The organism is Hymenobacter sp. (assembly GCF_036387835.1).
Lineage (GTDB): Bacteria > Bacteroidota > Bacteroidia > Cytophagales > Hymenobacteraceae > Hymenobacter.
In genome coordinates this window covers 1-115,343 of sequence record NZ_DASVSY010000019.1, presented here as the reverse complement: position 1 = coordinate 115,343, position 115,343 = coordinate 1, and the positions used below count along the sequence as shown (strand labels likewise).

The 115,343-nt window shown below is 57.4% G+C and carries 90 protein-coding genes, 2 tRNA genes and 1 pseudogene (1 of these 93 running past the window's edge); 62 read left to right on the top strand and 31 right to left on the bottom strand.

From position 1 onward, the window contains the following. On the bottom strand, positions 1-1,475 hold the 5' portion of the coding sequence (locus tag VF639_RS04120) for a glycoside hydrolase family 9 protein (RefSeq protein WP_331144616.1). Its footprint begins 280 nt before the window's first position; the window shows 1,475 of its 1,755 coding nt (coding positions 1-1,475); it begins with the start codon at positions 1,473-1,475; the stop codon falls past the left edge of the window. Between the two features lie 455 nt (positions 1,476-1,930). On the opposite strand from VF639_RS04120, the gene VF639_RS04115 reads away from it, so the two are divergent. Further along, positions 1,931-2,962: a LacI family DNA-binding transcriptional regulator gene (locus VF639_RS04115; RefSeq protein ID WP_331144615.1), complete on the top strand. Its 1,032-nt coding sequence runs from the start codon at positions 1,931-1,933 to the stop codon at positions 2,960-2,962. Between the two features lie 167 nt (positions 2,963-3,129). Here VF639_RS04115 and VF639_RS04110 read toward each other — a convergent pair whose 3' ends face one another. Then, positions 3,130-3,387, bottom strand: coding sequence for a hypothetical protein (locus VF639_RS04110; RefSeq protein WP_331144614.1), 258 nt, complete (start codon positions 3,385-3,387; stop codon positions 3,130-3,132). Between the two features lie 207 nt (positions 3,388-3,594). Here VF639_RS04110 and VF639_RS04105 point away from each other — a divergent pair, with 207 nt between their 5' ends. After that, the gene (locus tag VF639_RS04105; RefSeq protein WP_331144613.1) at positions 3,595-5,067 is read left to right on the top strand and encodes a diadenylate cyclase; all 1,473 of its coding nucleotides are present in this window, start codon (positions 3,595-3,597) and stop codon (positions 5,065-5,067) included. Between the two features lie 113 nt (positions 5,068-5,180). Here VF639_RS04105 and VF639_RS04100 read toward each other — a convergent pair whose 3' ends face one another. Next, positions 5,181-6,170 carry an aldo/keto reductase gene (locus VF639_RS04100; RefSeq protein ID WP_331144612.1) on the bottom strand — a complete coding sequence of 330 codons (990 nt, stop codon included), beginning with the start codon at positions 6,168-6,170 and terminating at the stop codon, positions 5,181-5,183. Between the two features lie 170 nt (positions 6,171-6,340). Between VF639_RS04100 and VF639_RS04095 the strand changes: the two genes are divergently transcribed. After that, entirely contained in the window at positions 6,341-6,826 is a 486-nt protein-coding gene (locus VF639_RS04095; protein ID WP_331144611.1) for a DUF4112 domain-containing protein, read from the top strand. 90 nt (positions 6,827-6,916) lie between these two features. Here VF639_RS04095 and VF639_RS04090 read toward each other — a convergent pair whose 3' ends face one another. After that, positions 6,917-9,571 (bottom strand): BamA/TamA family outer membrane protein, encoded by a 2,655-nt coding sequence (locus VF639_RS04090; protein WP_331144610.1) that lies wholly within the window; start codon positions 9,569-9,571, stop codon positions 6,917-6,919. 80 nt (positions 9,572-9,651) lie between these two features. Further along, positions 9,652-10,188 (bottom strand): efflux RND transporter periplasmic adaptor subunit, encoded by a 537-nt coding sequence (locus tag VF639_RS04085; protein WP_331144609.1) that lies wholly within the window; start codon positions 10,186-10,188, stop codon positions 9,652-9,654. A gap of 776 nt (positions 10,189-10,964) precedes the next feature. Here VF639_RS04085 and VF639_RS04080 point away from each other — a divergent pair. The 4 genes from VF639_RS04080 (at position 10,965) to VF639_RS04065 (ending at position 13,644) form a co-directional block, all read left to right on the top strand. After that, entirely contained in the window at positions 10,965-11,390 is a 426-nt protein-coding gene (locus VF639_RS04080; RefSeq protein WP_331144608.1) for a hypothetical protein, read from the top strand. Between the two features lie 4 nt (positions 11,391-11,394). Next, positions 11,395-12,081 carry an SCO family protein gene (locus VF639_RS04075; RefSeq protein ID WP_331144607.1) on the top strand — a complete coding sequence of 229 codons (687 nt, stop codon included), beginning with the start codon at positions 11,395-11,397 and terminating at the stop codon, positions 12,079-12,081. After that, positions 12,078-12,518, top strand: coding sequence for a c-type cytochrome (locus tag VF639_RS04070; protein WP_331144606.1), 441 nt, complete (start codon positions 12,078-12,080; stop codon positions 12,516-12,518). Before VF639_RS04075 ends, VF639_RS04070 begins: the two co-directional genes overlap by 4 nt. A gap of 172 nt (positions 12,519-12,690) precedes the next feature. Then, positions 12,691-13,644: an enhanced serine sensitivity protein SseB C-terminal domain-containing protein gene (locus VF639_RS04065; protein ID WP_331144605.1), complete on the top strand. Its 954-nt coding sequence runs from the start codon at positions 12,691-12,693 to the stop codon at positions 13,642-13,644. Positions 13,645-13,879: 235 nt separating this feature from the next. On the opposite strand, the gene VF639_RS04060 is transcribed toward VF639_RS04065, so the two are convergent. After that, positions 13,880-14,416, bottom strand: a complete 537-nt coding sequence (locus VF639_RS04060) for a DUF2062 domain-containing protein (protein ID WP_331144604.1) — start codon at positions 14,414-14,416, stop codon at positions 13,880-13,882. Positions 14,417-14,515: 99 nt separating this feature from the next. Here VF639_RS04060 and VF639_RS04055 point away from each other — a divergent pair, with 99 nt between their 5' ends. Further along, entirely contained in the window at positions 14,516-15,451 is a 936-nt protein-coding gene (locus VF639_RS04055) for a YihY/virulence factor BrkB family protein (protein WP_331144603.1), read from the top strand. Positions 15,452-15,518: 67 nt separating this feature from the next. Here the strand turns inward: VF639_RS04055 and VF639_RS04050 are convergent, their stop codons facing one another. After that, a complete protein-coding gene (locus VF639_RS04050; protein ID WP_331144602.1) occupies positions 15,519-15,863 on the bottom strand; it encodes a four-helix bundle copper-binding protein in 345 nt (114 codons plus the stop codon). Between the two features lie 157 nt (positions 15,864-16,020). On the opposite strand from VF639_RS04050, the gene recQ reads away from it, so the two are divergent. The 4 genes from recQ (at position 16,021) to VF639_RS04030 (ending at position 21,062) form a co-directional block, all read left to right on the top strand. Further along, positions 16,021-18,267, top strand: a complete 2,247-nt coding sequence (gene recQ, locus VF639_RS04045) for a DNA helicase RecQ (protein WP_331144601.1) — start codon at positions 16,021-16,023, stop codon at positions 18,265-18,267. A 183-nt stretch (positions 18,268-18,450) separates the two neighbouring features. Further along, positions 18,451-19,254 (top strand): LexA family transcriptional regulator, encoded by an 804-nt coding sequence (locus VF639_RS04040; RefSeq protein ID WP_331144600.1) that lies wholly within the window; start codon positions 18,451-18,453, stop codon positions 19,252-19,254. A gap of 261 nt (positions 19,255-19,515) precedes the next feature. After that, entirely contained in the window at positions 19,516-20,235 is a 720-nt protein-coding gene (locus VF639_RS04035; RefSeq protein ID WP_331144599.1) for a pirin family protein, read from the top strand. A gap of 110 nt (positions 20,236-20,345) precedes the next feature. Then, a complete protein-coding gene (locus VF639_RS04030) occupies positions 20,346-21,062 on the top strand; it encodes a GAF domain-containing protein (RefSeq protein ID WP_331144598.1) in 717 nt (238 codons plus the stop codon). A gap of 115 nt (positions 21,063-21,177) precedes the next feature. Here the strand turns inward: VF639_RS04030 and VF639_RS04025 are convergent, their stop codons facing one another. The 6 genes from VF639_RS04025 to VF639_RS04000 form a co-directional block, all read right to left on the bottom strand. Further along, entirely contained in the window at positions 21,178-22,035 is an 858-nt protein-coding gene (locus VF639_RS04025; RefSeq protein WP_331144597.1) for an alpha/beta hydrolase, read from the bottom strand. Positions 22,036-22,225: 190 nt separating this feature from the next. Continuing rightward, on the bottom strand, positions 22,226-24,082 hold the full coding sequence (locus tag VF639_RS04020; protein WP_331144596.1) for a M2 family metallopeptidase: 1,857 nt from the start codon (positions 24,080-24,082) through the stop codon (positions 22,226-22,228). A 10-nt stretch (positions 24,083-24,092) separates the two neighbouring features. Further along, on the bottom strand, positions 24,093-24,485 hold the full coding sequence (locus VF639_RS04015) for a type II toxin-antitoxin system VapC family toxin (RefSeq protein WP_331144595.1): 393 nt from the start codon (positions 24,483-24,485) through the stop codon (positions 24,093-24,095). Continuing rightward, a complete protein-coding gene (locus VF639_RS04010) occupies positions 24,485-24,718 on the bottom strand; it encodes a DUF2281 domain-containing protein (RefSeq protein ID WP_331144594.1) in 234 nt (77 codons plus the stop codon). Before VF639_RS04010 ends, VF639_RS04015 begins: the two co-directional genes overlap by 1 nt. Before the next feature lie 39 nt (positions 24,719-24,757). After that, on the bottom strand, positions 24,758-25,699 hold the full coding sequence (locus VF639_RS04005) for a zinc-dependent peptidase (protein ID WP_331144593.1): 942 nt from the start codon (positions 25,697-25,699) through the stop codon (positions 24,758-24,760). Positions 25,700-25,887: 188 nt separating this feature from the next. Continuing rightward, entirely contained in the window at positions 25,888-26,238 is a 351-nt protein-coding gene (locus tag VF639_RS04000; protein ID WP_331144592.1) for a low molecular weight protein tyrosine phosphatase family protein, read from the bottom strand. Between the two features lie 183 nt (positions 26,239-26,421). On the opposite strand from VF639_RS04000, the gene VF639_RS03995 reads away from it, so the two are divergent. Beyond that, positions 26,422-27,933: a TolB family protein gene (locus VF639_RS03995; RefSeq protein WP_331144591.1), complete on the top strand. Its 1,512-nt coding sequence runs from the start codon at positions 26,422-26,424 to the stop codon at positions 27,931-27,933. A gap of 276 nt (positions 27,934-28,209) precedes the next feature. Here the strand turns inward: VF639_RS03995 and VF639_RS03990 are convergent, their stop codons facing one another. Then, complete coding sequence (locus VF639_RS03990) at positions 28,210-29,151, bottom strand: sugar phosphate isomerase/epimerase family protein (protein ID WP_331144590.1); 942 nt, start codon at positions 29,149-29,151, stop codon at positions 28,210-28,212. A gap of 313 nt (positions 29,152-29,464) precedes the next feature. Here VF639_RS03990 and VF639_RS03985 point away from each other — a divergent pair, with 313 nt between their 5' ends. The 11 genes from VF639_RS03985 (at position 29,465) to VF639_RS03935 (ending at position 42,670) form a co-directional block, all read left to right on the top strand. Next, positions 29,465-30,781: a gluconate:H+ symporter gene (locus VF639_RS03985; RefSeq protein WP_331144589.1), complete on the top strand. Its 1,317-nt coding sequence runs from the start codon at positions 29,465-29,467 to the stop codon at positions 30,779-30,781. A 506-nt stretch (positions 30,782-31,287) separates the two neighbouring features. Next, positions 31,288-31,806, top strand: coding sequence for a gluconokinase (locus VF639_RS03980; RefSeq protein ID WP_331144588.1), 519 nt, complete (start codon positions 31,288-31,290; stop codon positions 31,804-31,806). Positions 31,807-32,004: 198 nt separating this feature from the next. Beyond that, the gene (locus tag VF639_RS03975) at positions 32,005-33,045 is read left to right on the top strand and encodes an LLM class flavin-dependent oxidoreductase (RefSeq protein ID WP_331144587.1); all 1,041 of its coding nucleotides are present in this window, start codon (positions 32,005-32,007) and stop codon (positions 33,043-33,045) included. Positions 33,046-33,531: 486 nt separating this feature from the next. Continuing rightward, complete coding sequence (locus VF639_RS03970; protein ID WP_331144586.1) at positions 33,532-34,155, top strand: TetR/AcrR family transcriptional regulator; 624 nt, start codon at positions 33,532-33,534, stop codon at positions 34,153-34,155. A 139-nt stretch (positions 34,156-34,294) separates the two neighbouring features. Beyond that, complete coding sequence (locus tag VF639_RS03965; RefSeq protein ID WP_331144585.1) at positions 34,295-35,347, top strand: efflux RND transporter periplasmic adaptor subunit; 1,053 nt, start codon at positions 34,295-34,297, stop codon at positions 35,345-35,347. Between the two features lie 97 nt (positions 35,348-35,444). Further along, positions 35,445-38,612 carry an efflux RND transporter permease subunit gene (locus VF639_RS03960; protein WP_331144584.1) on the top strand — a complete coding sequence of 1,056 codons (3,168 nt, stop codon included), beginning with the start codon at positions 35,445-35,447 and terminating at the stop codon, positions 38,610-38,612. 239 nt (positions 38,613-38,851) lie between these two features. Then, entirely contained in the window at positions 38,852-40,186 is a 1,335-nt protein-coding gene (locus VF639_RS03955; RefSeq protein WP_331144583.1) for a TolC family protein, read from the top strand. A gap of 191 nt (positions 40,187-40,377) precedes the next feature. Then, entirely contained in the window at positions 40,378-41,064 is a 687-nt protein-coding gene (locus VF639_RS03950) for a TetR/AcrR family transcriptional regulator (RefSeq protein ID WP_331144582.1), read from the top strand. A gap of 268 nt (positions 41,065-41,332) precedes the next feature. Further along, positions 41,333-41,485, top strand: a complete 153-nt coding sequence (locus VF639_RS03945; RefSeq protein ID WP_331144581.1) for a hypothetical protein — start codon at positions 41,333-41,335, stop codon at positions 41,483-41,485. A gap of 36 nt (positions 41,486-41,521) precedes the next feature. Beyond that, positions 41,522-41,947 (top strand): biotin/lipoyl attachment domain-containing protein, encoded by a 426-nt coding sequence (locus tag VF639_RS03940; protein ID WP_331144580.1) that lies wholly within the window; start codon positions 41,522-41,524, stop codon positions 41,945-41,947. Positions 41,948-42,229: 282 nt separating this feature from the next. Continuing rightward, positions 42,230-42,670, top strand: coding sequence for a DUF7684 family protein (locus VF639_RS03935; RefSeq protein ID WP_331144579.1), 441 nt, complete (start codon positions 42,230-42,232; stop codon positions 42,668-42,670). 43 nt (positions 42,671-42,713) lie between these two features. Here VF639_RS03935 and VF639_RS03930 read toward each other — a convergent pair whose 3' ends face one another. Next, a complete protein-coding gene (locus VF639_RS03930; RefSeq protein ID WP_331144578.1) occupies positions 42,714-44,096 on the bottom strand; it encodes a DEAD/DEAH box helicase in 1,383 nt (460 codons plus the stop codon). 390 nt (positions 44,097-44,486) lie between these two features. On the opposite strand from VF639_RS03930, the gene VF639_RS03925 reads away from it, so the two are divergent. Beyond that, positions 44,487-45,005: a hypothetical protein gene (locus tag VF639_RS03925; RefSeq protein WP_331144577.1), complete on the top strand. Its 519-nt coding sequence runs from the start codon at positions 44,487-44,489 to the stop codon at positions 45,003-45,005. Here the strand turns inward: VF639_RS03925 and VF639_RS03920 are convergent, their stop codons facing one another. Continuing rightward, on the bottom strand, positions 45,006-46,187 hold the full coding sequence (locus VF639_RS03920; protein WP_331144576.1) for a THUMP domain-containing class I SAM-dependent RNA methyltransferase: 1,182 nt from the start codon (positions 46,185-46,187) through the stop codon (positions 45,006-45,008). It lies immediately after the preceding gene. A 333-nt stretch (positions 46,188-46,520) separates the two neighbouring features. Here VF639_RS03920 and VF639_RS03915 point away from each other — a divergent pair, with 333 nt between their 5' ends. Further along, positions 46,521-47,318: a hypothetical protein gene (locus VF639_RS03915; RefSeq protein ID WP_331144575.1), complete on the top strand. Its 798-nt coding sequence runs from the start codon at positions 46,521-46,523 to the stop codon at positions 47,316-47,318. A 196-nt stretch (positions 47,319-47,514) separates the two neighbouring features. Then, the gene (locus tag VF639_RS03910; RefSeq protein ID WP_331144574.1) at positions 47,515-48,936 is read left to right on the top strand and encodes a sugar MFS transporter; all 1,422 of its coding nucleotides are present in this window, start codon (positions 47,515-47,517) and stop codon (positions 48,934-48,936) included. 158 nt (positions 48,937-49,094) lie between these two features. Here the strand turns inward: VF639_RS03910 and VF639_RS03905 are convergent, their stop codons facing one another. Further along, positions 49,095-50,309, bottom strand: a complete 1,215-nt coding sequence (locus tag VF639_RS03905) for a cation:dicarboxylate symporter family transporter (RefSeq protein ID WP_331144573.1) — start codon at positions 50,307-50,309, stop codon at positions 49,095-49,097. A gap of 116 nt (positions 50,310-50,425) precedes the next feature. Between VF639_RS03905 and VF639_RS03900 the strand changes: the two genes are divergently transcribed. The 3 genes from VF639_RS03900 (at position 50,426) to VF639_RS03890 (ending at position 54,159) form a co-directional block, all read left to right on the top strand. After that, positions 50,426-50,548 (top strand): hypothetical protein, encoded by a 123-nt coding sequence (locus tag VF639_RS03900; RefSeq protein WP_331144572.1) that lies wholly within the window; start codon positions 50,426-50,428, stop codon positions 50,546-50,548. Between the two features lie 88 nt (positions 50,549-50,636). Then, on the top strand, positions 50,637-51,659 hold the full coding sequence (gene murB, locus VF639_RS03895; protein WP_331144571.1) for a UDP-N-acetylmuramate dehydrogenase: 1,023 nt from the start codon (positions 50,637-50,639) through the stop codon (positions 51,657-51,659). A 220-nt stretch (positions 51,660-51,879) separates the two neighbouring features. Next, on the top strand, positions 51,880-54,159 hold the full coding sequence (locus tag VF639_RS03890; protein WP_331144570.1) for a phospholipase D-like domain-containing protein: 2,280 nt from the start codon (positions 51,880-51,882) through the stop codon (positions 54,157-54,159). A 122-nt stretch (positions 54,160-54,281) separates the two neighbouring features. On the opposite strand, the gene rlmF is transcribed toward VF639_RS03890, so the two are convergent. From rlmF to VF639_RS03865, 5 genes are all read right to left on the bottom strand, one after another. Continuing rightward, entirely contained in the window at positions 54,282-55,205 is a 924-nt protein-coding gene (gene rlmF, locus VF639_RS03885) for a 23S rRNA (adenine(1618)-N(6))-methyltransferase RlmF (protein ID WP_331144569.1), read from the bottom strand. A gap of 63 nt (positions 55,206-55,268) precedes the next feature. Continuing rightward, entirely contained in the window at positions 55,269-55,664 is a 396-nt protein-coding gene (locus VF639_RS03880; protein WP_331144568.1) for a hypothetical protein, read from the bottom strand. A 98-nt stretch (positions 55,665-55,762) separates the two neighbouring features. Further along, a complete protein-coding gene (locus VF639_RS03875) occupies positions 55,763-58,180 on the bottom strand; it encodes an endonuclease MutS2 (protein WP_331144567.1) in 2,418 nt (805 codons plus the stop codon). A gap of 230 nt (positions 58,181-58,410) precedes the next feature. Next, a complete protein-coding gene (locus VF639_RS03870; protein ID WP_331144566.1) occupies positions 58,411-59,169 on the bottom strand; it encodes a TIGR02757 family protein in 759 nt (252 codons plus the stop codon). Positions 59,170-59,325: 156 nt separating this feature from the next. Next, on the bottom strand, positions 59,326-60,375 hold the full coding sequence (locus tag VF639_RS03865) for a LysM peptidoglycan-binding domain-containing protein (RefSeq protein ID WP_331144565.1): 1,050 nt from the start codon (positions 60,373-60,375) through the stop codon (positions 59,326-59,328). Positions 60,376-60,597: 222 nt separating this feature from the next. On the opposite strand from VF639_RS03865, the gene kdsB reads away from it, so the two are divergent. Beyond that, positions 60,598-61,347, top strand: coding sequence for a 3-deoxy-manno-octulosonate cytidylyltransferase (gene kdsB / locus VF639_RS03860; protein ID WP_331144564.1), 750 nt, complete (start codon positions 60,598-60,600; stop codon positions 61,345-61,347). Positions 61,348-61,554: 207 nt separating this feature from the next. Here the strand turns inward: kdsB and VF639_RS03855 are convergent, their stop codons facing one another. From VF639_RS03855 to gap, 3 genes are all read right to left on the bottom strand, one after another. After that, positions 61,555-61,899: a translation initiation factor gene (locus VF639_RS03855; protein WP_331144563.1), complete on the bottom strand. Its 345-nt coding sequence runs from the start codon at positions 61,897-61,899 to the stop codon at positions 61,555-61,557. 101 nt (positions 61,900-62,000) lie between these two features. Further along, positions 62,001-62,870 carry a diacylglycerol/lipid kinase family protein gene (locus VF639_RS03850; RefSeq protein WP_331144562.1) on the bottom strand — a complete coding sequence of 290 codons (870 nt, stop codon included), beginning with the start codon at positions 62,868-62,870 and terminating at the stop codon, positions 62,001-62,003. Positions 62,871-63,092: 222 nt separating this feature from the next. Beyond that, positions 63,093-64,100, bottom strand: coding sequence for a type I glyceraldehyde-3-phosphate dehydrogenase (gap, locus tag VF639_RS03845; RefSeq protein WP_331144561.1), 1,008 nt, complete (start codon positions 64,098-64,100; stop codon positions 63,093-63,095). A 235-nt stretch (positions 64,101-64,335) separates the two neighbouring features. On the opposite strand from gap, the gene VF639_RS03840 reads away from it, so the two are divergent. From VF639_RS03840 to VF639_RS03830, 4 genes and pseudogenes are all read left to right on the top strand, one after another. After that, positions 64,336-64,407, top strand: a tRNA-Glu gene (locus VF639_RS03840). Between the two features lie 46 nt (positions 64,408-64,453). Continuing rightward, positions 64,454-64,792, top strand: a pseudogene (locus VF639_RS25325) (Crp/Fnr family transcriptional regulator); the annotation flags it as partial. A 20-nt stretch (positions 64,793-64,812) separates the two neighbouring features. Then, complete coding sequence (locus VF639_RS03835; protein WP_331144560.1) at positions 64,813-65,052, top strand: cyclic nucleotide-binding domain-containing protein; 240 nt, start codon at positions 64,813-64,815, stop codon at positions 65,050-65,052. 243 nt (positions 65,053-65,295) lie between these two features. Next, positions 65,296-67,470, top strand: a complete 2,175-nt coding sequence (locus VF639_RS03830; RefSeq protein ID WP_331144559.1) for a bifunctional alpha,alpha-trehalose-phosphate synthase (UDP-forming)/trehalose-phosphatase — start codon at positions 65,296-65,298, stop codon at positions 67,468-67,470. Positions 67,471-67,541: 71 nt separating this feature from the next. On the opposite strand, the gene VF639_RS03825 is transcribed toward VF639_RS03830, so the two are convergent. Next, on the bottom strand, positions 67,542-69,326 hold the full coding sequence (locus VF639_RS03825) for a glycoside hydrolase family 15 protein (RefSeq protein WP_331144558.1): 1,785 nt from the start codon (positions 69,324-69,326) through the stop codon (positions 67,542-67,544). A 232-nt stretch (positions 69,327-69,558) separates the two neighbouring features. On the opposite strand from VF639_RS03825, the gene VF639_RS03820 reads away from it, so the two are divergent. The 6 genes from VF639_RS03820 (at position 69,559) to VF639_RS03795 (ending at position 81,015) form a co-directional block, all read left to right on the top strand. Continuing rightward, the gene (locus VF639_RS03820) at positions 69,559-70,260 is read left to right on the top strand and encodes a TVP38/TMEM64 family protein (RefSeq protein WP_331144557.1); all 702 of its coding nucleotides are present in this window, start codon (positions 69,559-69,561) and stop codon (positions 70,258-70,260) included. Positions 70,261-70,326: 66 nt separating this feature from the next. Next, positions 70,327-70,398: transfer RNA gene (locus tag VF639_RS03815), tRNA-Glu, on the top strand. A 764-nt stretch (positions 70,399-71,162) separates the two neighbouring features. Further along, positions 71,163-74,132: a SusC/RagA family TonB-linked outer membrane protein gene (locus VF639_RS03810; RefSeq protein ID WP_331144556.1), complete on the top strand. Its 2,970-nt coding sequence runs from the start codon at positions 71,163-71,165 to the stop codon at positions 74,130-74,132. A 21-nt stretch (positions 74,133-74,153) separates the two neighbouring features. Further along, on the top strand, positions 74,154-75,881 hold the full coding sequence (locus VF639_RS03805) for a RagB/SusD family nutrient uptake outer membrane protein (RefSeq protein ID WP_331144555.1): 1,728 nt from the start codon (positions 74,154-74,156) through the stop codon (positions 75,879-75,881). Positions 75,882-75,934: 53 nt separating this feature from the next. Beyond that, positions 75,935-79,141 (top strand): SusC/RagA family TonB-linked outer membrane protein, encoded by a 3,207-nt coding sequence (locus VF639_RS03800; RefSeq protein WP_331144554.1) that lies wholly within the window; start codon positions 75,935-75,937, stop codon positions 79,139-79,141. 116 nt (positions 79,142-79,257) lie between these two features. Next, the gene (locus VF639_RS03795) at positions 79,258-81,015 is read left to right on the top strand and encodes a RagB/SusD family nutrient uptake outer membrane protein (protein WP_331144553.1); all 1,758 of its coding nucleotides are present in this window, start codon (positions 79,258-79,260) and stop codon (positions 81,013-81,015) included. A gap of 238 nt (positions 81,016-81,253) precedes the next feature. On the opposite strand, the gene VF639_RS03790 is transcribed toward VF639_RS03795, so the two are convergent. Beyond that, entirely contained in the window at positions 81,254-81,763 is a 510-nt protein-coding gene (locus tag VF639_RS03790) for a DUF421 domain-containing protein (RefSeq protein ID WP_331144552.1), read from the bottom strand. Between the two features lie 483 nt (positions 81,764-82,246). On the opposite strand from VF639_RS03790, the gene VF639_RS03785 reads away from it, so the two are divergent. Next, on the top strand, positions 82,247-84,403 hold the full coding sequence (locus VF639_RS03785) for a hypothetical protein (protein ID WP_331144551.1): 2,157 nt from the start codon (positions 82,247-82,249) through the stop codon (positions 84,401-84,403). A gap of 118 nt (positions 84,404-84,521) precedes the next feature. On the opposite strand, the gene VF639_RS03780 is transcribed toward VF639_RS03785, so the two are convergent. After that, the gene (locus VF639_RS03780; RefSeq protein ID WP_331144550.1) at positions 84,522-86,507 is read right to left on the bottom strand and encodes a PAS domain S-box protein; all 1,986 of its coding nucleotides are present in this window, start codon (positions 86,505-86,507) and stop codon (positions 84,522-84,524) included. A gap of 359 nt (positions 86,508-86,866) precedes the next feature. Here VF639_RS03780 and VF639_RS03775 point away from each other — a divergent pair, with 359 nt between their 5' ends. Further along, positions 86,867-87,001: a hypothetical protein gene (locus VF639_RS03775; RefSeq protein WP_331144549.1), complete on the top strand. Its 135-nt coding sequence runs from the start codon at positions 86,867-86,869 to the stop codon at positions 86,999-87,001. 230 nt (positions 87,002-87,231) lie between these two features. On the opposite strand, the gene VF639_RS03770 is transcribed toward VF639_RS03775, so the two are convergent. Next, entirely contained in the window at positions 87,232-90,273 is a 3,042-nt protein-coding gene (locus VF639_RS03770; protein WP_331144548.1) for a CheR family methyltransferase, read from the bottom strand. 232 nt (positions 90,274-90,505) lie between these two features. Between VF639_RS03770 and VF639_RS03765 the strand changes: the two genes are divergently transcribed. From VF639_RS03765 to VF639_RS03715, 11 genes are all read left to right on the top strand, one after another. Beyond that, positions 90,506-91,513, top strand: a complete 1,008-nt coding sequence (locus VF639_RS03765) for a chemotaxis protein CheB (protein WP_331144547.1) — start codon at positions 90,506-90,508, stop codon at positions 91,511-91,513. Between the two features lie 256 nt (positions 91,514-91,769). Further along, on the top strand, positions 91,770-92,018 hold the full coding sequence (locus tag VF639_RS03760; protein ID WP_331144546.1) for a hypothetical protein: 249 nt from the start codon (positions 91,770-91,772) through the stop codon (positions 92,016-92,018). A gap of 965 nt (positions 92,019-92,983) precedes the next feature. Continuing rightward, positions 92,984-93,424 (top strand): hypothetical protein, encoded by a 441-nt coding sequence (locus VF639_RS03755; RefSeq protein ID WP_331144545.1) that lies wholly within the window; start codon positions 92,984-92,986, stop codon positions 93,422-93,424. Positions 93,425-93,576: 152 nt separating this feature from the next. Further along, positions 93,577-93,891, top strand: a complete 315-nt coding sequence (locus tag VF639_RS03750; protein WP_331144544.1) for a hypothetical protein — start codon at positions 93,577-93,579, stop codon at positions 93,889-93,891. Positions 93,892-93,953: 62 nt separating this feature from the next. Beyond that, positions 93,954-94,190 carry a KGG domain-containing protein gene (locus tag VF639_RS03745; protein WP_331144543.1) on the top strand — a complete coding sequence of 79 codons (237 nt, stop codon included), beginning with the start codon at positions 93,954-93,956 and terminating at the stop codon, positions 94,188-94,190. A gap of 295 nt (positions 94,191-94,485) precedes the next feature. Continuing rightward, complete coding sequence (locus tag VF639_RS03740; RefSeq protein WP_331144542.1) at positions 94,486-96,177, top strand: MFS transporter; 1,692 nt, start codon at positions 94,486-94,488, stop codon at positions 96,175-96,177. Between the two features lie 184 nt (positions 96,178-96,361). Further along, positions 96,362-98,149 (top strand): ABC transporter ATP-binding protein, encoded by a 1,788-nt coding sequence (locus VF639_RS03735; RefSeq protein ID WP_331144541.1) that lies wholly within the window; start codon positions 96,362-96,364, stop codon positions 98,147-98,149. Positions 98,150-98,534: 385 nt separating this feature from the next. Next, positions 98,535-99,452: a M48 family metalloprotease gene (locus tag VF639_RS03730; protein WP_331144540.1), complete on the top strand. Its 918-nt coding sequence runs from the start codon at positions 98,535-98,537 to the stop codon at positions 99,450-99,452. Between the two features lie 328 nt (positions 99,453-99,780). Next, complete coding sequence (locus VF639_RS03725) at positions 99,781-100,680, top strand: PhzF family phenazine biosynthesis protein (protein ID WP_331144539.1); 900 nt, start codon at positions 99,781-99,783, stop codon at positions 100,678-100,680. A gap of 89 nt (positions 100,681-100,769) precedes the next feature. Beyond that, complete coding sequence (gene mutM / locus VF639_RS03720) at positions 100,770-101,603, top strand: DNA-formamidopyrimidine glycosylase (RefSeq protein WP_331144538.1); 834 nt, start codon at positions 100,770-100,772, stop codon at positions 101,601-101,603. Between the two features lie 281 nt (positions 101,604-101,884). After that, complete coding sequence (locus VF639_RS03715) at positions 101,885-102,469, top strand: hypothetical protein (protein WP_331144537.1); 585 nt, start codon at positions 101,885-101,887, stop codon at positions 102,467-102,469. A 54-nt stretch (positions 102,470-102,523) separates the two neighbouring features. On the opposite strand, the gene VF639_RS03710 is transcribed toward VF639_RS03715, so the two are convergent. Next, complete coding sequence (locus VF639_RS03710) at positions 102,524-103,549, bottom strand: SDR family NAD(P)-dependent oxidoreductase (protein ID WP_331144536.1); 1,026 nt, start codon at positions 103,547-103,549, stop codon at positions 102,524-102,526. Positions 103,550-103,890: 341 nt separating this feature from the next. Here VF639_RS03710 and VF639_RS03705 point away from each other — a divergent pair, with 341 nt between their 5' ends. Continuing rightward, complete coding sequence (locus tag VF639_RS03705) at positions 103,891-104,376, top strand: hypothetical protein (RefSeq protein ID WP_331144535.1); 486 nt, start codon at positions 103,891-103,893, stop codon at positions 104,374-104,376. A gap of 214 nt (positions 104,377-104,590) precedes the next feature. On the opposite strand, the gene VF639_RS03700 is transcribed toward VF639_RS03705, so the two are convergent. After that, entirely contained in the window at positions 104,591-105,358 is a 768-nt protein-coding gene (locus VF639_RS03700; RefSeq protein ID WP_331144534.1) for a sulfite exporter TauE/SafE family protein, read from the bottom strand. Between the two features lie 162 nt (positions 105,359-105,520). On the opposite strand from VF639_RS03700, the gene VF639_RS03695 reads away from it, so the two are divergent. From VF639_RS03695 to VF639_RS03665, 7 genes are all read left to right on the top strand, one after another. After that, complete coding sequence (locus tag VF639_RS03695) at positions 105,521-107,086, top strand: MDR family MFS transporter (RefSeq protein ID WP_331144533.1); 1,566 nt, start codon at positions 105,521-105,523, stop codon at positions 107,084-107,086. A 132-nt stretch (positions 107,087-107,218) separates the two neighbouring features. Continuing rightward, the gene (locus VF639_RS03690) at positions 107,219-108,265 is read left to right on the top strand and encodes an LLM class flavin-dependent oxidoreductase (protein ID WP_331144532.1); all 1,047 of its coding nucleotides are present in this window, start codon (positions 107,219-107,221) and stop codon (positions 108,263-108,265) included. 264 nt (positions 108,266-108,529) lie between these two features. Next, positions 108,530-111,130 (top strand): TonB-dependent receptor, encoded by a 2,601-nt coding sequence (locus VF639_RS03685; protein WP_331144531.1) that lies wholly within the window; start codon positions 108,530-108,532, stop codon positions 111,128-111,130. A gap of 164 nt (positions 111,131-111,294) precedes the next feature. Then, positions 111,295-112,578 carry a PepSY-associated TM helix domain-containing protein gene (locus VF639_RS03680; protein WP_331144530.1) on the top strand — a complete coding sequence of 428 codons (1,284 nt, stop codon included), beginning with the start codon at positions 111,295-111,297 and terminating at the stop codon, positions 112,576-112,578. Positions 112,579-112,780: 202 nt separating this feature from the next. Continuing rightward, on the top strand, positions 112,781-113,809 hold the full coding sequence (locus VF639_RS03675) for a bile acid:sodium symporter family protein (RefSeq protein WP_331144529.1): 1,029 nt from the start codon (positions 112,781-112,783) through the stop codon (positions 113,807-113,809). A 102-nt stretch (positions 113,810-113,911) separates the two neighbouring features. Next, entirely contained in the window at positions 113,912-114,604 is a 693-nt protein-coding gene (locus VF639_RS03670) for an SIMPL domain-containing protein (RefSeq protein ID WP_331144528.1), read from the top strand. Positions 114,605-114,669: 65 nt separating this feature from the next. Beyond that, entirely contained in the window at positions 114,670-115,119 is a 450-nt protein-coding gene (locus VF639_RS03665; RefSeq protein ID WP_331144527.1) for an ankyrin repeat domain-containing protein, read from the top strand. The last annotated feature ends 224 nt before the right edge of the window (positions 115,120-115,343 follow it).

Sequence of the window (115,343 nt, the reverse complement as noted above, 5' to 3'; positions counted from 1 at the left end):
GCGTTGCGGCCGAGCAGGTAATCAAGGTTGGTGAGGGCGTAGTTCAGATACTTTTGGTTGCCGCTGATCTGGTAGGCTTGAATGAGTGTAATGCCTTGGTTGCCCGCGTTGGAGTTGCTGCCCCACCCAAAGTCGCGGGCTGATTTGCCCATTACGGTTTGGTAGGCGCGGGTGTCGGTGCCGGCGGCCAGGGCATCGGCCAGGAGCACGACTTCCTTTTTTGCTTTGGCAACGTCTTTTTCCGCTTGCGCGGGCAGCTTGGAACCGAAGCGAACTAAGGTATAGTAGCCGAGGGCTTGCACCTGGTTCCAGCCCGGTAGCCGTAGCTGCCCCTCGGGAAGCAGCTTAATAGCCTGATAGTATTTGTCTTGCTTGGTAGTAACGTACAGCTCGGTGGCGGCCCAGCTCCATTCGTCCTGCACGCTGTTGTCGCCGTAGGTACCGGTGGCAATGGCGGGCTGAAACTGCTTGTTTAGCGCGTCTTGCTGGTAGTAAACCGCCGGATTTGCAATGGCCCACTCCCAAGCGCGCGTGGAAGCCCGCAAACACGAGTCGGCCAGGCCCGGCAGCTGCCGGTCGAACTGCCGGAAGATGCGGCTTGATTGGGCCAGCACGGCGGCAAAGTCGAGGGCGGCGGCGGTGCTTTTTTGCACCACATAACGAGGCGTCCGGCACTCAGTGGGCATCACCATGCCGTCGAAGTTGGCGTTGGTAAGCTTGTGGTACACGCCACCATCGTTGGGGTCCTGCATGGAAAGCATCCACCGCAGATTCCACAACGACTCGTCGAGGAGGTCGGGAACGGCGTTGCTGCTCTCCGGAACCTGCTCTTTTAGTTGCGCGCCGTACGCCGGAAAGTCTTCGTAGAGCGATAATAGCGTGCTGAGCGTGATGCCGGAGTTAACGATGTACTTGTTGTAGTCGCCGGCGTCATACCAGCCCCGAGGCGAAGAAATGACCGTGCCGGCGGGCCGCTCCTTACTGGCGGCCGAAGGATGCACCAGCACCTGGTTGTCGGGGTGGCCCATGGGGCGGTTCCACACGCCGGCGTAAGTGGCCGGCAGCGCAGTGGAGACCCGCTGATAGTAGTAGCTTTTTAGAGCTGCCGCGGCGAGCGGCGCGTGTACCCGGGGCTGAATCTGAAAGGAATGGGAATAACCTAATGCCGGAATCGATACCACATAGGTGCCAGCTTTCTTGAACCCCGAGAAATCAGCCGTACGGACGTCTTGGTTCGAGAAGTCATTATGACGCTGCTCACTTAGCTCGCCGGTGAAAACAGTAGTGGCCCGGTCGGGGGTGGTGATGTAGAATTTACCGGCCGCCGCGCCTACCACCATGGCCACTTTGGGCGCAGTCGGGTAAAAGCCTATCTGATTGAGTCTGATGCTTTCCGTCAGCTGTTGAGCATGAAGTGAGGGAGCCAGGGCCCATAAAAAGCCTGAAAAGAGGATCGGTTTCCGCAAATGGGTCATGAATTGAAGTTGCTAATTGTGTTCAGAAATGCGTATTTGCTTGCATGAGAAAAAGTGCAGTAGACAGCGCATTCGCTTTCAACCTCTTTACTCTCTAGCGCTGCTGCAGGGGCTGCAGGTTATCTTTGGCAAGCTAAATAACGCGGATACAAGTAGAAAAGACGCTTGAACCAATGTTTTCAGTGAAATTCGGAAGTCTGTAACTAGTATGCACCTTGTCTCGTCAGTGATTTAAAACTTCCAATGACTGGTGTAGTTGCAACCGGGACATTCAAGCCAAACTTGGGGCTAAGCGCGGCCAAAAAACCAGTGGTAGGCTGCGCCGACCGCAATCCGCAATACCAGCAAGCTTCTCTCCGGGGCTGAAGTCGACAGCTTATCGAAGCTGCCAAGCCAGAAGCTGCATTACTTCTGGCACTTCGAGCACCTCACGTACTGATTAATCTTTCTGCCTCATGGCCAATCCAAAACGAACCTCAATTGCCGATCTAGCCCGGCAATTAGGCATCTCTCCTTCCACTGTGTCGCGGGCCCTCGCCAACCATGAAGGTATCAGCGAAGCCACCAAAGACCGGGTACGGCAGCTGGCCCAGGAGCTGCACTACCGGCCTAACCAGCTCGCAGCGGCTCTTCGCAAAGGCCACAGCAAGACATTGGGCGTGATTGTACCGCACATCCGCGGCTACTTTTTCCCGGCCGTAATGAACGGTATCGAGAAGATTGCCAGCCGGGCCGGCTTCAACGTGATGATGTGCCAGTCCAACGAGGAACTGCGACGCGAGCAGCAAAACATTGACACTCTGCTGGCGGCGCAGGTAGAGGGCATTCTGGTGTCGCTCTCAGCAACTACGCACAACGAAGTGCAGCACTTCGAGCAAGTTCGGCAGCAAGGCACGCCGCTGGTATTTTTCGACCGCATGGCCGACCTGCCCGGCAGCTCCGCCGTCATTCTCGACGACTTTCAGGGTGCCTACCGGGCCGTTACGCACCTCATCGAACAGGGCTGCACCCGCATTGCGCACCTGGCCGGGCCGCAGCACCTCAACACCAGCCGCAACCGCTATTTAGGCTACGCCGAAGCCTTACGCGCCCACGGGCTCCCACTCAAGGAAGAATGGGTGTACGACTTACCGGCTCTCACGCACGATGCGGGCCGCTTGGCCATCGAGCACTTATTGGCGCTGGATGCCTCGATTGATGCGTTTTTCGCCGCCTATGCCATCCCAACGGTGGGGGCCCTGGAAGTGCTTCAGGAGCGCAATGTGCGTGTACCGCAGGACCTGGCGGTGGCTTGCTTCAGCAACGAGCCTTTCACTAACATGACGCAGCCCCGGCTAACGGTAGTCGATCAGCGGGCCGAGCAGATGGGCGAAACGGCGGTTCAGCTGCTGCTGCAGCTCCTTAAGCGCGGCCCAAGCTACTCGCCGCCCCCGCTGGTACTCAAGCCCGAGCTGATTGTGCGAGCATCGTCGCTGCACAAGCTGTAGCTACCAGACTTGTTGGGTGAAAATCAGGCCATTTCTGTATCCAAAAAGACAAGACCGTAGGCCTATAATTCACAGCTCATGTTTGAGCGGGAAGCAGTTAAGTTTGCTCACGAAGTCAATGGGAAGCAGACTGCGGTTGCGCTGAAGGAGGAAGCTTCTTACTTCGGCTACCGGCCCACTTCTGCCGCTTCGGCGGCGGCCAAAATTTCTTTGGCTTCGGCTAGCAGCCGCTCACCCCGGTTGAGGTGTTGGCGCGCAATCAACGCGAAAAGTACCAGAAACGATAGAATAGGCAGTACCCAGCCTAGTATAAACCAGAACCAGTACGAACGTCCGTAGCTGGCGGCGCAATAGCCCGTAAGCAGCGGGAGCACCGAATAGGCGCACAGAAAACCAAATCCGGATACGAGCAGGTAGACAGGCATGGCAGCAGCAACTATACGTTCTAAGGTAAGCTTTCTGGCCGCGTATTGCAAGCCAGGCCAAGATTTTTCACTTAGTTATAACTGATAAAGAACGAGGAAAGTTGATGAAAATCACCGGAATCTTCCTGACTTAAAAACGTAATCTTCGTACGCAATTTTTCGTACTTGCCGGCATAGCCTCTCGCGTTTCCACTTTCTGCCCCGCCCTTGCCCATTTTCCAGCTCCCCGCTATGTGGGACCATCAAAGTTTATTCCGCGTATCGGCCCAGTTATTTGCCGATGGCATCTTCAACCTGCTCGATCGTAATCTAAAGCCCGAAGTCTTTCTGCTAGGGCTAGCTTCTGCCCGCGAAACCGACGAGCCGCAGGCGGTGGTGGTGGAACCCGCTACCCTGCGCTACCACGCCACCGAATTTGCCGGCGTTAAAGCCCTGGCGGCGGCCCTAGAACCCGATGGTCCCCGCGACGTGGTGTATCACCTCCACCCCGACGACCACGACCGGTACGAGAAGCTGCGCTGGTACGCCTTGTTGCAGCGGGCCACCGAGCAAACCCTGACCGGGTTGTGCACGGCCCGCACCGAAGACCGAATCAGCTTCTGCTCGGTACCCATCAGCTTGTATGGGTATTTGGTGGTGATTGTGCTGCAACTCTCCCGCGAAACCTACGAGGCCTACTACACCTTGCCCGAACTAAGCACCGGCAACCGTCCTACCTCATTGGTCAACGCTACGGTACAAGAGTTTCTGCAAGACTGCAGCCGCGCCCTGCGCGAGTCCGACACCGACGATGACCGACCCGTGCTGGACCGCGACTACAACGAGGTGCTGCGCGCCGCGGGCCGCAGCTTTATGCTGCGCGTAGCGGCCGGCACGCACGGTCTCTACGATGCCTGCAACGGCGTAGCGGCCCTGCGCCACGAGGGCGATGAAGGTGTAGGCACCATGCTCGTGGCCCGCCGACATCACCCGGCCATTGTGTCCGTGCTCACGCTGGAAAGTCCGATTCCGCTGCGCGACCACCGCCGCGTGCGCAAGCTCTTGGAACTGAGCGAAGACCGAACCGCCCTGGTTTCCGACGCCACTGATGTGTTCGGCCTGGGCTACCTCGTGGCTCCCGATGACCAAGCCTACGAGCCTATTTTCACAGTGCATTTCACCCGCCACTACAGCTGGGAACTTACCCACGACAACCAGCTGATGATGAAGGTGGTGTCGAATACGCCTCGTCTGCCCCAGGGCCGCGTCGATGCCAGCAACTTTGCGCGGGCTGTGCAGCGCGTGTTTCCTTACCTCGATCAGGTAGCTATTGATTACCTGTGGGAGTTGACCCAGCGGGCCACCTCGCAGCCCACCGGCACTATTCTGGTGGTATCGGAGGGGGCGGCGCAGGAAGCGGCCCGGCTCACCCGCCAGTGCTTCCGCGTAGTGCCCCGCCTTATGACGCCCTCCGTTCTTCGCTTGGTCACCAACATCGACGGCGCTGTATTCATCGAGCCGAACGGTAACTGCTACGCCATTGGTGCCATCCTCGACGGCCTCGCCACCGAAAAAGGCGACTCGTCTCGTGGCTCCCGCTACAACTCAGCTTTGCGCTACGTGGAAAGCAGCCGCTACCCCTGCCTGGCCGTGGTAGTCAGTGAGGATGGGCTAATTGATTTGCTCCCGCCGCGGCGGTGATTTAGTGAAGTGGTGACTGAGTGAAGTAGCCTACGGCCCCTTGTGGCGCTACCATCAGCTGACGTGGGCCGTAGGCTACTTCACTCATTCACTCAGTCACCACTTCACTCACCTCACCCATTCACGCTGCCCATCATTTGCTCGGGGTAGCGCTGGCCGGCGGCTACGTTTTGGGGAGCTATTGCGTCGAGCTGCTGAAGCTCTTCGGCACTAAGCTGCACGTTGAGCGCGGCTAGATTTTCTTCGAGGTACTGCACGCGCTTGGTGCCGGGAATGGGCACTATAGCATCGCCTTGCGCTAACACCCAAGCCAGCGCCAGTTGACCAGGCGTGCAGTTCTTCAACGCTGCTAGTTCTTTGATGCGGGCTACCAGATCAAGGTTCTTTTGAAAGTTTTCGCCTTGGAAACGGGGCGTGTGGCGACGGTAATCATCGGGCGCCAGGTCTTCGAACTGTTGGATCTGACCGGTAAGAAAGCCCCGGCCCAACGGTGAATACGGCACGAAGCCGATACCTAACTCCCGGCAGGTTTGCAGCACGCCGTCTTCCGGGTCGCGGCTCCAGAGCGAGTACTCGCTCTGCAAAGCGGCAATAGGGTGCACGGCGCTGGCGCGGCGCAAGGTACCCGCCGCCGCTTCAGAAAGTCCTAGATACCGCACCTTGCCCTCCTTTACCAGTTCGGCCATGGCGCCTACGGTTTCCTCGATGGGGGTATTGGGGTCGACGCGGTGCTGGTAATACAGGTCGATGTGGTCGGTGCCGAGGCGTTTGAGGCTGGCCTCGCAGGCCTGCCGCACGTAGGCTGGTGTCCCGTTGATACCGCGGACAGACGGGTTGCTTGGGTCGCGGAGGATGCCGAACTTGGTAGCAATAATTACTTGGTTTCGACGGTCTTGAAAGGCCTTGCCTACTAGCTCTTCGTTTTTGAAGGGGCCGTACATGTCGGCCGTATCGAAGAAAGTGACGCCTAGCTCGGTGGCCCGGTGCAGGGTCCGGATGCTTTCGGCGTCGTCGGGCTGGCCGTAGAAGTCGGACATACCCATGCAGCCAAGGCCGAGGGCAGAAACCGTGAGGCCAGAGCGGCCGAGCGTGCGGGTTTGCATGAGGTGATAGTTGATTGTTGGTGGCTGATTGTTTGAAATCAGTTACGAGTTAACAGGGAAAATGTCTGTTTTCGAACCGAAAAGCGTACAGCTACATCAAGTTTGGCTTTGCTGCTCCTGCGGCCCGGCCTATCAACAATCAGCTCCCGATAATTATCCATCATCCACCCATGCCCAAATCTACTTTCGATATCGATGACCGCCTGCGTTGGGTGGAGAGCATTTCTCGCCTCATGGACAGCCAGTTCCGCGTGCCCGGCACCACTTGGCGCTTCGGCCTCGACCCCATCATGAGTTTGATACCTGTGGTAGGCGGCATTCCTTCCCTGGCCGTTTCCGGCATCCTAATTCTGACCATGATGCGCCACGGCGCCAGTGGCAACCTGGTGGTGCGCATGGTTCTCAACGTGCTACTCGACACCATCATTGGTGCCATTCCCATTATCGGCAACATCTTCGACTTCGCCTATAAAGCCAACGACAAAAACGTGAGCTTACTGCGCCGCCACTACGCCGAAGGCAAATACCAAGGCAGCGGCAAAGGGCTATTCACGGTCGTGCTTATCGTGTTTGTGCTGCTGGCGGGCCTTACCGTGTGGGGTGGTGTCGAGTTAGCCTCGTGGCTGTTTCACTTGGCGCAGGGCTGGCTGCAATAAGGCAAGGCTAGGTTTTGATTCGCTGAATTACAGCACGGCCCGCCTTATCCCTAAGCACAGCATCATCCAGCAAACAGCAAGCGGCGTACCTTAAAACTGGAACCCCAAGCGCACTACAGGCATTCGCTCGTTGCGCGACAGGCCGTACGTGCCAACGAGCACCACCCGACGGAATGGCTCTGCCCAGAGGCCCGCGCCGTAGCCGGTATGCCAGGTATCGGATTTCTCGCCATCCACCCAAACTCGGCCCACATCGTGGAAGCCGAGCACCCCAATCTTGGCCGATACCAGCATCGTGTTCAGCGTCCCTAGGTAGGCCCTGAATTCCAGATTGTTGTAGATGCTATTTTCACCGGCAAAACGGGTACGGCGGTAGCCACGCAGGTTGGAAAGGCCGCCGAGGGTAGCGGCTTGGTAGAATTCGAAGTCGCTGAAGTTGAGGGTGCCGCCTACGCGGGCCGCCAAGGTGAGGCCGGGCCACGCGGCGGGCGTCCAGAACCCTGAGGCCTCTGAGGAAAGCTGCGACAGGTCCTGCGCGATGCTGTTCACGCCGCGCAGGCCGGTATATTCAGTGCTCCAGTACACGCCTTTGCTAGGATGCCAGTCGTTGTTGCGCGTGTCCAACACGTAGCCTGCCTTCAAGCCGGCGTAGTGTTTAGGCCTGAACATGGTGCCCGTTAAGCCGTTTTCGTCGGGCATCCGTTCAATAAACCGCCCCCGGGTCTGCTCTACCCGCACGCGCTGGTATACCGGGCCGGCGTAAAACTGGTGCGCCCCGATCCGGCGACGCAGCAGGGCCTGCAATGCTACATTGTTGTAGCGCACCCGATAGTAGCGGATGCCAAGAGCCTTATCGAAGCGGGTTTCGTTGCCGAAGCCGAAGAAGTTGCGCACGTAATTAGGAGCCTGCAGATCGGCCCGCACCACTAAATCGAGCTTGTTCGTGATTTGATTGAAGTCGCCGGCATAGCGGAAGCTGTAGGCGCCCGTACCAAGCGCCACGCTGGCTTGCAAGCAGTGCACGGTAGCCCAGGGTGCTTTGCGAAAGCGGGGCTGCCGAATCTCCACTCCGGCTCCTAGAAACACCCCATCGTCGGGGTTATAGGCCCAGGGCAAGAGGGGACCAACATACCCGTAGCGGAACGCTTGGCGATTGTAGCGGTTGACGAGCGAATCCGCAGAGGTCCGGTTCCGGCTTTCCGCCCCGAGCTGCAGGTCGTTGCCGGTGGGCGTATCATACACGAGCGTGCGCCGGCTCAGGCCGCCAACGCGGGAACGGTCGATGAGTACGTCTTCGCCTTCGCCCCCAATAAGCCGGATGATTGGGCTTTTATCTACCCGCCCGCTCACTTCCATTTTGTCGCGGCCGCCGTAGCCGTACAAGCGAATTTCCTGGGTTTCGTTTGTTAGAAAGGTGCGCTCGTACACCGGCTCTCCAGTTGGTTGGCCGCTGGCCGCCAGGCCGAAGATCTTAACCCGCGTTTGCGCATTATCGAGCCGCTCGATTTGAAAGTACTCGGGTTGGTTGCTGCCAGCTACGTCTACCTCGCGGGCCAGAAAGCGGTAATACTTTTCAGCATAAGCGGGTAAGGCATCCCGGTTCGACTTCAGATTAGCAACAATAGTCGGCCCCGACAACTGGTAGATGGAATTGGGCAACTGGCGAATTGCTTTTTCAATCACCTCATCGGTCAGGCGGGTTTGCAGCTCCTGTGCTACCCCCACCCATTCCTCCCGGGTAGGCTTGGTTAGAAAGGAACGGTCGAAGTATCGGGCGCTAAACATGAAGGTATTCACGTTGCGCATCGACCCGTCAAAGCCCTGCACGGCGGGCACGGCCCAATCCCGACTTGCCAGATTGGGCAGCAAGCCTTGGTTGACAAAGAATGCCTGATCCCGGTCGCGGGGTACGGCGCGCAGCAGCATCCCACCCGCAGGCTGGGCATACGCCATCCAGCGCCACTGGTCTTCGTGCCGGTCGAAGTCGGCTACCAACACATCGAACAGCCGGGCCCGCACCAGTTCGCGCTGATCGACTTGGTTTCTGAAATCGGTGCGCAGCAGTTCCAGTACCTTTTCAGTGCTGTAATTCTTCTCTAGGGTACGCCCCGTAAAAGAGGCCGGCACCTGCGGATCGCGCTCCTCCAGAATAGCCAGGGTGTTGGCAAATACCGGCCGAAACTCGCCCAGCCGCTCATCATCCGGCACGTACACCAGCTCCGGATTGGTATGCCCTACGCCGGCAGCTTCGGCCAGGATAGGCACCGTTAGGGCCGCATAGGGGTGCGCGGCCGACACCTGATCCTGCACCACCTTGGCGGCTAAGGTATTGCGTAGCTCTTCGCTTAACACTTGCTCGGTGTTTTTCTCGATGGAGCGCAACACGTATTCGCGGCCGTTGGGGGCTCGCAGCCGCAACGACTTGGTTTGCTTGCCGCCGCCTTGTTTGAGGGGCAGCAAACCGCCCTGCGAAGTGCCGAGGTTCAGCACCGGCACGCGCACTGGCTTCTGCCACTCCTGCCGATAGTTGCGGCCCAGCAGCATGGTTTTAAACTTGCCCGCCTGATACTGCTGGCTGGCTTTTACCAGCACCGTCTGCTGCTCCTTAAACGGGGGCTCGCTCTGCTTCCCGGCTGGTGCCGGCGAAGAGGAGATAACAACGGGAGAAGAAAGCGTGGGAGTTTGGGCGAAAACGACGGAGCTGGTTCCAACTCCCAGAACAGAGAAAAATAGAAGTATCCGCATACGATACAGAGGTTTAAGTAAGCTTGCTTCTTTCAGAGAAAAGGATCCGTCAGGCCAAGCGGCCGACTGTAAAGCCAGTTCTAACGCTTGGCCACCGACGAATTCGCCAACCGAACCTGCCAAGATACCAGAGCGTGCATCTGGGGCTTAATTAGCGGCGCCACCGCGTTCCGGACGCTCACGAGGACCACCGTTTTGGGTTGGGGCAGCAGTTGCCTATCAATGCGCTCCGCAATTCCGGCGAAAGTGCGCCCTGGCATTTCGGCAACGCGAACCACTACCGGGTCGCAGACCCGCACGGCCCGCCCAACCTGCGCCGACACCACCAAGGGCACCTTCACCTGCGACACGTCTTGCAGCGTAGCTACGCAAGTGCCCGCCCGCACCCGGTGGCCGACCGCCACGTTTCTTTTAGTTAAAAATCCGGAGTGGGGCGCCAGCAAATAGTCGCGGCTAAACTCACTGGAGGAGGGGCTGACTTCCAGAAATTTCAGCAGTATCTGCCGGCCCCGAACGTAATCGCCATCAGTGAAAAATACCTGCCTTACCCAACTATGCTTGGTCACTAGCAGAGGCGAGACCCGAATGGCTTCCACTAAGCCCGTAGTAGCTACCACGACGCTAGTTGCACGGGAACTGCTGACCTTAGTTTGTTTAGATACAATTGGCGGCTTGGTAGAGACAGGCCGATACGGGCCTTCCGCCAGATAGGTCAGGACAGCACCAAGCAGAACAGTAGTAATGTACGGAGAGAGGAAAGTTAGACCCATAGTATCCTCCATTGGGTTAAGTAAAAACTCTTCTTCACGACCAACAGCCACAGCTCTTTCGCGCACCTTCTTCACGCACTCCATCAGGAGCGTTGCTAGTGTTTGGCAGCAAGGGCACCGGCACGGCCACTACTGGTTAAGAGCAGTCATGCACAAGGGTATATTCTATAATGAAGATACCTATTATCTAATTTAATATCAAATATATACTACATAAAATAACAAGCCCATCCTGAAAATGGCGGGCTAAGCTGCAGGCGCAACCAACAAGGAGTAGGCGGTTAGCCTCGACTAGGGAACTAAAAGCCAGGGTTCTAATTCGAACAAGGCGCTTGACTAAGAACGGGCATGATACCAGAGCGCAACAATCAACCCCACTCCGGCAGCCACTGCCATGAGTATATAAATAACTCGGTTCTGGCGGGGCTCTATATCGCTCTGCTTCATAAGGGTAGTATTACGGTACCCTTAACGGAGGCAAAGCGTTTGAGTTAAAAGGAAGGGTACTGTTTCGCTTAAATTTTATCGGCGCCGTCCTATACCTGAGGTTGGCCTCACCTTTCCTTTCTCGTTATGGCACTAAGCAAGAAATTGAGAAGCGGCTAGCTACTACCTTTGCCGCCGTGAAAAAGCTTTGCCTGATACTCCTATTCCCCCTCATGACCAGCCTGCCCGCCTGCCTCTCCCTGCAGAGCGACGAGCAAAAGGGCGAGGCCGCCGAGAAGGCCATGCTGGCCAAACACGACGAGCTTATGGCTCAGATGGACCAGCTTACCGTCTTGCGCCAGCAGCTCCAGAAAGCGCCCACCCCCGACACGGTGGCCGCTGGCCGCCAGCGCCGCGCCCTGCTTGCCGCCGATGCCGCCATGATGAATTGGATGCACCGCTACCGCAAGCCCGCCGACACCGTGGCCGTGGCCCGGCGCCTCGATTACTACGCGGGGCAGCAGAAAAAAATCGATTCGGTGGCTGGCCTGTTTCGCACTAGTATCGACTCGGCGCGGTTATTACTACAGACCGCGGGAGCACCCACATCTTCCGCTCACTAACGCAATGCAGTTCTTTTTTTCTCGTGTGCAGGCCGCCCTTACAGGCCTGCTCGTAGCCACCAGTCTAGGCTTGTTTAGCTGTTCCAATGCGCCCACCCAAGCCCAGGAGGAGCGCCTGCCCGTGCTAGGCATCAAGCACACCGCGCCCACCAGCCCCTCCGACACGCTGCCCGATCTGGTTCCTGATTTCACCCTCACCAACCAAGACGGGCAAACCATTACCAACCAAACCTTCGCCGGCAAGGTCTACGTCACCGACTTCTTCTTTGCCACCTGCCCGAGCATCTGCCCCAAGATGCAAAGCGAGCTGCTGCGGGTGTACGAGGCCAACAAGAACAACTCCAACGTGCTGTTCCTGAGCCACACCATCGACCCCGCGCACGACTCCCTTCCGGTGCTGCGCGACTATGCCCAACGCCTGGGCATTCAGAACGCCTCGCGCTGGCACTTTGCCACCGCGCCTCACGACACCATTTTTGCCTTGGCCCGCGCGTATATGACGGGGGCAGAGGTTGATAAAGGAGTGCCGGGCGGCTTTGCCCACAGCGGCACGTTTGCCTTGGTCGATTCCAAGCGCCGGGTTCGGGGCGTGTATGATGGCATGGAGAAAACGCAGGTAGATCAGCTCATTCACGACCTACCGATTCTGCTGAAAGAAGAGGCCGAAAACCGGCAAACGGCGGTTAAATGAACCAGCCGTTGCGCCTACTGCTTCGCCTGAGCGCCGTCGGGGCGGCCGGGCTGCTGTGCCTAGTGGGTACTACCGGCTGCTTTTCCAACAAGCAGAACGAGGGGGCGCAGCTCTACCAAACGCACTGTGCCAGCTGCCACGGCGAGCAGGGCCAGGGCCTGCGCCGGCTCATCCCGCCCGTCGCCGCCTCCGACTACGTAGCCACCCACCGCTCCGACTTGCCTTGCCTGATCCGCAACGGCATGAAGGGCCCGGTGGTAGTCAACGGCATCGAGTACAACCAAGTGATGCCCGGTCACAAGCAAGACCTGACCGATGCCGAAATCACCAACTTACTCAACTTCGTGCAGCAGAATTGGGGCAACAAAAACGAGCTGTATACCATCCGGGAAGTAACGGAGCTGTTGGGGCCTTGCAACGGCAGCATTATCCGGTGAGGCGGTGAAGTTGTAAATTTGTGAAGTGTTATCACTGTTGCTGCTGGTGTTGGCACACCATGCTAAGCCTGTGCAAGGACGGCGCAGACCCAGCTACTTCACAATTTCACAACTTCACAATTTCACCTTCCCACAATCTTAAGTAGCTTGCACCTTCACATTTCGAATTTGTATGGGTCTGTTTGATTTCCTAAAAAAGAAGCCTGAAGCGCCAACAACCCCACCGGCCGCGGCTCCTGATGCTACTTCCGCTCCAACTCCTGCCCCTGCCGGGCCCCGTTATAAAGGAGCCAATTATACGCTACCAACCCAAGAGCAGGCTCCCCCAATACCGCCCATGCCGCTCATTCCGGAGCCGGCTTACGGGCAACCGCCGCAACCCAATTTTCCTTACCCGCCGACCAACGTGCTGGAGGAACTCTTGATGCGCGCCGCCAACGAGCCCAACATCCGCCCGGCCTTCTACCAGGCGCTGCTCCACGAAGACGTGCTGGCTGTGACGCTGCCCAAAGAAGGCGACGCCGGCGGCGAAGTACCCCTCACCCCGGGCATGGAAATTCAGCTCCAGGTTCTGAACGACGGCAAAATTCCGCTTTTCACGTCCGTTGAACGTGTTTTTGAAGGTGGGCTAGCCCCCGAAGGCATTTCTTACATCCGGGTGCGCGGCCAGGATTTACTTCAAATGGTGCAAGCCACCGACTGCGTGCTGAACCCTTTCTCGGCGGCCGGTAAGCTGCTGACCAGCCAAGAGATGCAAGATCTGCTGGCCAGCGACCTAATGGCCACGCCCGCGCAAGGCCCCGGCCAAGTGCCCGTGCAGATAGGCCCACCTGCTACGCCCCCAACCGTTCTGCTCGACGCCTTAAGCGAGTACTGCGCCACCCGTCCTGTCATCGAGAAAGCCTACTTGGCCGAGCTACGCATTGAGAACAGCCAGGAGCCGCCCCGCGTGTTACTCGCCTTCCTTACCGACGACCAGCAAGCCGACTTCCTGCAGGAGCTTGGCCCCGTCATCGAAGGCCGCATCGAAGGCTACCAATTTGTGGACATGATGGTGCTCAACCCCGCCTCCGACGAGCCGCTTAACCAGTACTTCGACCAGCAAGAGCCCTTCTATCAAAGATAAAGTGTGAACTTGTGAAGTTGTGAGTTTTCCTTGCGAGGCAATTCATCTGCTCCACAAGACCAGCCTATAAAAGCAACAAGCCCTTGATGCGTGCATCAAGGGCTTGTTGCTTTTATAGGCTGGTCTTGTGGTTTTCTCTTCTAACACAAGACCTGAGGCCGTTTTCGGTTGGCCCCTCCTCCTCTCCCCGATAAAAAGGGCCAGGAGTGAGGTCAACCACCAGAACGACAACCACTTAGAGTGCCGCTTTATTCTTCTTTTCCTGCCGTGCCAGCAGCCACCGGAACACGGGCCTTAAACCGAAATTCAGCAGGAGCCCTACCGGTACAGCGGCTACGGCCCAGATCAGGAGGGCTCCAAGGCTGGCCTGCCACAGCAAATGCACGGCGTCGCGCCAGTTGTGGGTGATTAAGTGCTTTAGCTGCTCTAAACCCAAATCAGGACCTATGTTGTCGCCTAGAAGCTGAGCGCCCAAGCGCATCAGCGGGATGATGAGCAGTAGCTGCACAGGGCTGAGCAAGTGGCTGACCAGCAGCAGGGCGGCTACGTTTAGGCGCAGGCGTACGGCGGCGGCAGTGCTCATCAGAGTAGTGATGCCCATCACGGGCACCAGCCCGAAAACTATGCCTAACGCGAAGGTAAGAGCCAGTTGCTTGGGCGTAAGACCTTGCTTGAGAATGTTGAGCACAGGCTCAACCACGCGCCGACGCCACCAGCTAGGCGGGGCGGGCGGTCGTGGAGGTGGCGAAACGGGCGGCGGAAAAGAAGACACAGGCGAGCAGAAAACCAAGATGCAGAGGATACAGGGCAAGGGCGTTATCTTCGCAGCTTGCGCCGCCGGCCATTGCGCCGCAACTAGTACGCAAGGCTAATGACAAAAGTACACGGGCCGCACCCAACCCGCCGCCAGAATATTACGACCACCCTCATTTTGCTCCGGCGCGCTGCCCGCGAGCTGGTTGCCAACGACCCGTTGCGTTTGGGCGCCTCCACGGCCTTTTTCACCACGTTTGCCCTCCCGCCCATTATCCTTATCCTGGTGCAGGTGCTGGGGTCGGTGTACTCCACGTCGGCGGTGCGGGCCATGCTGCTTTCCAAGCTCTCCAATTTGCTCGGCTCATCGGCCTCCGAATTCGTCGACCAGATTTTACAGAACGTAACCAATGTGGAGCGCAGCCGCCTCGTAACCTGGCTCGGCTTTATATTTTTGATTTTTATTGCTACCACGCTTTTCGTCGTAATCCAGCACTCGCTCAACCAGCTCTGGCAGATTCGGCCGCGGCGCGGGGGCGGCCGCTTCGATAAGGCCTTGCACGAGCGGGCCCGCTCCTTGGGAGCGCTTGTGGCTACCGGAATACTCTCGCTGCTCACTTTCCTGACCGACGCCGTCATTGCCTTCGTCACCGACTACATCCGTGACTTCGATACCAATGTGGGTTACTACCTGTTTATCGGCATCAGTCAGCTTACCTCCCTACTGATTCTGGCGGCTTGGTTTGGCGTTACGTTCCGCAACCTGAGCAGCGCCAAGGTGCCCTGGCGGGCCGTAATCCGCGGCGCAGCCCTCACCGCCATCCTCATCGACCTCGGCGAATTCGTATTGGGCAGGCTGTTGGTACAAAGCAATTTAGGCCCTATCTACGGCGCCGCTTCCAGCATCGTGCTGGTGCTGCTGTTCGTGTTCTACTCGGCCATGATCTTCTACTTCGGCGCCTGCTTCACCAAAGTATATGCCCATTACGCCGGCATTGATATCAAGCCCAAGAAGTCAGCCGTGCGCTACCGGCTGGTTGATATAGAAGAGTAAATGAGTGATTAAGTGAATGAGTGAAGTAGCCTACGGCGCGGCTCCTTGCTGACGTAGACTACTTCACTCATTCACTCCAGGCCTTACAGGCCTCCATGCAGGCTTTGCAGGCGGCGGCGCATTGTTGGCAGTGGGTATCGTTGTGCTTGGCGCACTCGTTGTGGCAGAGCTGGCACAGCTCTATGCACTCGCGCATGATGTGCTTGGCGTGCACCGAACCGCGGGCCACAAAGCGGGCCGTTAGGGCGCAGATATCGGCGCAGTCCCGGTCGAGCAGCACGCAGCCGACCATGTGTTTGACGTGCTCTTCGTGCAAACAGGCGGTAGCACAGAACTCGCAGGCGGCTACGCAGCGGTTCAAAGCGTCGAGAATAGTTTGATTGTCGATTAGCGAAGCAGTGGACTGTGCCATGGGACGGGGTGGTTTAGAGGAAACGAAGAAGCTAAACCGTTGTACGCAGGCGGCGCGGCGCTGGCCGTGTGGGATTTCATTGAAAAAGGCACGATTTCCGCGTGGTTGTGGTTACATTCAGCTTTCAACTCCTACTCTACCGTCGTATTTTTACCGGATGTTATTTGCTGCTGAACCCCTCGCTCCCACGCTCGATTCTGCTCGTCGCGTCCTCAAGAAATACTATGGCTATGACAGCTTCCGGCCCATGCAGGAAGACATCATCCAAAGCATTTTGAGTGGGCGCGACACTGTTGTGCTCATGCCCACGGGCGGCGGCAAATCGGTGTGCTTTCAAATACCAGCGGTAGTCAGCGAGGGAGTTTGCGTGGTGGTTTCGCCGCTGATTGCCTTGATGAAGGATCAGGTCGAAGCGTTGAAAGCCAACGGTATATCGGCTGCTTACATCAACAGCAGCATCGGGCAGAGCGAGCAAAACGCCATCTGTTCGGACTGCGCCAACGGCTACCTTAAGCTGCTCTATGTATCGCCCGAGAAGCTGTTGTCGCCGGGCTTTCTGCAGTTTCTGCAGCGGCTGCGCGTGAGCATGTTTGCCATTGATGAGGCGCACTGCATTTCGTCGTGGGGCCACGATTTCCGGCCCGAATACACGCAGCTGCGGGTACTGCGCGACCAGTTCCCGAACACGGCCATCATTGCCCTCACCGCCACTGCCGACCGCCTCACCCAACGCGACATTCAGAAGCAGCTGCGCCTGCACGAGCCGCAGGTGTTCCTCTCCAGTTTCGATAGGCCCAACCTCAACCTCATCGTACGCCCCGGTCAGGATCGTGTCGGCGGCATCCTCGATTTCATCGAACGCCACCCGGGCGAGTCGGGAATCGTATATTGCCTCTCGCGCAAGCAGTGCGAAACGCTGGCTCAGAAGCTACAAGCGAAAAAAATCAAAGCGGGCTTTTACCACGCCGGCATGACGCCCAACCAGCGGGGCTCCGTGCAGGAAGGCTTCCTGAAAGACGACTTGCAGGTGATTGTGGCCACCATCGCCTTCGGCATGGGCATCGACAAGAGCAACGTGCGGTGGGTGATGCACTACAACCTACCCAAAAATATTGAGGGCTATTACCAGGAAATTGGGCGCGGCGGCCGCGACGGCGCGCCGGCTACGGCGGTGCTATTCTACAGCTTCGCCGACGTGTTGCAGCTGCGTGAAATGCTCACCAAAGAGAATCCGCAGCTCACCCAGCTCAACCTTACCAAGCTCGAGCGCATGCAGCAGTTTGCGGAAGCCGCCAGCTGCCGCCGTAAGATTCTGCTGCACTATTTCGGCGAAACCCTGGCCAAGGACTGCGGCAACTGCGACATCTGCCGCAACCCGCCCACCACCTTCGACGGCTCCCTGATTGCCCAAAAAGCCCTTTCGGCGGTGGTGCGCATGCGCGAAAAAGCGGGCATTGGCCTGCTTATCGACGTGCTGCGCGGCATGCGCAACCAGGCGGTGCTGAGCGGCGGCTACGACCAAATTAAAACCTACGGCGCCGGCGCCGACCTCCCCTACCTCGACTGGTACAGCTACATTCATCAGATGCTGAACGACGGCCTGCTCTACATCGCCTACGAGGAAGGCTACGCGCTGAAGATCACCAATCTAGGCCGCGAAGTACTGCAAGGTCAGCGGCCCCTGGCCCTCAAGAAGTTTCAGCCCGCCGAGAAAGCCGAGAAGCCCAAACGCGGCCGCAAAGCGGCCACCGAAACCACTGCACCCGCCTCTCGCGAAGTACAGCTCTTCGAAGCTCTGCGCACCCTGCGCAAGCGCATCGCCGACGAGCAGAACGTACCGCCCTACGTCATCTTCACCGATGCCACGCTGCAGGAAATGGCGGCCGAGCGGCCGGTTTCGCGCGTGGCCATGCTTGGCGTTTCGGGCGTGGGTATGAAGAAATTCGAGAACTACGGCGAAGTCTTCATTAAAGAAATTCTGGCCCACGGCGGCAACCCTGCTGAACTAGATGAGGATGACGAGATACTTAGCAGCCTCGATCCTGATGACCCAGGCGCACCCCGCGCCCCGCGCAAACGCGAAGCCAACACGGCTACCGGCAGCACCATGGACACCACGTTCCAGCTCCACCGCATGGGCCTGAGCGTAGACGCCATTGCCGAGCGCCGGGGCCTAGCCGTTTCCACGGTGCAAACGCATCTCACCAACGCCTACGCCAACGGCGGCGACCTGCGCATCACCGACTTCCTGACATCCAACGAGTTAGCCGAAATCCAGACGGCGCAGGCGCAACTCGGCGGCAGCCCCATGCTCCGCGACCTATTCGACCACCTGCGCGAGAAGTACGACTATTTCAAGCTGCGCCTGGCGTTGATGTACTTCAAAAAGCTCCGCGGAGAGTAGCCCTGTACTGGCTGAGCCAAGCACAGTTACGGCCCAATCTACCCCGACAGATAGTTTATAGCCTTCCAAAAAAAATTAGCAAAAATTTTCAGCTAATTGAATTAGTATTCTCGTATCAGGGTTCGTACTTTCACGAGCCGGTAACTATCTACCGTTGAAGCCTTTTTCCGGCTCCCCTGCACCATGATTAACACTAATCTTAAATTCTGGCGGCGTGAACTGGCCCTTACACAGGCTCAGATGGCCGAAAAGCTTGGCATTAAACGCTCCTTGGTGGGCGCCTATGAAGAAGGCCGCGCTGAGCCTAAGTTGACTACTCTCGTTAACATGGCCCGCCTCTTCGGCATTACCCTCGATGCTCTGGTAACCACTGACTTTAGCAAAAAGAAGAACGCCAAAGCGGCGCTGCTTCAGCTTCAGCCCGTTACTACCGAGCCCACCCGGCCCGGCGGTGGTAGTGGTCTGCGCATTCTGGCATTGACGGTAGATAAAGAGCAAAACGAGAACATCGAGCTGGTGCCTCAGAAAGCAGCGGCTGGTTACCTCAATGGCTACGCCGACCCCGAGTATTTAGAGGAACTGCCCAAGTTCCGCCTCCCCATGCTCGGTTCCGGGGGCACCTACCGCGCCTTCGAAATCAGCGGCGACTCCATGCTGCCCATTGCCAGTGGCACCGTTATCGTGGGCCGCTACGTGGACGACTGGATGACGCTTAAAGATGGTACGCCCTGCATCGTGGTTAGCTCCAAGGAAGGCATCGTGTTCAAGCGCGTCTTCAACCGCCTCAAGGAAGGCGCTATGCTGGCCCTGCACTCCGACAACCCGCTGTACTCGCCCTACGAAATCGATGTGGAGGATGTAGTGGAAATTTGGGAAGCTAAAGCATACATCAGCAGCACCTTCCCCATTGCCGACCTCTCGCTGAACCGCCTGGCCAGCATCGTGCTGGACCTGCAGCAGCAGGTTTCTACCATGCGAAAGGCCTAAGTGTTGTAGCCTACATTTCGGCTTGTGCCGTCTCGTATAAGCCTTACGAAAGCCCACCGAGCCTAGTGTTCGGTGGGCTTTTCGTTGCTATTCGGAAAGAACAAGGCCGCTTTCAGGGAAGCTGTTCAGGCTTCCGTATTGCCAATGGCCGGAGTTAGCTAACCGTAAGTAAGCGGGTAGCCTAACTAAAGCTCATGCCCTCCGATCAACTTCTACCGGCCGGGCTGCGTAAGCCAAGCACACAACCTACCTCCTCCCGCTATGATCAAGCTCGTTCCTGCTACCGACCGTCACCATGCTGCTCCCGTAGCGTGGCTTAATAGTTTCTTCCTTTTCAGCTTCGCCGACTACCACGACCCACAAAACGTGCAGTTTGGCCCCTTGCGCGTCTTCAACGACGATACGGTGCAGGCTCAATCCGGCTTCCCACAGCACCCGCACTCGGAAATGGAAATCGTGACGCTGGTGCTGGAAGGGGAACTGTACCACGAGGATACACTAGGCAATAAAGCCACCATCAAGAAAGGTGATGTGCAACGTATGACGGCTGGTACCGGTCTGGCCCACTCCGAGGAGAACCGCACCGACAAGGTATTGCACCTCTATCAGCTCTGGTTTATATCCAACCAAAAAAGTCTTGCGCCTAGCTACGAACAGAAAGACGTAAACTTTCTCGATACCAAGAATGAATTGGTCCCGCTGGTATCAGGCCAGAAAGTGCTGGAGGACGTGGTGTACATGAACTCCAACACCTCTATCTACTGGTGCAATTTGCGCGAGGACAAGACGGTTATTTTCAAAACCTTCCCCATCCGCAACACCTTCATTTACGTGAAAGAAGGTTCGCTCTTCATCAATGGCATCGACATTGGGCCCAACGACCAAGTGCGCTCCACCGACGAACACGTGCTGGAAATTCGGGCTTCCAAGGATGCGCAGTTTATTTTAATTGACTTACCAGCTGACGAAGCCAACTACTAGGTTTACCTCCTTACTTCGACCAGCGAAATTCTTTTCTGCGGCAGACGCTCTTGGTCAGATAACCGCTGATTTCTTGCTTTCAGGCGCTCAATCCCTTCTTTTTCTTTGATATGAGCGTGATTTTCCCTTCCAGCCTAATTCCCGACAATGAGGCGGCGCGACTGCGTACGCTGCATCTGTATCAGATTGTCAATACCACACCCGAGTTGATTTTCGATGACTACGTGGCGTGGGCAGCGCAGCTCTTCAACACTCCCATTGCCTTGATTTCGTTGGTTGACGAAAACCATGTGTACTTCAAGGCCGTGACCGGGGTTGAGGGCGTGACTGAGCTGCCCCGCACTGAAAGCATGTGCTCGGCCGCCATCCTGCCCGACGTGCCGGTGGTTCAGTCGGACTACCGGGCCGAAAGCTGTGAGCTGATCAAGCCCAACGTGGCGCAGGCATTTGGGTTGAATTTCTACGCCGGTGCTGCCTTGAGTATGCCTGATGGCTCGCGCATTGGCATGATGGCCGTAATTGGGCGGGAAGCGCGGGGCCTCTCCACCAACGAATCGGCCGTGCTCAAGCGCCTGGCCGATTTAGTGAGCGAAACCATTGAGCTACGGTTCAACTACCTCCGCACCCTACAGCAGCAGGCCTGGCAAACCGCGCAAACCGAACTAGCCGAAACCCTCGACGATAATACTGCCCTGGCCCGCTACCTCACCAACCGTAACCACGGCCTTGACCTTGACGACGACGAAACGCAGGACCTCATCCTACGCCGCCTCAATGGGGTAGACAAGGTTTTGAAGCGCTGCATGAAAGAGGCGTTGGCGGCGTAGTTCCGGTAAATCATATGCGCTAAAACAAACAAGCCAGGCCCTGCGGTCTGGCTTATTTGCTTTAGGAAGTAACTGTGACTCCTCCCTCAACTTATCCATTCAGTGCGCCCCGCTTCTACTTGGCAGAACCTTGCACCGGCGGCTTAAACACGTAGCGGAATGCTTTCTGAGCGGCTGGGTGGTAAATTGTCGAGTGTGTTTCGTCAGGCATCGGCTCGAAATGCCAGCTGATAGCAGGCTTTGTAGTTGCTTGCAGTATCTCGGCGAATTGGCGGCCGTCGGTGGCAATTCTAGGCTCACTGCTTGTTGCTATGTACAGCGTTTTCGCTTTACCAGTATAGCTCTGTAAGAAGCTGCTGGCTTGTTTTACTAACTGCTTATTGTTCCACCACAGGCTCGGGTCGAAGGCCAAGTAGGTATCGAACAGGTCGGGCTCTTGCATTAATGTCTCGACTACAAACAAGCCTGCTAGCGACTCACCTACAATGGCGGTTTCGGTTGTAGTGCGGTAGCGCTGCCGAATCTGAGGCATCAGTTCCTGACGAATAAACCGGCGAAACGCGGCCGAGCCGCCTGCACGTAGCGCAATCTTTTTGTCTTCCTCATTGGTTGTGGGGCCTGTCAGGTCGCGTCGCCGTTCGGTGTTCTCAATGCCGACTAATATGAATGGGCGCATGGTGCCATTGCCTACCAGCACCTGCACGAGCCCTGCTACGTGCAAGAAGTCTTCCGCCACGCCGCCATCAGGCATATACAGCGCGGGGAGCTGCACTGTGGTAGACTCAATGTAAGCTGGCGGATAATACACGTTGATCCGCCTGGTTTCGCCCAATATCTTGGACTCAAGCGTGAAGGTGTTGCCGATGGCAATGGCGGCATCTTTACTCTGAGCCTGCACAAGCCCCACCGGGGCACCGACCACTAAAAACAGAAGAACGAGCACCTGCTTAAGCGAATTATACTTGATGCTCATTCTTCTGTTTTCAAGTTTGTGATGAAGCCGATTTCTCCGCTCAACGCTAAGCTCTAACCAATTCCTCCCTTGTCATTCCGACAAAGGACGAATCTGATTAAAGTTATTCAACGATTTCGTTCAGATTCTGCCCACCCCCTAATGCGCAGAATGTCGGATTGACAAGTGCTTGGTTTGGCTAGGCCTTTAACTACATGGTGTATTTGCGGCCTTTGTTCTGCTGCTTCAGGTAGGCCATCAGGGGCTGGAAATACTCCACCATGGCGCGGGCGGAGAGGTCTTCGCCGGTTTTCTCTTTGAGCACCGCTTGCCAGTCTTTGCTGGCGCCGGGGCGCATGATGTCGGCCAGGAAGGCGCCTACTTCCTTGCTGCCGTAGTAGTTGGTGGCGTGCGGGTCCTGCTTGAGGATCTTCTTGGCAATGTGGTCGTGAAGCTGGAACAGAATCACGTACGACAGGGCGTAGTCGTAGTACTGCGCGGGGTCGTCGTTGATGTGGGTTTTGGTGGCGGGGTCGAGGTACTGCTCGCCGCGCGTGGTAGGTGGCACGATGCCCTGGTACTTCTTGGCTAGCTCCCACCACTTGGCATTGAGCTGGTCGGCAGGCAGTTTTTCGGCGTAGAAGCTGTTTTCCCACTCACTCATCACGCCCGAGGCAAAGGGAATGAAGGCGGCGTAGTTGAGCGCTTCTTTGAGCAGGGTTTGGGTTTGGTCGGTTTGAGTTTTGGCATCGACCAAGTCGAGGCCAGCTAAAAATGGCTTTTGGGTAGCGGCCAAACCCATGAGGCTACCCATAGCTTCGTGGTAGGCGCGGTTGGCACCGCCGCGCAGCAGCACGGGCACGTCGGGGTTGGTGTAGGTGAGGTAGTAGTAGATGTGGCCTAGCTCGTGGTGGGTGGTTTCGTACCACTCGGTGTTGCCTTCCACGCTCATCAAACTACGCACGTCCTGGTCGAGGTTCATGTGCCAGGCCGAGGCGTGGTTGTTCTTTTTGTAAGTAGCGCCCTTGGGCAGCGGATAGAGGCTGCTTTTCTCGTAGAAGCTAGGCGGCAGCGCCGGGAAGCCGAGGCTCTGGTAAAACCGCTCGGCTTGCTGTACCTGCCACTCCGCGCCTTTATTGGCCAGTACGGGGTCGAGGTTGAGGCCTTTTACTTCCACCATGGCGCTCCAGTCTTGGCCCCAACGGTTGGGCAGCCAGTGCGCGGGCAGGTAGTCGGGCACCTGCTTCTGGCCATATTTCTTGGCTAGCTCGTAGCGGGCGTAGGTGTGTAGTTCGCGGTAGAGCGGGCGCAGCTCGTCGTTGATTTTGCGGACCAGCGCCATCATTTCCTCCCGGCTCAAGCCGTAGTCGGAGGCTTGATAGGTGAAGTAGTCGGGGTAGCCGAGGGCCTGCACGGTTTGGTTGCGCAGGTCGCGCAGGTTAAGCAAGCCTTCTTTGAGCGTGGGGCCAATGGCCTTGCTGGCTTCCCATACCTGCTGGCGCTTGGCGGCGTTTTTTTCCTTGCGTAGCAGCTCGTCGAGGTCGTTGGTGGTAACGGACTTGCCTTGGTATTTGTAGTCGAAGCCGTAGAGCTTTTCAGTTTGAGCGGCCTCGGCGGCAATGCGGCGCTTCACCACGGCGGCCACCGTTTGGGGGTTGTTGGCGGCGTTGTAAAGGGCGGTTTGCAGCTGCTTGATTTGCAGCTCCGTGAGGTCGGCTTTGTGTTCCAGCAGCCCTTTGATGGTCAGGATGTTCTCGGAGCTACCCGTAAAGGCGGCCATCCGGCCGTTGGCGCGGGCCGTGGCCCCGGAATTGCTGGTGTCGCCGGCCACAATGTGCGTGTTGGAGCGCCACTCTGCCTCACTCGACTGCGTGTAGAGTTGCTGGTATTCGTTGGAGTAATTGATCAGAAATTCCTCGGCCTGCGCCCGGTAGTCGGGTGGCGCGGGCGGCGTGGAAGCGGTGGTTTCGGGCTTGCCGGGCGTGGTAGTAGCCGGCGTTTTGGCCGTGGGCGCGCAGGCGGCTAGCGTAGCGGCCAGCCCCAAGGTAGCCAAGTAAGTGTGGCGCATATTGAGCTAGTTAAGTAAGGCGTTGAAGACCGACATACAAGTCGAATTTATCGTCGGCGGTCAATACCGGAATGTCTTCTACCAATGCCTGAGCAACAATAAGCCGGTCGAATGGGTCACGGTGATTCAAGTCCGGATAAGGCAGCGAGGCCACCTGAAGAAAATGCTGCGGGCGCAATGGCAGCGTTTCGATTCCCCGCCGGGTAGCAGCAGCCATACTAGTCGGCAAATCAATGGTCAGCTTACCTGAGCTGATTTTAATAGCCATTTCCCACCAACTTGCGGCGCTAATCAGCAACTCATAGTCTGCATTCAGCAGCAAGAGCCGGGCACTCTCCGAAAGCTGAGGATGGTTGGTTTGGTACCAGATCAGGATCTGCGTGTCCAGCAACAGACGTGGCATTAGTATTCTGCGAAATCAGCTAATGGCGCGTTGAAATCGTCCGCCATCCATACGTTGCCTTGTAGCTCTCCCAAGCCTGCTTGTCGATTCGCTTGGATTTCAGCCCTCGACAAGCTTGCTGCGCTTATCCGAACCTGCTGTTGCTGCTGTAAGCCAGCAACATATACAGCCACCATATCCTGCAATGGCGGCGGCAACTCATCAATTGCTTTGTGCAGAGCTGATGTATTCATGACGGCAAAGTAACGGTTTTCACCCTATTCCGGGTTCACCTACGCCGCCTGCTGCTGCAACAAGTGGCAATCCTTGTACTTCTTGCCGCTGCCACACGGGCAAGGGTCGTTGCGGCCGAATTTACGACGGCTCCGTAGGGTCTTCAGCCACTCACGGGGGTCGACAGCGAAGCGCTGGAAACGTTTCTTCGGGTTCTGACGGAAAGCGCGCAATAGCAATTCGTATAGTTCGGGGTGATGCTCCTGCAGCTTCTCGGGCTTCTCGAAGAAATACTCGGTCACGACGGCGAAGAACTCGGCTTCGTTGGTGGCGGCGTAGTCGTTGATTTCCGAGTTACCGGCCCGGATGGCTTGGATTTCGCGCGCCATTACCTCGGCCCACGGTGCGTGTAGGTCCGGCGGCAACGTGGCGGAAGGCACCCCGTCGATGGTGCCATCGGCGGCGTCAAGCAGGTGCGCAAACTCGTGAATGCCGACGTTCTGCTTGTCTAGCGCATCGCGGAAACCTTGTTCCAACGAGGCTTTGGAGAGGTGCATGTAGCGCGAAGTCTGGAAGTTGCGGACGCTGCCCAACAGCGTGCCGGCCAGCGGCGCCGTTTCTTTGTTGGGGTCCTGCTGCTCTTTCCAGGCATCGGGCACTACCAGCACCTCACTCAGATTGCCGTACTCCCAATCAGGAAAACCAAACACGGGAATAACGGCAGAAGCGGCCACCAGTACGCGCGTTACATCATCTATCTCGGTCTGCACGCCCGTGATAAGCGTCTGCGCCAGAAAAACCTGAATCTTCTTTTCGAAGCGCTCCTTATCGTTGACAGTCAACGACAAGTAAAACGCCACCCGTTCGTTCAGGATCTGGCGCCAGGCAGCGGGAAAGTCTTCAGCTAGCGCAGCCGCTTTTTTGCGCGATTCGCGGGTAACATAGCGGTAGAATAGAAAGACAACAACCGCGACGAAAGCGGCAAAAAACCAGTATTGCATGGCTCCTAAACGGCTAATTGCCCGTTTGGTTGAAGTAGCGCGGAAATCTGTTCCGCGACAAGCACAGCGAGTTCCTACGCGTAAGCACTTATGGCGCAGTACCGGATACTCGCGTTGCTCGTCGCGGAACAGATTTCCTGTGGCTTCCGCGTTACTTCAACAAATGCAAGCAAAGCAAGAGCTTCGCGTTACAGTTCTTGTAAGTGCTCGACCAGCCGCTCCCGCAGCAGGTCTTGGAGCACGGCATCGAGGAACTGGAATTTGTCGGGAATGCGCAGGTTGATGACGGGTTTGCCCGCCAGCTCTTCCTTGAATTTAACCTGCAGAATGTCGGCGTGCTTGCGCTCCATCACGAATATCACATCGGCCCACCCCACATGCCCGGCCGTTACGCGCACTCGGGCCCCCGGCTCGGTGCCGGCGGAGCGGGCAGCGTAGTACGGGTGGTCGTCGAAGAGTCGCTCGGCGGTGAGGCTGCGCCAGCGGTTTTGGCTGCAAACAAAGAGAAGTTGAGACGCGTCGGCGGGTACAGTTGGCAAGGATGTCGTGCTTATGTGCAGTCCAAAGCTACTAGCCAATCAGTCGTTTCTGTTCCTGCACAATGCCCATAATCTTTTGCAGTACTTCCAGGCTTATCAGTAGCAAAAGTTCTTTACTTGCTACTCATATCCCATCCGGTGCTGAACTGCTTTCAGCACCATGAAATCAACGCTCTTTTCAGCATGAAAACCCACCTTCAAACCACCCTGTTTTTACTGTTTGCCCTAGTATGCCGGCCGTGCTACAGCCAGCAGAAAATAGGCGTGTTCGAGGGCACTCAGGACGTGGGGACGGTCGTGAAAGTTGGTTCGGCCACTTACTTGCCTGCCACGCAGCAATATGTAATAGCGGGCGCGGGCGCCAATATCTGGTTGGACAAAGACGAGTTTCGGTATGTCTACAAGAAAATGAAAGGCGACTTTCTGCTTTACACCCGGGCCGAGTTCGTGGGGGCTAGCGGCGTAGATCCGCACCGCAAAATGGGCTGGATGGTGCGCCAGAGCCTGCAAGGCAATGCACCCCACGTCAGTGCCATCGAGCACGACGACGGGCTGACTTCTCTGCAATACCGCCGCACCGCCGGGGCCGCCACCGAAGAAACACGCGCTACCGGCACCCACGCCAACATCGTGCAGCTGGAACGGAAAGGCAAAACCTACACCATGCGCGTGGCGCAATTCGGGCAGCCTTTCGAAACGCAGCAAGTAACCGAAGTTGATTTAGGCGACGAAGTATATGTCGGCTTAGCAGTCTGCTCTCATAATGCCGACGTTCTGGAAACCAGCGTTTTCCGGGATGTGCGGGTGGTGGTGCCGGCGCACGAAGGGCTGGTGCAGTACCGCGAATACTTGGGCAGCAGCATCGAGCTGCTCGACATTGCCACCGGCACCCGCGAAGTTCGCTATACTTCCCCCAAATCGTTGCAGGCCCCCAACTGGATTCCGGACGGCAAAAGCCTGATTTACAACAGCGACGGGCTGATGTACAACTTCAACCTCGCCTCGAACCAGCCCACCGCTATTGCCACCGGCGACGTAAAAAATAACAACAACGACCACGTGCTGTCCTTCGACGGCACCAAGCTAGGCTTGAGTAGCGGGGTCGAAAAGCTCGGCGGCTCTATTGTGTACACGGTGCCCACCAGCGGCGGCAAGCCCAAGCAAATTACGCCCAAGGGTCCCTCCTACCTGCACGGCTGGTCGCCGGATGCCAAAAGCCTGTTGTTTACCGGGCAGCGCAACAATGAGTTTGACATCTACCGGGTCCCGGCCACCGGCGGCAAGGAAGTGCGTTTGACCAGCGCCACCGGCCTCGACGATGGCGCCGAATACTCGCCCGATGGCAAGTACATCTACTTCAACTCCAACCGCACGGGCACCATGCAAATCTGGCGGATGCGCGCCGATGGCAGTGAGCAACAAGCCGTTACCAATGGCGACTTCCAGGACTGGTTTCCGCACGTATCGCCCGACGGGAAGTGGATTGCGTTTGTCTCGTTTCTGAAAGACGAAGTACCGGCCAACGACCATCCGTTTTACAAGCACGTGTATCTGCGCCTGCTGCCCGTAGCCGGCGGCCAGCCCAAGGTTATTGCCTACGTGTACGGCGGCCAGGGCACCATGAACACGCCTTCCTGGTCGCCAGATAGCAAGCGTATCGCCTTTATCAGCAACAGCACCACCGTCGGCGAGTAAAGCCCGTTGCCATTCCGACATTCCGCGCCTTTTGAATAACACCTGAACCCTTTAAGGACGTCCTGCAGAGGCGTAGCCGAAGCATCTCGCTAGTGTAGTAAATTCCTTTTACAGCAACGATTCGAGCGAGATACTTCGGCTACGCCTCTGCAGGACGGTTAGTTTGGCAACCTCAGCACGCGCGATGCTTCAACTTCGGCTGCGCACCCTGGCTTGAGGCGCCACCTGCGGACGCCAGATCAAGCAGGACGTTCCTGTCGGTTTTGTATGCCGCGCTTACCCCAAGGTTTTGGCAACGCGCTCCAACAGGGCTTTGGTTTTCTTGATACCTTCTTCTTCGCCTAACGTCTCGCCTTCGTACTCGATGCCCACGTAGCCTTTGAAACCGGAGTTCTTGATAATCTGGAACATCTTGTTGTAGTCGGTTTCGACGCAATTGCCAGTAGCATCGAAATCGAAGGTTTTGGCGCTGACACCTTTCGACACTGGCATCCACTCTTGCACGGCTTTGTACTTATCGTACTCTTCGATGCACTTGCCCTGGTACAAGTCGCCGGTGTCGCGGCGGATGCAGAAGTTGCCGAAGTCCGGCAAGATGCCCACGTTGCTGCGATTCACTTTCTTGATGGTAGCCAGCAGCCACTCGCCGTTGGAGCTGTAGCTGCCGTGGTTTTCCACTATCACATTCAAGCCGGCTTTTTGCGCGTACTCGCCCAACTTATTGAGGCCAGCGGCGGCAGCTTGTTGCACGTCGGCGGCCGGGCCTTTGCCAAACGCATTTACGCGCACGGTTTGGCAGCCGAGGTAGTGGGCAGCGTCCACCCACTTGTAGTGGCTTTCAACGGCCTTCATTCTATCCTGTTCATTCAGGGAGCCTAGCTCGCCTTCGCCGTCAATCATAATCAAGTGATTCTTGACGCCGTTGTCGCGGCAGCGCAGCAGCAAGTCGCTCAGATACTTCTTGTCTTCGGCCTTGTCTTTGAAAAACTGGTTGACGTACTCCACCACGCTGATACCGTACTGCTTTTTGGCAATCACCGGAAAATCAAGATTGCTGATTTTGTTGGCAAACAACGACTTGTGGAGCGACCATTCGGCCAGCGAGATTTCAAAGAATGGTTTTGCCGCCGCGCTTTCGGCGAGTAAATACGGGGAGACACTGGCCGCAGCCGTGAAGGCCACCGCGTTTTTTAGGAAACTACGACGAGAAGTAAGCATGCGAGGAAAGTATAGGTGGGTGGGGATGAATCAACAACAGGATTTGCCTTCACGGACAAGCGCATGGAAACCAGAGTTGCAAGCACAAGCAAGCTAGATAAAAATTAGGTCGCTAGACAAGACCCTGTACCGACGCAGCTTAGGAAGCCGCTGGAATATCTTAGCCCGTACTATCGGCCCTGGTACCAGCTTGCAAAAGCATGGCAGGCTATTTTATGAAGTAATAGTGCAAATTTTATTGGACATTAACCGCCGCTATTGTCCAGCCTCTGGTTGCTGGCAGGCGTTCATCGGTTCCTTGCTCTTTCAATTTATGCCTTTACTCCTCGTCGTGGTGGCGGTTATTCTGCTGCTGATTCTCACCATCGGTTTCAAGCTCAACGCCTTCCTATCGTTGATTATCGTGGCTATCGGCCTAGGGCTGGCGGAAGGCATGCCGGCGAAACAGGTACTGACTTCCATTCAGAATGGCATGGGCGGCATTCTCGGGTCGGTGGTGATGATTATCGGCTTTGGAGCCATGCTCGGCAGTTTGCTTATTGAAAGCGGGGCACTTCAGCGCATCACCTACCAGCTCATCGAAACTTTTGGCATCAAGCACATTCAGTGGGCAGTTTTGCTGACGGGCTTCGTGGTTGGGTTGCCGATGTACTACATGGCGGGCTTTGTGTTGCTGGTGCCGCTGGTTTTCTCTATTGCGGCCTCCACCCGCCTGCCGCTGCTCTACGTGGGAATGCCCCTGGTGGCGGCACTTTCCGTGACGCACGGCTACCTGCCGCCTCACCCCGGCCCTACGGCTATTGCGGCGCTGTTTAAAGCCGATTTTTCCTTGACGCTGCTCTACGGCTTGGCCATTGCCGTGCCCGCCGTCATTATTGCCGGGCCCATCTTTTCCCGCTCGCTGAAGCGCTACAACCCTTCGGCGCCCACCACCATTGCCATGCCCAAGCATTTCACCGAAGAAGAAATGCCCGGCTTCGGCATCAGCTTGCTAACGGTCCTCACCCCTATCTTGCTCATGACGCTCGGGGCAATAGCGACGCTGGCCTTGCCGGCCACTTCCAAAACCCGGCAAGTAATAGAGTTCATTAGTGACCCTAGCCTGGCTTTGCTGATTTCGGTGCTAGTGGCTATGGTCACGCTTGGCCTCAATCGCGGTAAAAGCATAAAGCAGGTCATGGACTTGTTTTCGACTTCCATTGCCGGCATTGCCATGATACTGTTGATTATCGGCGGTGGCGGGGCGCTCAAGCAGATCATGGTAGACAGCGGCGTGAGCACCTACATCACCACGTTGTTTACCGATCTGCATTTGTCGCCGCTGTTTATGGGGTGGGCCATTGCTGCCATTCTGCGTATCTGCTTGGGCTCTTCCACGGTGGCTTCGCTCACGGCCGGCGGCATGGTACTGCCCCTGCTAGCTACCACCGCCGTGAAACCCGAACTGATGGTGCTAGCCGTCGGCGCCGGCAGCCTGGTATGCTCGCACGTCAATGACCCCGGTTTCTGGATCTTCAAAGAGTATTTCAACCTCACCATTCCCCAAACGCTGGCCACCTGGACGGTGATGGAAACCCTGGTCTCGCTTATCGGCCTGGTGGGAGTTTTCGCGCTGAACGCGGTTTTATAGCTCTTGGCAAGCAAGGCTGCTTAGAGGCTATCCGAATAGGCAAAGTGTTTGTCCTTCCGACGCAGGAGGAATCTGAGTCAAGCCGTTGTAAAGTCTTTAACTCAGATTCCTCCTGCGTCGGAATGACAGTACCTATTCGGATAGCCTCATAGTGCATTACCCCCAGGTTGGGGTAGCGCAACTGTAGCGCGAAGCCTGTGCTTCGCGTATCGTTGAACGTGAGCGTTGTTACCGTCATCCGTACCAGCTGTGCCACGAGCCGCAAAGCGCAGGGCGCTACAGCCTACGATGTCTTGGTTCATGATTAGATTACTACAGTTACCCGGTATTAGGCGCTGCTGTGTCGGCCCTCAATTAACTTCCGACGTGGCTAGTCTGAAAATCAACTCTTCGACAGGCGCCTTAGCAGCGTCAATCAACATTCCAAACAAAGGCTGCTAACTCACGCTTCGTTACTCCACAGTGGAGTTTGAGAAACGGCCAGCAACTCTTGAAGACGACAGGTTATGACCAATAATGTGTATATCGTGATGGGCGTATCGGCTAGTGGCAAGACCACGATAGGCCGGCAGCTAGCCGAGAAGTTGGGCCTGCCCTTCTATGATGCCGACGATTTTCACTCCGCGGCCAACATCGCCAAGATGGCCAGCGGCACCCCACTCACCGACGCCGACCGGCAAGGCTGGCTCGCCGACTTGGCGACGGGTATCGGCAAATGGGAAAAGGCCGGCGGGGCCGTACTGGCTTGTTCGGCCCTGAAAGAAGCGTACCGCCAGACCCTGCAAGGCGGTGCCCAACTTCCCCTGCGGTGGGTGTTTCTAGATGGTTCGCGGGAGCTGTTACGCAGCCGCCTTCTGAAGCGGAAAAACCACTACATGGGGGTCACCATGCTCGACTCTCAGCTGGAAACCTTGGAAAAGCCAACCTACGGCCTTCGAATTCCCTTGGAAGGGCAGCGGCCGGAACAGATAGTAGCGGAAATAGTGGCCGCCTACGCTCCCAGCAGCACCAGTTCCCAACCCTAAGCGGCTCTTCACGAATAGCCTAACCAAGGCAAAGTTGCTAGTCATTGAGCCACGAAAAGAGTTTAACAATGTATATACATTAAATGTATATACATTGTTATATTTGTCGATGAATGCGCCAGGCTGCGTGCCTGTCAGCAAGCTGCTGCCGGCGGTCTGGTGATATTCTTCTTCTAAAGCTTCTTCAACAACTTCACTATGGAACTCGGCATTGATAGTTTCGCCTCGCACCTTCTCACCAATGGCAGCCTGACCGGCGCCGAGGCCATGGGCCAGCTGCTCGACCGGATTGAACACGCCGACCAGGTGGGGCTCGACGTGTTCGGCATCGGGGAGCACCACCGCCCCGAATACCTCGACTCGGCCACGGCCGTCATTCTGGCCGCCGCGGCAGCTCGCACCAAACGCATCCGCCTGACCAGCGCCGTAACCGTGCTTAGCGCCGCCGACCCGGTCCGTATCTTCCAGCAGTTTGCCACCCTGGATTTGATTTCGCAGGGACGCGCCGAACTAGTAGTAGGACGGGGCTCATCTATTGAGGCCTTCCCGCTGTTTGGCTTTGACCTGGACGACTACGACGCCTTATTTGCCGAAAAGCTTGATTTGCTGCTTGCTATTCGGGGGCAGGAGCGCGTGCACTGGTCGGGCAAGTTCCGGCCAGCCCTGCACGGCGAAGGTATTTACCCCCGGCCTGCACAGCCCGTGCTGCCGGTTTGGTTGGGCGTGGGCGGCACGCCCCAATCCTTTGTGCGGGCCGGTACGCTCGGCTTGCCGCTGATGGTGGCCGTTATTGGCGGCGACACCCACCGCTTCCGGCCGCTGGTTGATTTATACCGTGAAGCGGGCCGCCGGGCCGGCCACGCCCCCGAGCAGTTGCAAGTGGGCTTGCACTCGTTGGGCTACGTAGCCGGAACCACGCAGGAGGCTGTTGAGGGCTTCTTTCCGGGGTACGCGCGCACCTTCTCGGCGCGGGCCCGGGAACGGGGCGGTATGCCCGTCACCCGGCCTCAGTTTGATGCCCAGGCCGGTCCGCTTGGGGCACTGCTGGTCGGTAGCCCGGAAGAAGTGGCCGCCAAGATTCTTCGGCACAGCGAGGCACTCGGTGGAATTTCACGGGTAACCTTCCAGATGGACGTTGCCACCTTGCCCCACACCAAGCTTCTGCACGCCATCGAACTGCTTGGCACCCGCGTAGCACCTTTGCTGCAAGGGTCCGGAGTACATACCCAAGCCGTCTAGCCGACTGGTTTGCTAGCTGTATCCCCCACAAAATTACTGGCCTTCAGCTATATGGAACAAGGCAGCTTGCACAGGCTGCCTTGCCGTCGGCAACAACGTGCACCCAACCAGTCACGTCATGAGTGCCAACAGAGAGCCAAGCTCGCGGTTCTCACAATTAAAGTCGGTAGTAGAAGCGGCGGGGTTTGGTCACTTTAGTTGAAAGTCCAGGCCTTTAGGTTGAATCGGGCCGCTACTACGAGGTATGGCCAACCTCGGCTACCGTCAAACTTGAGCAAACTAGTGTGCGGTTTATCAACCTCACACCTTATTGAAGGCAAGTGTTCTAAGCCATTTTTCAACTAGCTCATTGGTAGGATTTGATGGTGAAAACGCGGCTGAAGAAGGGTAGTGTTGGGAGTATAACTTGCTTCAAATACAAGGCAAATAATAAATTTCGACTGGAATTGCTTTTTAGTCGAAAAAGCTCCTATCTTTGATTCACTTATGAGCCGGACTACCTTATCTATTCCAACCAGCCCTCAAACCAAGGAGGATGCCATCCGTGAAAGCGTGATGCAGGCGGCGCAGCGCCTGTTTCAGCAGCACGGCCTGGCAAAGGTGACCCTGGAGGACGTGGCCAAGGCAATTGGGAAGGGCAAAAGCACGCTCTATTACTATTACAAAAGCAAAGAGGAAATCTTCACGGCCGTGATGGATCGTGAGATTGGCGAGGTCATGGACGAAATGACCAAAGAAGTGGAAAAAGCTACTACCGCGGAAGAGAAGCTAAGCACCTTCTCGCTGACCAAGCTGCGGGCCCTGCGCAAGAAACTAGCTCTTTACGGCATTGTTTGCAAGGAAATAATCAACCAGGCCGAGTTCAGCCATTCCATGCGGCAGCGCTACCTCCAGCGCGAAAACACCCTGCTCAAAGACATCCTCGACTATGGCATCGAGACAGGAGAATTGGGCAAGCTGAGCCCGAAAGATGTTGATTCGCTGGTATTCGTTATGCTCAGTGGCTTGCACGGCATGGAGCAGGAAATGATCCTCAACAACAACTTCGAGATGATGGAGCCGGCAGTCAATATCCTGACCCGCTCGTTGATTCACGGACTCAGGCACTAATTTTTTTGCTCTTTTTTCGACCAGTAAACAATTTTAGTCTATTAGTCTTAAACAATATCAATTCAGGTTTGTAGTCAACCACAGTTGCCTGATTTTCGACTGAAAAACCATTATGGTCTACTGGACCGACACCTTGCTCATGAAAAATCACCTTTCCCTCTCCCTGTGTCTGGTGCTGGCGCTGCCGGCCGCTACCCTGAGCAGCTGCCAGCAAAACGAGGCGGCGCAGAAAATAACCGTGGAGCCGGTGCGCGTGCAGGTCCGGCCCATCAACGGCTTGCCAAATGCCGAGCAGATTGAATACAGTGGCACGGTGGAAGCCAAAACCTCGACTATGCTTAGCTTCTCGGTATCGGGCACGGTGCGACGGGTGCTGGTGGAGCAGGGCCAACGAGTGCGCAAAGGCCAGCTGCTGGCCGTCGTCGACCTCGATGCCATCGACGACAACTACCAGTCGGCGAAGGCCCGGCAGCGGCAGGCGCAGGACATGTACAACCGCCTGAAGCCGGTGGTGGAAAACGGCAGCTTGCCGGAAGTGCGGCTGGTGGAAGCCCGCGAGAACCTGGCCCAAGCCAATTCGGCCGTGCACGCCGCCGGGGTTTCGGTGAACGACACCCGGCTGGTAGCCCCGCACGACGGCGTAATAGGCCAGCGCATGGTGGAGCCCGGCCAGGTAGCCGCGCCAGGCTCGCCGGTGCTGCAATTGCTGGATATGCGCGAAGTGTACGTGAAAGTAGCCGTACCCGAGGGGGAAATCAGCGGGGTGAAGCTCGGCCAGCCGGCACAGGTGACCGTACGGTCCCGCGACGCGGAAGCCCTGAAGGGCAAAGTCGATGAAATTGGGGTGATAGCCGACCCGATGGCGCGCACCTACACCGTGAAGGTGGCCCTGCCCCGCACCAGCCACGGCCTGCTGCCGGGCATGGTCACCACCGTGAACCTGCGCACGGCTGGCACCATCAGTCAAGCCAGCCTAGTAGTGCCCAACCAAGCGCTGCGCGTGGACGAGAGCGGCCGCAGCTTTGTGTACGTGACCACCGATGGCAACAAGGCCGCGCGGCGGCAGGTGAGCACCGGCGCCCTCAACCGCAACGGCATCACCATCACGGCGGGCCTCACGCCGCAAGACCAGCTCATCGTCTCCGGTTACCAACGCCTCTCCGACGGGGCGGCCATCACGGTGGTACGCTAATGTCCTGGTTGTTAGCTGATGGCTGTTAGCTGTCAGAGATACCTCAGCACGTCATGCTGAAACATTCAAACGACCATCAGCCAACAAACTCCTCGCCATGAAAGAGAAAGAAAAGAAGACGAACTTTATCCAGCTGGCGATGAAGCATCGGCAGATTGTAATTATTCTGGTCGTGCTGCTGAATGTGTTTGGCATCTACGCCCTGATGAACATGCCGCGCAAGGAGTTCCCAGAATTCACCGTGCGGCAGGGCCTGGTGATTGGCATTTTGCCCGGCGCCTCGTCGGAGGAAGTGGAAGAGCAGCTGGCCACCAAGATCGAGGATTACCTGTTCAGCTTCGCGGAAGTAAACAAGTCCAAGACCTACTCGCAGTCCAAGGAAGGCCAGACCATTGTGTACGTCGAGCTGAACGAGAACGTGACGGCCACGGACGTGTTCTGGTCGAAGGTGCGCCTTGGGCTGACCGAGCAGAAGCTGAATCTGCCGACGCAAACCACCCTGCTGACCAACACTGATTTCGGGTCGACGGCCGCCTTGCTGTTGAGCATCGAGTCGAAGGACAAAACCTACAAGGAGCTGGAAACGGTGTACCTCAAGCAGCTGGAATCGTCGTTGCGGCGGTTGCCGTGGCTTTCCAAAATCAGCCACACGGGCTTGCGGCAAGAGCAGATCTCGGTGGAAGTGGATGCCAAGAAGCTGGCCGCCTACGGCATCAAGCCCGGCCTGCTCGTGCAGGCCTTGCAGGCTGAAGGCGCCACCACCTACGCCGGCGAGCTGGAAGACAGCCACTTTCTGCTGCCCGTGCACCTCGGCACGCGCTACCACACCGAGAATGATTTGGCCGAGCAAATCGTGTACAACGACCAGCAAAACAACGTGGCACGCCTCCAGGACGTGGCCACGCTGCGCCGCGAGTACGCCGACCCGACCTCTTACATCCGCAACAACGGCACCCGCGCCCTGATTGTGACGCTGGAAATGACGCCCGGCTTCAACATCGTGGCTTTCGGCGACCAAGTGGACGAGGTGCTGGCGCAGGTTACCAAGACGTTTCCGGCCGACGTGACCGTCCGCAAAATCGTGGATCAGCCCAAGGTCGTGAATGCCTCCATCGTCAACTTCCTGCACGAATTTGGGCTGGCCATTGCGGCCGTAATTCTGGTGACCATGATTCTGCTGCCCTTCCGGGTGGCGGCCGTGGCGGGCTTTACTATTCCCGTCACGGTGCTCATCACCTTGGCTGTCATGTACTTCGTGGGCATCGAGCTGAATACGGTGACGCTGGCGGCCCTGATTATCGTGCTCGGCATGGTGGTCGACAATGCCATTGTGGTGATTGACAACCACGTGGAAAAGCTCGACCACGGCGACACGCCCTGGCACGCAGCCTGGAAAAGCGCCACGGAATTGTCGTTGCCGGTGGCTGTGGCTACGCTGGCCATTGTGATGGCTTTCTACCCGCTGCCGCACTTCCTGACGGGCACGGCCAAAGACTTCCTCGGCGACTTCCCGACTACCATTGCCATTGCCCTTGGCGCGTCGATGTTCGTGGCCTTGCTGCTGGTGCCCTACCTAAACTTCGTGTTCATCAAGAAAGGTCTGCACCAGCCCGCGGGTGAAGGCAAGCAGAAAAAATCGTTGCTGGACTACGTGCAAACCGGCTACGACTACGTGCTGGACGGCGCCTTCCGCCGGCCCGTGCTGACGGTGCTGGCGGGGGTGGCGGCCATTGTGGCGGGGGTGCTGTTTGCCGGGGCGCTGCCGCAGGAGCTGTTTTCCAAGCAGGAACGCAACCAGTTCGCGGTGGAAATTTACTTGCCGGCCGGCAATAACCTGAGCCAGACCGACAGCGTGGTGCGGCAAGTGACGGCCGTGCTGCGGAAAGACAAGCTCGTGGAGGGCATCACCGAATTTACGGGTGCTGGCTCGCCACGCTTCCACACCACCTACGCCCCCAAGCCGCCTTCCAAAAACTACGCGCAGCTCATCGTAAACACCGCCTCCAACGAGGCCACGGAGGTGTTGCTCGATAGGTTCGAGTTCAAGTACCGCAACCATTTTCCCAATGCCTACGTGCGCTTCAAGCAACTCGACATGCTCGACGCCTCGGCCCCGATTGAGGTGCGCGTTATTGGTGACAGCATCCCCGCCATGCACCGCGTGGCCGACCAGATAGCCCAAATCCTGCACCAAACTAAAGGCGTGAGTTGGGTGCGAACTGATTACGAGGAGCCCCGCCAGGGCGTGCGCGTGCGCCTCAAGCAAGACGAGGCCAACCGCTTAGGCTTCTCGCAAAGCGACGTGTCGCAGGCCATGGCCATGGCCGTAACGAGCGGCGTGCCCACCACTACGGTGTGGGAGGGCGACTACCCGGTGGCCGTGAAGCTGCAAAGCGAGAAAAGCCAGCGCAACAGCTACGACGACTTGGCCAACACTTACATCACCTCCCCTCAAACGCGGGCTACGGTGCCGCTGCGCCAGGTGGCGGATTTGCTGCCCGCTTGGGAAGAAAACCAGATTGTGCGCCGCAACGGCAAGCGTACGCTCACCGTGCGCGTCGATATCGAGCGCGGCCTGGTGCCGAGCGCCTTGCTTAAAGACCTGATGCCGAAGTTCGATAAGCTGGCTTTGCCCGAGGGTGTCACGCGCCTCGACTACGGCGGGGAACACCAGAACAGCCTGGAAAATCAGGTTCCGATGGCTGCCTCGCTCGGGATATCCATAGTCGGCATCTTCTTCATTCTGCTGCTCCAGTTCCGCCGCGCCAAAACGGCGGGCCTGATTATGCTGACCATGCCGCTAAGTTTGTTTGGAGCAGCCATGGGGCTGAAATTGATGCACTACTCGTTTGGCTTCACCGCCTTTATGGGGTTGTTGAGCTTGTGCGGCATCGTAGTTCGCAACGGCATCATTCTGATTGACTACGCGCAGGAGCTGCGCCGCGACCATGACATGAACGTGTGGGAAGCGGCCGTAGCGGCGGGCAAGCGCCGGATGCGCCCCATCTTCCTCACCTCAGCCGCGGCCGCCATTGGCGTAGTGCCCATGATTATCAGCCGCTCGCCGCTGTGGGGCCCCCTCGGCACGGTGATTTGTTTCGGCCTCATCTTCTCGATGATTCTCACGCTGTTCGTGCTGCCGGTGCTGTACTGGCTGTTTTTCCGCGGCGAAGACGACCCTAAGGTAAAAGCCGAGCAAGAATACGAGGAAGAAGAAGAGCACGACCACCCGCACCACGCCACGCCAGTAGCGGCCGGCCACTAGGCCTGCCAGGAGCAAGTCTCCGGGTGGTGTACCATCGCCCCACCCCAATCCCACCACCCGGACACCACCCGGAGAACCGCTCTAGAACCCAATGGCTGCTATGCTTCATTTGGCGTCCGCTTGCCAAAGCATCCTTCATAAGTAGTTGAAGCACAATAGTACTCGAGCCAACTGCCTCGGTAGGTTCCGTTTTATAACCAACCTAGTTGGACAGGCCAAGGCCCACTCTGTTTTTACTTATGAAAAAATCGTATGTAGTGTTTGCGGCGCTGCTCCCGCTTTGGAGCGGCGCGACCCTGGCCCAATCAACGGCCTACTCCCTGGTAGAAAGCAAGCAGCTGGCGCTTCAGAACAACGTGAAGGTGCGCACCAGCACCCTGGAAATTCAGGGCGCCGAAGCGCAGCAGAAGAAAATTCGGGTAGCCAACTACCCTAGCGTGAGTGCCATAGCCGCCGGCGTGTATTCGCCCAACGACTTGGTTTCCATCACCACACCACCCATGAACCTGGCGGTGGAAGGCGGGGCCGGCGGCGAGGCCGTGGTACCGAGCTTCACCTACTCGGGCATCAACACCTTCGCCACGGCCGCCGTGACGGCCACGCAGCCCCTGTACGCTGGCGGCCAGATCCGGACCGGCAACAAGCTGGCGGCCTTGCAAGTGGAAGTTACCAAAGACCAGCTCACGCAGGCGCAGGACGAGGTAACGCTGACTACCGAGCAGAAGTACTACCAGATTGTGGCCCTCAACGAGAAGCTGCGCACCCTGGCCGCCAATGAGAAGCTGCTCAAAGGCATTTTCAAGCAAGTAAACGACAACTACAAATCGGGCTTGGTGGTGCACAACGACGTAACCAAAGTGCAGCGCCAGCTCAACCAGCTCGCCTTAAGTGAGGTGGAGCTAAACAACGCCCGGCAGCTGGCCGTCCGCGACTTGTGCCAGTACATGGGCGTGCCCTACGACGCCAACTTCACGGTTACCGACACCAACCTGACCGCGCAAAGCCCCCAAAGCCTGTACAAAGAGCCCACCGAAGCCGTAAAAACCCGCCCCGAGTACCAGCTGCTCCAGCGCAACACCGAAGCCGAGAAGCTGCAAACGCGCCGGGCACAGGGCCAGTACCTGCCCCAAGTGGCCGTGGGCGCCAGCGCCTACAGCAGCAAGGTCGGCGACACCGATGCCAGCGGCAACGGCCTGTTTTTCGGCACCGTCTCGATTCCGATTTCCGGCCGCTTCGAGGCCAAACACAGCGCGGCCCAACGGCAGGTACGCGAAAAAATCACGCAAAGCAACGCGCGCAACAGCACCGAGCTGCTGGAGCTCCAGATTCAGCAGCGCTGGCTCAACCTGCAAGCCGCCTACAAGCGCGTGCAGGTAACCGACGAGGCCGTGGCCCAAACCAACGAGAACCTGATCGTCAATCAAGACACCTACAAAAACGGCCTCTCCACCCTCAACGACCTGCTCGAAGCTCAAGCCCAACGCCAAGAAGCTGCCGACGAGCGCGCCGAAGCCTACACCGCTTTCCAGGTCAGCCAGACCGCCTACAAGCTCGCCACCGGCCAGCGCGACTAGGTATTCAAAAGGCCCGTATGCCATACAATGTGTATACATTAATTGTACGTACATTTATATACTGATAATATAATTAGGACACATTGCCCATGTAGAACTCGCTTTTGCGGCTGCCCCGTCAAACCCGACGTTTTTGGAAAGCTTACTCATACCTCCACTTGCTCTACGATTCACTTGTAAATCAGAGTCTCATGAATCAGCTCCTGTCCGTTCCGGAAACTTCCTCCGTAGCTCTTCCGTCACCACTCCACCCGCGTCAGCGCATTCTGGCGGCAGCACTGGCCTTGTTTATGCACCGCGGCCTGCTAGCGGTAACTATGGCCGATCTGGCCACTTACTTGGGCATGTCGAAGAAGACCCTGTACAAATGGTTTGCCAGCAAAACCGCGCTGGTATGCGCCATGATGAACGCCTACACCGACTATTTCCGGGAGGAGCTTAACAAGCAAAGTACCTACAGCCATACGGCCGTGGAAGAGTTGCTCACGCTCTACGCCTGGCTGCAGGAAGAGCAAGGGCATATGCACCAGCAGGTTTTCCAGGAGTTGAAGCTGTATTTTCCGGAGGGTTGGGAGCTGTGGCAAGATCACTGCAGCACGTTCTTGTGCAACCACATCCGCAACAACCTGCGGTGGGGCATACTGCAGGGGCTTTACCACCCCAATTTGAATGTGGAGCTGCTGAGCCGGCTGTGGCTGCTGGAAATGAGCATCGGTCAAGGGGCTTACCCGCCGCAATCTACTTGGGAACTGGAGCCCCTGGAAGTGCAGCAAACCCTGCTAACGCACTTTATGATAGGTATCATGACGCCCGCCGGCGCCTCGCTTGTACGCCGGCTGCAAGAAATACCTTCTGAACCCACTTCAGCGCTCTATTAGCAAGCCGCCTCAATCTGCTGCTTATCCTGCCGAAGCAGGCTATTTGTTTGTCGCTTTTAAAGCAAACCACGAGCTACCGCGTCTACCCCTGCAGGAGGGGTTACGCCAGCTTTCCCATCTTCTATTTTTGCTATGCTCTCCCAACCTTACCTCCTTAACGCACCCGTTGGCATAACCCAAAAAGTGCGGCGCATCATCAGCAAGCGCAAGCACGTCAAGCTCCAGCGCCTGCATTTCACGGCTACTCTACGCGAGTTAGATTTTGACCTTGTCGACGTGGTCGACATTATTCTGGATTCTGGAGCTGGAGCGCCGCTTCCACCTCATCATTCCCGACGAAGTTCCCCTGCACACCATCGGTGACTTCGTGTACTGCGTGGCCGCCCGGCAGTCTGGGAGGAGCCACCACAAAGCCGCTTAAACAAGCGCACCCTCTTTTTGATTTTTCACTTGCCTCATGACTTTCAAGAGCGGAGTACTCAACTCCCTGACAATTGGTATTGCCATGCTTTCGTTGACCGACACCCGGTCAACTTCCGAGGATAGTCCCTCCCCCATTTCTTCAACGTCATCCACTATTTCACAACCTCTACTTCCACCAGTATCAGCGGCGTTAACGGATTCGCTGCGCCCTATTTTGGTGGGGGTTAAGGGGCACCTCATTCAGCTATTTGTGGTACCGGGGCAGCGCGTGCAGGCCGGCCAGCTGGTTGCCAAAGTGAGCGAGGAAGTTGCGGGTTCCTCTCAATATACCGTTGCCTTCGTGGTAGCTCCCACCGACGGCATCATTGCCGAAACCAACTTGAAAAGCGGAGACTTTCACCGCCCCCAAACCGTGCTGGCCCGTTTGCGCAGTGATAAGCCGGCGCCTAAGCCGAAATAACCTCCCAACCAAGCTGATTAGGATCATACAGTAGCAAAGTCGATGGTGTTGTCTCATGAAAGAGAGTTAACTGACTCAAATCGAGGCGTAGCTGAAAGGTTATAGAAATCGACTTTAAGCTTAACAGCGCGCCGCGTAACAGTGCAAGAGACGCTTACCATCCTTGCACTGCTACGCGGCGCGCACTCATAACTATCCCTTACTTCTACAAACCTTCTGTCACTATGCGGCTACACCCTAACTTGAACAAGATAAATTAGGGGCTACTACCTTTGGATACAGATGCTCCTCAACAATCGAAAAATCACTATTACAAAGTACTCAACTGAAAAGCCTTGGCTTAAGGAGATACCTGATCAAGACTGGTTATGCATTTTGGTTGTCGATAATATTCCAAGAAGGTATTTAGACGAAGTACTGCCTAAGCTTTTGCTTAAAAATATTTGTTGGCTTTGCACCGTGGGAAGCCAGTGTGAATTTGTTCATGATTTAATGGATGAGGAAATCATTTACCGACAAGTAGAAGAGACTCAACCCCATCTACCTAAGCACTTCGTTTTTACCAGCTGGCACGAAGACTTCAACGAGGGCTTCTCTTTTGCCATTTATGCAGCGCGCCACGACGCTGTTGACATAAAGAATGTTGTTGTGCTGGACATGACCAATGGAATAGACCAGGCCAGAATAGAATCAGCCTTAACTCAAGCGCAGGACGAAGCTTGAATTAAGGCTGATTATGTATAATAAGAGGCCTAGCGGCTTGCTTCTACTCCACCAACGACACGCGCACTTTCTTGCCTTTCACCTTGGCCCCGAGCAGTCGTTGCACCACCTCGGGCGCCATTTGGCGCGGCACGGCCACGTAGCTGTAGTAGTCGAACACCTCGATGTGGCCGACCTGCTCGCGCGTGACGCCGCCCACGTTAACGAAGGCCCCGACCAGGTCGTGGGCACTGACTTTGTCTTTCTTGCCGGCGGTTACGTGCAGCGTTACGTTCTCGGGCTTGGGGGCTTTGGGGGCGGCGGGCGGCAGCTTGGGCGCTTTCATGTCGCGCCACTGGATGCCGGCGGCTACGGGCCACTTCTGCACGTGGTCTTGCTCTTTGGGCGTGGCCAACAGATGCGCGGTACCCTCGGCGCCGGCGCGGGCGGTGCGGCCGGCCCGGTGCTGGAAGCTGTCGGCTTTGTCGGGGGCGTCGTACTGCACCACGGTGTCGAGCAGGGTTACGTCGAGGCCGCGGGCGGCTACGTCGGTAGCAACCAGCACTTGGCTGGAACCGTTGCGGAGCTTGAGCAGGGCTTTGTCGCGCTCGGGTTGGGGCATTTTGCCGTGCAGCACCTCGGCCGCTACTTCGCGGCCCTGCAGGAAACGGGCCAGCTCGACGCACTTTTCGCGGGTGTTGCAGAAGATCAGGGCGCGGCCGGTTTCGGGCTGGCGCAGCAGGTGCAGCAGCGCCGCCGGCTTCAGCTCAACCGGACCGACGTGGCCGATCAGCTTCAGGTTTTCAGGCAGCCGGTCTTCGTCCTGCCCAAGGTTGATAACGCGCGGGCGGGTCAGGTTCTTCCGAATCAGCTCCAGTACCTTATCCGACATGGTGGCCGAGAACAGCAAGGTTTGGCGGCGGCGCGGCAGGCGCTTCACTATCTCCACCAGCTCGTCCTGAAAGCCTAGTTCCAACAGCTTATCGGCCTCATCGAGCACCAGGGTTTTCAGTTGGTTCGGGATGATGGTGCGCCGCTCGAAGTGGTCGAGCAGACGGCCGGGCGTGGCTACCACCACGTGCGGAGCTTGTTTGAGCGAGGCGGTTTCTTCGCGGAAGGCGTGGCCGCCATAGAAGGCCGCCACCCGCAGGTTGGGCAGGTATTTGCCCATTTTCTTGAGGGCGTCGCGCACTTGCAGGGCTAGCTCGCGAGCGGGTACCAGCACAATCATCTGCACGGCGTCGTTCTTCACGTCCACTTGTTGCAGCAGGGCAAGACCATAGGCGGCGGTTTTACCGGAACCAGTAGGTGCTTGGCCGGCCACGTCCTGCCCATCGAGCGTGAGGGGCAACACTTGCTCCTGCACGGGCGTGGGCGTAGTAAACTGGAGTTCCTCCAGAGCTTGTAGAAGGGCGGGCGCAAGGCCAAGGTCAGCGAAAGACGGCATGAGGCAAAGGGATTAGCCTGCAAAGGTACGCCGAACCGCCTTAGTGACTAGCCTGGCGTGCAAAAGTCCGATGAGTTGTTGGGCACCGTGCCCGTCGCTTAGCAGAATCGGAAAGCAAGCCCCGGTCCATCGTCAAGTGCAGACTTGTGCACAATCAATATTACAGCAGTTTCGTGAACAGGGTAGCCGCTTGTAGAGACGCATCGTTGCGTCTCTACAAGCGGCTACCCAAAGCTTGTTCAACAACGAGACGCTCTATAGCAACAGATGAACCGTTCACGAAACCGCTATAATTGATAATAAATATATATTTATTTATATTCACCCCTGCTCCTCTACCATTGAGCTTGTAGCAACGATGCCTGTATCTTCTTTTATCACCTCAACAACATGAAAACACCTCCCTTCAAACTAAGTGTTCTGGTACTGCTTACCCTAAATCTGCTGCTGATGTATTGCAGTTCCAGCCCAACTACCACAACGACCGCGGTGGCACAGGGAGCTAGTAATGCTAGCACCGGACCCGACTACCCCGGCGGCACGGGCCACACAAATTCCAACACCAAGGATAGTATAAAGGGGCTTACCGACAACTATGCCCGTGTTCATTTTCCCAATTCACCAAAAGGGACCGAAGACTATCCCAAAGTTTACTTCATTGATAGAAAAATCATTTCTGATATCTTAAGCCAAGATAGTTGTATTGGCCTTCGTATTTACCCCGGCTATGTTAACAAAAGCTCTCCCTATAAGCCACGTCTTATTGTGATAGGTGTTAAAAGAAAACCTAATGGAAAATTATTAGATCAAAAGACCAAGCATGGCACAAACTCATTGATTCGCCAGGAATGTACTGTCGGCGAAACTGATGACAAATGCCCGGACAATTGCGAAGGCACGCTTTACTAGCTACGCCGACTTAGGTCGCCGGCTGCCCTGGTACAACTCATACTTCAGCAAGCGGCAATCGATAGGCCCGTTGAACAGCGGAATCCGGCGCGAAGCTTTCAGGCCCACGCGCTTGGCGGCTTCCAGGTTGCCAGTGAAGATGTAGGCGTCGTAGCCCGGAAAGCCGGATTTGAGCGTGTCGCCGATGGTTTTGTAGAGCGCGTCCATCTCCGTTTCTTCCCCAATCCGCTCACCGTAGGGCGGGTTCATCATGACCAGGCCGGGTTCGCCTTTCGGGGCGGTAGCATCTTTCACGTCGCGCACCGCGAGGCGCACAAAATCTTCCAAGCCGGCCGCCGACACGTTTTCGCGGGCCAGGTCAATGTACTCGGCGGAAATATCGGAGCCGACGATAAGGGCCTGGGGCTCGTCGAGGCGGGCCTGCTCGGCGTCGAGGCGCACGGAGTCCCACAGGGCCTGGTCGAAATCCGGCCAGTTTTCAAAGCTGAATTTGCCTTGGTGGTAGAGGCCGGGCGCGATGCGCTGGGCAATAAGGGCCGCTTCGGTAAGAATGGTGCCCGACCCGCACATGGGGTCAACAAGGGTTTTGCGGCCGTCCCAATCGGCGAGCAGCAGGATGCCGGCGGCCAGGATTTCGTTGAGCGGGGCCACGTTGGTTTGCTGACGGTAGCCGCGCCGGTGCAACGAGTCACCACTGGAATCGAGGCTCAGCACCACCTCGTTCTCGATCATGTGCAGGTGCAGCCGGATATCGGGGTTCTTCACGTCCACGCTGGGCCGCTCGCCGGTGCGGTTCCGGAACTGGTCGACAATGGCATCCTTGGTGAGCTGGGCCACGAAAAGCGAATGCTCCAGGTTGGAACGGTTCACAACGGCCGTAATGGCAAACGTCTGGTCGGGCCGGATGTAGTCCGCCCAATTAATGCGGCCGGTTTCGCGGTAGAGCGTTTTCTCGTCGGGGGCGTAGAAGCCGGCGAAGGGCCGCAGGATGCGGATGGCAGTGCGGCACCAGAGGTTGGCTTCGTAGCAGAGCTGCAGGTCGCCGCTGAATTCCACGGCCCGCTGCCCCACCTTGTCGATGGTGGCCCCGAGCTGATGCAACTCTTCGGCCAGCACTTCTTCGAGGCCAAATTGGGTGGTGGCCGTCATATAAAACGGGGCGGAGCGGCGAGATGAAGCCATGCGGTGCAGTAGTGAAGTGAAGCCGCAAAGGTCGGAAATGTTGGCGGGCTATGCACAAGCAGCTTCCAACCTCAACAGTCGCGCTGATCAAGGACCTCGTTTTCCACCTGTGACGGTAAACGTATATCTTACTGTGGCTAATAGTCGTATTGTAGCCGTTTCGTGCACGGTGTCCCGCCTGTAGAGACGCAACGAACGATGCGTCTCTACCGCAACAGATACACCGTTTACGAAACCGCTATAATCACTACTTGATGCATTATATATTATGCCTAAATCTGTATCTTACATACATAGTCCATAACGAAAACGCAAGAGTACATTCCACTTATTATGAAATACTTATTAATCCTAATTATCCTTGAAATTCTACTTACAGGATCTAATACGCGTAAATCTGATACTAATAAACATGTTAGGCACAATGATGACTGCTCAAACGGACAGATGACATCTGCGAATTATCAATATGGAATAAATAGTCGAATAGCAAGTAAATATAAATCAACAAATGACTTCTCTATAGTCGCGGATACAAATTCAAAAGCAGATAATTTTATTTCTAATGGAGAAGAGTATTTGCTCAAACGGCTATCATTAGTAGCGGGCAAAACAGACGCAACATCGTTGAACAATTGGACAAAGTTAACTACTGATCAAAAGATCAAAAATCTAAACTACTTAAGCACTTCTGAACGAGCATATTATACTGGCATTTTAGATAAGAAAGGAAAATACGAAGTCTGTATAATTAATAATTCAAAAAACATTGTAACCCTTCAGATACAAGACGGGAGCTATATTTGTGTTTTGCAAGCAGTGAACAAGAATGATCAGTGGCAACCCATACAGTATTGGCAGCTTAGTGGATGTGGAAATAGCTACTACCATAAGAATATTGAACCAGGCTCAACCAGTTCGTTCATAGCTAGAATTCCAAACAAAGGAAATTACACAACAAGATTACGATATAAAGTACTAGGCAAAGGTAAATTTTACTACTCTAACATATTCACAGGAAAAATAAATTATTGTGAGTTCAACGAACCATCTATTAGCTACAGAAGTAAAGCAAATCACCCAAGGCCTCTTTTTAAGCTTGACAGCTTAATTCAATTAGCTTGGAATTAAGATCATAGTGCTGACATAAAATACATAACTAAATTTCGCAAAGCATATACTTCACAAAGTATTCAAACCTACTGTGTGAAGTACGAACCTGGTTTATAGTAACCACGCGCAGCTTCCGCAGACAATTCGAGCTTTATTCCTTCCTCACTGCTGGTCGAAAGACCAGCTTTTTATTTTTCCTGCCTATTTTGCCGGTATGGCTACTCCTCTCACCTCCTCTCCTCCTCCCAGTACCGCCGCGCCGGCCCGCAGCTACGCGCTGCCCATGGTGGCCATGACGGCGCTGTTCTTCCTGTTTGGGGCCGTTACCAACTTCAACGACGTGCTCATTCCCTACCTCAAGGACGTATGCCAGCTCACCGATTTGCAGTCGTCGGCGGTGCAATCGGCGTTTTTTGGGGCGTATTTCTTGATGTCGCTGCCGGCGGGCTGGGTGCTGAAGCGGCTGGGATATCAGCGCGGCATTGTGGTGGGTTTGCTGGTGATGGCCGTGGGGGCGCTGCTGTTCGTGCCGGCAGCCAATACCCGTGAGTTTGGGTTGTTCCTGACGGCGCTGGCAGTGCTGGGGGGGGGTATCACGCTGCTGCAAGTGGCGGCCAACCCCTACGTGAGCGTGCTAGGGCCGGCCCGGTCGGCGGCGGCGCGGGTCAGCATTGTGGGGGTAGCCAACAACTTCGGGGGCGCGTTGTCGCCGCTGGTGGGGGCGCTGGTGCTGTTTGGGGGCTCGGTGGCGCTGAAGGCCCGGCTGGCGGCGCTGCCGCTGGCCAAGCGGCTAGGCGAAGAGTCGCAGTTGGTGAAAGGGCCTTATATCGGGTTGGCGACGTTTCTGGTGGTGCTGGCGGGCGTATTCTTTTTCGTGGTGAAGCTGCCGGAGATTGAGAGCCTGCCCGTGGAAGAAGAAACCCGCGGCGCCGAATGGGACGCGGAAGGCCATTTGCGCATCACGCGCCGCCAAAGCGCCCTGGAGTTTCCGCATTTACTGCTCGGCATCGGGGCTATTTTCGTGTATGTGGGCGTGGAAGTCGGGTTGGGCTCGTTTCTGATTCGCTACGGCGAGGCGCAGGGGATTCAGCAGCTTTCCGCCTTCACCCAAAGTTTGGTGCGCGGCCTGAACGTGGCCACCAACTATGCCGTAGCGCTGTTCGGGCAAAGCCCGGCGCCCATCGATACGTCGGCGGGCTTCACGAAGGCGGTGGGCGCGGTGCTGGTGTCGTCGTACTGGTTTGGCTCGTTGGTGGGGCGGGTGCTCGGGATTCCGCTGCTGCTTAAGTTCCATAACCGGGCCTTGCTGGTGGCGGTGTGCGCGGCCGGCGTAGCGCTGGTGGGCGCCTCTATTTTAAGCACCGGCGAAACGGCACTATGGCTGATTGTGCTATGCGGACTGATGAACTCGATTATGTGGCCGGTTATTTTCCCGTTGGCTATTACTGGGCTCGGGCGCTTCACCAAGCAAGGCTCGTCGTACCTGGTGATGGCCATTGTGGGCGGCGCCATCATCCCGCCCCTCATGGGCTGGCTGGCGACGCACGGCGGCGGCTTGCGGGTGACCATGACCGTGCCGCTGCTATGCTATGCCTACCTGCTGTTCTATTCGCTCAGTGGGTATCGGGTGCGGTGAAGGGAACGAGAAATGAGTGATGAAGAACGGTCATGCTGAGCGCAGCCGGAGTCGAAGCATCTCGCTCGAATCGTTGCAGTAGTAATTGAGTTTACCACCCTCGCGAGATGCTTCGACTGCGCCTGCGCTCAGCATGACCGTTCCTCCTTTCTCTTTCCTCATTCTTCATTCGCCCCATTCAACACCCGCGCAGCTTGTGCGTGGTCGAGGGCGCCTTCGTTGTGGGAGAGGAAGATGGTGGCTACGCCGTTGCCGATGAAGTTAGTAATGGACCGGGCTTCCGACATAAACCGGTCGACGCCGAGCAGCAAGGCCAGGCCCTCTACGGGAATTACTTTTACGGCCGTAAGCGTACTGGCCAGCACCACGAAGCCCGAACCGGTGACGCCAGCCGCGCCCTTGCTGGTCACCATCAGAATGCCTACTACCGTCAGCATCTGGCCTATAGTCAGCTCGACGCCAAACACTTGCGCCAGAAAGATGGTGGCCAGGGAAAGGTAAATGGTAGTACCATCGAGGTTAAACGAGTAGCCGGCCGGCACCACTAGCCCCACCACGGGCTTGGCGCAGCCCATGCGCTCCAGCTTTTCCATCAGCCCTGGCAGCCCCGCCTCCGACGACGACGTGCCTAACACGATCAGCAGCTCGGCCTTGATGTAGTTCAGGAAAGCGAGCATCCGGATGCCGCAGTAGCGCAAAATCGACCCCAACACAATAAACACAAATAAGGCCATGGTGATGTACACCGTGGCCATCAGCTTGGCTAGTGGAATGAGAGTGGCCACGCCGTATTTGCCGATGGTGAAAGCCATGCCGCCAAAGGCTCCGATGGGCGCGAATAGCATCACGAAGTGCAGACCTTTGAACACGTACTTCGAAGCCAGATTCAGCTTATCGATGATGGCTTGCCGGCCACTGTAGCGGCTCAGAACCATGCCGAGCACAATAGATACCAGCAGCACCTGCAAGGTCAGGTTGTCGGCCAGGAAGTGCAGCCACGAGAAGCTGCCGGCCTGTTTGGTATACTGACCCACGGCCTGCCCGTTGAGGTTGCCGGTCGTCACGCCGGCGCCCGGCTGAATGATGTGGGCCACCCCAACCCCAATAAGCAAGGCCAGCGTCGTGACGACTTCGAAGTAGAGCAGCGCCTTACCGCCCACGCGCCCTACCTTCTTTAGGTCGCCCATGCTGCTGATGCCGAGCGTGATGGTGAGGAAAATAATGGGGTTGATGAACAGCTTGACGACATCAATAAACGCTTTGCCAAGCGCATCCATCTTGACGGCCGTGGCCGGCGCAAAGTGCCCCAGCAGCGCGCCCGCCACTATGGCCGTCAGCACCCAAAAGGTAAGGTTGGTGACTAGTTTCTTCATGAAGTGTAGCAGTAGCTTTAGCTTGTGTTGGTTGGCACGTTGCGTTTTCCCGTGCCCAAGCTATCCGGTTTCCAGCACTTGCCGGAAAATAGTTCTGCCCAAGTAAAGCAAGCACTTTGGAAAGTCGTGCCGACCAGTACCACGAAGCAGCGCTTCGTTTGTTGAACGACATTGTTATTATGGTGCGGCTCGGGTTGTTCAACGACTTACCAAGCCGGCGCTCGGTGGTACGACTATAGTGCTGGTGCCGGTAGTCGGGCCACGAACGAAGCGCCGCTTCGTGGTACTGGTCGCCTATCTTTGCGGCCTCGGCTTTTTCTTTTCCGCATGACTCCTACCCTCGAACACGACATTTCACTTCGCCCTTACAATACGTTCAACCTCGACGTAAAGGCCCGGCTGTTTGCCCGTTTCTCGTCCGTGGCCGAGCTGCGGGCTTTGCTGGCGCTGCCCGAAGTGCAGCAAGCCGAGCAGCTGATACTAGGCGGCGGCTCCAATCTGCTGTTCACCAAGGATTTCGAGGGCGTGGTGCTGAAAAACGAAATCCGCGGCCTGGAAATCATCAGCCAGGACGAGGACACGGCGCTGGTGCGGGCCGGCGCGGGCGAGAGCTGGCACGGGCTGGTGGAATACGCGCTCAGCCAGAACCTGAGCGGCATCGAAAACCTGTCGTTGATTCCGGGGACGGTGGGCGCGGCGCCGTTGCAGAACATTGGGGCCTACGGGGCGGAGCTACGCGACACCTTCGAGGCCTTGGAAGCCTTGGAAACTGCCACCAGCCAGCTGCGCACGTTTTCGGTGGAAGAATGCGGCTTTGGCTACCGCGAAAGTGTGTTTAAAGGCCCGCTCAAAAACCAGTACATCGTCACGAGCGTGGTGCTGCGCCTGCACCGCCGGGCCCAACTCAACGTAAGCTACGGCGCCATCCAAACCACCCTGCAAGACCTCGGCATCGAAGGCGAGCCGACGCCCCGCCACATCAGCGAGGCGGTGGTGCACATCCGCCGCAGCAAGCTCCCCGACCCTGCCGAAATTGGCAATGCCGGCTCGTTTTTCAAAAACCCGGAACTCTCGCAGCACAAGTTCGACGAGCTGAAAGCTACCCACCCCGACCTGCCCGGCTACCCCGTGCCCGGCGGCGTGAAAGTGCCGGCCGCCTGGCTGATCGAGCAAAGCGGCTGGAAGGGCCACCGCCGCGGCCCCCACGGCGTGCACGACCGGCAGGCGCTGGTGCTCGTCAACCACGGTGGCGCCCAGGGTCAGGACATCCGCGACCTGGCCTACGAAATTATTGCCTCGGTGCGCGAGAAGTTCGGCGTGGAGCTGCACCCCGAAGTGAACATTATGTAGCAGAAGCCCGCTGCTCGCCAGTTGCTCTGCTACCACCCAAAAGAAACGTCCTGTCGGCGCGGCCAGATGCCTGGCCCGACAGGACGTTTCTTCTTTCAGATAGACTCTTCTCAGTGATTCATTAGCTCTGAACCCGCCTTAGTACCAGCTAAAAAGCTGATCTTTAAGCTTGGTTTTCCACTGCTCCTTTTCCTGCTGCTACTTTCACTCTTTTGCCTATATGAACAAATTTACTCTTGCGGCTTTGCTTCTTGGCGCAGCATCACTGCAACCAGCTTTGGCCCAAACGGTTACCACCGTTGCAGCGGCCCGCGCCGCCGGCGCCGGCGCCACCGTCTCGGTGCGGGGCGTAATTACGAACGGTGCTGAGCTTGGCGTAATTCGCTACCTACAGGACGGCACCGCCGGGTTAGCGGCTTACTCCACCTCCGCGGCCGGCTTCGACGCCCTGGTGCCCGGCGACAGTATCCAAATCAGTGGCACGCTAAAAAACTTCAGTGGCTTGTTGGAAATGGACCCCGTTGCGTCGGTAACGGTACTGGCCCGCAACCGCACCATCCGGCCGGCCGCTACGGTAGCGGCGGCTAGCTCGGGTACGGTTTTCGCCGAAGCCTACGAGGGGCAGCTGGTCCGCATCACCGGCAACACCAACCTGACGACGGCCACCGGCAGCCCGTTCTACACTTTTACCGGCAACATCAACTACCTGCTCAACGGCGCGGCCAATGCTATAGTGCGGCCGAGCGTCTCGTCTACCGGCCCGGCGGGGGTAGTGGGTAAAATTGCGCCTAACGGCAACTTCGACCTGTTTGGCATTATGAGCCAGTTCAGTTCGAGCGGCACGGGGGGCTACCAGCTGGTGCCTCGGCTTTACGCTGATTTTGTGCTTGGCAGTACCCCCAATGTGATTGGGTCGCCCGCGGCCAGCAGCATCAGCACCACCGGCTTCACGGTGAGCTTCCCAACGCAGAACGCTGGTGACGCCCGTGTGGAGTACGGCCTAACGCCGACCAGCCTCACGCAACAGGTGAACAACACCACGGTGAGCACGCAGCACACGCTAACCCTGACCGGCTTGCAGCCAGGCACCGTGTACTACGTGAAGGTGAGTTCCGGCAACGCCAATGGCCGTTCCGAGCTAGCCGCCGTGCCCATGATTACGGCTTCCCTCTCATCGGGCAGGATGCGCACCTACTTCAACAACCCAGTGAACAACGCCTTGGCCCTGCCCGGCAACAACGCCGTGTATCTGCCCAACGGCACCATTGCCGATACCCTGGCCCGCTACATCAACCGGGCCCAGCAAACCCTCGATATTGCCATTTATAACTGGAACAGCCCCGTTATTCTGACGGCCGTAAACGCGGCGAAAGCGCGCGGCGTTGCGGTGCGGGTAGTATCCGAAGGCGACAACACGAACGTGAGCATCATGGGGCTCGACCCGGCCATTCCGCGCGTGGCCCGTGCCACCCAGACGGCCATTATGCACAACAAGTTTGTGGTAATCGACGTGAACAGCACCGAACCCAACCGCCCGTGGGTGTGGACCGGCTCCACTAACTGGACGCAGGCGCAGCTTATTTCCGACCGCAACAGTGCCATTGCGGTGCAAGACCAAAGCCTGGCACGAGTATATACGCTGGAGTTCAACGAGATGTGGGGCGGCGGCACCAACGCTACGGCCCGGTTCGGTTCCGCCAAAACCGACAACACGCCCCACTACCTAAACATCGGCGGCAAGCAGGTGGAATCGTGGTTTTCGCCCACCGACAACGTGCAGGAGCGCCTGATCCAAACCATTCAAACGGCCAACAACGACTTGCACGTGGCCACCATGCTTATCACCCGCTCCGAAATTGCCGATGCCATCCGCACCCAGGTGCAGACAGCTAACATCGCGGCCTGCTCGGAAGCACTGCTCGATGACGAAGCCGACTCGCAGGCTGGTGTGGTAACTACCTTGCGTTCCACCCTCGGGGCCCGCGTCATGTTCGACATAGTACCTGGCACCATGCACCACAAGTACGTGCTGGTTGACGCCGGTGCCTCACAGTCGGACCCAACCGTATTTCTGGGCTCGCACAACTGGAGCGCCGCCGCCAACACCGAGAACGATGAAAACACGCTTATCATTCATGATCCGCGCGTGGTAAATCAGTACTATCAGGAATTCTACCAGCGCATCGCCGAGCAAAACGTAGCCGCCACACATCCTTGCAACCTAATTCTGGCCAACAAGCAAGCTACCGTACAGCAAAGTAGCGTGCAGGTATATCCCAACCCTACCCACGGCGCCTTCGCTGTCCATCTCGCAGCCAGCAAGGCCCGCACCGCCACCGTCACGCTGCGCGACGTAACCAGCCGCGTGGTGCTGGAGCAAACCCGCCAACTGAATGGCCAAGATGTGACAGTAGATGCCTCCACGCTGCGTGCCGGAATGTATATGGTGCAGGTGGTGACATCGGAAGCCACGCAGGTCAGCCGCGTGGTGGTGGAGTAAAGCGAGTTTTGTAACGCGAAGCTCCGGCTTCCGCGAACGAGCAAAGCGAGCAGCTGGTACCAGACCATACGGCGCAGTACCAGCTACTCGCTTTGCTCGTTCGCGGAAGCCGGAGCTTCGCGTTACTTCCACCGCCGCTTGCGCCACGCCTGCTGCTGCGCTTCATCCTGAAACGTCCAGGCGACTAGGCGGCTAACTTTCTGACCCTGGCTCATGTTGATGGTTTTGACGTCTAGCGCGTTGGCTTGTTTGAGGAAATGATAGATGCTCGGCAGGGTCTCCTTTTTCGAGATAAGCGTGCTGAACCAGAGTACCCGCGTGGCTAACGGTACGCTCTGCTCCACCATCCGGCGCACAAACAGCTCCTCGCCGCCCTCGTACCAGAGCTCGGTGTTTTTGCCGCCGAAGTTAGGAGTTGGCTCCAGGATTTGGCCTTGGCCTAGGTTGCGGGTTTTGCGCTGGTTGCTGGCCAAGGCCTCCTCGGCCGAGGCGTGGAACGGCGGGTTGCAAACTGTTAAATCGAATTCCTCCCGCGGCTTCACGATGCCTTCAAAGATATCTTCCGCGTGATTCTGCAACCGAAAATCGATGCGCCCAGCCAGCACGGAGTTGGCTGCCACCATGTGCTTAGCCGCCCGAATAGCCACCGGATCAATGTCGGCGCCCACGAAACGCCAGTTGTACTCCCGCGTCCCGATGATAGGGTATACGCAGTTCGCGCCCACGCCCACGTCGAGTACGTGCACTGATTTACCGCGCGGCACCTCTCCCCCATTGCTCGCCGCCAGCAGGTCGGCAGCATAGTGGATATAGTCGGCGCGGCCGGGAATGGGTGGGCACAGGTAGCCGGCCGGAATATCCCAATGCTGCACCCCGTAGAACTGCTTGAGCAGGGCCTTGTTGAGCGCCTTCACGGCAGCCGGATCAGTGAAATCCACGGTTTCTTCGCCGGTAGGCGTATGCGTCAGAAATGACGTAAGCTCGGGGTTGGCGGCTATGAGTTGGGCGAAGTCGTAGCGGGCGGCGTGGCGGTTGCGAGGGTGCACAGAGCTAAGAAAATAGTAAAAAGAAGTCCAAAGCTACATTAGCTAAACCTATAACCTATTGCGTCAACTCCAACTCATGTTTATCACCACTTGGCGTTCTTGAATGATTACAGTTCCGCCCATAGCTCCTGCTTGACCAGGGTACAGCCTATACGTTTTTTTACTGCCTTCTTTTTCATACTGCTTGTCTTTCAGACCCTTGCTACTTCTTATCCAATGCTCTATGCCAATAGAGTCACACTCGAAACGCAGAATAACCTGTCGACTAAACATGCTGCCTTTCGTGCGAATAACAACGTCAGAACTGCTGACGGGCAAGGCCGCCAGACCACCCCATTCTAGCACTGTTTCTATAGCTGGCTGCCGATTCCATGGCATAACTCCATCTGTAAAAAGCAGAAATGCAACACCTATCAAAAAGCATAATACAGCAATACCAAGCGTGTTTTTCAACTTCATAGCATGATCTCAATTGGAAAGCTGGCTACAAAATAGAGCCGTTCCAGAAATCCATAAGATGGGTTTCTGCAACGGCTCTATCATTTATCGTTCAGCAGTTACTTCAGTACTGCCACCGTCGCGCCGTCGCCGCCCCGGTCGGCGTGCTCGTCGGCCACGCTGGCCACCTGACGGGTGCGGTGCAGGTAGTCGCGCACCACCTGGCGGAGCACGCCGTTGCCGCGGCCGTGCAGAAACTTGATTTCCGGCACGCCTAGCATCACGGCGTCATCCACGTAGGCCATGATTTTGTTGAGGGCGTCTTCGGCCCGCTCGCCGCGCAAATCCAGCGTGGGGTTGAAGTTGGCCATCTTGCCCGTCGTGTCGAAGCCAGCGTAGTGGGCCGGGGCCTTGCGGGCAGCTTCCTTCTCCCGCTCCCGAATTTCGGTGCGCGTCAGCTTTTCCAGCTGGTTGACCTTGACGATGGTTTTCATGCCGCCAAAGCTTACTTCGGCCGTCTTGCCTTTCACGCTCATCAGCTCGCCGTAGCCATCCTGCCCAATCAAGGCCACCTTGTCGCCTAGTTTCAGGGTACCGGCTTCGGCCAACTCGCGGGTGCCTTTGGGCTTAGGCGGCTCGATTTGCAGCTTCTCGCGCACAAACGTATCGAGCTTGCCGCGGGCTTCTTTGGTGCGCTCCTTGTCGGCCTGACCCAATCGGATTTCCTGGATAGTGGCCTCGATCTGCTGGTTGGTGTCTTTGAGTAAGGCCTTAGCCTTCTGCTTGGCATCACGCAACACGTCGAGCGTGGTGTCGTCGAGGTACTTCTTGAGGTCCTGGTATTCCTGCGCGGCTTTCTTGAGGCGACGCTCCTGCTTGATAGCTTCGGCGGTACGGGCTTCGAGGTCGGTTTTTTCCTTTTCGAGGCCTTCCAGCAGCCGGTCGTAGCGAATTTTGTCTTTGCCAACGAGCTGCGTAGCACGTTCCACCAGCTGCTTGGGCAAACCGATTTTGCGGGCAATTTCGATGGCAAACGACGAACCCGGCTTGCCGATTTCCAGACGGTAAAGCGGCTGCAGCCGCTCGGGGTCGTAGCGCATGGCCCCGTTCACGATGCCCGGCGTGCGCTCAGCAAAGTTCTTGAGGTTGGTGTAGTGCGTGGTGATGACCCCGAAGCTGCGCGCCCGGTTCAGCTGCTCCAATATCGATTCGGCAATGGCGCCGCCGAGCGAAGGCTCGGTACCCGTGCCGAACTCGTCAATCAAAATCAGGCTGTGCTTGCCGGCCAGCGTCACAAACTGCTTCATGCTAAGCAGGTGCGACGAATACGTACTCAAGTCGTTTTCCAGGCTCTGCTCGTCGCCAATATCCAGGAAGATGTCGTCGAACATGCCGGCCTCAGAATTCTCGCCCGCCGGAATCAGCAGGCCGCACTGCAGCATGTACTGCACCAAGCCCACCGTTTTCATCGCTACCGACTTACCCCCGGCGTTCGGCCCCGAAATCAGCAGGATGCGCTGCTCGTAATTCAGCTCGATATCCAGCGGCACCACTTCGCGCGGGTCGTCTTTGGCGTGCTTCAAAAAAGTGAGATACAGCAGCGGGTGCCGCACCTGCTTCCAGCGCGCGAGGGGCCGGGCGCTCAGCGTCGGCAACGTGGCTTCCAACTGTATCGCCAGCCGCGCCTTGGCCCGAATAAAATCAATCAGGCCAAGGTACTGGTAGGCCTTGCGCAAGTCCGGAATGTGGGGCCGCAGCTGGTCGGTCAGGGCCGTCAGAATCCGAATCAGCTCACGCTGATAAGCGTTTTCAAGGTCCTTGATGTCGTTATTTAGCTCGAACACTGCTTCCGGCTCGATATACACCGTCTGCCCCGAAGCCGACTCATCGTGAATCAGGCCCTTCATTCGGCGCTTGTGCTCGGCAATGACCGGCAGCACCAAGCGGCCGCCCCGGATGGTCGGCTCGGCATCGCCCGGCACCCACCCCTCCGACTTAGCATGCCGCAGGATACCGGCAATCTGCTTACGCAGCTGCCCCTGGCGCGCAATCAGTTCCTGCCGAATCTGGCTCAGCAGCGGCGAGGCATTCTCGCGCACGGCGCCTTCGTCGTCCACCACTTTGTCGAGGCCGGCCAGCAGGTTACGATCCACTTGCACGCCAATGCCAAGGAGACGCAGGGTGGGATACAGCTCTTCAGCGGCCTGGCTGAAGAAGGTCAGCGCCTGCCGAATGGTACGCAAGCTCATTTTCACGGCGAAGAAAGCCGCTACATCCAAGTAAGCCCCAGGCAGGCTAGCCCGCACCAGGTGGGGATTCACGTCGTGGTAGTGCGAACTAGGAAAATCGGCGCCGCTGTGCAGCAGGCCACGAAATTCATCGGTTTGCAGCAGTAGCTTTTCCAGCTGCTCGTGCTTGGTCTGGAAGGTCATCTTGGCCACAAACTGGCGGCCCAACGCACTCAGACACATAGTATCCAGCATCTCGCGCAGCTGCGCGAAGCCTATTTTCAACTCGAAGTTAGTAGGAAGAATCAAATCAGGTAGTTAGGTAATGGTAGTCGGTAATCGAATTGGAATCCGAAGATAAACACTTCGGAAGGCAGGAAAGATTCATTAATAGAAATGTAACGTGATGCTTTCACTTGGTGCTTCGTTGCACCAGCCATAGACTGTAACGCAAAGTTTCGCTTCGCGAGGCGTCAGAATACTGTGGTTTGAGTGTCGGGCACGTAGCCTGGCGCGAGTCGCGAAGTGAAAAATCAGCCTTACATCTCCCCTTCCACGCCGAGCCCAAACAAGGCGAAGTCGTATTTCACGGGGTCGGTGGGGTCGAGGGTACGGAGGTGGGCCGTGAGGTCTTCGGCGGCTAACCAGTCCATCTGCTTGCGCTCTAGCAGGCCTAGGCGGCGGGCGACGCGCTCTACGTGCACGTCGCAGGGGCAAACCAGCTCGCTCATGGGCAAGCGGGTCCAGAGGCCAAAGTCTACGCCCCGGTCGTCTTGTCTCACCATCCAGCGCAGGTACATGTTCACGCGCTTACAGGCCGAACCGCGGGCAGGCGTGGCTACGTGCTTGCGGGTGCGTTGTGGCGCGTCCTCGAGGCTGAAGAACAGATTGTGGAAGTTCTCCAGGCGCTCCTTTTGGGTGTCACCGATAAGGAAGCCATCTTCCAGCGTATCGTGGCCGGAGTAGAACCAGCGCAGCCAGTGCACGAAGTACAGCAAATCGGTGTCGCAGAAGGTGCGGTGGCAGAAGCCAAGCAGGCGCTTGAGGTCCTCGTCGGAGTGCTGCGTAATGAACTGGTAGGGCGCGTCGTCCATGCGGCGCATCAGCTCATGGCACTTGCTGATGATGGTCGGCCGCCGCCCCCAGGCCAGTAACGCCGCAAACAACCCGCTGATTTCCACATCCTGGCGCTGCGTGAAGCGGTGCGGGATTTGAATGGGGTCGTTGAGAATGAAGGCCGGGCGGTTGTAGTGTTCGTACTGCTCTTCCAGCAGGGTTCGAACTTGAGCGTGATTCAATAGTAAAGGAGCTGGAAGCTAGGAGTTAGGAACCAAGAGCGATTAGTCAGGAGAAGCACGCCAGAGCAAAAAAGCAGGAGACAGGTTCATCTGTGAACTTGCTCCGGCCTTCTTCCTGCTATTCTAACTCCTAACTGCTCGCTACTAGCTCCTCCGCTACGGTACGTAGCTCGTTTCGACGCGGAAGCGGGCGTCGGGAGTAGCTAGGCGCTGTACGGCGCGGGGCGAGAGGCGCACCAAGATGTTGTTGTTTTCGCCGGTATTGGGCAGCACCCCAATCACGCGCACGTACACCGATTGCCCGTTCATGATGTTGCGCACTTGCATGATGGTGCCCACAGCCGCCGTTTTGTGTAGCGCCAGGTACTTGTCGGTGTTGCTGTTGGCAATGCTGGTGGCTAAGCCGCTTTCCGTTACCCGCCGCACAATTTCGCTGGCCCGCTCCGGGGCCCGCTCTTCCTCTTTGGGAGCTACGGCCGAAGTGGTGGCAGTATCGCGGGGTCGCTCATTTTGCGCGGGATGCTCGGTACGGATAGGCATGGGCCGAGCGGGAGCCGGCGCGGCAGTAGGCGCCGACGTTGGGGCGGGCCGGACCGGCGCGGGCGCCGCCGTTACTACCGGCTCTTGGGTGGCGGGGGCCGGAGTAGCCGGCCGGACCGGCGCCGGCACTACGGGCCGGGCCGGGGCCGGCGCAGCCCGCGAGATAAGAATGGTTTGGCCCAGGCGCACGTTATAGGTGGGGGCGAAGCCGTTGAGTTCCGCCAGCGCCTGCGGAGTGGTGTTGTAGAGCCGCGCAATGGAAAACAGGGTTTGGCCGGCAGCTACCTTGTGTACGCGGTTGGCGCGGGCAGCAGGGGGCAGCGTCCGTACGGCGGCCGTTGCGGCGGGCGCTTTGGCCGAAGGAGTTGGCTGAGGAGCCGCCGGAGTGGTCATTACGGCCCGCTGCCGCGGCACCAGCACCACTTGCCCCGTGCTTAGGGCACCTTGCAGGCCGGCATTGGCCTCCACAATTTGCTCAACGGGCACTTTGTAGCGGCGCGAAAGTCCGTAGAGGGTTTCGCCGGGCGCCACGCGGTGCTTGATCAGCATCTTGTTGTTGCGGTACTCCACCCCAATAGAATCAGGGGGAGCAATGAAACCCGAAGCTGCCAGAGCCGAGAAACTAGAAAAGATAAGCGCAACAGACAACGAGGAAAATCGAAACATAAACAGACCGACCGAAACCAGTGGCAAGCAGAAAACTCTAATAAAACCAAGTAAAGCCGGCAATAACCCGACGAGAGTGTCAACAACCTGAAGCCTGAGCGGCCTTTGTGTTGAAACTCTGCCGAAAGTTAGGAATTCAAGCGCAGTCCTGTGCCTGGATATGACGACGGAAATTTTTTATTGTTTGTTTTGCTGATCATCTCGCCTTCGTTACCCCTACTTATGCACGCCATTGGCATCATTCCCGCCCGTTACGCCTCCACCCGCTTACCCGGCAAACCCCTGGTCGACCTCGGCGGTAAGTCGATGATTCAGCGCGTGGTGGAGCAAGCCCGCCGCTCCGGCCTGAGCCGCGTGGTAGTGGCTACCGACGACGAGCGAATCCGACGCCATGTGGAAGGGTTTGGCGGCGAAGCCCTGCTCACCGACCCCAACCACCCCAGCGGCACCGACCGGGTGCGCGACGCCTATGAGCAGCTCGGGGTCAGTGCCGACTGTATAATCAATATTCAGGGCGACGAGCCCTTTATTCATCCAGCCCAGATTGATGCTCTGGTGCAGCTTTTCCAGCGCCCCGACCCGCCGCAGCTAGCCACACTGGTAAAGCCCGTGCTTTCGGCCGAAGAGTTGTTTAGTCCTCACCTGCCCAAAGTGGTGCTGGATGCGGCCGGATATGCTCTGTACTTCAGCCGCCACCCCCTGCCCTACCAGCGCCAGCAGCCTTCAGAGCAGTGGCTAACCCACCACCGCTACCTGCGTCACATCGGCCTCTACGCCTACCGCCCCGACGTTCTCACCGAAATCACCCAACTTCCTCCTTCCCCGCTGGAGCTGGCCGAAAGCTTGGAGCAGCTTCGGTGGCTGGAAAATGGCTACCGCATCCTCACCGCCGAAACCGAGCTGGAAACAATCGGCATCGATACCCCTGAGGACGTGCAAAAAGCCTTGCGGCATTTGGGAACAAGAGATTGAAGCTGTTTAGGTAGTTCGCTAATCTCTTCCAGCACGTCATGCTTGATCTGGCGTCTGCGCAGCCGGAGGCGAAGCATCTCGCTAGCGTGGCAAACTCAACGAAGCGGGCGAGATGCTTCGACAAGCGGACGCCAGATCAAGCAGGATGGGCGAGTAACTTCCTGAATGGCTTTGTTAGCTATTCACTTGCTCGTTCTTCAGTATATCTTACCCGCCCGCTTTCTTGGCTTTGTACTTCTGCTCGAGCAGCACCGCCAGCACTTTGTCGCGGAAGTCGCCTTGAATTAGGATTTCGCCATCCTTGGCATTGCCGCCTACGCCGCATTTGGTTTTGAGCAGCTTGCCCAGCGCTTGCAAGTCGGCATCCTGCCCTACAAAGCCGGTAATAAGGGTTACCTGCTTACCGCCCCTGGATTTTTTGTCGAGCTGCACGCGTAGGTTCTGCTGCTGCGGGGGCAGCGTAGCGGCCTGCTGGTCGTCGGAGTTCTGGTATTCGAACTCCGGGTTGGTGGAGTATACCACTCCTTCCCGGCGGTTTTTATCGGCTTTCATATAGTGATTTAGTGACGGAGTGAATTAGTGCGTTTGATGTTCTAGCAGCCAAAGCTAACAGAACATCAAACGCACTAATTCACTCCGTCACTAAATCACCGCTACACCGCTACTTCCAGGGCCAGCGGCGTGAGCTTGGCCTCAAAGGCGGTGGCGTCTTCGATATAGTCGCCGTCGATGTGGTAGCCGATGGGCGTGGCAGAACGAACCAGAATATGGCGAGAAGTGTGGTACACGGCCTGACCGGAGGTAGCCAACGTGCCCAGGGCCAGCCCTACGCCGACCCGCACGGCACGGGTTAGGGAAAGGCCATCAATGATGCACACGTCCAGCAAGCCGTCCTGGATATTGGCGCGGGGCGCGATGTAGGCATTGTTGCCGTATTGGGCGGCGTTGGCAAAAGCCAGGACGTAACAACTGGTATCAAATAGCTTCTGGCCGTGCAGCGTTACTTGCACCGGCGTTGGCTGGAAATGGCGGTATTCGCGCAGAGCCACTTTTACATACGTGCTGAGGCCGCGGGTACCCGCTTGGGCAAACATCTTGCTTACGTGCGCATCAAAGCCCAACCCGGCCGTGCAGAAAAAAGGCCGGCCGTTGAGGTAGCCCACATCAATCCGCTGAAAAGTAGGCTGACAGGCCCGATGCACGGCGCCAGCTATGTCCAGCGGAATCTTCAGATGCCGGGCCAGACCGTTGCCGGAACCGCGCGGCACCACGCCCAAAGCCGCCCGCGTGCCCAACAGGCCCCGCCCTACTTCATTCACCGTACCGTCGCCGCCCACGGCCACCACCACCCGAAATCCCTCGGCTGCCGCCTGCTGCGCCAGTTCCTCGGCATGCCCCGCAAACTCGGTTGGCCAGATAGCAAAGTCTGCCCCGGCCTCCGTAGCGTAGCGCGTTAGCAGGGCAGGCACGTCTTGGGTGCGGTTGGTACCAGAAGCCGGATTCAGAATAAAGCAGATGCGCACCTTGGGGATAGTGACTGAGTAGCGGAGTAACTGAGCAAAGGTACGGCGCGCTATACCATGAAGCGGTGCTTTAGTCCTCGAAAACCCTGTGGCGCGCCTGTACAGGAGCTCGTGCTCTAAGCCAAATACTCCGTTATACTGCTACTCAGTTACTCGTTTCTAAGGCACATAAAAAAGGCTTCCCATAATTGGGAAGCCTTTTTTATGTGTTCTGGCAACAACTTAGCCGTTCATTTTCTCACCTAGTTTCTGGATGAGGTCGGCGGTGCGGGTGCTGTAGCCAAACTCGTTGTCGTACCAGCCTACCACTTTCACCAACGTGCCGTTGGTTGAGGTCAGCTGCGAGTCGAATACGCACGAGTGGGAGTTGCCCACGATGTCGATGCTCACCAGCGGGTCGGTGCTGTACTCCAGAATGCCTTTGAGCGGACCTTCGGCGGCGGCTTTCATGGCCTCGTTGATTTGGTCTTTCGTTGCTTCCTGCTTCAGAATTACCGTTAGGTCGGTAGTCGAACCATCCGGAATAGGAACGCGCATGGCAATACCATCAAGCTTACCTTTCAGCTGCGGCAGTACCAAGCCAACGGCTTTGGCGGCACCCGTGCTGGTGGGGATAATGCTGTAAGCAGCGGCCCGGGCGCGGCGCAGGTCTTTGTGCGGCGCGTCCTGCAGGTTCTGGTCGGAAGTGTAGGCGTGCACCGTGGTGATATACCCTTTCTCAATACCGAAAGCATCGTCCAACACCTTGGCCATGGGGGCCAAGCAGTTGGTGGTGCAAGAGGCGTTGCTGAGAATGGTTTCGTTGCCAGTCAGGATGTCTTCGTTTACACCGAGTACTACCGTGGGGATGTTGCCGGTAGCAGGCGCCGAAATCACCACTTTCTTGGCACCTGCGGTGAGGTGCTGGCCGGCGCCGGCCTCGTCTACGAAGCGGCCCGTCGACTCGAGTACGACGTCAATACCCATCGCGCTCCAAGGCAACAGCTTGGGGTCGCGCTCGGCCAGGGCCTGAATGCGCTGGCCATTTATGGTCAGGCTTTCCTCGTCGTACGCTACGGTGCCGTTGAAGCGGCCGTGCACGGAGTCGTACTTCAGCAAGTGAGCCAGCGTTTTGTTGTCTGTGAGGTCGTTGATAGCTACGACTTCTACGTTGTCGCGCTCGAGCAGCGACCTAAACGTCAGACGGCCAATCCGGCCGAAACCGTTAATGGCGACTTTAATTTTAGCCATGTTGTTAGGGGAATGGTGTTGAACGGCCTGCAAAGGCCGGGTGAAAAACGCGGAGCGAAGGTACAGGGCTCGGGGTACTTCGCCAAATCACTACGCTTTCTACGATAGATTCAATTCAAATGGAAGTTTTTTCTTCTGAATATCAACTGGTTTAGTTTCCAGAACCATCTTTTTAGGAATCGGTAGTTGTTTGGAAGATGGTAAGCGCTATCTTTGCACCACCAAAACGAAAAACGGTCCGTTCGTCTAGGGGTTAGGACAGTAGATTTTCATTCTACCAACAGGGGTTCGATTCCCCTACGGACTACTAGCCTCGCGTTTAGGCTTTCTTTTAAAACCCGCTTATCAACTTGATGAGCGGGTTTTTGTTTGGTTTCGGCGGCCATATAAGCAGGCTTGTATCTTGCGCTATGCATTCTTTGCGGGCCTATATTCATCGTTTTGTAAATCTCACCGACGCCGAGTGGCCCCCTTTGGCCGCCAGCCTGCAAGTGCGCCAGCTGGCCCGGCGGGAGCTATTCGTAACGCAGCAGAAGCCCAGTAGCGACATTAGTTTACTGGTATCCGGAGCTTGCCGGCTGTTCTACACCCGCCCCGACGGGGAAGAGAAAATCACGCACTTCTTTTTCGGGAACCATTTGATGGCTTCTTATCAGAGCTACCTGACGGGCCAACCCAGCGCTTTTAGCATCGAGGCACTGGCCCCACCGAGTTGCTGGTGTTCCCGTACGCGCTGCTTTCGGCGCTTTACGAGGACTGGCCGGTGTACGAGCGATTTGGGCGCCTGCTGGCCGAATACCACCTGCTCGGCACCGACGCCCAGCTGGCCGAGTTGCTGCTGCTAAGCCCCGAACAACGCTACCAGGCTTTGCTAAGCAGTCATAAAACCAAGATTTTGGAGCGTACTCCGCAGCACTGCATTGCTTCTTACCTCGGCGTGACGCCCGGCTGAGGTTGTTTGAACTGGCCTGTTCTAGCGAGGCCGTAGAGACCCGAAGTGCCGCGTCTTTACGGCCTCGCTTGTCGGTTGGTTTAGAACCTGTCAGAATCAAACAAAACGCTCCTTGAAAGCGCAGGCGGAAGCCGCAAAACAAGCCCAACTGTGCGCCTTCTGTATCGGCTTCAAGTAAAAAAATAATGTCTGTGCCGGCTTTTCTCTCGTAAACCGAAAAGTTTATCATCTGAAAACCGGCTCATGTCCCGCACCATTATTGTTTCCAACCGACTACCTACTAAAGTATTACGCTCCGAACAAAGCCTTTCATTCCAACCTAGTGAAGGCGGCTTAGCAACGGGCTTAGGCTCTATTTATCGGCAAGATAGCAACGTGTGGGTAGGTTGGCCCGGCCTATTTGTAGAGGAAGAAGCGGAAGAGCAACACGTGCAGGAGGAGCTTCTAAAAGACAGCATGGTACCCGTGTTTCTGACGGAGTCGGAAATTCGGGACTTCTATGAGGGCTTCAGCAACTCTACGCTCTGGCCTACCTTTCACTACTTCACGCAGTACGCCACTTACGAGCAAGAGCATTGGGAGGCCTACGTAGCCGTCAACGAGAAATTTTGCCAGGCTGTGCTCGAACAAGCTGGTCCCGACGACACCATTTGGGTGCACGATTACCAGTTGCTGCTGCTGCCTGAGTTGCTGCGCCAAGCCCGCCCCGACTGCACCATCGGCTTCTTCCTGCACATACCGTTTCCCTCGCACGAGTTGATTCGGGTATTGCCTTGGCGTACTGAGCTGCTACAAGGTATGCTCGGTGCCGACCTGATCGGCTTCCACACCTACGGCTACATGCGCCACTTCCTGAGCGCCGTGTCGCAATTGCTCGGGCTGAACTCGCAGAACGGCCAAATACAAACTCCAACCCGCACGGTATTGGTTGATGCGTTTCCGATGGGCATCGACTACGACCGGTATGCGTCGGCGGCGGCCTCGGAGGCGGCGCTGGCCCACGAAGCCGAGTACCGGGAGGCCTTGCGCAACTCCCGCGTTATTCTCTCCATCGACCGGCTCGACTACACCAAAGGCATTGCCCAGCGGCTGCGGGCCTTTGAAGTACTGTTGCAGCGCTACCCCGAGTGGCGCGACCAAGTGAGCTTGATTATGGTGGTAGTGCCCTCCCGCGACCAAGTGGCCCAATATGCAGCGCTGAAAGAGGAAATCGACGAGTTGGTAGGCCGCATCAACGCCCAATTCAGCTCTATCTCCTGGACGCCCATTCACTACTTCTACCGCTCGTTCCCGCTGGAAGAGCTGGCCGCGCTCTACCGCCTGGCCGAAGTGGCCCTGGTAACGCCCATGCGCGACGGCATGAACCTGGTAGCCAAGGAATTTGTAGCCAGCAAAGCCGACCAACGCGGTGTTCTGATTCTGAGCGAGCGGGCCGGCGCCGCGCGCGAGCTTTCCGATGCCCTCATCATCAACCCCACCGATACCGGCCAGCTAGCCGAAGCCATGCACGACGCGCTGGTAATGCCCGAAGACGAGCAGATGCAGCGCATGACCGCTATGCAAGCCCTGGTGCAGCAATACAACGTGTTTTCGTGGACCAAGCTGTTCATGGACCGACTATCGTACGCCAAGATCAAGCAGCTCACGCTGGCCACCGAAGTACTGGACGCGGCCACCTCAACGCAGCTATCCAAGGAGTACGAAGCCGCCAACAAACGTCTGTTCCTGCTCGACTACGACGGCACACTGGCCGGTTTCAACCCCAACCCCCAACGCGCTGCCCCCGACGCCGAGATGCTGCACCTGCTGCAACGCCTGGCAGAAAACCCGCACAACCGGGTGGTCATCATCAGTGGCCGCGACCGGAATACGCTGCAAAAGTGGCTCGGGCATTTGCCACTCGAATTTATTGCCGAGCACGGCGTATGGCTGCGCCGCCAAGGCGAGGACTGGACGCTGTTTCAGCCCTTGCGCAACGATTGGAAAGTCGAGCTACGGCCTATCCTGGAGCTGTACGTAAGCCGCACGGCGGGCTCCTTCATCGAAGACAAAGAATACTCCTTGGTGTGGCACTTCCGGCGGGCTGATGCCGAACTAAGTGCCATGCGCGCTCGTGAACTGGTAAGTCACCTCACTTTCCTGGCTTCCAACACCGATTTGCAGGTAATGGAAGGCAACAAGGTGATTGAAATTAAAAACGCGGGCATCAACAAAGGAACCGCCGCCGCCCGCTGGCTCACCGAATACGCCCCTGACTTTATCTTGGCCATCGGCGACGACCGCACCGACGAGGACACGTTCGGGGCCATGCCGCCTGAGGCCTACACCATCAAAGTAGGCAGCGCCACCCGCTCGTTGGCCCGCTTCCACGTCCGCGGCACCAACGACGTTCGGCAGCTGCTTCGGAAGCTGTTGTAGGCGGGAGCTAGTAAATAAAAACGGTCATGCGGAGTTTAGGCTCCGCATGACCGTTTTTATTTACAAAATTCTTATACAAAGTTCGGCCGGTCGAGCTTTTTGGCGATGCGGTAGGCGGCGTTTACGAGACCTACGTGGCTGTAGGCTTGCGGGAAGTTGCCCCACTGCGAACCGGTTTTGGCGTCCACGTCTTCGCTGAGTAAACCTAAGTGGTTGGTATAGGTGAGCAGCTTCTCGAACTCCCGGATGGCATCGTCGAGGCGGCCGACGCAGGCTAGGGTTTCCACGTACCAGAAAGAGCAGATCAGGAAGGTGGTTTCGGGCGTGCCGAAATCGTCGGCGTGACGGTAGCGGTAGAACAGGCCCTCGGGGGTCATCAGGTCTTTTTCCAGCGCCCGCAGATGGGTGTGAGCCCGCTCGGTGGTGGGGTCGAGGTAGCCCATCATAATGAGCTGCAGGGTGCTGGCATCGAGGTGCGGCGAGCCGATGGCGTTGGCGTACGCCTGATGCTTCTCGTTGAAGCACTGCTCGATGCGGCGCTCCGCTTCTTCCATCAACTCGGTGGCCAGGGCTTCCATGTCGAAGTTGCCGAGCGAGTGGGCCACTTTGCGGGCGGCGTTGCTGCCGGCCCAATGGAACAGGTAGGTGTAGCAGTGGTATTGCGCAATATGGCGGAACTCCCACAGGCCGGCGTCGGGCTGGTCCATGGTGGCCTTAATCATGTGCAGCGCCTCGTAGATCAGCTTGCTCGGGTTGGTGCGCTCGGGGTCGAGGAAGCGGCAGTCGACATACAGCGGTAGCAGCGCCACCAGCACCTGCCCGTACACGTCGTTCTGGATGTGGGTGTAGGCGTCGTTGCCGATGCGCACGGGCTGGTTGCCGAGGTAGCCCGCCAGCGGCAGCTCGATTTCGGTTAGCTCCGAGGCCCCGCTGATGCTGTAGAGCGGCTGGTATTTGCCCACCACTTTGGTGGAAATATTGGCGATGTAGTGGAAGTACCGCTCCATCTCCTCGAAGTGACCGATGTTGTTGAACGCCGTGAGCGTGTAGTAGGTGTCGCGCATCCAGCAGAAGCGGTAGTCCCAGTTGCGGGTGCTGCCGGGTGCCTCGGGCAGACTGGTAGTGCTGGCTGCAATGATGGCGCCGGTGTCTTCGTATTGGTGCATCTTGAGGGCCAGTGCCGACCGGATAACGGCGCTCTGGTGGAAGTTGCTGATGCTGGTGCTCTTCACCCACTTGCGCCAGTAATCTACGGTGCTGCGCAAAAACCGCTCGGCAGTGCTTTCCAACGAAGCTTCCAGCGGCGCGCCGTACGTGAGCACCAGGTAGCGCGGCATGTTCAGTACAAAGTCCTCGTTGTCGAGAACGTAGGTCAGCGGAATGTCGGTGGTGAGACGAATCTCCTCTTCCAGGCCCAGGAAGGCAATGTGGTTGGAACTGCGGCGGCGGCTCAATTGCTTCTCGCCGTACTCGCCTACCGGGTTGCAAATCACCCGCACCCGCGGCGTGCCCACCAGCGGCTCCAGCTTCCGGATAATCATCAGGGGCTTGTAGTACCGCTCGTGCTGCTCGAAACGGGGCGCATAGTCGGTGACGCGGTAGCGACCTTCCTCGTTCTCGATTTCCGTGCACAGCACGTTGGTGTTGGTTTGGTAGTATTGGTGCGTCTCGTAGGGGCCAGTTGCCCCGGGCCGGACGCTGAACTCGCCTCCTTTGGCGGTATCGAGCAAGTCGCCGAATATAAAGCTGCTATCAAAACGCGGCCAGCAAAGCCAGGCCACGGAGGTATCCTTGCGAATGAGGGCTAAATAGGCGCAGTTGCCAATCAAACCCATGTCGTAGGTGTGCTTGATCATCAGGAAGTGGTGAAGTTGTGAAGTTGTGAAATGGTGAACTTGGAAAAGTGGTGCGTTTAACGTTCCAGCCGCGCAACGAATGCAAGCCGAACAACAAATTCACTTTTCACAACCTCACTATTTCACCACCTAGTACCCCATTGGGGCCGTTGGGGTTGCCGTAGCTTTCGGGCTGTAAGCTGCGTAGAGGAGCCAAGCAGCCTTTCTGTTGTTTTCTGCGCCTAACTAGCTCATGTCCACTTCCTCTCCCGCCCACCGTTCCAATCATACTCCGCTCTATATTACGCTGGCCTTACTGGCTGCGCTGGTAACTGCCTATTTCTTCTGGCCTGATTTTCAAACGGCCGCGAAGGAAGGATTTATGGTCCTGAAAAGTGGCGAGCAAAAGCGCATTGCCGCCTGGATGCAGCAGTTTGGGTATTGGGGCCCGGTGGTGCTGGTGCTGCTGATGGTGATACAGATGTTTTTATTTGTGGTGAACGTGGTGGCCCTTATCCTGGTAGCCATTTTGGCCTATGGGCCGTGGTGGGGCTCGTTGCTGGCGCTTGGAGGCTGCGTGGTGGCCTCTACTGTAGGCTACGCCCTAGGCCGCGCGTTGGGAGAGTCGTTTGTGAGCCGGCTGCTCGGCGAGAAAACCGAGAAGAAAGTTGTTGATGTGGTGCACCGCTACGGCGTGTGGGCCGTCATTATTGCTCGTCTTTCCCCCGCCCTCTCCGACGACGCCATCAGCTTTGTGGGAGGCGTGGCGCGCATGGGTTACTTGAAATTTATTGCGGCCACGGTCGTGGGCGTGGTGCCTCTGATTGCCCTGCTTGCCTACCTCGGCGAAGACAGCAAACGCCTGAAAACCGGCCTACTATGGGTATCGGGCGTGAGTCTGCTGCTGTTTGGTGCGTATGTATGGTGGGACCGACGCCGGCAAAAAACTACGTAAATCCTTGTCAGGAACTTGCAGGGTATCTTTTTCGTGCTTTATCTTTGCACCACCAAAACGAAAAACGGTCCGTTCGTCTAGGGGTTAGGACAGTAGATTTTCATTCTACCAACAGGGGTTCGATTCCCCTACGGACTACACAGCAGAAAGGCCTCTACGCTACCGTAGAGGCCTTTCTGTTTTATATCCTAGCAGTGAGTGTTGTGAATTTATCACAGTTGCTTAGGCTTCCACAGCCAGCCCAAGTTGCAGAATAGCCGCAGGTGTACGAATCTAGGCTATACCCTGCATTTCTGTGGGCATGTATAGATGGCAAGTTCTGATTCGAAGCACATTTGAATCCTTCGTTGCTCCCCCCTTCATCTGCTAAAGCTGCTCGGCTTTAACTGTTATCCGCGTTCTGTGGACTTCCCGAGTGGTGAATACTCGACTATTGCTTTCAAAGCAGCAGAAAATAAGTCAGTACAGTTCCTGATACATAGCAATTTCATACGCCTTGTATATAGCTCATGAAGCTATAATGAACTCATTTTTCGATTTTGCATTATAGAAACATTTATTCTACCTATTTTGGCAAACAATAATTTATGCAAACGATTTCCAATAAAATTTTAATTTCTATCGTGCTGATAAACAAGTTGATACAACGAAGTGAAAAATAATCTGGTTTTATACCAAGTATATCGCGCAATTGGTAGCGTGTAGAAAATAGAAAACTGACTATGAACTCCAAAACTGACCCTTAATGCAGTGACGAAAGAGCTTATTCCAACCCATCAAAAAACTCCACACCTTAGATAGCAATGGTAAAACCCATACAAAAAAACCTAAAGTCAACTTTTTTACTAATTGGCATCGGAATAACTACTACGGTGCCCACTTTTGCTGGCTCAGCAGCTACTATGCGGCTTAGGCAAGCACCCGATACCATAGTCACCACCCTCTTCATCCCTACCATAACCGACGAAAACTACGAGCCCCTAGCCGGCGTGGAGGTTTTTGGGCGGCGGGGCTCACTGTCAGGTGTGACTGACGCCTTAGGGCAGGTACGATTAGCCGCTATTCAGGGCGACACGCTGCAACTGCGCGCGCTCGGAGTGGTGGTAGAACAGTACGTGGTGCGCGACGATCTTGCTCCTTTTTTATTGCTGAGCACCAAGAACCCGGCAGTAGCCCGGCTTAAGCCTGTGCGCATGCTTTATAACGACGCACGGCCCGACTTAACAGCTGCCTCTACGCAAACGATTTATAATCGTGACTTAAATCGTTTGCCGGTTGCCTCTTTTCTGAATGCCCTTAGTGGACGGGTAGCGGGCATGACGACCAACCAGTCTTCGGGGCAGCCCGGACTTGATGAAGTGACGCCCAACCTGCTGGGTATGCGCCCGCTGGTGGTTATCGACGGTATTCCGCGGGACCTGACCATATTTGACTTAGAGGAGATTGAGTCGGTGACGGTACTCAAGGATGCGCTAAGCACGGTGATGCTCGGTGCCCGCAGCTCAAACGGGGTGTTAAATGTAACTACCCGCAAGGGCACGCCTAGCCTGCCTAGGGTATCCTTCACGGTGCAGTCGGCGGTGCAGCAGCCGCTCAAGCAGCCCAAGGCGCTGAATGCCTACAATTACTCCGTACTCAACAACGAGGCTCGCCGTAACGACGGTTTGGCCCCAGGATACTCCGACGCTGCCTTGCAGGCCTATCAGGACGGTTCGGACCCCTTTGGCTTCCCGGATGTAGACTGGCGCAAGCAGGTACTGAAAAAGTCATCGCGCCTCGACCGGTACACGCTCAGCGCCACGGGTGGTAACAGCTTCTCGAAGTACTTCGTGTCGTTGGAGCACCTGAGTCAGTCGGGCTTGCTTAAGGAGAGTGACATCAACCCTTACAGCACCACCAACACGTTCAAGAGCTACGTGGTTCGCTCGAACGTCGACTTGCAGCTCAACGCCAAGCTGTCGGCTGGTATTCATCTGCTCGGGCGCATCGTGGATACCAATGAGCCCGGCTTAAACGCTCTTCTAGATGCCGCCAACCTGGGGCCGGGCACCGCTACTAATAGTATCTTCAACGCGTTGGTGAATACGCCCAACAATGCCTACCCCATCTACAACGAGGACGGCTCGTTCGGTGGCAGTCAGGCGTTTCAAAACAACCTCTGGGGCCAAACCATCAACTCGGGCTACCAGACCAGCTACCGGCGCGACATGCTGGCCGACTTCTACCTGAAGCGGACGCTGGATGAGTTTGTGCCGGGCCTGTACCTGAAGGCGGTGGGCTCTTACTACACAAACGTTTCCGAGAACATCAACCGGAGCAAAGTTTACCCCGTTTTCCAGCGGCGCACTCCTGTTACCAACCCCGTCACCTATCAGCAGTTTGGCGTTGTAGGCCAGCAGATCAACGCGGTTGCGGGGGCTGTGCAGTTTCGCACCGACTATGTGGAGCTAAGCGCGGGCTACGACCATCAGTTTGGGGCTCACGGCGTGAATGCGGTGCTGCTGGCTAACCGCCAAAACTCGGTATCGGGACGGAATCTGCCTTATACATTTACGGGCGGCTCGGGACGGCTGGCGTATAACTTCGAGGAGAAGTACGTGGCCGAATTCGCGTTCGGGCTGAACGGCTCGAACCGCTATACCAGCGACGACAAACCCAAGTTGGGCTTCTTCCCGGCCGCGGGTTTGGCCTGGAACATCTCGCGTGAGGAGTTTATGCAGTCCGCCACCTGGCTCTCGCACCTGAAGCTGTTCGGCTCCTATGGCAAAACCGGCAACGACAACCCCGGTGACTTCGTCTACATCCAGCGCTACTTCGAGACGGGCCAGCCCACTTTCGGAACCTCGGGCGGCACTCAGGCGGCGCTCAGTGAGTCAGCACTGGCTAATACCAACATCACCTGGGAAAAAGCCAACAAGCTGAACGCTGGCATTCAAGGCGCTCTTCTCAACGGCCACCTGGGCTTCACCCTCGAGTACTACAACAACAAGTTCTACGACCTGCTGATCCAGCGCGGCCGCAACACCACGCTGCTGGGCAACTTCTACCCCAACGAGAACATCGGCCAGAACCGCTACAGCGGCTTCACGGGCCAGCTAACCTGGCAGCAGGGCTCGCAGGACTTTAACTATTACGTGACAGGTAACATCGGCATTCAGAAGTCGGAGGTGCTGTACGCCGACGAAGTGTTCCGGCCCTATGACTGGATGCGGCGCACCGGCCAGCAGGTAGGCCAGCCGTTCGGCTACCAGGCCGATGGTTTGTTTCAGAGTGCCGATGAAATTGCCGGCGCCGCTACCCTCGTAGGGTACCGGCCCCAACCTGGCGACGTCCGCTATAAGGATTTGAACAGCGACGGCGTAATCGATCAGTTCGATCAGGCCCCCATGGGAACAACCAAGCCCTTGGTGCCGTTCGGCGCTGATTTTGGAGTCCGCTTCCACTCGTTTGATTTGTCGGCGCTGGTGCAGGGCGTACTCAACCGCAACATCTACCTGAGTGGCGGCGCCGAATACGCCTTCCTGAATAATAACGGTGTAAGCCAAGTGTTCGAGCAGCACCTCGACCGCTGGACCCCGGACAACCCCGGTGCCAGCTACCCCCGGCTCAACATAGGCTCGAACCCCAACAATCAGGCGTTTTCCACTTACTGGCAGCACCGCAACAACTACGCCCGGCTCAAAAACGTCGAGCTAGGCTACTCCCTGCCTTTGTCTATTTCTCGCCGGGTGCGCGTGCAGGGTCTGCGGGTATTTACCAGCGCCACCAACCTAGTGACCGTGAGTGAATACAGCCGTATCGACCCGGAGGTATTCAACAACGGCTACCCCCAGCAGCGCCTGTTCAACCTCGGTCTTAACATCAAGCTTTAGGTTTCGGCCTACCCCCATTTTATGCTCAAAAAACGCTACCTACTCCTTACCGGCCTGGTTCTGTCCCTGGCCGGGTCGGGCTGTAAACGAATTGAAACCGAGCCCGTGGATATATACCGGGAAGACACCTTGTGGGACGTGCAGGACCGCAATGCCAACGTCGCCTCGCAATTCCTGAACGACCTCTACAATTACATTCCCAACGGCTTTGCGCGGGTGGGCGGCAACTTCTTTGATGCCGGCACCGACGACGGCGTGCCATCGCGCACAACTCAATCGGTGGAATTCTACACCAACGGCACCATCAGCAGCACCTCCAACCCCGATGCGTACTGGGGCAACAGCTACGCGGGCATTCGCAAGGTCAACATCTTTTTGGCCAACATCGATAAAGTGCCTGCCAATGCCGAAACCGTTAAATGGTGGAAGGCAGAGGCCCGCTTTATCCGGGCGCTGATGTATTTCGAGTTGGTGAAGCGCTACGGGGGCGTGCCGCTGATTGGCGACCAGATCTTCACCCTGCAAGACGACTTGTCGCTGTCGCGCAATACGTACAGCGAGTGCGTGGACTACATCGTGAAAGAGTGCGACGCTATTGTCCCGGACCTACGAAAAGAAACCATTGCCAGAGAGTACACCGACAACGACTGGGGCCGGATTCCGCGGGGCGCGGCCCTGGCTCTGAAAAGCCGAATGCTGCTTTACGCCGCTAGTCCGCTCTTTAATGGTGGCGGACAGGTCGTTCCCGGCAGCACGGACCTGAACGGGTACCCGAATGCCGACCCCATGCGCTGGCAGAAGGCACTCGACGCCGCTCAGGAGTTCCTGAATGCTGGCTACTACACGCTGCGGCCCAGCTTCAGCAGCGTGTTTCTCGAACGCAAGAACACGGAAATTATTCTGGCCAAGCAAGCAGTCACAAACACCACGCTGGAAACTACGAATGCGCCCGTCGGCTCTGCGGCGCCGGCTAACAGCCAAGGCCTGACCAGCCCCAGCCAGAACCTGGTGGATGCCTTCCCTGACGCTAATGGTCGGCCCATTACCGATCCAGCTACCAGCTACCAGGCCAACAACCCCTACGCCGGCCGCGACCCACGCCTGCTCGCCACTGTGTTCACCAACGGTACCGGCACCAGCACCAGCCCGGTGGGTAGCCGCTGGCTCGGCCGCAACGTGGAACTGTTTGAGGGCGGCCGCGACAAGCCCAACACCAACGGAGTGCAAACCCGCACGGGCTACTATTTACGCAAGTTTCTGGGGGACTTCACCAGCAGTAGCGCCTACACTAATCAGACTCACAACTTCCCAATTTTTCGCTTCGCAGAAATCAAGCTCAACTTTGCGGAGGCCCTCAACGAGCGGGACCGCACTCCGGAAGCCATAACACAAATAATTGACTTACGGAGAAGGGCGGGCATTCAGGCCGGTACTGACAACCGCTTTGGCATTCCGGCTGGTATCAGCAAGGACGCGACGCGGGATCTGATTCGCAATGAGCGGCGTATCGAGCTGGCCTTCGAGGAGCACCGCTTCTGGGATCTGCGCCGCTGGCGCATTGCCGAAACCACGCTGAATGGCCCGCTGAACGGCATTAAAATCGTGCGCACGGCTACCATGCCCCTCACCTTCACCTACGAGCGGACACTGGTAACCAACATGGTGTTTCAGCCCAAGCTCTATTACCTGCCGCTGCCCTACGACGAGACTACTAAGAATCTGAACCTGATGCAGAATCCCGGCTGGTAAACCTCACTAGCCGGGCAGCACACCTCCTCTTCTTTATCTGATTTTTGAATGGTATGAAAAAAATAGTTTTACTTCTGATTTTCACTTTACTCCTGGCTAGTAGCTCGCTGTATGCGCAGGGCCAGGTAGTACAGGGCGTGGTATCCGACGTCAAAGAAGCCGTACCCGGCGTGTCGGTGTACGAGAAGGATACCCCAACCAATGGTATCAGCACCGACTTGAACGGGCGTTACCAAATTACCTTGCGTGGCAAGAGCGGGATACTGGTTTTTCGCTCGGTAGGCTATAAGCTGGCCGAAGTACAGGTGGGAACCCGCACCTCGGTAAACGTGAAGCTGGAATCCAACGATCAGGTGCTCAACGATGTAGTGGTAGTGGGCTACGGCGAGCAGAAAAAAATTACCTCCACAGGTTCAGTGAGCGTAGTAAGCGGCAAAGAGATTCGGGAGAACCCGTCGGCCAGCCTGCAGAACTCGCTGACGGGGCGTTTGCCCGGCTTCTTCTCGCAGCAAGGTTCCGGCCGGCCCGGGGCCGACGGGGCCGAGTTCTACATCCGCGGCGTTAGCTCCTACAACAACAATAACCGCCCGCTCATCATCGTCGACGACATCGAATACTCGTACGACCAGTTTGCCCGCCTCGACCCCAATGAAATTGAAAGCCTTTCCATTCTGAAAGACGCTTCCACCACGGCCATCTACGGCGTGCGGGGTGCCAATGGCGTGGTGGTGGTAACCACGCGGCGCGGCAAGGAAGGGCCGCCCCAGATATCCCTACGGGTGGAATCGAGTTTGAGCCAACCCACCAAGCTGCCTACTTACCTGAATTCGTTTCAGAGCGCCTCGCTCTACAACCAGGCACAACTCAACGACAACCCCAATGCTACGCCTCGCTTCTCGGCCGATGATCTGCAGAAGTACCAAGACGGATCCAGCCCTTACACGCACCCCGACATCAACTGGAAGGAGGTGCTGTTCAAGAAATTCAGCCAGCAACAGCGCGTCAACCTGGATTTGACGGGTGGCACCGAGCGGGTGAAATACTTTGTGTCCCTGGCCTATTTGTTTCAGGACGGCATCACCAAAAACTTCAGCAAAGGCCAGGACATCGACGGCTCCTACCATCAGAAGCGCTATAACTATCGCTCGAACCTGGATATCAAGGTAACCAAGAGCCTGGATATGCGCGTGGACTTGTATGGCAACTTCGCCCAGGTGAACTTACCTTCGACACTGAGTCCTTACGGCCGCAACGACATTTTCTACGATTACAGCAGCTTCAACACCCTGGCCCCGTTTCAGTACCCCATCACCAATCCTGACGGATCTTACGGCTACAGCAGATGGGCCCAAGCTAACGGCCAGGACTTCGACGTCAACAACATCATCGGGCGCTTGGCCACTGCCGGCTACCGCCGCGAGTATGAGAGCAACATGAACGTGGTGCTGTCGGCCAAGCAGAAGCTGGATTTTATAACCAGGGGGCTTTCTTTTACGCCCCGCGTGGCGTATACCAGCAACTACGTCTATTATCGCTCCCAGAGCCGGGGCCAGATTCCTTCGTTCATCTACGACCCAAGCAGAACGGATGATCCGGCCACTTCAGTGAATGAGCAGTACATACCCCGGGACCCAAACATCTTCCGTGTGCCGCGCCTGGGCTACGACTATCAGCCCCGCAATACCAGCCGGGTACTCAACGTGCAGGCCGTTCTCAATTACGACCGTACGTTTGGCGACCACCACGTATCAGGCTTGGCGCTGCTCAACCGTAACTCAAGCCAGGCTAACGTTGGAAGTGAAATTTACAACTACATTCCTAACAACTTCCGGGGCTACTCGGCCCGCATCGGCTACGATTACAAGCAGAAGTACCTGTTTCAGCTTAACGCAGGCTACAACGGTTCGTCGCGCTTTGTCAGTGCCGAGCGCTACGGTCTGTTCCCGGCCGTTTCAGCGGGGTGGAACATTTCGGAAGAGCCCTTTTTCAAGTCTACACTTGGCTTCATCGACCTGCTTAAGCTACGGGGCTCTTACGGTATAGTCGGCAACGACGCTATTGGGGGCTTCTCGTACTACTACCAGCAAAGCTACAACCAAGCAATAGGTGCCACGAACACCAGTGCTAATGACAACAACGGCGGCCTCAACAACGGGGTTGCCGCCACCGACTTCGGCTTTGGCACTAACCAGATACCCGGTATTACCGAGGGTAATTTGGGCAACCCGAACGTGAGCTGGGAGAAAGAGAAAAAGCTGGATGTGGCGGTAGAGTTTGCTTTCCTAAATAATGCCCTTACCGGCACGGTTGACTATTTCAATAACAACCGCTACGACATTCTAACCAACCGGGGTACCGTGTCCCAGATCATTGGCATTGGCCTGCCGCCAGTCAACCTGGGCAAAGTGAACAACCGGGGCGTGGAAGTGCAGCTCAACTACCGCAAAGACCTGACCAAGGATATTACCGTTTCGGTGGGCGGCAATTACTCGCTGGCCAAAAACAAGGTAATCTTCCGCGATGAGCCAACTCCCCAATACCCCTACCAGCGCTTCACCGGCAAGAGCATCGGGCAGCAGCTAGTGTATCGGTGGATTGGCTTCTACCAGGACGAGGCGGACATTGCGAACAGTCCCAAACCGACAATACCCGTAAGACCCGGTGACCTCAAGTACGAAGACATCAACGGCGACAACCTGATTACGGGGGCCGACCGGATAGTGGAAGGTTACCCGTCCTTGCCCAATACCAACTATGGTATTACCGGCAGCTTCCGCTACAAGGCATTCAGTTTGAGCGTATTGTTTCAGGGAGCCAGCAACTTCAACGTGCGCGGTGCCGACGTAGTTATCCGAGCTTTCGTGTCGAACCTGACGGAGGTACACACCCAAGCCTGGACCCCGGAGCTAGGCGACAATGCCCGCTACCCCCGCTTAAGCTTGCAGGGTGGCATCAGCGACCCGGCCCAGTTTTCTTCCACGTTCTGGTTTATTCGCGGCGACTATATTCGTTTAAAAACCGCTCAACTCAACTACGAGCTGCCGGAGAGCTTCACCCGCAAGCTAGGCATCGGCCAGGCGCGTATCTATACCAACGGCAACAACCTGCTTACCTGGACCAAGCTGGACCGCCTCTACGACCTCGACCCCGAAATGTCACAAAACGGCAACAGTGTAACCGGCAGCTTCTCGAACGGCAGCACCCAGCTTTTCTACCCCCCGCAGCGGCTGTTCAATCTTGGCGTAAGCGTCACTTTTTAACTGATTGCCGACCTTGAGTTGCCAGTTATCAGTTGCCGGTTGCTAGTTTGTTCAATAATTAGCAACCGGCAAGCGGCAACTCACAACCGGCCGACTCCCACCTTCAACTTGTTTCAATGAAAAAGTTACTTTTTCTTTTTTTGTCGGCATCAGCAGCCATGTTTACGGCGTGCAAGCAAGACGACTTCCTGGAGCCGAAGACCAACGTTCTGGTTGAAAATGATGTGTTTACGGACAGCACCCGGACCATGGCCTTCCTGGGTCGGATCTACAGCGACATCAGCTACGTGTACTACAAGGGGCGCTGGAACGGCACCAGCTCCACCGATGTAGCCACCGACGACGCCGAGTTCCGCTACAACGGCTTGGGCCAGCCCGGCGTACAGCTCTACAACGGCTCGGTAACCCCGTTAAACGTTGCTTTTGGGGAAACATACGATAGGCCGTGGCGCAATATTCGCCGCGTAAACATATTTCTGGCAAAGCTGCCCACGGTGCCACTTTCGGCCAGGATGAAAACTCGCACGGAGGCGGAAGCCCGCTTCCTGCGCGCCTGGTATTACCAAACCCTACTCATCCACTATGGGGGCGTGTCCCTTATTGGTGACAAAGTGTACGGCATTGAGGAAACCATCAATCTGCCCCGCAATACCTACGCTGAGTGCGTAGACTATATTGTGAGTGAGCTGAACGCGGCGGCTAACATACTGCCCTCGGTCGACATGCCCGTCACTATGGGCGGCTACGCCGAGCAGGACTATGGCCGCATCACAAAAGGGGCTTGCCTGGCACTAAAATCGCGCTTATTGTTGCAGGCTGCCAGCCCGCTCTTCAATGGCCAGTCTGAAGCCACTGACCCCGCGCTGAAAGAAATTGTCAGCTATCCTACCTACAGCGTCAGTCACTGGCAGCGTGCCGCCGATGCGGCCAAGGAAGTGATAGACGGAAAAGGAGGCACGTACTCGCTGAACACGAACACTGCTAGTCCAGGCTTGGGCTTCTATGAACTGTTCTTGAAGCGGGTCAATAGCGAGTATATCATCTTCCAGAACCGCGGGGCGCAAAGAGAGTACGAAGAGTACTACCTCCCACCTTCCCGGGGAGGGCAGTACAACATACTGCCAACCCAGAACCTTGTGGAGTGCTTCCCGATGAAGAACGGCAAGGCCATCACCGATCCTACCTCCGGCTTCAACCCTGACAAGCCCTACGAGAACCGAGACCCGCGCTTCGGCTACACCGTCATCTACAATATGTCGATGTATCAGCTTGGCAACCAAGGACAGCAGCCGGTGTACACTTACGAAGGAGCCGGCCAGGACGGTTACGGGCCCACCTCTTATACCACGGGCTACTATTGCCGTAAAATGTGCGACGTGAACATCGCCCCAAACGGCAGCGGCAACACCCTGCGGGGCTGGCCCCTGCTGCGCTACGCCGAAATCCTACTCAACTACGCCGAGGCCATCAACGAAACAGGTCAGCCTCAACTGGCTTATGCGAGCCTGATAGAGCTGCGCAAACGGGCCGGTATAGAGCCGGGCACCGATAACAATTACGGCCTGCGGCCCGGCATGGGCCAAGCGGAAATGCGGGAGTTGGTCCGCAACGAGCGGCGCATCGAGCTGGCCTACGAAGACCACCGCTGGAACGACACCCGCCGCTGGAAAACAGCCATGGTCGTCAACAACGCCTTCAACAAGCGGATTCGCATCGTGCAAGCCAACAACGCTACCCCACCCACTTCGCGCACCGCGTACACGGTGACCGAGTCGATCCGGCGCCGCAACTTCCGGCCCGAGATGTACCTGCTGCCCATCCCCGACTCGGAAATCCGCAAGGCCTCAGCCGTAGTGCAGAACCCGCTCTATTAGTAGCACTTGTGCTTTGCTTCCATTGATGCACCCTGCTCTCAGGCAAAAAACGTATCGGGAGCTTGTAGCGCGATAATGCTAGCTTAGCAAACAAAAAACGGCGCCCTAGCAATAGGGGGCCGTTTTTTGTTTGAAGGGGTTCCGGTAAATAAAGTGTCTGTACTTGTATGTCTTGCTGCTCAGGCCTTGAAGAGGGTTGTTGAAAGGTAGCTGCTCTTAAGTACACCCAAGAGCAGCTTTAATCCTCCTGTTTCTTCACCACACTTAGCTTGCCGCTGCGTTCTAGGTGCATCGACTCGACCTGGTCGAGCGAGGTGATACTTGCTGTTTCGCGCAGGCCTTCCAGCAGCTCTTTCTCGGTTATTTCGCTTTGGCGCATCTGCTTGCGCAACAGCTTGCCTTCTTGCGCGAGCTTGGTTGATTGGCCTTTGATGAGCCAGCCGAACCCCTCGTAGTGGTAGGCAGCCATGGCTAGCAGGCGGTGCAGCCCCACGAAAATGGCACAGGCCAAGAGCGTCGACCAAAAAGGCGAAGCAGCTACTACGGCCCGGCTGAGCAGCGAGCCAAGGGTAATTTTCAATACTAAATCGAAGGCTGTATCCCGGCCGAAGGTGCGGGGCCCCGCTACGCGCAGCATAGCCAGCGCGGCCGCAAATACAAGCACGGCCCGTACGGCCATCTGCGATGCCGTAATAGTGTGGGCCTCGGCATGCAGCCCTAGTAGGTCTATAAAAGAACTGGTGTTCATTCCAGGCATCTTGAAATTAGAATATAGTAGTGGGTTAGGCAGGCTGTACCTGATAACCCGCTAAACACGGATAAGCAATGGCCACTTATGTACTGACGCATCGAAAAAACCGTCGGCAGGGCAGTTGGGACCCGCTGTTTAATTGTTTTACGAGCACAGGCTGTGGCGGTTCGGCGGGCATGTCCATCATTATGCAACTTAAAGCGCTGCCTTGTGCTTCCTAGAATGCAAACCGGCCACGTAAGCGCCCGAGCTTCGGTAACTGGCTGATCCGTTTGAACCTCGTTTGGCAGGGCACCCCTACTTCTGCCTGAATATCTATTGACGACCTTTTTAGGGTACTCCTTTTCATTTGCGCTCGAATAAGAAAAGTACAGCTTTGCACTTGTCACAACAGCTCAGCCGCTAACTTTGCGCGCTCGAAGTGCTAGTGCGTCACCTCACTGGTGCTATTTCTGCTTGTCTTCTGACGCTGTTTGCTCTGTGCGCTTTCCTTCCGGCCTTCGTTTTGCTCTTGGCTTTGTAGCCCTGCTGCTAGGTTTTCTCTTAACTGCTTTCCCCGCTCAGGCCCAAACCGGACCGCTGCTCCGCGAGTTGATGGTGCGCACCGATACCACCCGGTATCAGCTCAGCCGCAACACGGTAGCTGTGCAGGGCGAGCAGAATCTGTACTTCTACTACCGCCAGGAAGATGAAACTGCCGAGCTGGAAGTGTACCCGCTGCAGCAACGCACGCCCCTGCGCCTGGTGCGCTCGGCCGACTTCACCTTGCTCGACTCGCTCACGGTCGCCCCCAACGGGCAGTTCTACCGGGCCAAAGTGCGGTTCAAGGAATTGTCGGCGGTGCAGTTCCTGCGGTTTACTTTCACGCAAGCCTCCGACTCGGCGGGCCGGCCGCCACTCACCCAAACCGTGAACCTGCTGCCCGTAACGCGCACCACGCTGGAACTGCGGCCCACCGACACCGACTTGTTTGTGGGCGAAGAAAAGGTGTTTGAGCTCAGCACCAACAACGTCAAGAACATCCGGGCCGGCGCCGACTGGACCAAGGGCCAGGACATCGACTACCGTATTACGCAGGAGAAAGGGGTGTTGCGCCTGCACGTGCTGCCCAACGCCCTCGGCAACCGCATCCTCACGGTGCGGCCCCAAACCGAGCGCCCGTTCCTGACCGACAACAACCGCCGCGTGAGCTACGCGCTACCGCCTATCCGGCAGGAATTTACGGTAAAGGCTTCGCGGCTGCGCTTTCTGAACGTCGATAAGAAGGAAGTGACCATAGACGACGTGTCGCAGCGCAAGGGGGTGGAACTGATACTTGACAACGGCCGCACGTTCGAGCTGAAGCGCACTTACCGCATTGAGGAGCAGGAAGAAGCGGGCGGGGCCCTGATTGCCGAGCTCTTTACCCGCCAGTACCTCACCAACGACCGGGTACTGTGCTGGCTGCGCGTTTATAACACGCACCGCCTCACCGACAGCTACCTCTACATCAAGGAAAACGACCAGGCCAAGTACATCACCAACCTCAACATCTCGCCCAAAACCACCGTCACGACGGTGAGCGTGCGGCACCGCGGCGGCGACTGGACCAATAGCAGCAACGTGAGCCCCGGCGAAACCGTGGATGTGCGCCTGGAAGGCGTGTCGTTGCAGCGGGTCCGGTTTCACTTCGAGGACGTGCAGGTGGTACCTTCCGACTCCAGCGTGCGGACTGATGCCGTGGCCGTGTACCGGGTGCAAATCCCTCTCACCATTGATAAGAAGCGCATCGCCATCTACAACGTGGGCCAGCCAACGGGCTTCAACCTTTCCATTAAGGAATTTCAGCGCCCGCACCCGCTCGACTTCGTGAGCGTGACTTTTGGCGAGGCGCCCCGCCCTATCACGCGCCTCAACGGCCCCGTACTCTACGACCGCACGGTCCGCGACGTGGTGTTCAGCTTCAACGCCAACGGCATCGACTCCGACAAGCAGCTCTACGGCAAGCAATACCTCACCTTCGACATCCGCACCCAAAACAGCAAGGGCGAGCTGATTGAGATGCGCACCGTCGACAACATAGTGATATGCCCCGGCGACAACTCGGTGCGGGCCGCCTTCTACCAGGACAAGCAGTGCCAGGTGGGCAACATCAGCCTCAACGGCCTGCTCAACGCCCGCAAAACCTACGACCTCGACGACTGGAGCACCATGATTGTGACGGTGAAACACACCGCCGCGCAGTACCAGGAGCCGGGTTTCTCGCAGAAGCTGGAGTTGGTGTTGCAGCGCCGCGTGAAGTTCGACATTGACGTCAGTTTTCCGGGGGGCCTGCTAACCAAGTACCGGGGCGAATCGAGTTACACGTCCTTCGGCGGTATTTCCCTGGCCATGCTAGGACAGTTAAGCTTCTATCACCCCGAAAAAATCAACCGCCTGCGCCCTTACAAAGTGGGCGCCGGTTTCGTGGCCCTCAACGCCTTCGACCTCAGCAAAGACGGCGGCAACCGGGACCTGGGCGTGGTGATTCTAGGGTCCATCTACCCCACCCGCCGCGAGGCCAAGCTGACCTTCCCGCTGTATCTGGGCGGCGGCTACCTGCTTTCTAAAGGCAAACCCTTCTTCCTACTAGGCCCCGGCATTGGCGTGAGGCTTTAGGTGAAGTTATGAAGTTGTGAACTTGTGAAGTAGCCTACGGCCCCTTATGGCGCACACTGCGCGAACGTCAGGAGTCATAGACTACTTCACTTATTCACCACTTCACTCACAACTCACCTTACTTCACCGGTAGCTCGATGCTGACGATGGTGCCTTGGCCGGGGCGGGAGTTGATGGTGAGGCTACCGCCGAGTAAGCTCACGCGATTTTGGAGGCCGGGGAGGCCGATGCCGCTACGGGGAGCAAAGTGCGGATCGGGCTCGAAACCCTGACCGTTGTCTTCCACCGAGATGGCCAGTTTGTCGTTTTCGCGCACTACGTGGATGAAAGCTTCCTGGGCCTGCGCGTGCTTGATGATGTTGTTGAGCAACTCCTGCACGATGCGGTACACAGCCACTTCCATCAGTTGGGGCAGGGGCTGTTCGAGGCCCTCCGTGTGTAAATGCAAGGGCAGACTCTGACGCGGAATCCGGCGACCTAGCTCTTCCAACGCGAACTTCAAGCCGAAGTCTTCCAAAATGCCGGGCGTTAGCTCGAAGGAAATAGTGCGCGTCATGCGGATGGCCTCATTGAGGAGGGTGTGCACCTCGTCGCGGGGGAGGCTGGCGCCGGTGCGGCTTTCGAGGTGCAGCTTGGTGGCGTAGAGCAGCTGCCCAACGCCGTTGTGCAGCGCCTCGGCAATGCGCTTGCGCTCGGCTTCCTCGGTAGTTAGAATAGCCGATAGTACTTCCTGCTGCTGGCTGAGTTTGAGCTGCGTGGTTTCTTCGATGAGGCGCATACGCTCGGTCATGTCGCGAATTACGACCAGCACGCCGTTGATTTCGTTTTGCTGCTCACCGCGCAGGGGCACCATGTAGATATCGTAGTGGCCGGGGCGGACGATGAAGGGAACACCGCTTAGCACAATTCGCTCGCCGTGGCCGAGCACCTCACTGAAACGCCGCCGCCACTCCGGCGTATCCAAGCCGGGAAATACGTGGAATATTTCCTGGCCGAGCGTCTCGGCTTCCCGCAGGCCGGTGTAGTTTTCAGCTTCGCGGTTCCAGGCCGTAATGCGCGATTCCCGATCCAGGGCGATGATACCGTCGACGCTGTTATCGAGCAGGCTTTCCGAAAATTCTTTTTCGGCGCGCAGTTGCTCCCGGGCGGCCCGTTGGGCCGTGATGTCGCGCCAGACGGCGTGGACCAGCTGCTCGCCGCCCACGTTGATGTAGGTAAGCACTACTTCCAGCCATATACCGTCGCCGCGCAAGGTGCTGCGGTACCACTCGAAGCGGTGGGCGCCTTTGCGGCGTAGCAGCGCGAAGTTCTGCTGAAGCAAGTTGTCGGAGCGGCCCCCGTCGGGCTGAAGCTCGGGCACCATAAAGCTGATATGCTGCTGCACCAATTGGCTTTTATGGATGGCGCCCATCATGCGCAACGCGGCCTCGTTGCAATCCACAATGTGCAGGTTGCGGACGAGCACCACCGCATCGGTGCTTTGCTCGAAGAGTTGCCGAAAGCGGGCCTCGCTCATGGCCAGTGCCTCGGTAGCGGCGCGGCGGGCACTAATGTCGAGCAGGGCCAAGCGGTAGCTTGTCTCGTTTTCGATGGTGGTTACGCGCATGCCTTCCAGCTGCGCGTGAAACACCTCCCCATTGGAACGGGTGAAGCTAAGCTCGCAGGTTTGCCGCTCCTCGGAAGCCAGCAGCGCATCCAGAAACTGCGCAAACTCGGCACGGTTCTTCTCGGTGACAAACAGCGCCAGCCGTCGTCGTAGCAGCTTTTGGCGAACTTCACCCAACAATTGCGCCGCACTCAGGTTGAGCTGCTGAATGGTGCCTTTCGCGCTTAGGCTGAGGTAGCCCACGGGCGCAAAGTCGTAGAGGTCGATGTACTCGGCGCGGGCGGTTTCGGCTTCGGCCTGGGCAACAAGCAGCTCCTCGTACTGCATCTCCAGCTCGATCTGGTGTGTTTGCAGTTCCTGCACCAGCCGTTGCATGGCGTCGGGGGTGGCGTCGTCTACGGTGCGCGTTATGAGATGCCGCCGCCGCTCCGCCCGCTCGCGCAGTGCCAGCAAAGCATCCTTGGGACCTTGCAGGTCCTTGTGGTTGAAGTCACTCATAACTGGACAGCAAGCGGTTACTTATAGGAAGCAGAATTCTGCCGCCCTTCCGGTTATAACGGTGTATTCGGCAAGTCGTTCGCCTTAACAACCAACCAGGCGAGCAAAAATTAACAGCTAAGTCTTCATTTGCGGAGCAATATTGGGCAGTCGCCGGACCGAAGACGGCAATTTTAGGGCAAACTCGCGTCTTAAGGAGGTAAATCTTTCTCACTTTATTCTTCCCCTCCTAGGCCTGGCGAATTCCCAATCTGAAACTTTAATTAAAATGCTGCAAGGCGCCTAGCAAAACTTAGGCGTTATAGTGGCTCTCCTGGCCCCCCACCTGGTTTTGCGTACGCCCAAAAGAGCGCACAACCATGCGTCGCCTAGCCAACAAAACCGTGGCCTTCGGGCAAGAAGTTACCAGCTATGCCACCACCAATCCTGCTTTCATGCTACCCTTCGTCAGCCTACCCGACCTAAAGCGGGATGACGCTGGCTTCACCTGCTAGGTATTAAAGCTGTTAGCTTGAAGTAGGCTGCTCGAGCTAATTTCTGGGCTCGGGTGAGGCCCGGCAGCTTAGAAGCGGTTTGCGTTAACCGAAAATCACCCCCGAACGTCATGCTGAGCTTGTCGAAGCATCTCTCCCACTTCGTTTGAGCGGTTGTACAAAGCGGGAGAGATGCTCCGACAGGCTCAGCATGACCGCCTTGATTAACTCAAACAGCTTCTTAACTGAGGCTAGTTGTCGATGGCTTGCACGCCTACAAGCAGGTGGCTGGTAAGATGGCCTTCACTCATGATGCGGCGGCCATAGAGCGTCACGCTGCGGTGCCCCACGCCGGGGAAGTCGGCATCGAGCTTGAAATCATCGAAAGAGGCGGTTTCTGTGTCGAGTAGCTCGCGCAGGTGAGCGTGTAGCTGGGGCTGGTTCCAGGCGCCTTTGCTGAGCGCCACCAGGGGCTGACCTTTCGCCGCGGCCGACTCCACCCCGAAGGCACTGGCGAAAGACGGACTCACGGTAAGCACCCGCAGCTGGCCATCGAGCACCACCAGCGGCTCGCGTACTGTCTCGACAATGCTTTCGGCGAAGCGGCGGCTGATTTCCATCTGGTCTTCGAGCTGCTTGAGGCCGGTGATGTCGGTGAAGGTGAGAACGGCGCCGCTGATGTAGTTGTCGAGGGTGCGGTAGGGAAGGATGCGCATGGCGTACCAATCGCCGGCCGTGGTTTGGATGTTGGTTTCCACACTCACCAGCCGGTCGAGCACCTGCTCCACGTCGGGTATCAGCCGCTCATAGCGCAGGTTGTTGGCAAAGTGCGTGATGGGGCGCCCTACGTCGGTGGGCAGCAACGGAATGATGCGCCCCACCGGCGGGGTGAAGCGCTTCACAATCATTTCGTTGTCGATGAAGATGGTGGCTATTTCGGTGGCGTCGAGCAGGTTCTTCATGTCGTTGGCGGCCTGGCTCAGCTCCTCGGTTTTGTGCAGGTACTGCATGTTGAGGGTCATCAGCTCCTCGTTGAGGCTCTGCATTTCCTCTTTGTTGGTCATGGCCTCCTCGTTGGTACTTTGCAGCTCCTCGTTGGCACTTTGCAGCTCCTCGTTGGTGCTTTTCAGCTCCTCGAGGCTACTTTCCATCTCCTCGATGGTGGTTTGGAGACGGTGGCGGGTGTATTGCAGCTCTTTTTCGAGCGTTGTAATCTGCGAGTCCTGGCCGTTGTCGGTGCCGGGCTTGTTGCGGCGCACCCGGCGCGAAGTGGCCGTGTCTTCAAACACCACCAGCAGCAAGCCCGCCAGCGGCTCGGGCTCGGTCAGGAACTTCACCGTGAGGCGCAGCAGCTGGTAGCCGGCCTCGGTTTTCACCTTCACGCTCTCGTTCACTATGGTCTGGCGCTGCTGCGTGGCCCGGTGCACGGCATCGCTAATTTCGAAGTGCAGCTCCTCGCGGGCCATATCGAAAATGTTGAGGCCGCTCAGGCCGGGGGCGGGCTCCAGGTACTTGCCGGTGCGGCCGTTCACAAATAGAATTTCGCCTTTGGGGTTGATAACCACCGCCGGTGGGGCGTAGGAAGCCAGCAACAAACGCTGAATTAGAGTCGCAAACGAATTGTCGCGACGTGGAACGGCAGAAGGTACCATGCTGCTGGAGGTATTGGGCGCCACGGCCTGCTGCCGCGACGCGGAGAAAGGAAAATTAGTCAGCCGCACGAGTTGCGAAGCGGTTTCATTGGCCCGCGAAATCTTCCATTTCACGTCCAGCGGCGTATATAGCTCCTGAAATCCCGTCAGGTTTTCCGAGGGCCCCAAAAACAAAATACCACCCGGATTGAGGGCGTAATGAAAGACGGGAATCAAGCTCTTTTGCAGCTCGGCCGACAAGTAAATCAGCAGGTTGCGGCAGCAAAGCAGGTCGAGGCGGGTGAAGGGCGCGTCGCGGCTGATGTTGTGCAAGGCAAACACCATGGAGTCGCGCACATCTTTGCGGATCTGGTAGGAGCTGTCGATTTTGATGAAGAAGCGCCGCAGCCGCTCCGGGCTCACATCGGCCGTGATGTTGGCGGAGTAGAAGCCGGCCCGGGCTTCGTCGATGCTCTCGGGGTTGATGTCGGTGGCAAAGAGCTGAAAGCTAAGGTTGCGGTCGGGCTCGGCATCAAAGCACTCCAGTAAGGTCATGGCCAGCGAGTAAGCTTCTTCGCCGGTCGAGCAACCGGGCGCCCACACCCGAATGGTGGTGCCGGGCTCTTGCCGGCGCAGCAGCGGCAGTAGGTGGCGCTTGAGAGCGGCGTAGGCTTCGGGGTCGCGAAAAAACTTGGTCACCCCAATCAGCAGCTCCTTAAACAGGTGGTCCACCTCGGCCGGGTTTTCCTGGAGGTAGCGCACGTAGTGGGTAAACTCCTTGATCTGGTGGCTGTTCATGCGCCGCTCGATGCGCCGGAACACGGTGTTGCGCTTGTAGTAAGAGAAGTCGTGCCCGGTTTGGTTGCGAATCAGAATAAAAATTTTCTGGAGGGCGTGGGGCGGCATGGAGGCCGGGGCGGCGGAGGGGGCCCGTAGCGGGCGGCGCGGCCCCGGCTGGTGAATGTATTCGAGCAGGCGGGGCACCATCTGGGCAGCAGGCAAAATGTAGTCGACAAACTCGGTGGTAATGGCGGCGCGGGGCATGGCGTCGTACTCGGCCGTGTCGGGGTCCTGCACCATCACCATCCCGAAGTTTTCCATCACCATCTTCAGCCCGATGGTCCCGTCGGAACCCAGGCCCGAGAGAATGATGCAGATAGCCCGTTCGCGCACGTCCTTGGCCAGGCTTTGCAGGAAGTAGTCGATGGGCAGGCGGCGGCCCGGCGCCTGGGTGGGCTCGAAGAGGTGCAGCACCCCGTGCAGCAGCGACATATCCTTGCCGGGCGGAATCACATACACCTGGTTGGGGCGCACCTTCATCCCGTCGGTTACTTCCACTACCGGCACGTTGGTGAAATGCTGGAGCACCTGCCGCAGCTCGCCGTCGGCGCTGCCGGGCATCTGGTGCGTTACCACCACGTAGGCCAGGCCGCTGCCTTCGGGCAGGGTGCGCAAAATGGCTTCGAGGGCGCTCAGCGAGCCGGCCGAGCCACCCAGGCACACCACCGAAAAGTTGATGGGGTTGCGCACCATGCTGAACCCCAGCCGGTTGGGGCCGGGCTGAATTTCGATGCCGGCGGCGGGGTCGGGCAGCAGGAGCGGGTTGGCAGCAGGTTGAGCCGGGCCGGGAACGGAATCCGGCGCCGCAGGATTTTTTTTCATAAACAACAAAAACGGCTTTTTCTAGAGCTGCACGGGGTAATCAGGAAATCTACTTGCTCAAAAGTAAGCAGAAAGAACAACCCATTTTCCTGTTCAGGAACCGTCGAGTTGCTAATAATCTGGTTCAACCAGCAGCCAAACCGTATTTTTGCACGTACTCTTCTTCTTGACGCTAGTCGGTTCAGTGTTGCTGAATCTGGCTTACTTTTCTTTAACCTCCCTTAGTGACCTAGTGAAACCGTCCTACATCATAGTTGTCGGTACTTCCGCTGGTGGCATGCCGGCCCTCGTGCAGCTGGTAGCCCAGCTTCCCGCCACCCTATCCGCCGCCGTACTGGTGGTGCAGCACTTGGCCCCCGACTCGTCGGGCGAGCATTTGGTATCGCGCCTGAGCCAGCACACCCGCCTGCGCTGCCACCAGGCGGGCCATCAGGAAATTATCGAGCAGGGCCACCTCTACCTGGCTCCCGCCGACCGGCACCTGCTGGTGCACGACGGCCGGATGCTGGTTACCAAAGGCCCCCGCGAAAACAACTTCCGGCCCGCCGTTGATGCCCTGTTTCGGGCGGCGGCCGTAAACTACGGGGCCGCCGTTATTGGCGTCGTGCTCACGGGCATGCTGCATGATGGCACCGCCGGCCTCGATTTTATTAAGCGCTGCGGCGGCCAGGCCGTGGTGCAGGACCCCGACGATGCCGAGTTTCCCAGCATGCCCGATACGGCCCTGCGCAACGTCGAGGTCGACTATGTGGTGCCCCTCTCTCACATAGGAGCCCTTTTGCAGGAGATGACGAGCCAGGCGCCGCCACCTCCAACCCCAATACCAAACGATTTAATAGCGGAGGCCGCCATTGCGGAACGAGTTGTGGGACACACCGAAGAAATCGACAAATTTGGCGAACAAGTGCCCCTCACCTGCCCCGACTGCGGGGGCGCGCTCTGGAAGCTGGAGCAAGGCAACGTGCTGCGGTTCCGCTGTCATACCGGCCACTCCTTCACCGCCGACGCCCTGTTCGAAAGCTCGAAGCACGCGCTGGAAGAAACTCTGTGGGTGGCGCTGCGCATGATGGAGGAGCGTAAAAACCTGCTTAGCAGCATGGCCGTGCGGGGCGAAGGCCTGTGGAGCGCCCAGCAGGAAGAGCGCCTCGAAGAAATCAAGTCCCACATCAACCGTCTCCGCGAATTCCTACTCAACGGCACCACCGGGGCAACCCGAGCGTCGGAGCAAGAGCAGGCCTAGCGCCGCAGTAGCCGCATTAAATCCGAAGTCCCAACCAAACCGTGCGTATACGATTTGGCTGGAACTTCGGATTTTATACGTATGAAAAATACGTATTTACACGGATATATTTGGTGTTTATACGTATATATAATTGTGCTTTTATTTGAATCATTGTAAGGTTGAAGTGAGAGAAGCCATCTGATGCTCGCAATGGCTAGTGCTTCCCTCCTATTCTATGGCCGAGGCTTTATGCTTCCTTTTAAACCTCACTGCTATGTCGCGCCTTACATCTACCCAATTGCAAGAAGTAGGCTTCCGTCCTTGCTCGCACCCCCCGCACAGTTGGCAGCACGCCGGCGACGTTTATGTGCAAGAGGTACCCAAAGGCTCAGCGTATGTGCTCTGCCTGGAAAACTCCGACGAGGTGGAAGCCTTTATTGGTGATTGGATGAACCCGGTGGCGTATTTCTATTGGCCTAACGCCGACGCGAATAAGCTAAGCGGCGTGTTGCATCTAACCTAAAGGCCGCTGTTTAGCTCTGCAATTAGTTTCTAGAGCGCCGTTCTTGCGTCTGTCGAGGTGTTGGTTGTCTCAGCCCGCTTAGGGTTAGCGAGCCAGGATGCCGCTCAGCACCTGAGGGCAGGTTATTCCGCCGGCTTGCCAGCTGCCACACCGCTTGGTTTGCGTTGAGTTGAAATCTCTATCGAAAGAGCTACTACCAACCAAGCACGAATCTCGGCAGCTTGGCAGAAACAACTCGTAGTAACCTCGAACCGTGTAAGCACTCAACCGCCGACGCCCCTAGTAACTGCTCGTAGCCGTCTGGTCTCTAAGCAACTAGGTGTTGTGCCTCCCTGATTGACTGATCAGTTAGGCGCCTGACAATTTAGAAGCTGTTTGCGTTAGCCAACAACCGGTTCGAACGGTGTAGAGACGCCTCTTTGCGTCTCGGCGTCCGCACCAACCCGCCGATTTCGTTCAACGCCGAGATGCAAAGAGGCGTCTCTACACCGGGCGGTGATTTTGGAAAACGTGACTCAAACAACTTATTAGCGGCGTACGGTAGCCCGTTGGTAGGCTGCGCGATATACTGAATTACAAAGAACAGAAAGGGTGAAATTGTCACCAGAAGCTTGCAGCGGCGTTGGTTTTAGGAGGTCTGATTGAGCAAGTCGGACAATACAGACTTGAAAAATACGTGGTTTTAGCAGGACTATTTCCGTACTAATCGGGCCACTCTTAGGGGCAAGGGCTGCGTTAAAGGAGCGAGCTGGCTGCCCAACCGAAATGCGGCCGGAGTAGCAGTTTCCCGTCACCACGGGCAGCCGGCTGCTGGTAGTTGGAAAGATTCCCCATGAATTGTCCCTCTATCGTTCCGCCGCATTTCATTGCCGACTCCGTTGCGGGTGCAACGGAAACCACGGCCGCGGATGATTGCCTTGCATTTCTATCCGCGGCCATTTCCGGCCTCTTAGTTGATTTCACTTATGTCGTCATTCCACTTTGCGCTCTGGCAATCTGCAGGGGCATCTACTAGTCAGCACTTAGCCTTGTTTGCACAGGCTCCTACTGGCAGGAACTGGGGGTCGGCTTTGGCGCACTGGGCACTGCCCCAACTCGGCCATCATCGGTTGGCACAGCAAACGCACTCGCTTCTGGTAGAAGCCACGCACATGCCCTTGGCAACGCACCATTATGAAACCGGCCGCTGCACGCTCATAACGGGCCAGCTGCCGCTCCAAAACGGGCAAGAGCGCCTGTGCCTCAACTTTGAAGGGCATACGCTACGCGGACACTTTGCCCTGCTACGGCTGCGGCCCGGTAGTAGCCGGTGGCTGTTCGGCCGGCTACAGTTCATGCCCGATAAGTTTCAACGTGGTCCGGAAATAGCGCCTTCGTGGCCTAGCGCCCAAACTACCTCGGTATAAGTCACGACTGCGCAGGTAGTAATACGCAAAGATTAATTTGGTCATTACTACGCAGTTAATCCAAAAAAATCACGTTTAAATTTGCTTTCCCCTTCCACAACACCTCCTACCAAAAGTCCTATTACTATTTCTCACTAGTCAACTTCCACCCTATGCTCGACTTCTCCTCTCTTAGCGACCCTACTGCCCGCGTTTACACTATCGACCTCAATCAAACCGACCCCGTGCGGTTGGCGAGTCGGCTGTACCAAGCTAATCCGAGGCAGCGCCCGCAGCTCCTCATCGATTGCCAGCATTTAGAATGCCTGCGCACCCGCGGCGTGAGCCACTTAGCGTCGCAGCTGTTGCTGACCCGGCAAGCGGGAGCCGATATTCTGCTCTACAACGTGGATACGGTGCTGTGCCGGATTCTGCGGCTCCTTCAGTTGCATCATCTTTTCCGGGTGATACCCGCTCCTACCGCTTAATTTTTTCAATCTCCTTTCTTTTTCACAACCAACCCCTTTCCACTTTCCAAACTTTTTTCGCTATGGCTACTACCCCTCGAAACGCATCATCTAGCCCCGCTAAGTCTGCAACCAAAACCGGTAACCCACGTGGCTTTGCCGCCATGGACCCTGCCACGCAGCGCCGCATCGCCAGCGAAGGTGGTAAAGCCTCGCACGAAAGCGGCCGGGGCCACCAGTGGACGCCCGAAGAAGCTCGCGCAGCGGGTCGTAAGGGTGGCCAAGCCAGCCGCACGAATCGCGCTTCAACCAACAGCTAGTATCGGCTACCCTATTGCGGCCGGCTCTTTAGTCGGTTGCTCCTACCTTAAATTCAAGATTGAAAAGCCTTGGAGTTTCTCCAAGGCTTTTTTCGTTTGTGGCACTAAGAGCCTATTCGGATAGGTCTTGTCATTCCGACATTCCGCGTCTATTTGGATGGTCTCTAAGTAGCACGAGCTGCTTGAAGTTGGCCCGGAACAGCCTTTTTTGGTTCTAGCCTATTCCGCAACTTCCGTTAATTAGCCACAAAGCGCAGGTACTACGTAAGCAAGGCGGTTTCTGCTTTTGTTGCTTATGTCTGTTACTGCTACGCTGGCGCCGCCGGCTCCCGTTTCGCCGATGGCGCCCCTCCGGATTCCGTTTTTCCGGATGCTTTGGATTGCTTCTTTCGTTTCCAACATCGGCACCTGGATGCAGAACGTGGGCGCCGTGGGGCTCATGACTGACCTGACGACTTCGCCGGTGCTGGTGGCCCTGCTGCAAACGGCGTCGGCGCTGCCCGTATTTCTACTGAGCCTACCCGCCGGTGCCCTCGCCGATTTGGTGGACCGGCGGCGGATGCTGCTGCTCACGCAGTCGTGGATGGCCGGGGTGGCCTTGGTGCTGGCGGCCGTTACGCTGATGGGGTTTACCACGCCGTGGCTGCTGCTGCTGCTTACCTTTCTGCTGGGGCTGGGCGGCGCCCTCAACAACCCCGTGTGGCAAACTGTGACGCCCGAGCTGGTGCCCCGCGAGCAGCTGCCGCAGGCCCTGGCCCTCAACAGCGTGAGCTTCAACCTGGCCCGCTCGTTTGGGCCAGCGCTGGGCGGCTTGCTTATTGGCAGCTTCTCGGCGGGAGCGGCGTTTCTGCTGAACGGGCTATCATTTCTGGCGACCATTTACATGGTGTGGCGCTGGAAGCGGGAGCCGCAGGCCACTTCTACGCTGGCCGCGGAGCGGGTGTTGGCCGCTATTCGGGGCGGCATTCGGTACGCGCGGTTTGCGCCGCAGGTGCAGAACATTCTGGTGCGGGGCGTGAGCTTCACGTTCGGGGCGTCGGCGTTGCTGGCTCTAATGCCGGCCGTGGTAGCGCGGCGGCTGCTACTACCCACTTCGTTTTATTCGGTGCTGCTTTCGTGCATGGGCGCCGGGGCCGTGCTGGGCGCCCTGCTGCTGCCCTACCTCAACCGCTATTTTACCATCAATTGGCGCGTGACGCTAGCCACGGCGGCTTTTGCCGTTGGCTTGCTAGGACTGGCCTTCGTCGATAGCCAGGTGGTGCTTTCGGCGCTGCTGGTGCTAGTGGGGCTGGCCTGGATGCTGGTGCTCAACTCGTTTAGTGTGGGGGTGCAAACGGTGGTACCGCGCTGGGTGCAGGCGCGCACCATTAGTTTGTACTTGCTCACTATTCAGGGCGGTATGGCGCTGGGCAGTGTGGTGTGGGGTTCGGTAGCCAGCCACTGGGGCCTGCCCGTGGCCCTGACTGGTGCGGCCATTTGGCTCGGCATCAGCACGTTGCTGGTCTTGCGCTTTTCACTTATCAACAACACCGAAAAGCTGGACTTCACCCCGGCCCGCCAACGCCCCGACCTTGTGCTCACGCAGGAGCCGGCCCCCTCTGCCGGACCAATCATCATCACCACCACCTACCGCGTTGACCCCGCCGACCGGCCCGCCTTTGCCGCCCTCATGGAGCAGCTCAGCCGCATCCGTCGCCGCGAAGGCGCCATCCGGGTTGGCCTCTACACCGACCTAGCTGACCCGACCCGCCTGGTCGAGTACTTCATGGTGGAGTCGTGGGAGGAGTACGAGCAGCTCCACGACCGGGGCGTAAGCCACGAGGAAGCCGACGTAAAAAACCTGGCCCGCCAACTGCATCAAGGCCCCGACAAACCCGTAGTAGCCCGCCTGCTGGCCGAACATGCCGGCGAAAATGCCACCCAAGCGCCCATGGTACCCGGCAGCACCCGCCTGATAGCCAGCACGGCCGGCGAAACAGCAGGGTAGTTTTTCGTGGTTGGTTTTTCGTTTTTCGGCGAGGTTTTTTGCGTTGTTAGTCGTTGGTTTTTCGTTTTTGGTAGAGTGCAGTTGGTTTTGTTTGTACTGACGGTGGCGCTTTACACTGCCAGTTTGTTGTTCTTGCTGATACTAGCTCCGAAAAACGAAAAACCAACAACGAAAAACGAAAAAGATGAAACTGCTCTACGGTTATCTGCGCAATTATTGGGGCTTGCTGGTACTCGCCCTGGTGCTGGCGACTATCAACCAAGTTTTCTCCCTCCTCGACCCCTGGATTTTCCGCAAAATCATCGACCAGTACGTGGTCAAGCCGGGCGGCGCGCTGCACACGATCAACTTCCGCACCTTCCTGAGTGGGGCAGGGTTGCTGATTCTGGCGGCTATGGGCGTGGCCATGGTGTCGCGCATTGCCAAAAACTTCCAGGACTACTACGTCAATGTGATTACCCAGCGGCTGGGTGCGCAGCTGTATTCCGATGGTCTACGCCACTCCCTGGAGCTGCCATATCAGGTGTTCGAGGATCAACGCTCGGGCGAAACGCTGGGCAAGCTCCAGAAGGTGCGCACCGATGTCGAGAAGCTGATTGCGGCTTTTGTGAACGTGCTGTTCGTGGGGTTGGTGGGCGTTATTTTCGTGGTGGGGTATGCCCTTACCGTGTATTGGGTTATTGCGCCGGTGTACTTTCTAACCATTCCGCTGCTCGGCTTTTTGAGCTCGGTGCTGAGTAAGAAGATCAAGGTGGTGCAGAAAACCATTGTGGCCGAAACCACGGCGCTGGCGGGTGCTACCACCGAAAGCCTGCGCAATATCGAGCTGGTGAAAAGCTTGGGTTTGGCCCAGCAGGAAACCGAGCGGCTGAACGCCACCACCAACAAGATTCTGAAGCTGGAGTTGAAGAAGGTGCGCTATATCCGGTCGTTGTCATTTGTGCAGGGTACGTTCGTGAACTTGCTGCGCAACGCCATTCTGCTGCTCATGCTGTATCTGGTGGTGCAGGGCCGTATTACGGTAGGCGAGTTTTTCTCGCTGTTCATTTACTCGTTTGCCATTTTCGGCCCGCTGCAGGAAATGGGCAACATCATCAACATCTACCGCGAAACCGAGGCTTCCCTGGCCAACTTCGAGCAGATTCTCGCCACTCCCAAAGACGTAAAGCCGGCGCACCCCAAACACATCCAGCAAATTCAGACCCTGGCCTTTGATGAGGTGCGCTTCAAGCACCTCTCGGCCAGCAATGCGGCCCTGGATGGCATTTCCTTTGACACCAAGCTCGGCGAAACCATTGCTTTCGTAGGACCTTCGGGCTCCGGTAAAACCACGCTCGTCAAGCTCCTGGTGGGCCTCTACCCGGCCGCCGCCGGCCAGATTCTCTACAACGGCATTCCTGGCACCGAAATCGACCTCGACACCCTGCGCGAGCAAATCGGGTTTGTCACCCAGGACACGCAGCTCTTCGCGGGCACCATCCGCGAGAACCTGTGCTTCGTGGCCCCCGCCGCCACCGACGAGCAATGCCTGCGCGCCCTGCATCAAGCCGCCGCTGACACGCTGCTGGCCCGCGCGCCCCTAGGCCTCGACACGGTAATAGGCGAAGGCGGCGTGAAGGTTTCGGGTGGCGAAAAGCAGCGCCTCAGCATCGCCCGGGCCTTGCTGCGGCGCCCGACGCTGCTGGTATTCGACGAAGCTACCTCGGCCCTCGACTCGCTCACGGAAGAAGAAATCAGCCAGACGGTACGGGAGCTTTCCGGCTCGCGCCAGCACATTACCATCCTCATCGCCCACCGCCTCAGCACCATCCTGCACGCCGACAAGATTTTCGTGCTAGAGCGCGGCCACATCGCCGAGCAAGGCCGCCACGACGAGCTATTACTGCAAAAAGGCCTCTACTACGCCATGTGGCGCCAGCAAATCGGCGAACGTCCACTGTCTTCCATTGCGCCTCAATTGGTTCAAGCCTAAGAGCCAACGCTACTTTTTCAACGCAAAGCCCCTACTGCACTCATCAGGCATTACGCCTAGTGCAGTAGGGGCTTTAACTTAAGCCAAAAGCATCAGGCGGTTTGTCGCCACACCTCTCGAACGATGTAGAGACGCGACACCTCGCGTCTCGGCGTTGCTGAGGTTGTTTAGACTGCGCAGTTCGGGTCGTTCAACGCCGAGACGCGAGGTGTCGCGTCTCTACACCGTTCGGATATGAGTTGGCTGGCTTAAACAAGTGCGGTCTTTACAACGTCGACTAGTGATAGTCGAAGATGAGTCAATACAAGGGCACTAAAACTTAGTGCGAGGCGTTATTTAGGCACGATTCCTGACTATACAGGTTCCTCATCCTACCGACATTTTCATGACGTTTCAGCCTCGCTTTTTCCGCCATTTCGCCGGCTTGCTGCTGGCTGCGTGGCTGCTTCTGGCCGGTTCGGTCAGTGCTCAATCCTCAACTACTCCTAAGCGCGACGTTTTGCGCGAAATTACCGATGTGGTAGGTCTTAAGCCGCGCTTTGAACTGCAGGCCACTTCGTCCGTGCAAAATGCGGCCGCCGTGGTATACAGCGGCAAGCGCTTCCTGCTTTATAATCCTGATTTTGTGGCGGCCGTAAACCGCGCCGGTCACTCCGATTGGGCTGGCATCAGCATCCTGGCCCACGAAATGGGTCACCACCTCAACGGCCACACCCTGAAGTCCGGCGGTTCCAACCCCACCGACGAACTGGAGGCCGACGAGTTTTCGGGCTTTGTGCTGCGCAAAATGGGTGCGAGCCTAGCTGAAGCCCAAGCCGGTATGGCCGTGGTGTCGGACGAGGAAGCCTCCCCTACGCACCCCGGCCGCTCGACTCGCCTCAAGGCTATCAGTGAAGGGTGGCAGCGCGCCAGCCAGCAGATCGCGGCTAGCAACCGTGCCACCGCTCCTTCCGCTGCCCCGGCTATCGTGAGCAACACCCCTGCTGTGCTGCCTGGCCGGACTAGTTCTGCCGCTGGCGCGCCGGTCGTGATGGCTAGCAACGGGCAGATGAGTTTGGTAGGTAAAATCACTTTCCGCAACAAGCCCAACCAGCCGTTCTATCTCACCAACCGCCTCAGCGTCATCCGCCTCGACCACGAAGAACACACTGCTCAGGTAGTAGGTCGCATCACCCGCTCCAACAACGAAGACTTCCCCTTCATCCTGGTTGACGACCAAAACCGCCGCCTCCTGATCGATGCCGAAGGTGCGGTCTACGACAGCAACGGCCGACAGGTAGCCATGGTGTCGGACCCTTCGTAAGCTTCCTCTCTTTTGTATTGAAAAGCCAGTTTCCTAGCAGGAAACTGGCTTTTTTATTACCCTTAGCAGAAGTTGCGTGATGATAACCCGGCCAATTCACTAGCTGTTTCCAAGTTACCACACTAGGTGGCATAGGCTTCGCGCTACACCCTATGTCTATTTATTGATAGATAGAAAACGGATATTCCAGTTTGCTGAACGATGTAGAGACGCGACACTTCGCGTCTCGTCGTTGAACGGCCTACCTAGAACAAGCCAGGCCAAACAACGTCAGCAACGACAAGACGCATCTATGCGTCTCTACACTACACCTCCAACCTACGCCTTTATGCCTACGCTCCCCTTCCTGCTCGTTGATGCTTTCACGGAAACCCCGTTGGGCGGCAATCCGTGTGCGGTGGTACTGGATGCCGACGACCTCACCGACGAGCAGATGCAGCGCTTGGCGCGGGAGTTCAACCAGTCGGAAACTGCCTTTGTGCGCCGTTCTGCAGAGGCAGACTTCGGGGTTCGTTTCTTCACGCCGGCCGAGGAAATTCCGCTGGCCGGGCACCCCACTATTGCCACCGTCGTGGCGCTGCTGCATGCGGGCCGCTTGCCGCTTGCGGGTCCGCGTACCACCTTGCAGCTAGCCCTGCGCGACGGGCCAATTCGCATTGACGTGGACGCACCGACTGCGCCGGGCGGGTTGCCGCAGGTGCTGATGACGCAGCGGAAGCCCGTGTTTGGGTTACTACACGACCCGGCCGTGGTAACGCCGCTCTTTGGCCTCACGCCCGAGGATGTGCTGCCCGGCGCGCCCATTCAGACGGTGAGCACCGGCACGCCGCAGCTGATGATGCTCCTGCGCGACCAAGACGCCTTGCGCCGGGCCACGCCGCCCGAACCCGCCGCCTACGCCCGCTACCGCGCCACCTCCGACTTTTTCAGTCCCCATCTGTTTTGCTTGGGCGGCGCCACGCCGACCGGTCACACGTTTGCCCGGCAGTTTGGCACACCTCCCGACCTGGCCGAAGACCCGGTTACGGGCTCGGCCACCGGCGGTATGGCGGCGTATCTGTGGCATTATGCCTACCTCGCCCAGCCCGATTTCATTGCCGAGCAAGGCCATTGGCTAGGCCGGCCGGGCACCATAAACGTGCACGTAGCCGGGCCACGCGAAGCCATTGAGTTTGTGCGCATAGGTGGTACTGGCGTGGTTATAGTAGAAGGCAAGCTAACTATGTAAGTCGCAGCGCACAGCTCTTTTTGTTGCAACTCTACGGCCGCAGAAGCTGTTACGTAACTGAACTGTGTTGTACTTACTGCTCCTGCTCTGTGCCCGAATTACCCGAAGTTGAAACCTACCGCCGCTTCCTCGACGACATCATCCTGCATCAACCCATTACGGCGTTCGAAGTGAAAGACGCCCATGTCCTCGTTACCGACGAAGACACCTTACGCAAAACCCTGGTAGGCCGCCGCGTAACCGCCACTCGCCGCCTCGGCAAGAACTGTTTTCTGGAGCTTGACAACGACCAGGTACTAGCCCTACACTTCGGTATGACCGGCGACGTGGGCGCCTACCGCGACGACCACGACGCGCCCCGCTTCACCCGCGTAGCCTTCCACCTGGCCGATGGCCTGCGCGTGGCCTTCATCGACCCGCGCAAGTTCGGCCGCATCCGCCTCGTGGAAAGTGTGGCGCAGTACCAGAAAGCCAAGAAGCTTGGCCCCGATGCGCTGGACGTAACGCCCGAGCACCTACAAGCCGTACTCGGCACCAAGAAACCGATGATCAAGCCGCTGCTCCTCGACCAGGGCATCACGGCGGGCCTCGGCAACTGGATAGTGGATGAGGTGCTGTTTCAAGCCAAAATCCACCCGGAGCGCCGGGCGCACACGCTCGGCAGCAAAGAGTTCAAGGCGCTCCACGCCGCTATTCAGTTGGTGCTCACCACCGCTATTCGGCACGAAGCCACCTACCGGCACTTTCCCGCTTCGTTCCTGATCCATGCCCGCGAGTGGGACGACTCCGCTACGCCCGGCACCGATGCTCACACCTTCTGCCCTCGCCACCCGAAAACCTTGATTGATAAAGGCTACGTGGGTGGCCGGGCCACCTACCACTGCCCCCGCTGCCAGCCGGCGCCGGTAGAGGCCATAGACTAAGAAAATTGCACAGCGCAAGTGCCGCTTCTTCGTGACTTCCACCCCAGAGTATAGGCCAGCACCTCCAGCAACAAGTGCACCGGCAAGAAAACCAGGCCAAACGTCAGGTGAGCGGGAAACGACAAAGAAGTAGGACTACTGACGAAGATTCAGGAACAGACCTGCGTGCTAACTGCGTATATGCACGGAGCTAGTTTAAGGGATTCTGTTGAGTTAATCGTCTTATCTGTTTACCGAGCAGCAATCAACTGCACACGCTGCCTGCCTTACTCTCTTTGCCGATGGAAACCGCCCGTACCTTACTAGTTGGGAAAGAGCAAGCCGTGATGAATCAGTTGCTGAGCGCCTTGCGTGCCGACGGCCACGTTGTGGAAGGCACCGTTCAGCTAGACACTGTTCACGAAGATTTCAACGCCTGCGACTTCACTCTTATCGGGCTGGGTGGCGGCTTCAACGACGAGGAACGGGCGCAACTTCGGCAGGGGTTTCAGCTGCAAAATCCGGAGGTCAGACTAGAGGACGTATTTGGGCCGGTGGGCCACGCGCAGCTTCAGTTTCTGCTGAGTCAGGCGGCGCAACAGCCGGCGCTCGCACGCCTAACGGTTTCGCTGGCCGATCCGCAGCCGCAAGTGCAAATGGTGGTTCGTGCTCCGAGTGAAGCAACTATTGCACTGTATCATTTTCAGGAAAAGCTTCACATCGAAGAGCTATTCAAAGGCGAACTACCGGCCGGCACTACCCGGCTGCCCTTACGGCGCGAACAGCTGCTGCCGAGTATGCTGTATTATGTGGTGGCGCAGTTGCCCCAAGGAGAAGTGCACACCCATCGGTTCACGATGCCCCAGGAGCGGCATGAAACGGCCTAAGCTGTGGAAAGCAAAAAGGTCCGGCGCATGTTGCCGGGCCTCGTGGCTCAGGTTTTACTGCTGGTTGTTTTGCTTGGCGGCTTTGCGCGTGAGCGTGGTGAGCCAGGATTGGGTGATGGGCGATTCGCTTTCGTGGCCGTAGCGGCGGGCGTCACCTTGTTCGCCGGTAGGGCCGGGCAGGGCACGGTTCACCCAGCTCAGCAGGTCGGCGGTGGTGCCGGGAGCCAGACCGTGGAAAGCCCCGAGCAGCTTGGCAGGCAGTCCGATGGTGATTTCAGCATCGCCGCGGCGGCAGGCGTTCCAGATCTGGCGGGCCGCCGAATCGGCGCTGACGGTGATGGCAGGCATGGAATCAGCCACCGTAAACCAGGCGTATTCCTTGAGGTGCTGGCCCTTGATGATGGCATGAGGCGGGCTGCCGGTGCGCAGCAAGCCGGGGCAGACGGTGGTCACCTGAATACCGTATTGCAGCAGCTCGGAGCGGAAGCTTTCGGAAAGGCCTACCAGCGCGAACTTACTAGCGCAATAGGGTGCTAGGTGGGGTACGGCCACTCTGCCGCCCACCGAGGCAATATTAACAATGCGGCCCTCACCCCGCTGGCGCATGTCGGGCAGCACGGCCTGCATGGCGTGCAACGGCGCCCAGAAGTGCGTATCCATCGATTCTTGGTACTCGCGCAGCTCCATGTGGTCGAGCGGGCCGCCGGTGATAATGCCGGCGTTGTTGATGAGCACATCGATGGGGCCTAGCTTTTCCTGGACTTCGACAACCATGGCGCGCACTTCGCCGGGCACCATGAGGTCGCGGGACACGGCCAGTACTTCGGCGCCCCCCGCGGCTAGCTCTTGCCGGGCGCGCTCCAGTTCGTCGGTGTCGCGGGCACAGATGGCTACTTTGGCGCCTTCGGCCACTGCCTGGCGGGCCAGAATCAAACCCAGGCCGCGCGAGCCGCCGGTAATTAGTACCACGCGGCCTTGCAGGTTGTAAGACCCCCGCCGATTGCTCCACAGCGTAGCCGCCGCCAGCAATGCCCCGGCGCCGGCTACCGCCAACCAATTGTTACGTTTTTCGGATTTCATATAGTCTGCTCTGAGTTTTCGAGTTGCTGGACGCCAATTGCTGATTAAATACTCGTTGTGCGCTCAAGATGTTTGGCAAGACCTAACAAGGGCGGCATCCTCCCCTTACCTCAATACCTATCAACTTACCAGCTCTACAAGCGCTTACTCGTTATACGCTGGGTTTAGACTGATCGAAAATCAAGAACAGAAATCTGCAACATGAAACCAGAAACTTCGGGATGCACGTTATGGACGCGGCTTTCACGAATTGGCATCATATTTACGTGTCAGTTGCAGCCCCTAGCTTATTGCTTGGCCCAGCGGCGCTATCCGTCCACTGGCATCTTCACCTACTACGCATGAAAACCTTTGTTATCGCCGCGCTGCTATTTGTAACGGCTCCTGCCCTGCTGCTGGCCCAAACCACTACCAAACCGAAACCTAAAACGGTAGCCGCCGGCACCAGCAAACCCAAGACCGCCGCGCCTACTCGCCCGGCCCTTACGCCCCCCGAGGCGCAAGTGGAAACCCGTGCCAACGCCCTCACGAGCAACATGCAAAAAGCTCTGGCCCTAAATCCGGAGCAAGTGGAAAAAGTTCGGCAAATCAATCTGGTCAGCGTGCGCAGCGTAGAGTCGGCCCGCCTCAACTACCGCCAGGACGTGCGCAAAATGGCTTCTGTTATAGACGACATTGGTCAGGCCCGCTTAAGCGCCTTGAAAAACGCATTGTCTCCAAGTCAATTCGATAAGTACCAACGCAAGCGAGAAGAGAAAATGGGCGTTCCTAACGCTCAGGGCAACCAAGGCAACCCCGTTCCCGGCCTGCCCTCGCAAGGAGAGTGAAGCGGTGAATGAGTGAGATAGTGACTGAGTGAGTTTGACGTTCAACTAGCGCGAGAGGCGCGTGGTGGCGTGGTGCCACGAATTGCCCCGAGGGTTCCGTCGGACCACTATCGTTGAACGACACCCGATAGAACAACTCGTACACGCATCAGCAACGATAGTAGCACCACTTCCGCGCCGTTCGCGCCAGTTGAACGTCAAACTCACTCAATCACTATCTCACCGTTTCCCAGCCTAGCTTGAGAATGATGCCGCTGACTACGATTAGGAATAGTATTCGAACGAAACCTGTACCCTGCTTAAGGGCGACTTGAGCGCCCAGGGTAGAGCCGACGATATTACACGCGGCCATAGGCAAGGCGACCTGCCAAAGCACTTGCCCGGTGTAGGCAAAATAGGCCAGCCCGGCCAAGTTGGTGGCTACGTTGACAAGCTTGGCCGAGGCCGACGCCGTCAGGAAGTCGTAACCGAAGAGCCCGACGAAGGTGAAGAGCAGAAAGCTGCCGGTGCCGGGACCGAAGAATCCGTCGTAGAAGCCGATAACGGCGCCCATAACAATGGCTACCCACACCTCGCGGCGGGGCGAGAGGCGCGGGGCGTGCAGGGCGCCTAAGTCTTTGCGCCAGAAGGTGTAGAGGGCAATAACCACCAGCAAGCCTAGCACCATGGGCCGCAGCAGCTCCCTCGGGAACATGCTTACCACCCGTGCGCCCAGAAACGCGAAAGTGCCGGCCACCACGGCCGCCGTTCCCACGGACCGCCACTGAATGGGCACCTGCCCGGCATAGCGCCGCAGCGCCGCCGCCGTTCCCATCAACGACGATACTTTGCCGGTTCCGAAAATAGTAGGCTCCGGTACGCCCTTGAGCAGCAACAGCATGGCCGGTAGCTGAATCAGCCCGCCGCCGCCCACCATCGAATCAATAAAGCCCGCCATAAAGGCGAACAAACACAGCAGCGCAATCGTCAGAGTGGTAATCACGGTCGCGAAAGTAGCATATTGAGTTGCTAGTTACCAGTTGTGGGTTGCCAGTTACAGGTTGTTATTACAAACAAATACATTACCTGCACAGGCAACTGGTAACCGGCTACTCAACCGGCTACTCACTATCCTGCGTACAGCCAGGCTCACGCCTTGCTTCTCATGACTGAAAACCTAACTCAGCGGCAGAAGATGCTCACCTTTGGGGGCATTCTGCTGGCTATGTTCCTGGGCTCCCTCGACCAAACTATTGTCAGCACCGCCCTGCCCCGCATCGTGGCCGACTTGCACGGGCTCGACCGTTTTACGTGGGTGGCCACGGCCTATCTGGTAGCCAGTACGGCGCTGGTGCCCATCTACGGCAAGCTGGCCGACATGTACTCGCGGCGCAAAATTGAAGTGGTAGCGGTGAGTATTTTCCTGCTGGGCTCTATGCTGTGCGGGCTGGCCGGAGAGTTTGGCACCCTGCCCCTGCTCGGCGACGGCATGACGCAGCTGATTGTGTTTCGGGCCGTGCAGGGCCTGGGTGGGGCGGGCTTGTTTGCTATGGCCTTCATCATTATTGCCGACCTGTTTCCGCCCGCCGAACGGGGCAAATACCAGGGTTATGTGGGAGCAGTATTCGGCACTTCGTCGGTGCTAGGGCCATTTCTGGGTGGTTTCCTCACGGACAGAGGCACCGGCCTGATTCCGGGCGTGGCGGGTTGGCGGCTGGTGTTCTACGTGAACCTGCCTCTGGGCTTGCTGGCGCTCTGGTTTATTCTCAACCAAATGCCGGCTCTCAAGCCCCGCACCACTCCCAAACCTCTGGACGTACTTTCCATTGTGCTGCTCATGGCCGGGCTGGCGCCGCTGGTGGTGGGCTTGCAGCTCAACAAGGCCGTGTATGGCTGGACCTCGCCCGTCACGCTCGGTCTGCTGGCTACGGCGGCTGTAGCACTGGCGCTGTTCGTGCGTCGCAGCCTCCGTTCCGACAACCCGATTCTGGATTTCGGGCTGTTTCGAAATACCGTATTTCGCTGGGCCAACGCGGCCGTGTTTCTACTGGGCGGCGCCTTTTTGGGCATCATCATCTTCGAGCCGCTGTTCATGGTGAACGTGCTGGGCACCACCGCCACCCGCGCCGGCGTCAGTTTGATTCCCCTCTCCATGGGCGTGGTGCTGGGCTCGTTGCTGGCGGGGCAAATGGTGTCGCGCTTCGGGCACTACAAGCGCTGGATGCTGAGCGGCATTGTGGTTCTGCTCTGTGGCCTCTCGCTGCTGGCCACCATGCCCGTAACCGTTGGCTATTGGCAGGTGCTGTCGTATCTGCTGCTGTGTGGCCTGGGTCTGGGTCCTACTATGCCGCTCTACACACTGGCTATTCAGAATGCCATTGAGCCGCGGCTGATGGGGCAGGCGACATCGGCCAGCCAGTTTTTCCGGCAGATTGGGGGCGCCATTACGGCTTCGGTTTTGGGTACGGTGCTCACCCTCACGCTGGCGCAAAGCCAGCCCGCTACCCCTGGCGCCCCCGTTCAATCGGTGGTATCGGAAGGCCCTGCCGTGCCGGCAAGGTCCAGTGGTCCGGCCTCCCCCGAGTTGCGCCTAGCCTTTTCAAAAGCTATTTCCCGCATCTACTTTTTCAATATGTTCCTGGTAGCGGGGGGCCTGCTCATGACGCTGTTCGTGCCCGAGCTGCCGCTGCGCAAAAGCAACCAGGCGGCGCCCCCCGTGGCGGCCGAGTGATAAACTACGCTACGTGCTGCTCTTGAAAAGACGGGAGAAGCCGGCCGCAAACTAGTAGCGGGCTGTTATTGTTGTAGCAGCTATCATGCGCCGTTTTTCAAGCGACCACTCACTTGCTTACCCTTTGGCACCATGTCAACTTCCAATAAAGTGCACCTCAGTGTCCTCGATCAGTCGCCGGTGCGGCAGGGCGGTTCGGCCCGGCAGGCGCTGCAGGAAACCATAGAACTGGCCCGCCTGGCCGACCGGCTTGGCTACACCCGCTTTTGGGTGTCGGAGCACCACAACACGGGCACCCTGGCGGGCTCGGCGCCGGAGGTGCTGCTGGCTCGCCTCGGGGCGGAAACCAGCCGCATCCGGCTCGGTTCGGGCGGGGTGATGCTGCCCCACTATTCGGCCCTGAAGGTGGCCGAAAACTTCCGTTTGCTGGAAGCCCTGTACCCTGGCCGCATCGACCTCGGCATCGGCCGCGCCCCCGGCACCGACCGGATTACGGCCCACGCCCTCAATCCTCATAATGCCTTCCGCGACGAAGATTTTGCCGAGCAGCTCATGGACCTGCGCGCCTTCCTGCGCGACGACGTAGTACCCGATACCATTCACGCCAAAGTGAAAGCCGCGCCTTTTGTGGATACCGTACCGGAAATGTGGCTGCTTAGTTCCAGCGGGCAAAGCGGCTTATTTGCCGCACACGTAGGCGCCGCGTTTTCCTTTGCGCACTTCATCAACCCCAACGGCGGCCCCGACATGGTGCGCTTGTACAAGGAGCGTTTTCGCCCCTCGCCCGAGCTAGCCACTCCCCTGGCTAACGTGGCTATTTTCGTGCTCTGCGCCGACACCGAAGTTAAAGCCAAAGAGCTAGCGGATGCCTTGGCGCTGCAGATGCTGAAGCTGGAAACCGGCGACCGTACCTCCATCGGTTCCACTGAAACCGTACGCAACTACCCGCTCACACCCGAGTTAAGCGCCCGACTTGCTTATCATCATCAGCGCATGGTGCATGGCAACCCCGAGCAGGTGCGCGACCAACTCGAAAAGCTGGCCGCTTCATATGGCGTCAATGAAGTAACGGCTGTCACCATCACCTACGACTTCCAGGACCGCCTACGTTCCTACGAGTTGCTGGCCGAAGTATTCGAGTTAAATCCGGTAACCCAATTGCTGGCGCAGGCTTATTAAAAGTCGGAGATAAACAGCACAGGCGCTACAAGCTGTGGGGGCTGTAGCGCGGAAGCCACAGGAAATCTGTTCCGCGCTACTGCTTAGATGGCGCATCGCCCATAGAGGTCAGACAAGGCCCGGAAGTCCTGTTCCAGACCCTTACTGTTTTGGCGCCACTTATTAGCAGCAAAAAATATTTCCTGTCTAATTTTGAATTTATCTAAATAGGGACGTGCTTTGCGTTGTTTTTAATCAGTCTAAACAAGCTAAGTGCTCTGTTCGATGTCCCGACCTGCTCTACTGTTACTCCTTTCGTTGCCGCTAAGCGGCCTTGCGCATGCTCTTCCGCTATCTGTTGCCACCACGCCAACGGTTGCTTCAGCCCTTGTGGGCGCCGATGATCCGGTTCGGCGCGGCTGGTTGACCGGCAAGGTGACCGACGCCGCAGGCAAACCGGTTGAAGGAGTTACAGTGGCCTTGAAAGGCACCACGTTCGGCACGAGCACGGCGGCTGATGGTAGCTTCCGGCTGTCGGCGCAGGCAGGCTCTTATCAGTTGGTAGTGAGCAGCATCGGGTATATTTCACAGGAAGTACCCGCGACCGTAACGGGTGGCGAAAGCACGCCGGTACCCGCCTTCACGCTGGCCGTGAGCAATCAGAACTTATCGGAAGTAACGGTTACGGGCGCTAAGTCCTTGAACCAGCGGACTGTTTCCGTAGGCAAGCTGCCCGTAGCCACCCTCGACCTGCCGCAAAGCGCCGTAACCGTGGAGCGCGAAGTACTGGAGCAGCAGCAAGTACTGCGCCTCTCCGATGCCCTCGTCAACGTGAGCGGCTTGTACGTGACCAGCACCACCGGCGGCACGCAGGAAGAACTAGGCAGCCGCGGCTTCGCTTACGGTAGCAACAACACTTTCAAAAACGGGGTCCGCTTCAACAATGGTGTGATGCCCGAAGCCAGTTCTTTGGAGCGCATGGAAGTACTGAAAGGCAGCGCGGCCATTCTGTACGGCAACGTGGCGGCTGGCGGCGTGCTGAACCTTGTTACCAAAAAGCCCCAATTCGAGCGCGGCGGCTCAGTGGGGTTGCGTGTGGGCAGCTTCGGCCTCTGGAAGCCTATATTTGACGTGTATGGTGGCGTAGGCAAGAGCGAAAAAGTAGCTTTCCGCCTCAACGGCACCTACGAAAACGCCAACAGCTACCGCGACGAGGTGAAATCCGACCGGGTGTATATAAATCCGTCGCTGCTGTTCGAGCTGACGCCCAAAACGACGCTGATCCTGGAGGCCGACTACCTGCGCGACAACCGTACCCCGGACTTTGGCGTGGGCGCGGTTGACTACAACGTACTAGAATCGCGCAGCCGTTTCCTCAACGTGCCCGGCGCCACGAATGCCACCAACCAGACCAGCACGACGGCCACCCTCACCAGCCGCCTCAACGACGCCTGGCAGATTCGGGCGGTAGGCGGCTTCCAGCGCTACGACAACGAGCAGCGCACCGGCAACCGCCCCACGGGTATCAACAACGGCACCCGTCCGGCCAGAAACACAGTCAATACGCCCAACTACGTTCCGGCCGCGCCCAAACCGTCGCTCTACGGCAACTGGCAGCGCACCTTGGGTCGTAGCGAAACCACTGAAAACTACTACCTCGCGCAACTCGACCTAACCGGTAAGGTTCGCACCGGTTTCCTGGAGCACACCGTATTGATTGGGGCTGATGCCGACCAGTACAACACGCAGGCTTTGGCTTTTACCGCGCAGCCCTACGATTCCATCAACGTGCTCGACCGCAGCCGCACGTTGGCCAGCCCAAACAATAGCGTCAGCAGCTTCGACGCGCTAAACCGCAGCACCCGCACGCTTACTAATACGCGCCGCGCTGGCTTCTACGTGCAGGATTTGATGAGCATTACCGAGAAGGTGAAGTTGCTGGCCGGTGTACGCTGGAGCTACCAGGAAACGCCGAGCGACGTATACACCTACGCCGCCCCCACGGCCGCCGACCAATCAATAAAAGTGACGCAGACCCGTCGCTTCGACAATGCCTTTTCGCCGCGCTTGGGTTTGGTGTACCAGCCCATCAAGACGACGGCCTTATTTGCTTCGTACTCCAACTCCTTCCAGCCCAACACCGGTCAGGAAGTGAGCGGCGCGGCCCTGGCCCCCTCCACCTTCGACCAGTATGAAGTGGGAATTAAGAACGACTTGTTCCACGGGCTGCTGTCGGCCAACGTGACGGCTTACCGGATTATAAATAGCAACCTAGCGCAAACCTACCTGGGCCAGATTGCGGGAACTGATGGTGTGCTCAGAGACAATGTGAACACCAACATCAAAGAGTTGGCCGGGGAAGTAACCAGCAAAGGCGTGGAAGTGGATGTGCAAAGCAAGCCGATGATGGGCTGGACGTTCATCACGGGCTACAGCTACAACCACACTGCTTACACCAAGAGCAACATCTACGAAAACAACAGCCGCCTGCGCTACAACCCCGCCCACACGGCCAACCTTAGCCTGTACTACAACTTCGGCAGCAGCTTCAGCGACAACAACTTCCTACGCGGCCTAACGGCGGGCATCACCTCTTACTATGTAGGTGACAAGCTGGCCGGCCGCAATACCCGAATATACGACCCGGTCACTGGTAAGCCCTGGACTGATGGCCGCGGCAACGCAACCGGCGACACCTACCGCCTCATCAGCATCCCCGACTACATCCTCTTCGATGCCTCCGTGGGCTACACCTACGACCGTTTTTCGGTGCGAGTGAAACTTGCAAACATCTTAGACGAGTTAAGCTATAACCTGCACGACGACAACAGCGTGAACCCCATTGCCCCCCGCAACTTCTCGGCCACAGCCAGCTACCGGTTCTAGTTGATTGATGATGGTTGGTTGCTGATTGTGACCTCTTTATAACAAGCAGCAAGTAACCGCACTAAAAGGTGAGTGAAGGAAGCCCGGAAAAGAGCCAGCTGCAACTGGTTGCTTTCTGGGTTTTCTGCCGAAATTCACTAGCAGCAGTTTTTAACTTAAAAAGTATGAAAATCTTCTTCCGCCGCATTCACTTGTACCTCGGGCTGACTTCAGGGTTGATTCTTCTTGTGGTGTGTTTCACGGGTGGAATACTGGTCTTTGAAAAAGAACTGGAGCAAGCCTGGCACCCGGAGCGTTACTCCGTGACGCCGGCCACCACGCCACGCCTCTCGCTCGCTCAGCTCACCGACGCCGTACGGGCCTACAAGCCCAAAGCCAAGATCAGCAGCTTCAAAATCTATACTGATCCTGCGCGGACCGTGGAGGTGAACTTGGCCGGCAACGACAAAGGCGGCCCTAACGGCCAGCGTGGCGGCGCGGCCAGCCAGGAGCAACGGGGTGCAAACCGGGGCGCTGGCGCACGGGAGCAACAAGGCCAAAGCCAGGGAACAACCGAAGCGCGCGGCGGTGGTCCGGGTGGCCCTGGCAAAGGTGGTCCCGGCGGCAAAGGCCGCAACGTTGGCCCACGCCTCTTCATGAACCCCTACACCGGAGCCATAATTGAGGAAACGAAACCTAACGAGTCGTTTTTCCATTTCGTGGAGCAAATTCACCGGGGACTGGTGGCGGGCCGAGTTGGCAAGCTTGTCATGGGCATCAACTCCATCCTGTTTCTTTTCATTCTGAGTACTGGCCTCGTGCTGTGGTGGCCCACGGCCCGTAAAGCCCTGACGCCACGCCTGAAAGTGAAATGGGGCAGCGGCTGGAAGCGCCTCAACCACGACTTTCATATTGTACTAGGCTTCTATACTTCTGTTTTCCTGCTTGTTATGGCCCTTACGGGCGTGGGCATGTCCTTTGATTGGGTGGGCAATACCATCAATGCCGTCACCCACTCGCCCCGACAACGGCCCGAGCCGCCTACCTCCACCGTACCAACGGCAGGCCAGGGAAACTTCGGGGCTGATGCGGCTCTGACAGCGTCACAACAGCAGATTCAAGCGGCCGAGAGTTACTCTATACAGTTGCCGAAAGAGCCCACCGGCAGTATTCAGGTAGGCATACTACGGCCCGACGCCCTCACCGAGCGGGCCACCAACGACGTGTATTTCGACCAGTACTCGGGTCGGGTACTGCGCCAAACGACGTACGCCCAGCAGCCGGTGGGGCAGCGCATCCGGGGGCTGTTCAAACCGGTGCACACCGGGGCCATCTTCGGCTGGCCGACCAAGATTCTGGCTTTCGTGGTTGTCTGGCTAGGCTTCACGTTTCCCATTACCGGCACGATTCTGTGGTGGAACCGCACCCGCAAGGCGAAGAAGCAGCAGCGCAAGCTGGTGGCCGCGTAGCCCAACCCGAACCCGGCTATACCGTATTTCCAAGAAGCGTCAGGCTGTTCCGGCTTGACGCTTTTCTTTTGCCGGTAGCGCGGTAGTGCGAGCTTTGTGCCTTGCTGAACAGTACTCGTTGCGTCGGCGCAGGGTTGGTCGTTCACCGAGGCGCGCAGCCCGGGCTGCCGCGCTACCGCCTGACATAAAAACTTACTGCCTGATGCCTAATCCAACTGCCTCACTTGCCACCGAAAATCGGGTTGTCGCCCTGCTCCGTCGGGCTGGCTTGCTCGACTGGTTTCTGTTGGGGCTGGCGGGCGCGGTGGCGTTGGCGTATCTGGTACCGGGCGTGGGCAGCAAGGCGAGTCCGATACCCTGGAAGCTGCTGACTACGGCCGGCGTGGCCTTGATTTTCTTTTTCTACGGGCTGCGGCTGAACCTGGAAAAGCTAAAGGCCGGGCTGCGCAACTGGCAGCTGCACACGGTAGTGCAGCTAACTACGTTCGTTGCGTTTCCGCTGCTGGCGTTGGCCGGGCGGCCTTTTTTTGGCAGTGAAAAGGCGGATCTGTTGTGGCAGAGCATCTTCTTTCTTTGCACGCTGCCAAGTACGGTTTCCACGTCGGTGGTGATGGTGGGCATTGCCGGTGGCAATCTGCCAGCAGCCATCTTCAATGCCAGCATCAGCAGCTTGATTGGCATCTTCCTTACCCCCATCTGGACCAGCTTTATCCTGCACACGGGCACCGGGGGCGGCCAGCTTTGGGGGCTCGCCCTCGACCTTACCTGGCAGGTGGTTTTGCCCGTAGTGGCCGGCGTACTGCTCAACCGCCGCTTTGGCAGCTTCGCCGAGCAGCACCGGCAGGCCCTGCGCACCTTCGACCAAGTGGTTATCCTGCTCATCGTCTTCACTTCGTTCTGCGAGTCGTTTGCGGAAGGTGTTTTTCGTAGCTACGTGCCCACCGACGTGCTGCTGCTCGGCCTCGGCATGGTGGCGTTGTATTTCCTGATTTTCGGGGTGGTATGGAGCTTAAGTAAATTGCTTGGCTTCTCGCGCGAAGACCGGATTGTGGCCCTGTTCTGCGGGTCCAAGAAGTCGTTGGTGCATGGCAGCGTGATGGCCAGCTTGCTGTTTCCGGCCACGGCCGCAACGGGCGCGCTGCTGCTGCCGCTTATGTTGTACCATGCCCTGCAAATCGTTCTGGCCAGCGTAATGGCGCAACGTATGGGACGGCAAACGGCCACTACCTGACACTTACCAATTGGTATTATTCAGCAATAGTAATAAGCCTATACAAGGCGCGTTAGGAGGCAAATTAACTGCCTTATAAGAATTACATTTTTCTTCGCCAGCTTGTTAATTACTAGCCGCTTATCGCCTGCTGCGCCGGCCACTACCGCCGCGGTGCCCCAAGTGGAGGCCCTTGAATACGGCAGCGTCACGGGCTACCCCGATTATGCTGAAATTTCGGTGGAGGCATCTTCCACTAAAAACAAACTCAAGGATGCCGTTGCCGATGTTCAGCAAGTGATAGATCAGGTGTTAAAGCTCTCGGCCACCTACGCCCGCAACCAGCACGACGTACGCCTAAGCAACGTATCAGTCAACAAGGAGTATACCTACGTCCGCAACAAACAGGTATTCACTGGCTTTAACTCAGCGCAGTCGGTTATCATAAAAACTACCGATTTAAGCAAGCTGGAGCTGTATATGGAGGCGCTGCTGGCTACCCATATCAGCCGCATCAAGCAAATCAACTACGGCCACACCCGCGCCGACCGTCTGCAGTGCGAAGCCAGTGTACTGGCGCTGCAAGACGCGCTTCGCACCGTAGACAAAATGTGCGCTACGCTGCACGCCAAGCGGGGCGTCGTGCTCGAAGCCACCAATTACAAAGAGCTAGGCAACGCTCAGGATTACCCTAGTTGGGGAGAGCCTCAGGAGATAGAGCTCTACGGTAAGGGGTTTGGCGGCCGGGGTTTCAAGCTCACGCCTGAGTTGCTTCGCTATTCCGCTACCACTCATATAATAGCGGCCGTAGAATAGTGTTTTTTCAAGGATGTCTGCTATATTTGAAGCTAGTTAATACTTCAAAGAGCTTATATCCCGGCATGAAAAAACTTCTTCTCGCTATTGTTTTATTTTCAGGTTTCGCTACCGTTAGCCTGGCTCAGACGCCTACGCAAAAGATATATGCGGCAGTTGTCAAGAACAAGCCGGCCGACGTAGAGGCCTTGCTGAAATCCGGCGCCGACCCCAATGCACCCGTCGAAATGATGCCGGGCTTTCCAACCAGCTTTCTTATTCTGGCGGCCGGCCGCAACCAGACGGAAATCGTGAAAGTGCTGCTCCAGCACAAAGCGCTGGTCAACAAGCCCGACAGCTTCAACGCCACGGCCCTGATGGCAGCGGCCGGCGAAGGCAACCTGGAACTGGTAACGCTCCTACTAGCCGCCGGCGCCGACCCTAAGCTGAAAGATAACGATGGCAAAGACGCCTTGGCCAGCGCCAAGGAAAGCGGCAACGCCGAGGTATTGAAGCTGCTGCAAGCTAAAAAGTAGATTGTGGGTTATGAGTTGCCAGTTGCCAGTTGCCAGTTGCCGGTTGCCGGTTGCCAGTTGCCGGTTGCCGGTTGCCCGCCAGGACGTCATCATATGTTTGTGGTGGCACCCCTTTGGGCCAGGCCGCAGTTCGTCATTGGTCGAGAAGACCGTTCAGCATGCTGGCACCCGTTGGGCCGCCGGCCCGTGAGCCCGGACAGTTCAGTGGTCGTCATAGGCCGGAT

Excerpts from the sequence above, each read along its gene's own strand:
- VF639_RS04115 (WP_331144615.1), top strand. The coding sequence starts at position 1,931 with ATGGCCAATCCAAAACGAACCTCAATTGCCGATCTAGCCCGGCAATTA.
- VF639_RS04110 (WP_331144614.1), bottom strand. The coding sequence starts at position 3,387 with ATGCCTGTCTACCTGCTCGTATCCGGATTTGGTTTTCTGTGCGCCTAT.
- VF639_RS04100 (WP_331144612.1), bottom strand. The coding sequence starts at position 6,170 with ATGCAAACCCGCACGCTCGGCCGCTCTGGCCTCACGGTTTCTGCCCTC.
- VF639_RS04095 (WP_331144611.1), top strand. The coding sequence starts at position 6,341 with ATGCCCAAATCTACTTTCGATATCGATGACCGCCTGCGTTGGGTGGAG.
- VF639_RS04090 (WP_331144610.1), bottom strand. The coding sequence starts at position 9,571 with ATGCGGATACTTCTATTTTTCTCTGTTCTGGGAGTTGGAACCAGCTCC.
- VF639_RS04075 (WP_331144607.1), top strand. The coding sequence starts at position 11,395 with ATGCAGTTCTTTTTTTCTCGTGTGCAGGCCGCCCTTACAGGCCTGCTC.
- VF639_RS04070 (WP_331144606.1), top strand. The coding sequence starts at position 12,078 with ATGAACCAGCCGTTGCGCCTACTGCTTCGCCTGAGCGCCGTCGGGGCG.
- VF639_RS04065 (WP_331144605.1), top strand. The coding sequence starts at position 12,691 with ATGGGTCTGTTTGATTTCCTAAAAAAGAAGCCTGAAGCGCCAACAACC.
- VF639_RS04055 (WP_331144603.1), top strand. The coding sequence starts at position 14,516 with ATGACAAAAGTACACGGGCCGCACCCAACCCGCCGCCAGAATATTACG.
- VF639_RS04050 (WP_331144602.1), bottom strand. The coding sequence starts at position 15,863 with ATGGCACAGTCCACTGCTTCGCTAATCGACAATCAAACTATTCTCGAC.
- recQ (WP_331144601.1), top strand. The coding sequence starts at position 16,021 with ATGTTATTTGCTGCTGAACCCCTCGCTCCCACGCTCGATTCTGCTCGT.
- VF639_RS04040 (WP_331144600.1), top strand. The coding sequence starts at position 18,451 with ATGATTAACACTAATCTTAAATTCTGGCGGCGTGAACTGGCCCTTACA.
- VF639_RS04035 (WP_331144599.1), top strand. The coding sequence starts at position 19,516 with ATGATCAAGCTCGTTCCTGCTACCGACCGTCACCATGCTGCTCCCGTA.
- VF639_RS04030 (WP_331144598.1), top strand. The coding sequence starts at position 20,346 with ATGAGCGTGATTTTCCCTTCCAGCCTAATTCCCGACAATGAGGCGGCG.
- VF639_RS04025 (WP_331144597.1), bottom strand. The coding sequence starts at position 22,035 with ATGAGCATCAAGTATAATTCGCTTAAGCAGGTGCTCGTTCTTCTGTTT.
- VF639_RS04020 (WP_331144596.1), bottom strand. The coding sequence starts at position 24,082 with ATGCGCCACACTTACTTGGCTACCTTGGGGCTGGCCGCTACGCTAGCC.
- VF639_RS04015 (WP_331144595.1), bottom strand. The coding sequence starts at position 24,485 with ATGCCACGTCTGTTGCTGGACACGCAGATCCTGATCTGGTACCAAACC.
- VF639_RS04010 (WP_331144594.1), bottom strand. The coding sequence starts at position 24,718 with ATGAATACATCAGCTCTGCACAAAGCAATTGATGAGTTGCCGCCGCCA.
- VF639_RS04005 (WP_331144593.1), bottom strand. The coding sequence starts at position 25,699 with ATGCAATACTGGTTTTTTGCCGCTTTCGTCGCGGTTGTTGTCTTTCTA.
- VF639_RS03995 (WP_331144591.1), top strand. The coding sequence starts at position 26,422 with ATGAAAACCCACCTTCAAACCACCCTGTTTTTACTGTTTGCCCTAGTA.
- VF639_RS03990 (WP_331144590.1), bottom strand. The coding sequence starts at position 29,151 with ATGCTTACTTCTCGTCGTAGTTTCCTAAAAAACGCGGTGGCCTTCACG.
- VF639_RS03985 (WP_331144589.1), top strand. The coding sequence starts at position 29,465 with ATGCCTTTACTCCTCGTCGTGGTGGCGGTTATTCTGCTGCTGATTCTC.
- VF639_RS03980 (WP_331144588.1), top strand. The coding sequence starts at position 31,288 with ATGACCAATAATGTGTATATCGTGATGGGCGTATCGGCTAGTGGCAAG.
- VF639_RS03975 (WP_331144587.1), top strand. The coding sequence starts at position 32,005 with ATGGAACTCGGCATTGATAGTTTCGCCTCGCACCTTCTCACCAATGGC.
- VF639_RS03970 (WP_331144586.1), top strand. The coding sequence starts at position 33,532 with ATGAGCCGGACTACCTTATCTATTCCAACCAGCCCTCAAACCAAGGAG.
- VF639_RS03965 (WP_331144585.1), top strand. The coding sequence starts at position 34,295 with ATGAAAAATCACCTTTCCCTCTCCCTGTGTCTGGTGCTGGCGCTGCCG.
- VF639_RS03960 (WP_331144584.1), top strand. The coding sequence starts at position 35,445 with ATGAAAGAGAAAGAAAAGAAGACGAACTTTATCCAGCTGGCGATGAAG.
- VF639_RS03955 (WP_331144583.1), top strand. The coding sequence starts at position 38,852 with ATGAAAAAATCGTATGTAGTGTTTGCGGCGCTGCTCCCGCTTTGGAGC.
- VF639_RS03950 (WP_331144582.1), top strand. The coding sequence starts at position 40,378 with ATGAATCAGCTCCTGTCCGTTCCGGAAACTTCCTCCGTAGCTCTTCCG.
- VF639_RS03940 (WP_331144580.1), top strand. The coding sequence starts at position 41,522 with ATGACTTTCAAGAGCGGAGTACTCAACTCCCTGACAATTGGTATTGCC.
- VF639_RS03935 (WP_331144579.1), top strand. The coding sequence starts at position 42,230 with ATGCTCCTCAACAATCGAAAAATCACTATTACAAAGTACTCAACTGAA.
- VF639_RS03930 (WP_331144578.1), bottom strand. The coding sequence starts at position 44,096 with ATGCCGTCTTTCGCTGACCTTGGCCTTGCGCCCGCCCTTCTACAAGCT.
- VF639_RS03925 (WP_331144577.1), top strand. The coding sequence starts at position 44,487 with ATGAAAACACCTCCCTTCAAACTAAGTGTTCTGGTACTGCTTACCCTA.
- VF639_RS03920 (WP_331144576.1), bottom strand. The coding sequence starts at position 46,187 with ATGGCTTCATCTCGCCGCTCCGCCCCGTTTTATATGACGGCCACCACC.
- VF639_RS03915 (WP_331144575.1), top strand. The coding sequence starts at position 46,521 with ATGAAATACTTATTAATCCTAATTATCCTTGAAATTCTACTTACAGGA.
- VF639_RS03910 (WP_331144574.1), top strand. The coding sequence starts at position 47,515 with ATGGCTACTCCTCTCACCTCCTCTCCTCCTCCCAGTACCGCCGCGCCG.
- VF639_RS03905 (WP_331144573.1), bottom strand. The coding sequence starts at position 50,309 with ATGAAGAAACTAGTCACCAACCTTACCTTTTGGGTGCTGACGGCCATA.
- murB (WP_331144571.1), top strand. The coding sequence starts at position 50,637 with ATGACTCCTACCCTCGAACACGACATTTCACTTCGCCCTTACAATACG.
- VF639_RS03890 (WP_331144570.1), top strand. The coding sequence starts at position 51,880 with ATGAACAAATTTACTCTTGCGGCTTTGCTTCTTGGCGCAGCATCACTG.
- VF639_RS03880 (WP_331144568.1), bottom strand. The coding sequence starts at position 55,664 with ATGAAGTTGAAAAACACGCTTGGTATTGCTGTATTATGCTTTTTGATA.
- VF639_RS03865 (WP_331144565.1), bottom strand. The coding sequence starts at position 60,375 with ATGTTTCGATTTTCCTCGTTGTCTGTTGCGCTTATCTTTTCTAGTTTC.
- kdsB (WP_331144564.1), top strand. The coding sequence starts at position 60,598 with ATGCACGCCATTGGCATCATTCCCGCCCGTTACGCCTCCACCCGCTTA.
- VF639_RS03855 (WP_331144563.1), bottom strand. The coding sequence starts at position 61,899 with ATGAAAGCCGATAAAAACCGCCGGGAAGGAGTGGTATACTCCACCAAC.
- gap (WP_331144561.1), bottom strand. The coding sequence starts at position 64,100 with ATGGCTAAAATTAAAGTCGCCATTAACGGTTTCGGCCGGATTGGCCGT.
- VF639_RS03830 (WP_331144559.1), top strand. The coding sequence starts at position 65,296 with ATGTCCCGCACCATTATTGTTTCCAACCGACTACCTACTAAAGTATTA.
- VF639_RS03825 (WP_331144558.1), bottom strand. The coding sequence starts at position 69,326 with ATGATCAAGCACACCTACGACATGGGTTTGATTGGCAACTGCGCCTAT.
- VF639_RS03820 (WP_331144557.1), top strand. The coding sequence starts at position 69,559 with ATGTCCACTTCCTCTCCCGCCCACCGTTCCAATCATACTCCGCTCTAT.
- VF639_RS03810 (WP_331144556.1), top strand. The coding sequence starts at position 71,163 with ATGCGGCTTAGGCAAGCACCCGATACCATAGTCACCACCCTCTTCATC.
- VF639_RS03805 (WP_331144555.1), top strand. The coding sequence starts at position 74,154 with ATGCTCAAAAAACGCTACCTACTCCTTACCGGCCTGGTTCTGTCCCTG.
- VF639_RS03800 (WP_331144554.1), top strand. The coding sequence starts at position 75,935 with ATGAAAAAAATAGTTTTACTTCTGATTTTCACTTTACTCCTGGCTAGT.
- VF639_RS03795 (WP_331144553.1), top strand. The coding sequence starts at position 79,258 with ATGAAAAAGTTACTTTTTCTTTTTTTGTCGGCATCAGCAGCCATGTTT.
- VF639_RS03790 (WP_331144552.1), bottom strand. The coding sequence starts at position 81,763 with ATGAACACCAGTTCTTTTATAGACCTACTAGGGCTGCATGCCGAGGCC.
- VF639_RS03780 (WP_331144550.1), bottom strand. The coding sequence starts at position 86,507 with ATGAGTGACTTCAACCACAAGGACCTGCAAGGTCCCAAGGATGCTTTG.
- VF639_RS03775 (WP_331144549.1), top strand. The coding sequence starts at position 86,867 with ATGCGTCGCCTAGCCAACAAAACCGTGGCCTTCGGGCAAGAAGTTACC.
- VF639_RS03770 (WP_331144548.1), bottom strand. The coding sequence starts at position 90,273 with ATGAAAAAAAATCCTGCGGCGCCGGATTCCGTTCCCGGCCCGGCTCAA.
- VF639_RS03760 (WP_331144546.1), top strand. The coding sequence starts at position 91,770 with ATGTCGCGCCTTACATCTACCCAATTGCAAGAAGTAGGCTTCCGTCCT.
- VF639_RS03755 (WP_331144545.1), top strand. The coding sequence starts at position 92,984 with ATGTCGTCATTCCACTTTGCGCTCTGGCAATCTGCAGGGGCATCTACT.
- VF639_RS03750 (WP_331144544.1), top strand. The coding sequence starts at position 93,577 with ATGCTCGACTTCTCCTCTCTTAGCGACCCTACTGCCCGCGTTTACACT.
- VF639_RS03745 (WP_331144543.1), top strand. The coding sequence starts at position 93,954 with ATGGCTACTACCCCTCGAAACGCATCATCTAGCCCCGCTAAGTCTGCA.
- VF639_RS03740 (WP_331144542.1), top strand. The coding sequence starts at position 94,486 with ATGTCTGTTACTGCTACGCTGGCGCCGCCGGCTCCCGTTTCGCCGATG.
- VF639_RS03735 (WP_331144541.1), top strand. The coding sequence starts at position 96,362 with ATGAAACTGCTCTACGGTTATCTGCGCAATTATTGGGGCTTGCTGGTA.
- VF639_RS03730 (WP_331144540.1), top strand. The coding sequence starts at position 98,535 with ATGACGTTTCAGCCTCGCTTTTTCCGCCATTTCGCCGGCTTGCTGCTG.
- VF639_RS03725 (WP_331144539.1), top strand. The coding sequence starts at position 99,781 with ATGCCTACGCTCCCCTTCCTGCTCGTTGATGCTTTCACGGAAACCCCG.
- VF639_RS03715 (WP_331144537.1), top strand. The coding sequence starts at position 101,885 with ATGGAAACCGCCCGTACCTTACTAGTTGGGAAAGAGCAAGCCGTGATG.
- VF639_RS03710 (WP_331144536.1), bottom strand. The coding sequence starts at position 103,549 with ATGAAATCCGAAAAACGTAACAATTGGTTGGCGGTAGCCGGCGCCGGG.
- VF639_RS03705 (WP_331144535.1), top strand. The coding sequence starts at position 103,891 with ATGAAAACCTTTGTTATCGCCGCGCTGCTATTTGTAACGGCTCCTGCC.
- VF639_RS03695 (WP_331144533.1), top strand. The coding sequence starts at position 105,521 with ATGACTGAAAACCTAACTCAGCGGCAGAAGATGCTCACCTTTGGGGGC.
- VF639_RS03690 (WP_331144532.1), top strand. The coding sequence starts at position 107,219 with ATGTCAACTTCCAATAAAGTGCACCTCAGTGTCCTCGATCAGTCGCCG.
- VF639_RS03685 (WP_331144531.1), top strand. The coding sequence starts at position 108,530 with ATGTCCCGACCTGCTCTACTGTTACTCCTTTCGTTGCCGCTAAGCGGC.
- VF639_RS03680 (WP_331144530.1), top strand. The coding sequence starts at position 111,295 with ATGAAAATCTTCTTCCGCCGCATTCACTTGTACCTCGGGCTGACTTCA.
- VF639_RS03675 (WP_331144529.1), top strand. The coding sequence starts at position 112,781 with ATGCCTAATCCAACTGCCTCACTTGCCACCGAAAATCGGGTTGTCGCC.
- VF639_RS03665 (WP_331144527.1), top strand. The coding sequence starts at position 114,670 with ATGAAAAAACTTCTTCTCGCTATTGTTTTATTTTCAGGTTTCGCTACC.